Origin of the sequence: Sphingomonas phyllosphaerae, assembly GCF_036946485.1 — a bacterium.
GTDB lineage: Bacteria > Pseudomonadota > Alphaproteobacteria > Sphingomonadales > Sphingomonadaceae > Sphingomonas > Sphingomonas phyllosphaerae_E.
In genome coordinates, this window is the sequence record NZ_JAQIJA010000005.1 from 1,316,519 (window position 1) to 1,430,305 (window position 113,787).

Annotated in this window: 102 protein-coding genes, 2 tRNA genes and 2 riboswitches (2 of these 106 only partly in view); of the genes, 67 read left to right on the top strand and 37 right to left on the bottom strand. The window is 69.3% G+C overall.

Annotation, left to right across the window (positions count from 1 at the left end; all coding sequences use genetic code 11):
• From PGN16_RS14845 to PGN16_RS14855, 3 genes are all read left to right on the top strand, one after another.
• A protein-coding gene (locus PGN16_RS14845) for a translocation/assembly module TamB domain-containing protein (protein ID WP_335310142.1) crosses the window boundary here: on the top strand, positions 1 to 2,860 show its 3' portion. Its footprint begins 1,256 nt before the window's first position; the window shows 2,860 of its 4,116 coding nt (coding positions 1,257-4,116); the start codon falls outside the window, past its left edge; its stop codon occupies positions 2,858 to 2,860.
• A 292-nt stretch (positions 2,861 to 3,152) separates the two neighbouring features.
• Positions 3,153 to 4,883 (top strand): SLC13 family permease, encoded by a 1,731-nt coding sequence (locus PGN16_RS14850; protein ID WP_335310143.1) that lies wholly within the window; start codon positions 3,153 to 3,155, stop codon positions 4,881 to 4,883.
• A 98-nt stretch (positions 4,884 to 4,981) separates the two neighbouring features.
• Complete coding sequence (locus tag PGN16_RS14855) at positions 4,982 to 5,464, top strand: DUF4142 domain-containing protein (protein ID WP_335310144.1); 483 nt, start codon at positions 4,982 to 4,984, stop codon at positions 5,462 to 5,464.
• 119 nt (positions 5,465 to 5,583) lie between these two features.
• Here PGN16_RS14855 and PGN16_RS14860 read toward each other — a convergent pair whose 3' ends face one another.
• The gene (locus tag PGN16_RS14860) at positions 5,584 to 7,239 is read right to left on the bottom strand and encodes an alkaline phosphatase family protein (RefSeq protein WP_335310145.1); all 1,656 of its coding nucleotides are present in this window, start codon (positions 7,237 to 7,239) and stop codon (positions 5,584 to 5,586) included.
• 89 nt (positions 7,240 to 7,328) lie between these two features.
• Between PGN16_RS14860 and PGN16_RS14865 the strand changes: the two genes are divergently transcribed.
• The 5 genes from PGN16_RS14865 to PGN16_RS14885 all read left to right on the top strand — a co-directional run bounded on the left by PGN16_RS14865 (position 7,329) and on the right by PGN16_RS14885 (position 13,869).
• The gene (locus tag PGN16_RS14865; RefSeq protein ID WP_335310146.1) at positions 7,329 to 9,311 is read left to right on the top strand and encodes a protein-disulfide reductase DsbD family protein; all 1,983 of its coding nucleotides are present in this window, start codon (positions 7,329 to 7,331) and stop codon (positions 9,309 to 9,311) included.
• A 90-nt stretch (positions 9,312 to 9,401) separates the two neighbouring features.
• Complete coding sequence (locus PGN16_RS14870; RefSeq protein WP_335310147.1) at positions 9,402 to 10,895, top strand: circularly permuted type 2 ATP-grasp protein; 1,494 nt, start codon at positions 9,402 to 9,404, stop codon at positions 10,893 to 10,895.
• Positions 10,895 to 11,830 (top strand): alpha-E domain-containing protein, encoded by a 936-nt coding sequence (locus PGN16_RS14875; RefSeq protein ID WP_335310149.1) that lies wholly within the window; start codon positions 10,895 to 10,897, stop codon positions 11,828 to 11,830. Before PGN16_RS14870 ends, PGN16_RS14875 begins: the two co-directional genes overlap by 1 nt.
• The gene (locus tag PGN16_RS14880; RefSeq protein ID WP_335310150.1) at positions 11,830 to 12,630 is read left to right on the top strand and encodes a transglutaminase family protein; all 801 of its coding nucleotides are present in this window, start codon (positions 11,830 to 11,832) and stop codon (positions 12,628 to 12,630) included. Before PGN16_RS14875 ends, PGN16_RS14880 begins: the two co-directional genes overlap by 1 nt.
• A 28-nt stretch (positions 12,631 to 12,658) precedes the next feature.
• Positions 12,659 to 12,764: riboswitch (SAM-I-IV-variant riboswitch) on the top strand.
• A gap of 55 nt (positions 12,765 to 12,819) precedes the next feature.
• Positions 12,820 to 13,869, top strand: a complete 1,050-nt coding sequence (locus tag PGN16_RS14885) for a threonine aldolase family protein (protein WP_335310151.1) — start codon at positions 12,820 to 12,822, stop codon at positions 13,867 to 13,869.
• A 221-nt stretch (positions 13,870 to 14,090) separates the two neighbouring features.
• On the opposite strand, the gene PGN16_RS14890 is transcribed toward PGN16_RS14885, so the two are convergent.
• From PGN16_RS14890 to PGN16_RS14910, 4 genes are all read right to left on the bottom strand, one after another.
• Entirely contained in the window at positions 14,091 to 14,849 is a 759-nt protein-coding gene (locus tag PGN16_RS14890) for an arginyltransferase (RefSeq protein WP_335310152.1), read from the bottom strand.
• 145 nt (positions 14,850 to 14,994) lie between these two features.
• On the bottom strand, positions 14,995 to 16,236 hold the full coding sequence (locus PGN16_RS14895) for a threonine ammonia-lyase (protein ID WP_335310153.1): 1,242 nt from the start codon (positions 16,234 to 16,236) through the stop codon (positions 14,995 to 14,997).
• A 159-nt stretch (positions 16,237 to 16,395) separates the two neighbouring features.
• On the bottom strand, positions 16,396 to 17,535 hold the full coding sequence (locus tag PGN16_RS14900; protein WP_335310154.1) for a tetratricopeptide repeat protein: 1,140 nt from the start codon (positions 17,533 to 17,535) through the stop codon (positions 16,396 to 16,398).
• 1,311 nt (positions 17,536 to 18,846) lie between these two features.
• Positions 18,847 to 27,867 carry a LysM peptidoglycan-binding domain-containing protein gene (locus PGN16_RS14910; protein WP_443019646.1) on the bottom strand — a complete coding sequence of 3,007 codons (9,021 nt, stop codon included), beginning with the start codon at positions 27,865 to 27,867 and terminating at the stop codon, positions 18,847 to 18,849.
• Between the two features lie 211 nt (positions 27,868 to 28,078).
• On the opposite strand from PGN16_RS14910, the gene PGN16_RS14915 reads away from it, so the two are divergent.
• A complete protein-coding gene (locus tag PGN16_RS14915) occupies positions 28,079 to 30,247 on the top strand; it encodes a TonB-dependent siderophore receptor (RefSeq protein ID WP_335310156.1) in 2,169 nt (722 codons plus the stop codon).
• Positions 30,248 to 30,276: 29 nt separating this feature from the next.
• On the opposite strand, the gene PGN16_RS14920 is transcribed toward PGN16_RS14915, so the two are convergent.
• Positions 30,277 to 30,353 (bottom strand) — tRNA-Arg (locus PGN16_RS14920).
• Positions 30,354 to 30,410: 57 nt separating this feature from the next.
• Between PGN16_RS14920 and PGN16_RS14925 the strand changes: the two genes are divergently transcribed.
• Positions 30,411 to 31,154, top strand: coding sequence for a queuosine precursor transporter (locus tag PGN16_RS14925; RefSeq protein WP_335310157.1), 744 nt, complete (start codon positions 30,411 to 30,413; stop codon positions 31,152 to 31,154).
• A 17-nt stretch (positions 31,155 to 31,171) separates the two neighbouring features.
• Here PGN16_RS14925 and PGN16_RS14930 read toward each other — a convergent pair whose 3' ends face one another.
• A complete protein-coding gene (locus tag PGN16_RS14930) occupies positions 31,172 to 32,737 on the bottom strand; it encodes an alpha-amylase family glycosyl hydrolase (protein ID WP_335310158.1) in 1,566 nt (521 codons plus the stop codon).
• 371 nt (positions 32,738 to 33,108) lie between these two features.
• Here PGN16_RS14930 and coxB point away from each other — a divergent pair, with 371 nt between their 5' ends.
• From coxB to PGN16_RS14975, 9 genes are all read left to right on the top strand, one after another.
• Complete coding sequence (gene coxB / locus PGN16_RS14935) at positions 33,109 to 34,023, top strand: cytochrome c oxidase subunit II (protein ID WP_335310353.1); 915 nt, start codon at positions 33,109 to 33,111, stop codon at positions 34,021 to 34,023.
• Complete coding sequence (gene ctaD, locus PGN16_RS14940) at positions 34,020 to 36,545, top strand: cytochrome c oxidase subunit I (RefSeq protein WP_335310159.1); 2,526 nt, start codon at positions 34,020 to 34,022, stop codon at positions 36,543 to 36,545. Before coxB ends, ctaD begins: the two co-directional genes overlap by 4 nt.
• Positions 36,542 to 36,949: a hypothetical protein gene (locus PGN16_RS14945; protein ID WP_184038861.1), complete on the top strand. Its 408-nt coding sequence runs from the start codon at positions 36,542 to 36,544 to the stop codon at positions 36,947 to 36,949. Before ctaD ends, PGN16_RS14945 begins: the two co-directional genes overlap by 4 nt.
• The gene (locus tag PGN16_RS14950; protein ID WP_335310160.1) at positions 36,946 to 37,530 is read left to right on the top strand and encodes a cytochrome c oxidase assembly protein; all 585 of its coding nucleotides are present in this window, start codon (positions 36,946 to 36,948) and stop codon (positions 37,528 to 37,530) included. The genes PGN16_RS14945 and PGN16_RS14950 overlap by 4 nt, the downstream gene beginning before the upstream one ends.
• Positions 37,527 to 38,591 (top strand): c-type cytochrome, encoded by a 1,065-nt coding sequence (locus PGN16_RS14955; RefSeq protein WP_335310161.1) that lies wholly within the window; start codon positions 37,527 to 37,529, stop codon positions 38,589 to 38,591. Before PGN16_RS14950 ends, PGN16_RS14955 begins: the two co-directional genes overlap by 4 nt.
• Before the next feature lie 121 nt (positions 38,592 to 38,712).
• Positions 38,713 to 40,269 (top strand): sensor histidine kinase, encoded by a 1,557-nt coding sequence (locus PGN16_RS14960; protein WP_335310162.1) that lies wholly within the window; start codon positions 38,713 to 38,715, stop codon positions 40,267 to 40,269.
• Positions 40,224 to 40,646, top strand: a complete 423-nt coding sequence (locus PGN16_RS14965) for a response regulator (RefSeq protein ID WP_335310163.1) — start codon at positions 40,224 to 40,226, stop codon at positions 40,644 to 40,646. The genes PGN16_RS14960 and PGN16_RS14965 overlap by 46 nt, the downstream gene beginning before the upstream one ends.
• Entirely contained in the window at positions 40,643 to 41,362 is a 720-nt protein-coding gene (locus PGN16_RS14970; protein WP_335310164.1) for a Crp/Fnr family transcriptional regulator, read from the top strand. The genes PGN16_RS14965 and PGN16_RS14970 overlap by 4 nt, the downstream gene beginning before the upstream one ends.
• A 36-nt stretch (positions 41,363 to 41,398) precedes the next feature.
• Complete coding sequence (locus PGN16_RS14975; protein ID WP_335310165.1) at positions 41,399 to 41,974, top strand: TetR/AcrR family transcriptional regulator; 576 nt, start codon at positions 41,399 to 41,401, stop codon at positions 41,972 to 41,974.
• Here the strand turns inward: PGN16_RS14975 and PGN16_RS14980 are convergent.
• From PGN16_RS14980 to PGN16_RS14990, 3 genes are read right to left on the bottom strand one after another with little or no spacing between them, the layout of a single operon-like run.
• Positions 41,960 to 43,405, bottom strand: a complete 1,446-nt coding sequence (locus tag PGN16_RS14980; protein ID WP_335310166.1) for an efflux transporter outer membrane subunit — start codon at positions 43,403 to 43,405, stop codon at positions 41,960 to 41,962. The two genes, PGN16_RS14975 and PGN16_RS14980, sit on opposite strands and share 15 nt — an antisense overlap.
• Complete coding sequence (locus PGN16_RS14985; RefSeq protein WP_335310167.1) at positions 43,405 to 44,988, bottom strand: MDR family MFS transporter; 1,584 nt, start codon at positions 44,986 to 44,988, stop codon at positions 43,405 to 43,407. The genes PGN16_RS14980 and PGN16_RS14985 overlap by 1 nt, the downstream gene beginning before the upstream one ends.
• A gap of 2 nt (positions 44,989 to 44,990) precedes the next feature.
• Entirely contained in the window at positions 44,991 to 46,163 is a 1,173-nt protein-coding gene (locus PGN16_RS14990; RefSeq protein ID WP_335310168.1) for an HlyD family secretion protein, read from the bottom strand.
• A gap of 217 nt (positions 46,164 to 46,380) precedes the next feature.
• Between PGN16_RS14990 and PGN16_RS14995 the strand changes: the two genes are divergently transcribed.
• Entirely contained in the window at positions 46,381 to 47,130 is a 750-nt protein-coding gene (locus PGN16_RS14995) for a FadR/GntR family transcriptional regulator (protein WP_443019647.1), read from the top strand.
• Positions 47,131 to 47,426: 296 nt separating this feature from the next.
• Here PGN16_RS14995 and PGN16_RS15000 read toward each other — a convergent pair whose 3' ends face one another.
• Both PGN16_RS15000 and PGN16_RS15005 read right to left on the bottom strand, forming a co-directional pair.
• Positions 47,427 to 49,916: an ABC transporter permease gene (locus PGN16_RS15000; RefSeq protein ID WP_335310170.1), complete on the bottom strand. Its 2,490-nt coding sequence runs from the start codon at positions 49,914 to 49,916 to the stop codon at positions 47,427 to 47,429.
• Entirely contained in the window at positions 49,913 to 50,569 is a 657-nt protein-coding gene (locus tag PGN16_RS15005) for an ABC transporter ATP-binding protein (protein ID WP_335310171.1), read from the bottom strand. Before PGN16_RS15005 ends, PGN16_RS15000 begins: the two co-directional genes overlap by 4 nt.
• Before the next feature lie 35 nt (positions 50,570 to 50,604).
• Here PGN16_RS15005 and PGN16_RS15010 point away from each other — a divergent pair, with 35 nt between their 5' ends.
• Entirely contained in the window at positions 50,605 to 51,261 is a 657-nt protein-coding gene (locus PGN16_RS15010) for an arylesterase (RefSeq protein WP_335310354.1), read from the top strand.
• A gap of 268 nt (positions 51,262 to 51,529) precedes the next feature.
• Here PGN16_RS15010 and mobA read toward each other — a convergent pair whose 3' ends face one another.
• Both mobA and purB read right to left on the bottom strand, forming a co-directional pair.
• Positions 51,530 to 52,063: a molybdenum cofactor guanylyltransferase gene (gene mobA, locus PGN16_RS15015; RefSeq protein WP_335310172.1), complete on the bottom strand. Its 534-nt coding sequence runs from the start codon at positions 52,061 to 52,063 to the stop codon at positions 51,530 to 51,532.
• Positions 52,064 to 52,489: 426 nt separating this feature from the next.
• Entirely contained in the window at positions 52,490 to 53,803 is a 1,314-nt protein-coding gene (purB, locus tag PGN16_RS15020) for an adenylosuccinate lyase (RefSeq protein ID WP_335310173.1), read from the bottom strand.
• 275 nt (positions 53,804 to 54,078) lie between these two features.
• Here purB and PGN16_RS15025 point away from each other — a divergent pair, with 275 nt between their 5' ends.
• The gene (locus tag PGN16_RS15025; RefSeq protein WP_335310174.1) at positions 54,079 to 54,453 is read left to right on the top strand and encodes an STAS/SEC14 domain-containing protein; all 375 of its coding nucleotides are present in this window, start codon (positions 54,079 to 54,081) and stop codon (positions 54,451 to 54,453) included.
• 245 nt (positions 54,454 to 54,698) lie between these two features.
• Here the strand turns inward: PGN16_RS15025 and PGN16_RS15030 are convergent, their stop codons facing one another.
• Positions 54,699 to 55,790 (bottom strand): Gfo/Idh/MocA family protein, encoded by a 1,092-nt coding sequence (locus PGN16_RS15030; protein WP_335310175.1) that lies wholly within the window; start codon positions 55,788 to 55,790, stop codon positions 54,699 to 54,701.
• A 62-nt stretch (positions 55,791 to 55,852) separates the two neighbouring features.
• Positions 55,853 to 56,368: a bifunctional adenosylcobinamide kinase/adenosylcobinamide-phosphate guanylyltransferase gene (gene cobU, locus PGN16_RS15035; RefSeq protein ID WP_335310176.1), complete on the bottom strand. Its 516-nt coding sequence runs from the start codon at positions 56,366 to 56,368 to the stop codon at positions 55,853 to 55,855.
• Positions 56,369 to 56,431: 63 nt separating this feature from the next.
• On the opposite strand from cobU, the gene PGN16_RS15040 reads away from it, so the two are divergent.
• From PGN16_RS15040 to PGN16_RS15050, 3 genes are read left to right on the top strand one after another with little or no spacing between them, the layout of a single operon-like run.
• Positions 56,432 to 57,421, top strand: a complete 990-nt coding sequence (locus PGN16_RS15040) for an aminotransferase class I/II-fold pyridoxal phosphate-dependent enzyme (RefSeq protein ID WP_335310177.1) — start codon at positions 56,432 to 56,434, stop codon at positions 57,419 to 57,421.
• On the top strand, positions 57,414 to 58,337 hold the full coding sequence (gene cbiB / locus PGN16_RS15045) for an adenosylcobinamide-phosphate synthase CbiB (RefSeq protein ID WP_335310178.1): 924 nt from the start codon (positions 57,414 to 57,416) through the stop codon (positions 58,335 to 58,337). Before PGN16_RS15040 ends, cbiB begins: the two co-directional genes overlap by 8 nt.
• Complete coding sequence (locus PGN16_RS15050) at positions 58,325 to 59,779, top strand: cobyric acid synthase (protein WP_335310179.1); 1,455 nt, start codon at positions 58,325 to 58,327, stop codon at positions 59,777 to 59,779. Before cbiB ends, PGN16_RS15050 begins: the two co-directional genes overlap by 13 nt.
• Here PGN16_RS15050 and cobS read toward each other — a convergent pair.
• The 9 genes from cobS to msrB form a co-directional block, all read right to left on the bottom strand.
• Positions 59,765 to 60,463 carry an adenosylcobinamide-GDP ribazoletransferase gene (gene cobS, locus PGN16_RS15055; RefSeq protein ID WP_335310180.1) on the bottom strand — a complete coding sequence of 233 codons (699 nt, stop codon included), beginning with the start codon at positions 60,461 to 60,463 and terminating at the stop codon, positions 59,765 to 59,767. The two genes, PGN16_RS15050 and cobS, sit on opposite strands and share 15 nt — an antisense overlap.
• 233 nt (positions 60,464 to 60,696) lie before the next feature.
• Complete coding sequence (locus PGN16_RS15060; RefSeq protein WP_335310181.1) at positions 60,697 to 61,020, bottom strand: hypothetical protein; 324 nt, start codon at positions 61,018 to 61,020, stop codon at positions 60,697 to 60,699.
• Between the two features lie 146 nt (positions 61,021 to 61,166).
• The gene (locus PGN16_RS15065) at positions 61,167 to 61,715 is read right to left on the bottom strand and encodes a histidine phosphatase family protein (protein WP_335310182.1); all 549 of its coding nucleotides are present in this window, start codon (positions 61,713 to 61,715) and stop codon (positions 61,167 to 61,169) included.
• Positions 61,712 to 62,719 carry a nicotinate-nucleotide--dimethylbenzimidazole phosphoribosyltransferase gene (gene cobT, locus PGN16_RS15070; RefSeq protein WP_443019648.1) on the bottom strand — a complete coding sequence of 336 codons (1,008 nt, stop codon included), beginning with the start codon at positions 62,717 to 62,719 and terminating at the stop codon, positions 61,712 to 61,714. Before cobT ends, PGN16_RS15065 begins: the two co-directional genes overlap by 4 nt.
• Positions 62,719 to 63,129: a DUF1636 domain-containing protein gene (locus PGN16_RS15075; protein WP_335310183.1), complete on the bottom strand. Its 411-nt coding sequence runs from the start codon at positions 63,127 to 63,129 to the stop codon at positions 62,719 to 62,721. Before PGN16_RS15075 ends, cobT begins: the two co-directional genes overlap by 1 nt.
• Before the next feature lie 249 nt (positions 63,130 to 63,378).
• Complete coding sequence (locus PGN16_RS15080) at positions 63,379 to 65,322, bottom strand: TonB-dependent receptor plug domain-containing protein (RefSeq protein WP_335310184.1); 1,944 nt, start codon at positions 65,320 to 65,322, stop codon at positions 63,379 to 63,381.
• A gap of 164 nt (positions 65,323 to 65,486) precedes the next feature.
• Positions 65,487 to 65,675, bottom strand: a riboswitch (cobalamin riboswitch).
• 146 nt (positions 65,676 to 65,821) lie between these two features.
• Positions 65,822 to 66,427 carry a cob(I)yrinic acid a,c-diamide adenosyltransferase gene (gene cobO, locus PGN16_RS15085; protein WP_335310185.1) on the bottom strand — a complete coding sequence of 202 codons (606 nt, stop codon included), beginning with the start codon at positions 66,425 to 66,427 and terminating at the stop codon, positions 65,822 to 65,824.
• A 22-nt stretch (positions 66,428 to 66,449) separates the two neighbouring features.
• Positions 66,450 to 66,854 (bottom strand): hypothetical protein, encoded by a 405-nt coding sequence (locus PGN16_RS15090; protein WP_335310186.1) that lies wholly within the window; start codon positions 66,852 to 66,854, stop codon positions 66,450 to 66,452.
• Positions 66,855 to 66,909: 55 nt separating this feature from the next.
• Positions 66,910 to 67,359: a peptide-methionine (R)-S-oxide reductase MsrB gene (gene msrB, locus PGN16_RS15095; RefSeq protein WP_335310187.1), complete on the bottom strand. Its 450-nt coding sequence runs from the start codon at positions 67,357 to 67,359 to the stop codon at positions 66,910 to 66,912.
• 325 nt (positions 67,360 to 67,684) lie between these two features.
• Here msrB and PGN16_RS15100 point away from each other — a divergent pair, with 325 nt between their 5' ends.
• Genes PGN16_RS15100 through PGN16_RS15210 form a run of 23 tightly spaced genes read left to right on the top strand, consistent with a single transcriptional unit; the run spans position 67,685 to position 82,240 of the window.
• On the top strand, positions 67,685 to 68,383 hold the full coding sequence (locus PGN16_RS15100) for a flagellar hook-basal body protein (protein WP_335310188.1): 699 nt from the start codon (positions 67,685 to 67,687) through the stop codon (positions 68,381 to 68,383).
• Positions 68,380 to 69,156: a flagellar hook-basal body protein gene (locus PGN16_RS15105; RefSeq protein WP_335310189.1), complete on the top strand. Its 777-nt coding sequence runs from the start codon at positions 68,380 to 68,382 to the stop codon at positions 69,154 to 69,156. The genes PGN16_RS15100 and PGN16_RS15105 overlap by 4 nt, the downstream gene beginning before the upstream one ends.
• Positions 69,153 to 69,587, top strand: coding sequence for a flagella basal body P-ring formation protein FlgA (locus PGN16_RS15110; protein WP_335310190.1), 435 nt, complete (start codon positions 69,153 to 69,155; stop codon positions 69,585 to 69,587). Before PGN16_RS15105 ends, PGN16_RS15110 begins: the two co-directional genes overlap by 4 nt.
• Positions 69,584 to 70,135, top strand: coding sequence for a flagellar basal body L-ring protein FlgH (locus PGN16_RS15115; RefSeq protein ID WP_335310191.1), 552 nt, complete (start codon positions 69,584 to 69,586; stop codon positions 70,133 to 70,135). Before PGN16_RS15110 ends, PGN16_RS15115 begins: the two co-directional genes overlap by 4 nt.
• 3 nt (positions 70,136 to 70,138) lie before the next feature.
• The gene (locus tag PGN16_RS15120) at positions 70,139 to 71,260 is read left to right on the top strand and encodes a flagellar basal body P-ring protein FlgI (RefSeq protein ID WP_335310192.1); all 1,122 of its coding nucleotides are present in this window, start codon (positions 70,139 to 70,141) and stop codon (positions 71,258 to 71,260) included.
• Positions 71,261 to 71,273: 13 nt separating this feature from the next.
• Positions 71,274 to 71,618, top strand: a complete 345-nt coding sequence (locus tag PGN16_RS15125; RefSeq protein ID WP_335310193.1) for a flagellar basal body rod protein FlgB — start codon at positions 71,274 to 71,276, stop codon at positions 71,616 to 71,618.
• The gene (flgC, locus tag PGN16_RS15130; protein WP_028967831.1) at positions 71,618 to 72,037 is read left to right on the top strand and encodes a flagellar basal body rod protein FlgC; all 420 of its coding nucleotides are present in this window, start codon (positions 71,618 to 71,620) and stop codon (positions 72,035 to 72,037) included. Before PGN16_RS15125 ends, flgC begins: the two co-directional genes overlap by 1 nt.
• Entirely contained in the window at positions 72,037 to 72,348 is a 312-nt protein-coding gene (locus tag PGN16_RS15135) for a flagellar hook-basal body complex protein FliE (RefSeq protein WP_335310194.1), read from the top strand. Before flgC ends, PGN16_RS15135 begins: the two co-directional genes overlap by 1 nt.
• The gene (gene fliF / locus PGN16_RS15140) at positions 72,345 to 73,538 is read left to right on the top strand and encodes a flagellar basal-body MS-ring/collar protein FliF (protein ID WP_335310195.1); all 1,194 of its coding nucleotides are present in this window, start codon (positions 72,345 to 72,347) and stop codon (positions 73,536 to 73,538) included. Before PGN16_RS15135 ends, fliF begins: the two co-directional genes overlap by 4 nt.
• On the top strand, positions 73,525 to 73,857 hold the full coding sequence (locus tag PGN16_RS15145; protein ID WP_335310196.1) for a hypothetical protein: 333 nt from the start codon (positions 73,525 to 73,527) through the stop codon (positions 73,855 to 73,857). Before fliF ends, PGN16_RS15145 begins: the two co-directional genes overlap by 14 nt.
• On the top strand, positions 73,854 to 74,504 hold the full coding sequence (locus PGN16_RS15150; RefSeq protein WP_335310197.1) for a hypothetical protein: 651 nt from the start codon (positions 73,854 to 73,856) through the stop codon (positions 74,502 to 74,504). Before PGN16_RS15145 ends, PGN16_RS15150 begins: the two co-directional genes overlap by 4 nt.
• The gene (locus PGN16_RS15155; RefSeq protein ID WP_335310198.1) at positions 74,501 to 75,793 is read left to right on the top strand and encodes a FliI/YscN family ATPase; all 1,293 of its coding nucleotides are present in this window, start codon (positions 74,501 to 74,503) and stop codon (positions 75,791 to 75,793) included. Before PGN16_RS15150 ends, PGN16_RS15155 begins: the two co-directional genes overlap by 4 nt.
• Complete coding sequence (locus tag PGN16_RS15160) at positions 75,790 to 76,236, top strand: hypothetical protein (protein ID WP_335310199.1); 447 nt, start codon at positions 75,790 to 75,792, stop codon at positions 76,234 to 76,236. Before PGN16_RS15155 ends, PGN16_RS15160 begins: the two co-directional genes overlap by 4 nt.
• Complete coding sequence (locus PGN16_RS15165; protein WP_335310200.1) at positions 76,236 to 76,979, top strand: hypothetical protein; 744 nt, start codon at positions 76,236 to 76,238, stop codon at positions 76,977 to 76,979. Before PGN16_RS15160 ends, PGN16_RS15165 begins: the two co-directional genes overlap by 1 nt.
• A complete protein-coding gene (locus PGN16_RS15170; protein ID WP_335310201.1) occupies positions 76,979 to 77,413 on the top strand; it encodes a flagellar hook assembly protein FlgD in 435 nt (144 codons plus the stop codon). The genes PGN16_RS15165 and PGN16_RS15170 overlap by 1 nt, the downstream gene beginning before the upstream one ends.
• Positions 77,414 to 77,427: 14 nt before the next feature.
• Complete coding sequence (locus tag PGN16_RS15175) at positions 77,428 to 78,615, top strand: flagellar hook protein FlgE (RefSeq protein ID WP_335310202.1); 1,188 nt, start codon at positions 77,428 to 77,430, stop codon at positions 78,613 to 78,615.
• 2 nt (positions 78,616 to 78,617) lie between these two features.
• Positions 78,618 to 79,358, top strand: a complete 741-nt coding sequence (locus PGN16_RS15180; RefSeq protein ID WP_335310203.1) for a FliM/FliN family flagellar motor C-terminal domain-containing protein — start codon at positions 78,618 to 78,620, stop codon at positions 79,356 to 79,358.
• On the top strand, positions 79,355 to 79,627 hold the full coding sequence (locus PGN16_RS15185) for a FliM/FliN family flagellar motor switch protein (protein ID WP_335310204.1): 273 nt from the start codon (positions 79,355 to 79,357) through the stop codon (positions 79,625 to 79,627). Before PGN16_RS15180 ends, PGN16_RS15185 begins: the two co-directional genes overlap by 4 nt.
• Positions 79,624 to 79,950 carry a hypothetical protein gene (locus PGN16_RS15190; RefSeq protein WP_335310205.1) on the top strand — a complete coding sequence of 109 codons (327 nt, stop codon included), beginning with the start codon at positions 79,624 to 79,626 and terminating at the stop codon, positions 79,948 to 79,950. Before PGN16_RS15185 ends, PGN16_RS15190 begins: the two co-directional genes overlap by 4 nt.
• Positions 79,950 to 80,618 carry a flagellar type III secretion system pore protein FliP gene (gene fliP / locus PGN16_RS15195; RefSeq protein ID WP_335310356.1) on the top strand — a complete coding sequence of 223 codons (669 nt, stop codon included), beginning with the start codon at positions 79,950 to 79,952 and terminating at the stop codon, positions 80,616 to 80,618. The genes PGN16_RS15190 and fliP overlap by 1 nt, the downstream gene beginning before the upstream one ends.
• The gene (locus tag PGN16_RS15200; protein ID WP_335310206.1) at positions 80,615 to 81,346 is read left to right on the top strand and encodes a sigma-70 family RNA polymerase sigma factor; all 732 of its coding nucleotides are present in this window, start codon (positions 80,615 to 80,617) and stop codon (positions 81,344 to 81,346) included. Before fliP ends, PGN16_RS15200 begins: the two co-directional genes overlap by 4 nt.
• A gap of 5 nt (positions 81,347 to 81,351) precedes the next feature.
• Complete coding sequence (locus tag PGN16_RS15205) at positions 81,352 to 81,903, top strand: hypothetical protein (protein WP_335310207.1); 552 nt, start codon at positions 81,352 to 81,354, stop codon at positions 81,901 to 81,903.
• Between the two features lie 4 nt (positions 81,904 to 81,907).
• The gene (locus PGN16_RS15210; RefSeq protein ID WP_335310208.1) at positions 81,908 to 82,240 is read left to right on the top strand and encodes a hypothetical protein; all 333 of its coding nucleotides are present in this window, start codon (positions 81,908 to 81,910) and stop codon (positions 82,238 to 82,240) included.
• 145 nt (positions 82,241 to 82,385) lie between these two features.
• Here the strand turns inward: PGN16_RS15210 and PGN16_RS15215 are convergent, their stop codons facing one another.
• On the bottom strand, positions 82,386 to 83,084 hold the full coding sequence (locus PGN16_RS15215) for a DUF4163 domain-containing protein (RefSeq protein ID WP_335310358.1): 699 nt from the start codon (positions 83,082 to 83,084) through the stop codon (positions 82,386 to 82,388).
• 56 nt (positions 83,085 to 83,140) lie between these two features.
• On the opposite strand from PGN16_RS15215, the gene PGN16_RS15220 reads away from it, so the two are divergent.
• Complete coding sequence (locus PGN16_RS15220) at positions 83,141 to 84,811, top strand: amidohydrolase (RefSeq protein WP_335310209.1); 1,671 nt, start codon at positions 83,141 to 83,143, stop codon at positions 84,809 to 84,811.
• A gap of 354 nt (positions 84,812 to 85,165) precedes the next feature.
• Here the strand turns inward: PGN16_RS15220 and PGN16_RS15225 are convergent, their stop codons facing one another.
• Both PGN16_RS15225 and PGN16_RS15230 read right to left on the bottom strand, forming a co-directional pair.
• On the bottom strand, positions 85,166 to 87,019 hold the full coding sequence (locus tag PGN16_RS15225) for a methyl-accepting chemotaxis protein (protein ID WP_335310210.1): 1,854 nt from the start codon (positions 87,017 to 87,019) through the stop codon (positions 85,166 to 85,168).
• 88 nt (positions 87,020 to 87,107) lie between these two features.
• A complete protein-coding gene (locus PGN16_RS15230) occupies positions 87,108 to 88,469 on the bottom strand; it encodes a helix-turn-helix domain-containing protein (protein WP_335310211.1) in 1,362 nt (453 codons plus the stop codon).
• A gap of 246 nt (positions 88,470 to 88,715) precedes the next feature.
• Here PGN16_RS15230 and PGN16_RS15235 point away from each other — a divergent pair, with 246 nt between their 5' ends.
• From PGN16_RS15235 to PGN16_RS15290, 12 genes are all read left to right on the top strand, one after another.
• Positions 88,716 to 90,242 (top strand): acyl-CoA carboxylase subunit beta, encoded by a 1,527-nt coding sequence (locus tag PGN16_RS15235; RefSeq protein WP_335310212.1) that lies wholly within the window; start codon positions 88,716 to 88,718, stop codon positions 90,240 to 90,242.
• 114 nt (positions 90,243 to 90,356) lie between these two features.
• Positions 90,357 to 90,626: a GIY-YIG nuclease family protein gene (locus PGN16_RS15240; RefSeq protein WP_335310360.1), complete on the top strand. Its 270-nt coding sequence runs from the start codon at positions 90,357 to 90,359 to the stop codon at positions 90,624 to 90,626.
• Between the two features lie 108 nt (positions 90,627 to 90,734).
• Complete coding sequence (gene mce / locus PGN16_RS15245) at positions 90,735 to 91,157, top strand: methylmalonyl-CoA epimerase (RefSeq protein WP_335310213.1); 423 nt, start codon at positions 90,735 to 90,737, stop codon at positions 91,155 to 91,157.
• The gene (locus PGN16_RS15250; RefSeq protein WP_335310214.1) at positions 91,154 to 91,936 is read left to right on the top strand and encodes an enoyl-CoA hydratase-related protein; all 783 of its coding nucleotides are present in this window, start codon (positions 91,154 to 91,156) and stop codon (positions 91,934 to 91,936) included. The genes mce and PGN16_RS15250 overlap by 4 nt, the downstream gene beginning before the upstream one ends.
• Before the next feature lie 2 nt (positions 91,937 to 91,938).
• Positions 91,939 to 94,131, top strand: coding sequence for a methylmalonyl-CoA mutase (gene scpA, locus PGN16_RS15255; protein ID WP_335310215.1), 2,193 nt, complete (start codon positions 91,939 to 91,941; stop codon positions 94,129 to 94,131).
• A 146-nt stretch (positions 94,132 to 94,277) separates the two neighbouring features.
• Positions 94,278 to 94,619 (top strand): lysozyme inhibitor LprI family protein, encoded by a 342-nt coding sequence (locus tag PGN16_RS15260; RefSeq protein WP_335310216.1) that lies wholly within the window; start codon positions 94,278 to 94,280, stop codon positions 94,617 to 94,619.
• On the top strand, positions 94,607 to 95,623 hold the full coding sequence (gene bioB, locus PGN16_RS15265) for a biotin synthase BioB (protein ID WP_335310217.1): 1,017 nt from the start codon (positions 94,607 to 94,609) through the stop codon (positions 95,621 to 95,623). The genes PGN16_RS15260 and bioB overlap by 13 nt, the downstream gene beginning before the upstream one ends.
• Before the next feature lie 160 nt (positions 95,624 to 95,783).
• On the top strand, positions 95,784 to 97,859 hold the full coding sequence (locus tag PGN16_RS15270) for an acetyl/propionyl/methylcrotonyl-CoA carboxylase subunit alpha (RefSeq protein ID WP_335310218.1): 2,076 nt from the start codon (positions 95,784 to 95,786) through the stop codon (positions 97,857 to 97,859).
• Positions 97,860 to 97,928: 69 nt separating this feature from the next.
• Entirely contained in the window at positions 97,929 to 99,440 is a 1,512-nt protein-coding gene (locus PGN16_RS15275) for an efflux transporter outer membrane subunit (protein ID WP_335310219.1), read from the top strand.
• On the top strand, positions 99,440 to 100,810 hold the full coding sequence (locus tag PGN16_RS15280; protein ID WP_335310220.1) for an efflux RND transporter periplasmic adaptor subunit: 1,371 nt from the start codon (positions 99,440 to 99,442) through the stop codon (positions 100,808 to 100,810). Before PGN16_RS15275 ends, PGN16_RS15280 begins: the two co-directional genes overlap by 1 nt.
• Positions 100,800 to 101,522: an ABC transporter ATP-binding protein gene (locus tag PGN16_RS15285; protein WP_335310221.1), complete on the top strand. Its 723-nt coding sequence runs from the start codon at positions 100,800 to 100,802 to the stop codon at positions 101,520 to 101,522. Before PGN16_RS15280 ends, PGN16_RS15285 begins: the two co-directional genes overlap by 11 nt.
• 183 nt (positions 101,523 to 101,705) lie before the next feature.
• On the top strand, positions 101,706 to 102,914 hold the full coding sequence (locus PGN16_RS15290; RefSeq protein WP_184040228.1) for an ABC transporter permease: 1,209 nt from the start codon (positions 101,706 to 101,708) through the stop codon (positions 102,912 to 102,914).
• 118 nt (positions 102,915 to 103,032) lie between these two features.
• Here the strand turns inward: PGN16_RS15290 and PGN16_RS15295 are convergent, their stop codons facing one another.
• The 4 genes from PGN16_RS15295 to PGN16_RS15310 form a co-directional block, all read right to left on the bottom strand.
• Positions 103,033 to 103,407 (bottom strand): transposase, encoded by a 375-nt coding sequence (locus PGN16_RS15295; protein WP_335310222.1) that lies wholly within the window; start codon positions 103,405 to 103,407, stop codon positions 103,033 to 103,035.
• Positions 103,398 to 103,577 (bottom strand): hypothetical protein, encoded by a 180-nt coding sequence (locus tag PGN16_RS15300; protein WP_335310223.1) that lies wholly within the window; start codon positions 103,575 to 103,577, stop codon positions 103,398 to 103,400. The genes PGN16_RS15295 and PGN16_RS15300 overlap by 10 nt, the downstream gene beginning before the upstream one ends.
• Before the next feature lie 475 nt (positions 103,578 to 104,052).
• Positions 104,053 to 105,015 carry a GGDEF domain-containing protein gene (locus PGN16_RS15305; protein ID WP_335310224.1) on the bottom strand — a complete coding sequence of 321 codons (963 nt, stop codon included), beginning with the start codon at positions 105,013 to 105,015 and terminating at the stop codon, positions 104,053 to 104,055.
• Between the two features lie 76 nt (positions 105,016 to 105,091).
• A complete protein-coding gene (locus tag PGN16_RS15310) occupies positions 105,092 to 105,718 on the bottom strand; it encodes a DNA-3-methyladenine glycosylase family protein (RefSeq protein ID WP_335310361.1) in 627 nt (208 codons plus the stop codon).
• 53 nt (positions 105,719 to 105,771) lie between these two features.
• Between PGN16_RS15310 and PGN16_RS15315 the strand changes: the two genes are divergently transcribed.
• Entirely contained in the window at positions 105,772 to 106,089 is a 318-nt protein-coding gene (locus tag PGN16_RS15315; protein WP_335310225.1) for a 2Fe-2S iron-sulfur cluster-binding protein, read from the top strand.
• A gap of 44 nt (positions 106,090 to 106,133) precedes the next feature.
• Here the strand turns inward: PGN16_RS15315 and PGN16_RS15320 are convergent, their stop codons facing one another.
• Positions 106,134 to 106,901 (bottom strand): TrmH family RNA methyltransferase, encoded by a 768-nt coding sequence (locus PGN16_RS15320; protein WP_335310226.1) that lies wholly within the window; start codon positions 106,899 to 106,901, stop codon positions 106,134 to 106,136.
• 216 nt (positions 106,902 to 107,117) lie between these two features.
• Between PGN16_RS15320 and PGN16_RS15325 the strand changes: the two genes are divergently transcribed.
• Together PGN16_RS15325 and PGN16_RS15330 are read left to right on the top strand one after the other, a co-directional pair.
• Positions 107,118 to 107,203 (top strand) — tRNA-Tyr (locus PGN16_RS15325).
• A gap of 291 nt (positions 107,204 to 107,494) precedes the next feature.
• Entirely contained in the window at positions 107,495 to 108,139 is a 645-nt protein-coding gene (locus PGN16_RS15330; RefSeq protein WP_335310227.1) for a PEPxxWA-CTERM sorting domain-containing protein, read from the top strand.
• A gap of 128 nt (positions 108,140 to 108,267) precedes the next feature.
• Here the strand turns inward: PGN16_RS15330 and PGN16_RS15335 are convergent, their stop codons facing one another.
• The gene (locus PGN16_RS15335; protein WP_335310228.1) at positions 108,268 to 108,900 is read right to left on the bottom strand and encodes a PEPxxWA-CTERM sorting domain-containing protein; all 633 of its coding nucleotides are present in this window, start codon (positions 108,898 to 108,900) and stop codon (positions 108,268 to 108,270) included.
• Positions 108,901 to 109,109: 209 nt separating this feature from the next.
• Here PGN16_RS15335 and PGN16_RS15340 point away from each other — a divergent pair, with 209 nt between their 5' ends.
• The 3 genes from PGN16_RS15340 to PGN16_RS15350 all read left to right on the top strand — a co-directional run bounded on the left by PGN16_RS15340 (position 109,110) and on the right by PGN16_RS15350 (position 111,746).
• Positions 109,110 to 109,301 carry a hypothetical protein gene (locus tag PGN16_RS15340; RefSeq protein WP_335310229.1) on the top strand — a complete coding sequence of 64 codons (192 nt, stop codon included), beginning with the start codon at positions 109,110 to 109,112 and terminating at the stop codon, positions 109,299 to 109,301.
• A 79-nt stretch (positions 109,302 to 109,380) separates the two neighbouring features.
• The gene (locus tag PGN16_RS15345) at positions 109,381 to 110,664 is read left to right on the top strand and encodes an HD-GYP domain-containing protein (protein WP_335310230.1); all 1,284 of its coding nucleotides are present in this window, start codon (positions 109,381 to 109,383) and stop codon (positions 110,662 to 110,664) included.
• Positions 110,661 to 111,746 (top strand): GGDEF domain-containing protein, encoded by a 1,086-nt coding sequence (locus PGN16_RS15350; RefSeq protein ID WP_335310231.1) that lies wholly within the window; start codon positions 110,661 to 110,663, stop codon positions 111,744 to 111,746. The genes PGN16_RS15345 and PGN16_RS15350 overlap by 4 nt, the downstream gene beginning before the upstream one ends.
• 294 nt (positions 111,747 to 112,040) lie before the next feature.
• Here the strand turns inward: PGN16_RS15350 and dapF are convergent, their stop codons facing one another.
• From dapF to PGN16_RS15365, 3 genes are all read right to left on the bottom strand, one after another.
• Positions 112,041 to 112,985, bottom strand: a complete 945-nt coding sequence (gene dapF / locus PGN16_RS15355; protein ID WP_335310232.1) for a diaminopimelate epimerase — start codon at positions 112,983 to 112,985, stop codon at positions 112,041 to 112,043.
• A gap of 40 nt (positions 112,986 to 113,025) precedes the next feature.
• Entirely contained in the window at positions 113,026 to 113,481 is a 456-nt protein-coding gene (locus PGN16_RS15360) for a DUF6456 domain-containing protein (RefSeq protein ID WP_335310233.1), read from the bottom strand.
• Positions 113,482 to 113,546: 65 nt separating this feature from the next.
• Positions 113,547 to 113,787, bottom strand: partial view of an alpha-hydroxy-acid oxidizing protein gene (locus PGN16_RS15365; RefSeq protein ID WP_335310234.1) — the 3' portion only. Its footprint extends 923 nt past the window's final position; the window shows 241 of its 1,164 coding nt (coding positions 924-1,164); the start codon falls outside the window, past its right edge; it ends in the stop codon at positions 113,547 to 113,549.

A 113,787-nucleotide genomic window follows, 5' to 3' on the forward strand; every position in this document is an offset into this window, starting at 1 on the left:
GCGCGTCACCGCCGACACGATCACCGGCGAGGGGCTCAAACTGCGCTCCGACAAACTCTCCGGCGACATTGGGCTGACGCTCGACCTGCACACCGGGCGCTATGACGTCGCGCTGTCGGGCGCGCTCGGGCGTTACCTGATCCCCGGGCTCGGCGTGGTCGACGTGCGCTCGCAATTGCGCGTCGTCCCCGGACCCGACGGCCACGGCACGCGCGTGATCGGGCGCGGCACCGCGCGGATGCTGCGGCTCGACAACGGCTTCTTCCGCAGCCTCGCCGGCGGGCTGCCGCAGATCGAGACCTTGCTCGAGCGCACCCCCGACGGCGTGCTCCATTTCACGCGGCTCGTGCTCACCGCGCCGTCGCTGCGGCTGGCGGGCACCGGTTATCGCCGCCGCGACGGCACCTTCGTGTTCGAGGGGTCGGGGACGCAGAGCAGCTACGGCCCGGTCCAGCTCAAGCTCGACGGCAAGATCGAGAAGCCGACCATCGACCTGGTGTTCGCGCGCCCCAATGCCGCGATGGGGCTCAGCAACGTCCGCGCGCATCTCGATCCGACGCCGCAGGGCTTCGCCTTCACCGCTGCGGGCGGGTCGCGGCTTGGCCCGTTCGAAGGCGCGGGCGCGATCCTGCTGCCGCCGGGCGGGCAGACGCAGATCGCGATCGCGCGGCTTGATGTCAGCGGCACGCGCGCCAGTGGTACGCTCGACATCGTCGACGGCGGGTTCCGCGGACGGATGAATGTCGCCGGGGGCGGCTTCACCGGCGCGCTCGACTTCGCGCCGGTCGGTGAGGTGCAGCGGATCAGCGGCCGGATCGACGCGCGCAACGCGCGGCTGGCCGGTGCGGCGACCGTCCGGCAGGCGCGGGTCGACTTCAACGTGCTGCTCGAACCCGATGGCGCGCGCGTCAACGCCACCACCAGCGGCGCGGGGCTGCGGCGTGGTGCGTTGTCGGTGTCGCGCTTCTCGGGACAGGCGGCGCTGACCGGCGACACCGGCGAGGTGCGCGCGTCGATCGCCGGATCGCGCGGCGTCGGCTTCCGCGTCGATACCGTCACGCAGATCACCGCCGACGGCTATGCGGTCCGCGCCTCGGGGACGATCGGCGCGCAGCCGATCCGGCTCGAGACTCCTGCGGTGCTCCGCCGCGAGGGCGACCGCTGGACGCTGGCGCCGACCAGGCTGACCTTCGCAGGCGGCAGCGCGGAAGTATCGGGCCGGCTCGGCAATGGCGAGACCGCGGTGCGCGCCGCGCTCACCCGCCTGCCGCTCGGCGTGCTCGACATCGGCTATAGCGGGCTCGGGCTCGGCGGCACCGCGACCGGGACGCTCGAACTCGACGCGCGCGACGGCGCGGCGCCGACCGGGCGCACCAATCTGACGATCCGCGGGCTGACCCGCTCGGGGCTGCTCAGCTCGTCGGCGCCGATCGACATCGGGGTCGCGGGGGTGCTGGGCGCCGACAAGCTCGGCGTGCGGATGGTGATGGCGTCGGGCGGGCGCACCGTGGGCCGCGCGCAGGCGCTGCTCAAACCGCTCGGCAGCGGCAATTTGGTCGAGCGGCTGACCAAGGCCGGCGTGTTCGCGCAGCTCCGCTATTCCGGCCCCGCCGACACGCTCTGGCGGCTGACCCGCATCGAGCTGTTCGACCTGTCCGGCCCGGTCGCGCTGTCGGCGGACGTCACCGGCACGGTCGCCAGTCCGCAGATCCGCGGGCTGGTTCGCGCCAGCAACGCGCGCATCCAGAGCGCGACCACCGGCACCGTCGTCACCAACATCCAGACCGCCGGGCGCTTCGACGGGTCGCGGCTGCGGATCGAGCGCTTCACCGGCGACGCGGGGCGCGGCGGGCGCGTGACCGGCACCGGCACGTTCGACTTCGCCGCCGCCAACGGCGTCGCCTTCGACCTGCGGATCGACGCCGATCACGCGGTGCTGATCGACCGCGAGGACATTGGTGCGACCGCGACCGGGCCGCTCGCCTTCACCTCCGACGGGGTCGGCGGCGTGATCTCGGGCGACGTGCGGCTCGACAGCAGCCGCTACCGGCTCGGGCAGGCGACCGTCGCCAGCGCGCTGCCGCAGATCAACGTCCGCGAGATCAACGTGCCCGGTGGCGATCAGGCCGACGACGACGCCGCCGCGCCGTGGCGGCTCGACGTCCATGCCCGTGCGCGCAACGGGCTGATGGTCTCGGGGCTGGGTCTGTCCAGCGAATGGACCACCGACGTGCAGCTTGCCGGCTCGCCGACCAATCCCGCGATCACCGGGCGCGCCGATCTCGTCCGCGGCGATTACGAGTTCGCGGGGCGCGAGTTCGAGCTGTCGCGCGGGATCATCCGCTTCGCGGGCGAGGTGCCGGCCAACCCCGCGCTCGATATCGAGGCGGCGGCGAACACCACCGGGCTCAACGCGACGATCCGCGTCACCGGCGTCGCGCAAAAGCCCGAGATCAGCTTCGCGAGCACCCCGACGCTGCCACAGGACGAATTGCTCTCGCGGCTGTTGTTCGGCACCTCGATCACCAACCTGTCCGCGCCCGAGGCATTGCAGCTCGCCGCCGCGGTGGCGGCGTTGCAGGATGGCGGCAACGGGCTCAACCCGATCAACGCGGTGCGTCGCGCGGCGGGGCTCGACCGGCTGCGCATCCTCCCCGCCGATCCGCAGACCGGGCAAGGCACGTCGATCGCCGCGGGAAAATACGTCACGCGGCGGCTCTATGCGGAGATCATCACCGACGGTGCCGGCTATTCCGCAACGCGGGTCGAGTTTCAGGTGACGCGCTGGCTGTCGCTGCTGTCCTCGATCTCGACCCTGGGGCGTCAGAGCGGCAACGTTCGGATTTCGCGGGATTATTGAGCGGGGGCTCGAAACAACCGTGCTTCGAGACGCAATCTCGACTTCGCTCGATGGCTCCTCAGCACGGACGGGAGGGTGGGTGGCAGATCAACGTTTTGCCTACTCACCCCCGTTCGTCCTGAGGAGAGGCTGAGCTTGCCGAAGCCTCGTCTCGAAGGACAAGCGCACCCGCCGCCACCCGCCAATCACCCTATCCTGCGGCAACAAACCGGAACCCCGCGACACCCCCACGGTTAAGCGCGTAACGATGACGACTCCCCAACTTCTCTCGATCGCCACCCTGATCGGGATGATGGCGCTCTTCATCTGGGGGCGCTTCCGCTACGATGTGGTCGCGATCATCGCGCTGCTCGCCAGCCTCGCGCTCGGCATCGTCGCGCCCGACGACGCCTTCAAGGGCTTCTCCGACGACATCGTCATCATCGTCGCCTCGGCGCTGGTCCTGTCGGCGGCGGTGCAGCGCTCCGGGGTCATCGAGCGCGTGTTGCGGCAGGTCGCACGCCGCGTCCGCCGGGTTCGCGGGCAATTGCTCGTGCTGACCGGCTCCGTCGGCGTCGCCAGCGCGTTGGTCAAGAACATCGGCGCGCTGGCGATGCTGATGCCCGCCGCGATCCAGATGGCGAAGAAGAACAATGCCTCGCCCTCGGTGTTCCTGATGCCGATGTCGTTCGCCTCGCTGCTCGGCGGGCTGATGACGCTGGTCGGCACCTCGCCGAACATCATCGTCAGCCGCTCGCGCGAACAGATGCTCGGCGAGCCGTTCGGGATGTTCGACTATACGCCGGTCGGGCTCGGGCTGCTGGTCGTCGGCTTGCTGTATCTCAGCGTCGCCTATCGCCTGATCCCCGCCGACCGCCGCGCCGCGCCGAGCATGGCCGAGGCGCTCGACATCACCGGCTATGTCACCGAGATCGTGATCCCCGAGGGCTCGCCCGCGGTCGGCGAGATGGTCGAAGCGTTCCTCGACCGCCACGAACATGAGGTGACGATCACCCGCATGGTGCGCGCCGGGATGCGCAGCCATCCGCTCGCCGATACCGAGCTGCGCGCGGGCGATACGCTGATCCTCGGCGGTGACCCGGACGCGCTCGAACGCGCGATCGCGGGCGACCGGCTGACGCTCGAGAGCGAGGAGCGCGAGAAGCGCACCGATCGCGGCGAGAGCGAGATCGGCGTGATCGAGGCGGTCATCAATCTTGGCTCGCCGCTGGAGGGGCAGACCGCCGGGCGGCTCGACCTGCAGGCGCGCTACGGCGTCAACCTGATCGCGATCTCGCGTCGCGACGAACGGCTGTCGCGGCGGCTCGGCAACATCGCGCTGCGCACCGGCGACGTCGTGGTGTTGCAGGGCACGCTCGACACCTTGCCCGAGAAATTGCGCGAACTCGGCTGCCTGCCGCTCGCCGAGCGCGAGTTGCGGCTCGGCACCAGTCGGCGCGGCTGGCTGCCGGTCGCGGTGCTCGGCGCGGCGATGTTCGCGACCGCGATGGGCTGGGTGCCGGTCGGCGTCGCCTTCTTCGCGGCGGCGGGGATCGTCGTCGCGACCGGGCTGCTGCCGGTGCGCGAGGCATACAACCATATCGAATGGCCGATCCTCGTAATGCTCGGCGCGCTGATCCCGGTGTCGGACTCGCTGCGCACCACCGGCGCGTCCGACGTGATCGCGACGTGGCTGGCGCAGACCGCGGCGGTGCTCCCGGCGTGGGGCGCGGTGGCGCTGATCCTCGCCGCGGCGATGGCGGTGACGCCGTTCCTCAACAATGCCGCGACCGTGCTAGTGATGGCGCCGATCGCCGCGCAGTTCGCGGGCGACCTCGGCTATCGGCCGGAGGCGTTCCTGATGGCGACCGCGGTCGGCGCGGGCAGCGATTTCCTCACGCCGATCGGGCACCAGTGCAACACGCTGGTGCTGGGGCCGGGCGGCTATCGTTTCGGCGACTATGCGCGGCTTGGCGCGCCGCTGTCGGCGCTGGTGCTGCTGGTCGGCACGCCGCTGATCCTGTTCTTCTGGCCGCTGCATTGATCGGGATCACATAGAAATATCGGCGTGTTTCCGGGACGTTCGCCGGGCGCGGCGCGTTTGCGACGGCACGTTTCCAGAAGATGTGACGGAGAGAGAAGATGAAGCGTTTCCTGCCGGTCTCTGCCCTCGCCATCGTGCTCGCCACGCCGGCCGTCGCGCAGCAGATGACCCCCGACGCCTATGTCGCCGCCGCCGGTGCCGGCGATCTCTATGAGAAGACGTCGAGCCAGCTCGTGCTGCAATCGACCAAGGATCCCAAGGTCCGCTCGTTCGCGCAGGGCATGATCCGCGACCACAACAAGAGCACTGCGATGGTCAAGAGCGCGGCGACAAAGGCCGGGCTGAAGCCCAAGCCGCCGGTGATGACTCCCGAGCAGAACGGGATGGTGGCCCAGCTCCGCAAGGAAAGCGGCACCGCGCGCGACCGCACCTACCTGACCCAGCAGCAGACCGCGCACCAGCAGGCGCTCGCGCTGCATCAGGGCTATGCCGCCAACGGCACCGCCACACCGCTGAAGACCGCCGCCGGCCAGATCGCCCCGGTCGTGCAGCACCACATCGACATGCTCAAGGGCATGTAATCCTTCTACGTCGCCCCGGACTTGATCCGGGGCCCCGCTTTTACCTCAGCGCGAGCTGAAGAAGCGGGACCCCGGGTCAAGCCCGGGGTGACGAAGGAAGGGAACCCAAAGGCTATCCGTCACTTCGGGCAGCTGTCTCCCGCCCCCGCATCCAGATCGAGGCACCGCCCGTCGAGCCCCGACACCGGCAGCCCGATCGTCGCCGCCAGCGTCGGCGCAATGTCGACCGTTTCGACCGACAGCGGCTGCTCGAACGCGACCATGCCCTTGCGCCAGAACAGGATCGGCACGCGCCGATCGTAATCCCACGGGCTGCCGTGCGTCTCGACATAGAAAGGCGCGGGCTTGACGATCGTCGTCACGCGCGGCTTGAGCATCACCATCAGGTCGCCGGACCGCTCCGCATCATAGGAGGCGCGCGCGCGCTCCAGCAGCGTCCACGTCTCTGGCGGCGTTTTCGCGAACGGCGTCGCCGCGATTTCGTCGCGGGTGAACGCCGCGGCAACCTGCGGCATCGCCAGATAGCGGCGCTTGGCCTCCACCAGCACCTGCTTGCGCCGCGCCGCCGGCACGGTGTCGGCGATGTACACGTCGCTCTCCGGCCCGATCAGCACCGGCCCGGCGATGCCGAGGTCGCGCCCGATCGCCGCGCCGACCAGCTTGGCGGCGTTGCTGGCGTCGGCATGTTGCTCCATCGGCATCGCGCGCTGCTGCTGGCGCTCGGTCATGTCGTGCGCGCCGTGATCGGCGGTCAGCATTACCTCGTAATCGAGCCCCCATTCATCGAGCTGCGCGAGGAACGCGCCGATCGTCTGGTCGAGCTGCGCCATCTGGATGCACATCTCCGAACCCTGCGTGCCCAGCGCATGACCGACATAATCGGTCGCCGACGCGCCGACCGCGATCAGGTCGGTGCCTGCGCCCTGGCCGAGCTTCATGTCCTGGATCAGCCCGGCGGCGAGCGCGAACACCGCGCCGTCGAGCGCCGGGGAGGCGCGGAACGACTTGGCGTCGCCCGCGGCACGCTGGAACTGCCCGGTGCCGATCGTCTGCCCGCCGACCGCGATCGGCTGCGCCAGTCCCTTGCAATAGCCGGGCAACGGCAGCGGCGCCTGCGGAGCCGCGAGCAGCTTGCCGACAGCATCATTGGCGCGTGTCACCACCGCCGGTACCGGCGCGGTGCTGCGCGACGGCAGGGTGATGAAATGGTCGGTCGCCCAGAACCACATCTGGTCGGTGTGGTGCCCGCCCATCATGATCGCCGCGCGGTCCTTGCCCGCCACCGCGACGACGCGGGTGCGCGGATCGGCGCGCTTCATCATGTCGCCCAGCGTGTCGACGCGCAGGTGCAGATCGGACGGCTGGTATTTGTCGTGATCCGAGCCGGGCGCGCGCTCGTCCTCCGCGCAATAGACCGCCTTGTCCGGCCGACCGGCCCGCTGGTCGATCCAGGTGTTGGCGATGATCCCGGTATGCGCGGGACGCATCCCCGTCAGGATCGTCGAGTGACCGGGGCAGGTTTCGGTCGCGGCATGGCTCTGATAGCCCGAGGGGAAGACCACACCCTGCTGCAAGCGCGCGAGGCCGTCGGTGTAGCGGTTGCGATATTGCGCGAACAGGTCGGCGGAGAATTGGTCGACCGAGATCGCGACGATCAGCTTGGGCTTGCCCTGCGGCGTCGCGGCGGCGGCGGGCGCGGCGGCCGGCGTCTGGGCGAGGGCGGGCAGCACCAGCGCGGCACTGGTCAGCAAAGCGGCGGCAAACAGCGATTTCATCGGGCAACCTTGATGCAACGAGGGGGCGAAGCGGCTATGATCCCGCTCCGATGATCAGGCAAGCAGTGCGCGCGGCGCTTTTCACTCTGATGACAGCCGTTTCGCTGCTGCTGCCAACCGTGGCGAGCGCGCAGGCGCGGCATGTCGCGATGACGCTGCTCGCCGAGAGCGACCGGCCCGCGCCGGGCAGCACCGTCGCGCTCGCGATCCATGCCGTCCCCGACGCAGGCTGGCACGGATACTGGCTCAATCCCGGCGACGCGGGGGTGGCGACGCGGGCCACCTGGACGCTGCCCAAAGGCGCGACCGCGGGGGCGCTCGCCTATCCGCCGCCGGGGCGGCTGGTGATCGCCGGGCTGATGAACCATGTCTACGAACGCCCATGGACGATGCTGACCACGCTGACCGTTCCCAAGGGGCTGGCGCCCGGTGCCGCGCTGCCGGTGCGCGTCAAGCTCGACTATCTCGTCTGCACCGAGACGATCTGCGTTCCCGAGACGCAGGAGCTGAGCACGCAACTGACCGTCGGCGACGGCGCGGTCACGCCCGCGCGCCGCGCGCAATTCGACGAATGGCGGCGCGCGCTCCCGCGCCCGCTCGGTAGCACCGCGACCTGGCAGATCGATGGCGCGCGCTTCCGCCTGTCGGTGCCCTATCCGGCCGACGCGCCGCTGGGCGAGGCGTGGTTCTACCCCGCGCGCGGCGGCGCGACCGACTATCCCGCCCAGCAGACCGTCACCCGTGACGGTGAGCGGCTGGTGGTCGAGACCAAGGCCGCCGCCACGCCGGAGCGTGGCGCGCTGGAGGGTGTGCTGACGCTCGGCGACGGCACCGCACTGGCGCTGGTCGCGCAGCCCGGCACCGTCGCGCCCGCCGACGCGTCGGCGGCGCTCGATTGGGGCGTCGCGCTGGCCGCGTTCGGCGGCGCATTGCTCGGGGGGCTGCTGCTCAACATCATGCCGTGCGTCTTCCCGATCCTCAGCCTCAAGGCGCTCGGCCTGGCGCGGTCGGGCGAGAGCGAACGCCACGCGCGGGTCGAGGCACTCGCCTATACCGCGGGCGTGGTGCTGGTGTGCCTCGCGCTCGGCGCAACCCTGCTGGTGCTGCGCGCGGGCGGGGCGAGCGCCGGCTGGGCGTTCCAGTTGCAGGACCCGCGCGTCGTCGGCGTGCTGTTGCTGCTCGTCGTCGCGATCGCGCTCAACCTCGCCGGTTTGTTCGAGCTGCCGACCCCGCAATTCGCCGGGCGCAGCGGCGCGAGCGGCGCGTTCATGACCGGCGCGCTCGCCGCCTTCGTCGCGACGCCGTGCACTGGGCCGTTCATGGGCGCGGCGCTCGGCGCGGCGCTGGTGCTGCCGCCGGTCGCGGCGCTGCTGGTGTTCGCGGGGCTGGGGCTCGGCATCGCGCTGCCGTTCCTGTTGATCGGCTTCGTCCCGGCGCTGCGGCGACGGCTGCCGAAGCCCGGCATGTGGATGGTGCGGCTGCGCCACATTCTGTCGGTGCCGATGTTCGCGACCGCGCTCGCGCTCGCCTGGGTGCTCGGGCGACAGGCAGGCGTCGACGGGATGACGATCGCGCTCGCCGCCGCTTTGCTCGCCGGGCTCGGGCTGTGGTGGAGCGGGCGGCGGCAGGCGCTGGGCGCGCGGCTGGTGTGGGCGCCCGCGCTGGTTGCGCTGCTGCTGGGCGGTGGCGCGCTCGCCACGGTTCGCGCGCAGCCGGCCGGCGCGGCGGTCGCCGGCGTCGCGGGGGCCGAGCCGTTCACCGAGGCGCGGCTCGCGGCATTGCGCGCGGAGGGGCGGCCGGTCTTCGCCTATTTCACCGCCGACTGGTGCCTGACGTGCAAGGTCAACGAAAAGGCCGCGATCGAGACGCAAAGCGTGGCGGACGCCTTCCGGCGCAACAAGGTCGCGGTGCTGGTCGGCGACTGGACCGATGGCGACCCGGTGCTCGGCCGCTTCATCGCGCAGCACAATCGCGCCGGGGTGCCGCTCTACCTCTTCTACCCGCGCGGCACCGCCGACCCGCGCGTGCTGCCGCAGGTGCTCACCCCGCCGATGCTCACATCGTTGCGTTGAGGGATCGCTGCGCTGCAATGAAATGTTGCGCACGCCGTTGATCTCGCTCAGCATGCGACGAATCCGATCGTCGGACGTTGCAGGGGGCAAATGGGGACAACGGCGTTCGACGAGATCATGGGGGCCAGCAGCGCCGAGGGCGCGCGCCCCGAGTTGCGGGAATTGTGTCGCTGGCTGGCCGACACGCCCGACGGCGAGTTGCGCCGTCGCCAGCAATCGGCCGAAGCGACCTTCCGTCAACTCGGCATCACCTTCGCGGTCTATGGCGAGAGCGAGGCGGGCGAGCGGATCATTCCGTTCGACATCGTGCCGCGCGTCTTCCTCGCCGACGAATGGGCGCGGCTGTCCGAAGGGCTGGTCCAGCGCGTCGAGGCGATCAACGCCTTCCTCGTCGACATCTACGGCGACCAGAAGATCCTGCGCGACGGCGTGCTGCCCGCCGACCTGATCCTCGGCAACGCGCAATTCCGTCCCGAGATCGCCGGCATCCGCCCGCCGCACGATGTCTGGGCGCATATCTGCGGGATCGATCTCGTCCGCACCGGCCCCGACGATTTCTTCGTACTGGAGGACAATGCCCGCACGCCCTCGGGGGTCAGCTACATGCTGGAGAACCGCGAGGCGATGGTGCGGCTGTGCCCCGAGCTGTTCGCGAAGTTCCGCGTCGCGGCGGTCGACAGCTATCCCGATCGGCTGCTCGAGACCATGCGCTCGGTCGCGCCGCGCGGTTGCGGTGGCCCGCGCCCGACCTGCGTGGTGCTGACGCCGGGCCATTACAATTCGGCCTATTACGAGCACAGCTTCCTTGCCGACTCGATGGGGGTCGAACTGGTCGAAGCCGCCGATCTCGTCGTCGATGACGACGTCGTCTACATGCGTACGATCGAGGGCCGCGTGCGCGTCGACGTCATCTACCGCCGCGTCGACGACGATTATCTCGATCCGCTCGTCTTCCGCCCCGATTCGATGCTCGGCGTGCCGGGGCTGATCGCCGCCTATGCGGCGGGCAATGTCGCGATCATCAACGCGCCGGGCAACGGCATTGCCGACGACAAGGCGATCTACAGCTACATGCCCGAGATCGTGAAATATTACTCGGGCGGTGATGCGCGGCTGCCGAACGTGGAAACCTATCGCTGCCGTGAGCCGCAGGCGTTGAAATACGTCCTCGACCATCTCGATGAGCTGGTCGTCAAGCTGGTCGACGGGTCAGGCGGTTACGGGATGCTGGTCGGCCCCACCGCCTCGTCGGCCGAGATCGAGCGCTTCCGCGCCGCGCTGGTCGCCGAACCCGAACGCTATATCGCGCAGCCGACGCTGGCGCTGTCGACCGTGCCGACGCTGGTCGAGCAGGGCGTCGCGCCGCGCCACGTCGATTTCCGCCCGTTCGTGCTGACCGGCGCGAAGGGCGTGCAGGTCGTCCCCGGCGGGCTGACCCGCGTTGCGCTGCGCGAGGGCTCGCTGGTCGTCAACTCGTCGCAGGGCGGCGGGACCAAGGACAGCTTCGTGCTGATGGACGAACCGCGCGGCATGACGCAGACGATGGGGAACATGACCCAGACGCTCGGCGGAGGGCAGCGCTGATGCTCAGCCGCACCGCCGCGTCGCTCTACTGGCTGGGCCGCTATGTCGAGCGCGCCGATTTCGTCGCGCGGCTGATCGAGGCGACGCTGCGCCTCGACGTGCTTTCCCCGCGTTCGGCGGGTGAGGATGCGTGGCGCACCGCGCTCGCGGTCAGCGAAACCGCCGACGCCTTCGCGGCCGGCGGCCAGGCGTTGAGCCGCGAAGAGGTCGCGCATTTCCTGCTCGCCGACGGTACGCATCCCGGCTCGATCCTGCGCTGCCTCGCGATGGCGCGCGACAATGCGCGCGCGGTGCGCACCGCACTCAGCCGCGAGGCGTGGCAGGCGATCAACGGCGCGTGGCTGATCTTCGACCAGCGGATCGGGCGGCTCGATCCGACCGCGGTGCTCGGGGTCGTCGATGCGGTGAAGGCCGAGACGCGCGGCTTCGAGGGCGCGGTGCACCGGATGCTGCGTAACCAGACGACCTCGTTCATCCGGCTCGGACAGGCGGTCGAGCGCACCGACAACACCGCGCGGCTGCTCGACGTAAAATACCATATCCTGCTGCCCGAGGGCGAACGGGTCGGCGGGACGGTCGATCGCGACCAATGGACGACGATCCTCCAGACCGTGTCGGCGGTCACCGCCTTCCGCTGGCTCTACAACGACGGGCTCAATCCGACCAACGTCATCGACCTGTTGCTCAGCCGCGCCGAATTGCCGCGCAGCCTCGCCGCCTCGATCGAGGAGACGGTCGCCGCGCTCACCGCACTGGCGCGCGCGAGCGGCACGCAGGGCGAGGCCGACCGGATGGCGCGCACGCGGCAGGCCCGCGTCGCGCGCACCCGCACCGGCGACGTGATCGCCGCCGGGCTCCACCAGCATCTTCAGGCCCTGATCGTCGAGAACGCGCAATTGCACGACGCGATCGGCCGTCAGTTCAAGTTCCACTGATGCGCCTGACGATCGACCACCGCACCACCTATCGTTTCACCGCGCCACAGGGGCGTGTCGTGCAATTGCTGCGCATGACCCCGCGCAACACGCACGACCAGACGGTCGCAGCGTGGGACATCAACATCGACTGCGACGCGCGTCTGCGCGAGCATCGCGACGGTTTCGGCAACATCACCACGATGCTCTACGCCGAGGGCCCGCTGTCGGGGATCGAGATCAGCGTCGCGGGCGAGGTGGTGACGAGTTCGTCGAGCGGCGTGCTGCACGGTACGTTCGAGCCGCTGCCCGCCGCGCTCTACCTGCGCAGCACGCCTGCGACCCATGCGGAGCCGGCGCTCGCCGCCTTTGCGCAGGCGACGACCGAAGGACGCGCGCCGATCGCCGCGCTCCACGCGCTCAATGCCGCGGTGCATGAGCGGTTCACGGTGGTCGACGGGCGCCCCGAGCCCGGGCTGACCGTCACCGCCGCCTTCGCGCGCGATACCGCCACCGCGCGCGATCTGGCGCAGGTTTTCGTCGCCGCGGCGCGTGCCGCGGGTTTCCCGGCACGCTACGTCACCGGCTATTGCGATGCGCTCCCCAACGGTCGACCGACGCCGCATGGCTGGGCGGACGCTTGGGTCGACGGGCTCGGCTGGGTCGGATTCGACCCGACGCTCGGCCTGTCGCCCGAGGCGCATCACGTGCGCGTCGCGGTCGCGCTCGACGCCGCCGGCTGCTCGCCGGTCGCGGGCTCGCGGCTGGGCGAGGGCCGCGAATGCCTCGACGTCGAGGTGCAGGTCAGCGGACAGGATTGACCGCACGCCCCGGATCGTATACCGCCCGCGACAACATCAAGAGTCGACCTAGTTCGACGCCAACCTGCTCCCGAGCAAGGTGGCGCCTCCAGCGATGGGGGGATGTGGCCGGACCGGCAACCAACGGGACCTCTCGCCACATATCGTTCCGACTCCTGATGCCCGAACCGAGCAACAGGATCAGCGACCGTGACGACCCAGCCCCAGCAATTCGCCAGCGACAATTACGCCGGAGCCTGCCCGGAGGCGCTGGAGGCGATGCTCGCCGCCAACGCCGGCTCGGCGGTCGCCTATGGTGACGACGGCTGGACGCAGCGCGCCTCCGACAGCTTCCGGACGCTGTTCGAAACCGATGCGGAGGTCTTCTTCGTCTTCAACGGCACCGCCGCCAACTCGCTCGCGCTCGCGTCGCTGTGCCAGAGCTATCACAGCGTCATCTGCTCGTCGGCGGCGCATGTCGAAACCGACGAATGCGGCGCGCCCGAATTCTTCTCGAACGGCTCCAAGCTGCTGCTCGCGCCATCGGCGGACGGCAAGCTGACCCCCGAGGCGATCCGCACGCTCGCGAACAGCCGCTCCGACATCCACTTCCCCAAGCCGCGCGTCGTCACCATCACCCAGCCGACCGAAACGGGCCAAGTCTATTCGGTCGCCGAGGTACGCGCGATCTCGGCGGTGTGCCGCGAACTGGGGCTCAAGCTGCACATGGACGGCGCGCGCTTCGCCCACGCCTGCGCCGCGCTTGGCTGCACCCCCGCCGCGATCACCTGGGAGGCGGGGGTCGACGTCTTGTGCTTCGGCGGGACCAAGAACGGGCTGATGGTCGGCGAGGCGGTGATCTTCTTCGACCGCGCGCTTGCCGAGGACTTCGATTACCGCTGCAAACAGGCCGGGCAGCTCGCCTCGAAGATGCGCTTCCTGTCGGCACCATGGATCGGGCTGATCGAGAGCGGCGCGTGGCTGCGCAACGCCGAGCACGGCAACGCCTGCGCCGAGCGGCTGGCGGCGCGGGTCGCCGATCTGCCGGCGGTGCAATTGCTGTTCCCGGTGCAGGCCAACTCGGTATTTCTCGTCGCGCCTGAGGCGGTGCTCGACGAGTTGCGCGCGCGGGGCTGGCGCTTCTATACCTTCATCGGCGGCGGCGCGCGCTTCATGTTCGCATGGGACGCCGACCCGGTGCGTGTCGACCAGCTCGCCGCCGATATTCGCGCGGCGTGCGAGGTGCGCGCGCTGGCATGATCCGTCATTGCGAGCGGAGCGAAGCAATCCAGGGCGTCCCGGTCCGGCGCTGGATTGCTTCGCTCCGCTCGCAATGACGGCGAGGGAAACCCCAGCCGTTCATTCACACGCTTGCCGCGCCCGCCCCTCTTCCGTCACCCCGGACCTGATCCGGGGTCCCGCTTTCTCGGCTCCGGTCGGAAAGAAGCGGGGGTCCCGGATCAAGTCCGGGACGACGGTCTTCAAACGGACATCGGCTCCATCGCTTCGTCGGGCATCAACACCCAGCCATGCGTGCCGAGCATCTCGATCGGCCGATAGCGCGTCTTGTACGCCATCCGCTGCGAGCCCTTCACCCAATAACCGAGATACACATACGGTAGCCCCGCTTCGCGCGCGCGCGCGATGTGATCGAGGATGATGTAATTGCCGAGCGCCGGGCGCGCGTCCTGATCGGTATCGAAGAAGCTGTAGACCATCGACAGCCCGTCCGCCTGCCGGTCGGTCAGGCAACAGCCGACCAATTTGCCCGGCCGCCCGCCATCGGACGGCTCGCGATATTCGACCACCACCGAATTGACCGGCGAATGCTCGATCATGTCGGCGAAGTCGCTCTCGTCCATCGCCGCCATCCCGCCGCCGGGATGCCGCGCCGACAGATAGCGGCGCATCAGCGTATATTGCTCGTCGGTCGCCCATGGCCGGCACGCCGCGACGTCGAGGTCGGCGTGACGCCGCATCAGCTTGCGCTGCGTGGCATTGGCCTCGAACTCGTGCGTCCGCACCCGCACCGAGACGCAGGCGGCGCAGCCCGCGCAGCTCGGGCGATAGGCGACCGACTGGCTGCGGCGGAAACCGATCCGGCCGAGCGCGTCGTTCAGCTCGCCGGCTTCGGGGCCGGACAGTTCGGTGAACACTTTCCGTTCCTGCCGACCCGGCAGATACGGGCACGGTTGCGGACTGGTGACGAAGAAGCGCGGGAAGCGGAACGGTGCCGTCATGCGTACCGACCCTTTCCTTCGCTGTCCCAGCCCCTGTCCATGCCACGATCCATCTTCGCCGCGGCGCGCTTACGCGCCAAAGCCTTCATATGCGATGTCGCACATCCGGTGAAAAGCCGCTTTACCACGAAAGAGGTGGACCGTTTCAGGCCAGTTCGACGGTGCTCACCTCAAACCCCGCCTCGCGCAGCCCGACCATCAGCCCGTCGAGATGCGCCCGATCGCGCGCCTCGCATTCGATGTCGGTGATCAGGCCCTTGGCAGGCAGGGTGGTGAAGACGCGCTGGTGATAGATTTCGATGATGTTGACCCGCTCACGATCGAAGACCCGCATCACATTATAGAGCGCACCCGGCTGATCCTGCAGCCGCAGCCGCAGCCGCGCCAGCCGCCCCGACCGTGCCAGATCGCGCAGCAGCACGTTGGCGAGCAGCCGGGTGTCGATATTGCCGCCGCACAGCACCACGCCGATCGTCCGTCCGCGGAACCGCTCGGGATGCGCGAGCAACGCGGCGAGCCCCGCCGCGCCGGCACCCTCGACCACGGTCTTCTCGATCTGGAGCAACAGGCTCAGCGCCTCCTCCAGATAGCGTTCGGAGACCAGCACGATATCGTCGACGAGCTGCGCGACCATCTGCGCGGTGATCCCGCCCGGTTCCTTGACCGCGATTCCCTCGGCCAGCGTATCGCCGGCGCACGGCATGTCGGTGCCGTTGATGCGATTGTACATCGACGGATACAGCTCGGCCTCGACCCCGACCACCTCGACCGGGCGATCCGCGGCGCGCGCGACCGTCGCCATGCCCGAGATCAGCCCGCCGCCGCCGATCGGCACCACCAGCAGGTCGATCTCGGGATGCTCCTCCAGCATCTCCAGCGCGACGGTGCCCTGACCCGCGATGATCCGCGGATCGTCGAACGGGTGGACGAAGGTGAAGCCGCGCTCCGCCTCCAGCACGCGCGCATGGGCATAGGCGGCGTCGAAGGTATCGCCCTCCAGGATCACGGTCGCGCCATGGCCCTGGGTCTGCACCACCTTCACCACCGGCGTGTTGCGCGGCATCACGATCGTCACCGGCACGCCCAGACGGTTGCCGTGATAGGCGAGGCCTTGCGCATGGTTGCCCGCCGAGGCGGCGATCACGCCCTTGGCGCGCGCCTCGTCGGAGAGTTGCAGCAACGTGTTGAGCGCGCCGCGCTCCTTGTAGGCGGCGGTGAATTGCAGGTTCTCAAACTTCAGATAGACGGTCGCGCCGGTCAGCTTCGACAGCGTCTGGCTGATCAGCGTCGGCGTCCGCACGACCGCGTCGCCGATCCGAATCTGCGCGGCGCGCACGTCGTCGATCGAAACGGGCAGGGCGGGCGGTGTCACGAGCTGGGTTGCCATGAGGGAGGCGTAGCGGAAGGCCGTCGCGAAAGGAACACCTGCCCGAAGCTGCCGGATGGGGAGGCCGGTCTGGTACTAACGTCATCACATAAAGGCCGGGCGCGCCCGGTCTAATCGGTGGCGCGGCGTCGAACATCTCTGGCCGGTCGGCGCAAAACTCTAACGCAAGGTCATACCCATTTTGGCGAGCGACTGCGCGACGGTACGCTGGCTGCCATCGATCGGTGTATGAAGCGCGCGTTCGATAATCGCGCGTGCGCTCGCCGCGTCGCCGCTGTCGCTTGCCAATAACGCGGCGGCGAGGGCGCCGGAGAAGCACTCGCGATCGAGCCGTAACGCGATGGCGACCCGCTCGCGCGCACTTCCCACGTCCCCGTCGAGGATGTCGAGCACCGCGAGCGAGCCGTGTGTTTCCGCGAAATTGTGGTCGAGTGCCAGCGCATGGTCGAAACGCGCGCGGCTGGTCGCATAATCGCGCCTGACGAAATGCGCCCAACCGGCGGCGATCCATGAGCCGAGGTAATCGCCGAACAACGTCGCGCCGTGATCGAGGTCGTCGGCGGCCCGTTCGGGCTTGCCGCTCATCAGCCCGGCAAGCCCACGCCCGATCCAGGCACGCGGGACGTGCGGCGCGCGCGCGAGCACCCGGTCGAACAATGCCTCCGCTTCGGACGCATCGTCGCGCCCGAGCGCCAGCGTGCCGAGCGTCGCGAGCGCATCGGGGTGATCGGGAGCGAGCGCAGCGCATTGGGCGGCAAGCGCCTCATCCTCGATATCGATCGCCAGCGTCGACATCGCCGCCGCCAGCCCGCGGTGGCCGGGGTGGACGGTCAGATAGTGGCGGCCCGCACTTTCCGCCGCGTCCAGCTCGCCGCTGGTGTGGAGCAGGCTGACCCGCAGTGCCGCAGCCTGCGCCAGCACAAGCGCGGTCGCGTCGTCGAGGATGTCCAGCGCCGCGCCCGCGTCACCGGCCTTGGTCAGCGACCATGCGGCGTTGAAGCGAAGCGCGGGCGCGTCGCAACCGTCGGCGAGCAGCGTGCGAAAGGTCGCCGCGGCTTCGTCGAAGCGCGCCGACTGCAACGCGACGAGGCCGACCAGATGACGCGCCCGGGGCAGCGCTGCGTCCGTATCAGGCAGGCGGTCGAGCAGGGCGCGCGCCTGATCGACCTGTCCGGCGTCGAGCGCGGCCTCGGCGGTGTCGAGGATAAGCGCCGGGTTCGCCGGATCGACCGCCATATAGGAGAGCAGCGTCGCGAGCGACGCGTCCGCTTCGGTCGGGGCGTTGGTGGCGGCGGTCATCGGGATCAGCCCTCCAGCTTGACGATGTCGAACGAGCGCAGCGTGATGCGCACCGGGATCTCGTCGACCGATACCACCGACAGGCGCGGGATCGAGCGACGCGTGAAGGCTTTCAGATGCCGTCGCAGCGCGCCGCCGCACAATAGCACCGGCGCGCGCCCTTCCTTGTGCATTGCCTCCGTCATCGTGGACAGGCGACGGATCAGCCGTTCGGCAAGGCCCGGCTCGATCGGCAATCCGGCGACGCCGCCATTGGCCAGCCCGGCGCTGATCTGGTTTTCGATGCGCGGATCGAGACTGAGCACCGCCAGATCGTGATGATCGCCGCGCAACTGGTTGCAGATCGCGTAGCTGAGCCGCTGACGAAGCTGCTCGGTCAGGTCGCCGGGGTCGCGATGCTGGCGCGCCAGATCGGCGAGATGCTCGACGATCAGGTCGATGTTCGCGATCGACACGCCCTCCGCCAGCAGGTTCTGCAGCACGCGTTGCAGGTCGGGGATGCCGAGCGTGGTGGGGATCAACTCCTCGATCAATGCGGGCTGACGGGTGCGGACCTGCTCGATCAGCTGCGTCACGATCGGGCGGGTGAGCAAGGTCGCCATCTCGCCGTTCACCACGTCGGCGAATTGCGTCATCAGCACCGTGATCGGATCGACCACCGTCAGTCCGGCGGCGCGCGCGGCAGGCTCGTGGATCGGCTCGATCCAACTGGCGGGCAGGCCGAAACTGGGATCGGTCGTGGCGATCCCGGGCAGGGTCGGTGGCTTGCCCGGCGCGCCGATCGCCAGCAGCCGATCGGGACGGGCCTCGCCGACCGCGAAGCGCGCGCCGAACAGGCGGATGTCATAGCCGTAGCCACCCAGTCCCGCCCCATCGATGATCGCAACCGCAGGGAAGGCGATGCCGAAGCTGCGTTCGGCGGCGCGGCGTAGTCCTTCGATCCGCTCCAGCAGGATCGGCTCCTGCGCCTTCCACGCCTCCGCCAGTTCGGCGCCCAGCCGGATATCGATCGCGGCGGGCTGGTCGGCAGGCGCTTCGGTGTCGGCGTCGGCTTCCGCGACCGGCGCGACCCGCCCGAGCCGCCGCCACGCCAGGAACGCAAGGCCGCCGATCGCGACGATCGGCCATTTCGGCATCCCCGGCAGCAGCAGCAACGCCATCAACACCGCCGTTACGATCAACGGGATGCGCGGAACCGAGGCGAGCTGGCTGAACACCTCCGCCGACAATTCGCGATCGGCCGACGAACGCGTGACGATGATCCCGGTCGCGACCGAGATGATGAGCGCGGGGAGCTGCGCGGCGATCCCGTCACCGATCGTCAGCAAGGTGAAATGCTGGAGCGCGTCGCCCCATTCCATCCCGAGTTGCAGGACGCCGACGATCCAGCCGGCGATGATGTCGATCAGCAGGATGATGATCCCCGCGATCGCATCGCCCTTCACGAACTTCGATGCGCCGTCCATTGCGCCGTAGAAGCTGGCCTCGCGCTCCAGCCCGCGGCGTCGCCGCACCGCCTCCGCCTGGTCGATCAACCCCATGTTGAGGTCGGCATCGATGCTCATCTGCGCGCCGGGCATCGAATCGAGCGTGAAGCGCGCCGCCACTTCCGACACGCGCTGCGCGCCCGAGGTGACGACGATGAACTGCACGACCACGAGGATCGCGAACACCACCAGCCCGACGACGAAATTGCCCTGCACCGCGAAAGTGCCGATCGAGCCGATCACCTCGCCCGCGCTCGCCCCGGTCAGGATCAGCCGCGTCGCCGCGACGTTGAGCGCGAGGCGATAGAGCGTCGCAACCAGCAACAGCGAGGGGAAAGTGGAGAATTCCACCGGCTTGGCGACGTAGAAGGTCAGCAGCAGGATTGTCAGCGCCAGCCCGAAATTGGTGATGATCGCCAGATCGAGCATCACCGCCGGCGCCCGCCGAAAGAGCGGCCAACGCCACGCCCTTGAACGAGAAGCGCTCCTGCAAGCCGGTCGCGATCGCGACGCCCTGACCCGCTGCAGAAGCCACCGCCGCCCCCACAGCAGCGGCGGCGATCGTGCTGCCAGTGAGCAAGCCGACTGCCAGTCCGGCCAATCCGCCAGCGATGGCGGAGGCCAGTCCGACCAGGATCAGCTTGAGGAACCCGCACTTGTTCTTCTTCTTGCGGACCTGCGGCTGCGGCTGGGTGGGGCTGGTCTCGTCGGGGATGATGTCGCCGACGACGGCGTTGGGATCGTAGGGGCGGAAGCTGGTGGCGGAGTTGGCGTTGCGCACCACCCCGCGCGGCAGGTTGAGGATCTGGCCCTCGACCAATTGCGTCTGCGTCGACAGGCCGTTGGCCTGCGCGATCTTGTACCACAAGGTCTCGTCGCCGTAGAGCCGCCGCGCGATGCTCTGCAGCGTGTCGCCGTTGCGCACGGTGTAGATGCCGCCGGCGCTGCCCTGGTCGTAGCTGGTGATCGGCTGGAAGTCCGAACCGAACTCGGCCGCCGCGGTGCCGGTGGTCGCGCCGTTGCGGAACGCGCCGGTGCCTTGCGCGGCGGTGCGGGTGGCGACCGACGTGGCATAGTCGGTCTCCAGCGTGCCGTTGTTGCTGACATGCCCCAGCTCGCGCCCGTCGAAGCGGAACCACACTTCGTGCGGGTCGCCGGTCGCAGGGCGGTTGTCGCTCTCGTCGCGGCGGATCACCTGACCCAGCGCATCGGCCTGATAGCTGACGCTGCGCGGGCGGGCGTCGCTGATCTGCGCGGAGAACAGCACGCCCTGCCCGGTGTAGCTGATCTGCGTGAGGTTGCTGACGGAGCCGTTGACGTCGGGCTTGTAGGTGATCGTCGATTGCAGCGGGCCGTCGAAATATTCGTAGGTGAAGCTGGTCTGGCTGGTGGTCGTCGCCTGACCGTTGCGCGTGCCCGAGGTGGTGACCGTCACCGGCGCGCCCAGCGCATAGGCGGCACCGGTGCCGTAATCGGTGGTGGTGTTGGCGACGATCGTGTCGCTGCCCTGGCGCTGGGTCACCGTCTCGCTGAGCGCCTGGCCCTTCTCGTTGTAGGTGACGCTGCGGTCATAGGCGACGCCGCTCGCGTCGCTGTCGATCTGCCGGGTGAGGCGACCCGCGCCGTCGTAGCTGAGACTGGAGGTGCCGCCGCTCTGATAAGTGCCGTCGGCTGCGACGGTGCCGAAGGCGACCCCCGACAATTGCCCCTCGGGCAGATAGCTGTAGCTCTCGCGCCGCGTGGTGCCCGAGACAGTGGTGGTGACGGTCGCGCGGCGGCCGGCGGCGTCGTAGGTGACGTCGCTGCCGATCGCACCGCGCACGATCGCGCCATTGACCAGCGCGCCCTTGTTGGTGACGACGCGGTTCAGCGTGTCGTAGCGGAACCACTGGTCCTGATAACCGCCCGCGACGAACGCGCCGTTCGGGTCGAGATTGTTGTAGGTGACCTCGGCGCGGCGGATGTTGCCGACCGCGTCGTAGAGATAGTTGATGCGGTTGGCGGGGTTGGCCTGCGCGCCGTCGCGATCGACCGCATCGCTCCACGCGGTCATCCGGCGCATCGCGTCATAGGTGGCGGTGGCGTTCTGGAGCGTCTCGACGGTCTCGACCGCGGTGCGGACGCCGTTCTGGAACTCCTCCTTCGTCTTATGGTGGCGGGTCAGCTCGGATGTCTTGAGCCCGCGCTTGTCATAGCCGTAGTCGGTGGTGAGGAAGTCGCTGCCGACGGTCGTGCCGTCGCCGCGCCCGACCGAGACGGTGCTGACCAGCCCGGTGTTGGCATAGGTGTAGCGGGTCTGTTCGTCGGCGGTGGTGATCGCCTTGATCCGCCCGCCCAGATCATAGCCATAGCTGAAGACGTGGCTGCCCAGATCGGTGCGGGTGACGAGGTGTGCGAAGCTGTCGGTGGCCTCCACGATCGTGCGGCCGTTGGCATAGGTCGTGGTCTCGACCCAGGCACCGAACGCGCCCAGCCCGGTCGTGACGGCATTGGCGTCCCAGATATAGCTGGTCGTGGTGCCATCGCCGCCGAAACTGCTCGCCGCGATGACCCGGCCTTCTACGTCGTATGACGTTCCCTCGACCGTCTGATAGCCGGAGTTGCTGTGCGAGACGCGCCGACCGAGTGCGTCATAGGCATAGCCGTCGATCGAACCGTCGACGCTCGTCGACTGCACCAGCCGGCCCATCGCATCATAGGTCATCTTCTGCTGCTGCCCGAGCGCATCGGTGGCGATACGCAGGTCGCCGAAGACGTCATAGGCGTTGCGGGTGACGCTGCCGTACGGCCGCCATTCCGCGCTGACGAGCGGATCGCCTTTGCCGTAGCCGGTGCCCGCCTGAAGCGCGCGCGTGGTGGTCGCGCCATTGGCGTTCTGCGTCGCGACCAGCCGACCCGAGATGTCGTAGAACATCCGCTCGACAGGGTTGGTCTGGGTGGTGACGCCAGCCTCGCTCGTCACCCCGACGACCGGATGGGTGATGACGGTGCGCCGGCCCAGCGCATTATAGGCATAGCTGGTGACGTTCCCGAGCGCGTCGGTATCGGATGCGATCTCGCCGAACGCATTGTAGGTCCGCGCGGTGGAGGCGCTGGTGTCGGTGCTGCCGCTGCGTGCGGGCAGGATCGTGGCGGTCGCCATCCCGCGCTTGTCGTAGGTGGTGAAGGTCGTCACCGTCTGCCCGACGCCGCCGAGGCCGATCGCCACCGCGCCCTGGTTGGTGGTGAGCGCGAGCGCCTGATCGACGGTCAGCGTCGACAGGTCCGCGCCGTCGCTCTCGATCTTCAGCGTCTGGTTGCCGGCGGCGTCATAGACGTAGACGCGCGTGACGCCGTCGTCGCTGTTGCTGCGCCAGATCCGCCCGGCGCGATCGTAATCGATCCGCTCCTGCACCACGCCGTTGACCGCGCGCGCGACCATGTCGCCATGGACGTTGTACTGGAACGACGTGTTGCTGCCGATCGTGAACCAGCCGTTGTCCGGAGTGTAGGTGGCATAACCCTGGTAGGTGAGCTGGCCGGCGGCGTCGTATTTGTAGGTATACGCCTCCTGTTCGCCGGATCGTGTGTAGCTCTCTCCGACCTTGCGACCGACCGCGTCGTAGAAATAGTTGCGCGTGGTGCCGCCGGCGTCGGTGCTCGACTGCAACCGCCCGCCTGCGCCGTAGACATAGCTGGTGACGCGCGTGCCGCCCTCGACGGTGCGGACGAGGTCGCCGAGCCCGTCGTAGCGATAGTCGATGGTCGGGCGGACGGTGGTCGCGGTCTGGTCCGCGAACGGCGCACGCGTCTCGCGGGTCAGGCGGCCGGCGGTGTCATAGGTATAGTCGACGTAATCGCCGGTCGCCTCGGTCTTGCGCGTGACCTCGCCCAGCGCGTTGTAGCTGTAGACGATCGTCGCGGTGGTCGTGGCGGTCGTCATCGCGCCGGTGGTCGGATTGACCGTCGCGGCCAGAACGTTGCGGCGTGCCTCGGTCCGGCGCTGTCCCTTGCGGTCGTAGGTGAAGGCGGTCACCCGGTCGGCGGCGTCGTTGGCGGCGAGCGCGGGCACCGTCCCGACCGCGGGCGAGGACACGCGAGCGGCGGAGCGGCGCTCGAGCACCGCATTGCCCTCTGCATCGCGGGTCCAGGTGGTGAGATAATTCTCCTTGTCGACTTCGGCGATCTTGCGGCCGGCACGATCGTAGTAGGAGAGGGTCTGGCCGCCATCGGGCGCGGTGGTGCGGACCACATTGCCCGTCGCGTCATATTGGCGGGTCGTGACCAGCGACGTGACGACAGAGGCATATTGCGTCCCGTTCCACGCGCCGGTGCGGATGCCGGTGACGGTGGTGGTGGTCAGCCTGTTGAGCTTGTCATAGGCGTAGAGCGTTTCGCGATAATCGCCGGTCGGCGCCGCGGGCGCGCCGCTGCCGGGGGCGTTGAGCGCCACGGGCGTGTCGAAGACGCGGGTGCGGACGCGGTTCCCGTTCGCGTCATAGGCGTGATAGGTCAGCACGCCGACGGTGCTCGCGGTCGAGCCGATGTAATTGCCCGTCGCGCCGAACGTCCGCAGCTCGGCAATCACGCGGTCGAGCTTGTCGTAATAGAATTGCGTTCGCGCGCCGACCGCATCGGTGATCGAGGTGCGGTTGCCGCGCGCGTCATAGGTGTAGGTTTCGGTGGGGGTAACCGTCGTCGTCTGGCCGGGCAGTCCGACCGGGACCGCGCCGCCGCTCTTGCTGATCAGCCGGTCGCCGGAATCGTACGCGTAGTTGGTGACCCGCTGTTCGGGCAGCCCGGCCGCTTCGGTATCGCGGGTGCGATTGCCGCGCGCGTCATAGCGATATTGATGCGCGTAATAGCCGGAGGCGGTCTGCTCGCCCGCCGCGTTGTAGACCGGCGCGACGACATATTCGGCGGTCAGCAGCCCACGGCGATCATAGGTGTAATCGGTGGCACCGCCGAGCTTGTTCGTGACCCGTTGTACCTGTCCAAAGGCATTGTAGAGCGTCGTTTCGACAAAGCCCTCGGCATCGGTCGTCGTGGTGACGCGACCGAGCTTATCGTAGCCGAAGCTGGTGACCGCGTCGGCCGTGCTGGCGACGACGTTGAACGCCGATGGCGCGGGCGTCTCGCCGGGCGCATATTGGCGCTCGATCGCCTTGTTCGCCCGGCGCGTGACCGTCGCGACTTCGCCGAACGGATTGTAGGTGTAGTTCGTGACGTAGTTTTCGGGGTCGAGCGTGGCGACCAGTTGCCCGTCGCTGTTGTAGGTGCTGAAGGTCGGGTTGCCCCGCGCGTCGACGGCCGCGACCTGCTCTCCGAAGGCATTGTAGAGGTATGAGACGAGGCCGCCATTGGCGTCGGTGCGGCTTTGTAGCTGGCCACGACGATCATAGGCATTGGTCGTGGTGCGGCCGAGCGGATCGCTCTCGGTCACGACATCGCCAAAGGCGTTGTAGCTGGTCTGCCGGACGGTCTGGGCACTGGTGCCGAGCGCTTCGGTGGTGGTGATGACGCGGCCGGCGCCGTCATAGGCGAACTGGGTGCGGCGCTCGTCGCCCGAGCCCTGCGCCACGACGTCCTGCGCGATCGTGCCATTGGCGTTGTAGACGAAGCTGTGGAAGATGCCGTTCGGATCACGCCGCGCCAGCAGCCGGTCCATGACATCATAGCCGAAGGTCGTGGTCGCCGGTGTGCCCGTCAGCGCTGCGGCCAGCGCCGATGCCGTGGTGGTGGCGGTGACCGTCACCGCATTCGGGAAGCGCGCGGTGGCGATCAACCGTCCGGCGGCGTCGTAATCGTTGCGGGTGACATAGCCCTCGGCGTCGACCGCATAGCGAAGCTGGCGCGCGTCCGAATAGTAATTGCGGCTGGTGCGGTCGCGGGTCGCGTTGGTGTTGTTGGTCGCCCAGGTGTCGAGTTCGGCATGGGTCGGGCGCCCGGAGGTCGGGCGTAGCGTGGCGAAGCGCGTCGTCGATACGACGTCGCCCATCGTGTCGTAGCGATATTGTACGACCGCACCGTCCGCTGCGATCGCGTATCCGAGCCGACCCGCCGCGTCGTAGATCGCGAAACTGGTGCGATTGGCGGCGCTGTAGGTCAGATTGGCGGTCGACAGCGCCGCGCGCACCGACGCCATCGTGTAGCTGCCGGGCGTGGCGATCACCCCGGCGTAGCTGATCGTCGAGCGAACCTTGCCGTTGACGGTGCCGCCGGGCCAATTGGCATAGGTATATTCGACGACATGGTTCAGCGGATCGATCTCGAACCGCAGAAAGCCTTGCCGGTCGTACACGTAGCGCGTGGTGCGATCGGCGCTGCCCGGCGTGATCGTGGCGAGGATCTCGCCGAGCGTGCCGCTGGCACGGACCGACTGACCGGCCGCCTGCGCATAAGCGGTCTCGGCGATGCGATGGCCCGCCGCGTCATAGGTCATGACCTGCAGATAGCCGGCGCCGTCGAGCGAACCGATCAGGTTGCCGTCCGCATCGTAGAAGCTGCGCGTCACGCGATCTGCGGTCGTCTCGGTGGGGAGGACCTGAACGCTGGGCGGCGTGGTGCGCAGCGTGGCGAGCTGCGCCGCGGTCAATTGCGTCGCATAGTCGCGGACCATCACCAGCCGGTCTGACGCGTCATAGCTGTTGGCGACGGCGTTGCCCGCGCCGTCGATCGTCTCGATCACACGACCCTTGGCGTCGTACACCTGCCACGTCCACAGGTCGGAGGTGCTGGCAGGGGGGCGGATGTCGGTGATGTCGGGGGAGAGGCTGGCGTCCGCGACGGTCGCCAGCGCGTTGGCCGACAGCTTCGTGGCGTAGCGGATCGTCGCGATCACGCGATCCGCGCCGTCATAGCGATATTCGGTGATCTCGCCGAGTTCGCCGATGTCGGCGATCTTTCGTCCGACCCGGTCGTAAAGCATGAAGCTTCTGGTGCCGATCGGGCTGAACATCACGCGCGCCCGTCCGAGACGGTCGTTGACGACGATCGTCTCGGCGTTGAGCATCAACTCGCCGGCTTCGCTGCTGGCGATCAGCTCACCGGTCTTGCTGTAGGTCGAGGTACGCACCAGACCGTTGGCAAGGGTGACGACCGTCTTGGTTGCCGCATCGTCGAACAGGACGTTCGTCGTGCCACCGTTCACGTCGGTGGAGGCGACGAGCCGGCCGAGGCCGTCATAGACGAAGGTTTCGGTATTCTCGCCCGTCTGGGTGCGCGCCACCAGCCGCCCGGCCTGATCGTAGCGGTAGACGATCTCGCGATAATTCTCCGCGTCCGACGGCACGCCCGGTGAGGTCGAGGCCGCATATTCGAGCTGGCGGATGACGTTGCCGCGGATGTCGTGCTGATACACGGTCTGTTCGACCGCGGTCTGGTCGCTCAGCCCCTTGACCCAATTGGCCATGTCCACCTCGCTCGGCGCGGATGAGGTCGACAGATTGGTCAGGTCGTAGAATTGATCGGTATAGGTCAGCGCGACGCTGACGTTGCCGTAAGTGTCGTACCGGCGCTCGGTCACGCGGCCCGCGCCGCTGATCGCGAAGCGCTGCAACCCGGCGGCGTTATAGACGTAACGATCGGTGTGTGCCGCCCCCGGCGAGTTCGCGTCGGAGCTGATCCGTGTCTCGGTCAGCAGCCGGTTACGCGCGTCGAAGGTGCGCGTGACGGTGACGCCGAGCCGGTCTACCTCCGAAATCGCGTTGCCGTTCGCATCATAGGTGAAGCTGGTGATGCGACCCAATGGATCGGTGACGCGGGTGACGTCGCCCTTGGCATTGTATTCGAAGCTGGTGACTTGTGCGGTCGCGCCAGTGCCGGCCGGCGGCGCCACGATCGACGCCAGGGTGCCGTCGGCGTTGTAGGTCATCCGCGTGACCTGCCCGAGCGCGTCGGTGACGGTGCTCTCGCTCGATCCGATCGCGATCGTGGTGGTGCGCGTCACGCCGGCACCGACCGTCTCGGTCAACGTCGAGACCTTGCCCGCGCTATAGCCAATATCTAGCTGGCTGCCGTCCGAGCCGGCGATCCGCGACAGCTTGCCGTCCGCGTAGGTGTAATCCACGCGATAGATCTTGCCGTCGGCAATGCTGTTGTCGTCCGGGGTGAGATCCCAGGTGGTCGACGCCAGATTGCCTGCGGCATCGTAGCCGTAGCGGGTGGTGTACAGCTTGACCTGATTGGTGGTCGTGTCGGTGAACCGGACCGTCGTCGCCAGGATCTTGAGCGGGCGTGCGCTATCCGCCGTGTCGTAGGTGAAGGTGACCGTGTCGCCGTTGTCGGCGGTGATCGACGTCAGCCGCGTCGCGAGCGCGGGATCGTAAGCGAAGGTGAGTGCAATGCCGGCGGCGTCGACGCGCTTGTAGAGCCGCTGGAACCCATTCGCCTGATCCGGCCCGTAATATTCGGTGGTGAGCGTCGCACCGTCGGTGAAGACGTATGAGCCATCGGCCTGTTTGCGCAGCGTGTCATAGGCCCCGGCACCATCGGTCGAGACGAATTTCGAACCGTCCCAATTGAAGGAGATGGTCGAGCCATCCTCTCGGCCGAGCGTCGCCGTTCCCCCGGTGGCGGTGACGTTCGAGATGTTGAGCCGCTGCTCGCCGGCACCCCAGAAATTGTTTCCGGCAAGGCTCCCGCTGCCGCCCAGGCTATTATAGGTCCGGGTGACATTGGCGTCCGGGCCGCGCCCGACGAGCATCGCGTCCTTCTGACGGACGACCAGATTGCCGTTCGCCGCGTTGGCGAACACCTGCAGCCCCGCCTGGCCGAAGGCGCTGTTCCCGACCAGCCCTGCGTTGCCGAGGATCGTGCCCGAGCCGCGTTCAAGTCCGCGCTCCGCACCCGTGAAGATCGCCACCATCGAAATGCCCCTTCGCACGTTCGGCGAATGCCGTTGTCGAAGGGCTTGTCGGGACGATCGGGCAGGAGTTTAGGCGAATCTTCGCCGTCGGACAGGCTGCGCGAGCGGCGGGCTGCCTCGGTCGGCTCGATGCGGGAAAGCCATGTCGCGATTTCCGCTATTGCGAACCTCTATCACCACTGTATGGCCGCCGCGAGGGAAGGGGCTTTCCATGAAGACGTTCACCAGCGGCCTGTTGGTCGCAGGCCTGACCATCGCGTCCGCGGCACAGGCTGCGACCGATGATGCACCGGGCATGGCCGATGGCGGCACCGATCGCGACATTATCGTCACCGGACGTGCCTCGCCCGCACCGAAAGCCGCCGATGACAGCTACAAGCCGGCACCGGACGCCTCCACGCTGCGCTCCTCGGCGACACCGCTCGCGACGCCGCAGGCGATCAACATCGTGCCCGCGCAGGTGATCCGCGACCAGCGCCCGCGCTATCTGGACGACGTGCTGACCAACGTCAGCGGCATCACGCAGGGCAATACGCTCGCCGCGACACAGGACACGGTGCTGAAGCGCGGGTTCGGCGGCAATCGCGACGGATCGGTCATGCACAACGGGATGCCGGTCGTGCAGGGCCGCGCGTTCAACGCCGCCACGCAAAGCGTCGAGGTGCTCAAGGGCCCCGCCTCGCTGCTTTACGGGATCATGGACCCGGGCGGGATCATCAACATCGTCGCGCGCAAGCCGCTGCTCGACCCGCATCTGAACGTCGCGCTGACCGGATCGAGCTATGCCAATGCGCGGGCCGGACTGGAGGCGATGGTGGACCTGACCGGGCCGATTGCCGGCAATCTGGCGGGGCGGCTCGTCATCGACCATCAGGACGAGGATTATTGGCGCAATTTCGGGGAGCGACGCGACACACTGATCGCGCCGTCGCTCGGCTGGTACGGCGGTGCGACGCAGGCGGTGCTGTGGTACGAATACCGGCGCTTCGACTATCCTTTCGACCGCGGGACCGCACTCGACCCGCGCACCCTAACCCCGCTGGCGGTGCCGCGACGGCAGCGGCTCGACGATCTCAACAACCGCATGTCCGGGTCGAGCCATCTGGTGCAGCTCGCGGTCGATCACCGGCTCGGCGGCGGCTGGGCGGCGCATCTTGCGGCCAGTTTCAACAGCGAGGCGTATGACGCCGGGCAGTTGCGTATCACGGGCGTCAATGTCGCGCGTGGCACGCTGACGCGCAGCAACGACGCGACGATCGGATCGCTGAGCACCGACGCCTATACGCAGGCGTATGTCGACGGCGGCTTCGACCTGCTCGGTGCGCGCCACGAGGTGATCGTCGGGGTCGAGGGCGAATATCGTCGCTATTATCGTCGCGATTTGATCCGCCAGGCGGTGCGCAGCGCCTTCAGCTACGTGACCCCCGTATATGGCCGCGAGCCGTTTCCGACGACGGTGTCGGCGAGCGACAGCGACCAGACCGACCGGCTCTACAATTATTCGCTGTTCGGGCAGGATTCGATCCATCTCGGCGACCGGTGGATCGTGGTCGCGGGTGGGCGGCTGGTCGGCTTCGATCAGCGCGCGGGGCGCGGGCGGCCGTTCGCCGCGAACACCGATCTCGATGGTTGGGAGTTCGTGCCGCAGGCCGGGCTCGTGTGGCGCGCGGCGGAGACGGTGTCGCTCTACGCGAGCTATACCCGCTCGCTGAAGCCGACGTCGACGATCGCGCCGCTCGCCGGCGGGGTGACGATCACCTCCGCATTCGCGCCGGAGCGCGGGCGGTCGTACGAGGCCGGGGCCAAGCTCGACGTGCCCGGGCGCGTCGCGGCGACGCTCGCGCTATACGACATCGACAAGCGCAACGTGCTGGTGTCGCAGTTCAATTCCGCCACCTCGCTGACCGAGTATCGCACCGCCGGTCGTGCGATCTCGCGCGGGGTGGAACTGGACGTTGCAGGCAAACTCACGCGCGCGCTGAGCCTGATCGGCAGCTATGCCTATACCCACGCGCGAACGACCGACGATCCGGTGTTTGCGGGCAAGAAACTGGCGAACGTCGCGCCGCACACGGCATCGCTGTCGGCGGCCTATGACATAAGGGCGATCGCGGGGGACGACCGGCTGCGGATCGGTGCGGGCGCTCGCTATGTCGCGCGACGGCCGGGCGACAGCGCCAACAGCTTCTGGCTCGACGATTATGTCGTGGCGGACGCGTTCGTCACCTATGACACGGCCCTGGCCGGGCGGCGGGTGACGTTTCAGTTCAACCTGAAGAACGTCTTCGACAAGACCTATTATACGTCGGCGGTCAATCAATATGGCGTGGCGATCGGCGACCCGCGCCGTGCGATCGGCACGATCAGCTTCGCCTTCTGACGGCGGGGCGGCAGCTTAAGACAAGGAGGTGGCGCGCCCGGAGGGATTCGAACCCCCGACCAAGGAGGTAGAAGCTCCTTGCTCTATCCAACTGAGCTACGGGCGCCCGCCGATGCGCCTAGCGCGGATTGTCGCGCGAAGGAATGGGGGGCATGATCTGGTCATGGCCGAAGCGACGCACATCACCCCGATCGCGGCGGACCGGGTCGAGCCCGGGCGGCTGCGCTATTACGATCTCGTCATGGCGGCCTTCGTCGCGATCCTGTTGCTTTCCAATGTGCTGGGCGCGGGCAAGGTGGCGCAGGTACGGTTGCCGGGGATCGGCGACTGGCCGTTCGGCGCGGGCATTTTGTTCTTTCCGATCAGCTACATCATCGGCGACGTGCTGACCGAAGTCTATGGCTATGCGCGGGCGCGACGGGTGATCTGGGTCGGGTTCGCCGCGACCTTGTTCATGGCGGGTATGGCGTGGGTGGTCGTCGCGCTGCCGCCGGCGCCGGATTGGCGCAACCAGGCGGCGTATGAGCTTGTATTCGGGCAGGTTCCTAGGATCGTGTTCGCGAGCATGTGCGCGTTCTGGGCGGGGGAGTTCGTCAATTCCTATGTGCTTGCGCGGATGAAGGTGCTGACCGAGGGACGCCATCTGTGGATGCGGACGATCGGGTCGACGATCGCCGGGCAAGGCGTTGATAGCCTGATCTTTTATCCGCTCGCTTTCTGGGGTGCGGACGGGTGGACGCCGCATCTGGTGGTCGTGGTGCTGTTCACGCAATGGGCGCTGAAGGTCGGGTGGGAGGTGTTGCTGACGCCGCTGACGTACTGGGTGGTGGGCGCTTTGAAGAGGGCCGAGGGGCTGGATGTGTACGATCGGGGCACCGACTTTACACCCTTTCGTGCGCAAGTGTGAGCGGCCGGGCACACCAATTAGCGGGAAATGATCCCCTCGTTGGCGCGAAGTACCCCGTCTGGTGCCGGATCGAGCGTCGATAGTAGCACGTCGGGCGCGAACGGGAGCGGCTTTGCCGCGTCGGTGAGATTGAGCGCGATCCGCAGCCGCTCGTCGCCGTGCCGCCGCTCATAGGCCAGCACACCGTCGGGGGCGTCGAGCAAGCGGAAGTCGCCGACGGCGAGCGCCGCCTGCGCGCGCCGCAGCGCGAGCAGGCGGCGGTAGAGCGTCAGCATCGAGCGGGGGTCGTGTTCCTGCACGGCGACGTTGCGCGTCGGCCAGTCGGGGTTGAGCGGCAACCACGGCTCGACGGTCGAGAAGCCCGCGAAGGGCGAGGCGTCCCATGGCATCGGCGTGCGCGAGCGGTCGCGGCCGATCCCAATGCCGGGCTGGCGCAGCTCCTGCGGGTCGCGGACGCGCTCGGCGGGGATGTCGACCTGGCCGATGCCGAGTTCGTCGCCTTGATAGAGCGTCGGCGTGCCCCGCAGCGTGAGGAGCAGCGTCGCCGCGACCCGCGCCTGCGCTTGGCCGACGCGCGCGGCGATCCGCGGTGCGTCGTGGCTGCCGATCACCCAGTTCGGCCAGCCGTGCGGCGGGAGGCTCGCTTCATAGGCGGCGATCATGTCGCGCAAGGTCGCGGCGTCCCATGCATTTTCGATCAGCTGGAAGTTGAAGGGCAGATGCACCTGCGGGCGTTCGGGGGTGCCGTACCAGCGCGCGTGGCGGTCGTTCGGGAGGAATATCTCCCCGATCAAAACGCGTTCGCCATAGCTGTCGGCGATCGCGCGCATCTCGGCGGCGATCGCATGCGCCTCGGGCTGGTCGGTCGAATGTTGCTGGATCAGCCGGTCGCGCTCGGTGATGCCGGGGCGCCAATAGGGGTTGGGCGGATTGTCCGGGAAGCCCTCCGCCTTCACGATGTGCCACAAGACGTCGATACGGAAGCCGTCGACGCCGCGGTCGAACCAGAAGCGCATCGCATCGAGCATCGCCGCCTTCAGTTCGGAGTTGCGCCAGTTGAGATCGGGTTGCTGTTTGAGGAAGGCGTGGAGGTAATATTGGCCGCTCGCGGCGTCATATTCCCATGCCGAGCCCCCGAAATCGCTGATCCAGTTGTTCGGCGGACCGCCGTCGGGTGCGGGATCGCGCCAGATATACCAGTCGCGTTTCGCGCTGTGCCGGCTGGCGCGGCTTTCGGCGAACCATGGGTGCTGATCCGAGCTGTGATTGGGCACGAAATCGAGCAAGAGTTTCAGCCCGCGCGCGTGGATCGCCGTCAGCAGCCGATCGAAGGCGGCGAGATCGCCGAAGAGCGGCTCGACCCCGCAGTAATCGGCGACGTCATAGCCGAAATCGGCCATCGGCGACGGGAAGATCGGCGACAGCCAGATGGCATCGACGCCGAGCGCGGCGACATGGTCGAGTCGCCGCTCGATCCCGGCCAGATCGCCGACGCCGTCGCCGTCGCTGTCCTGAAAGGAGCGCGGGTAGATTTGATAGACGGTGCCGCGTTCCCACCACGGGTGATCGGTTCGGTTGCTCATCGGAGGCGGTAACGGCGGGGCGGGGGATGCGATCCCGCCGGGGTGTCGTCATCCTGTTGGGTAGGGATTTCTGCGAAGTGTCGGAGCATGGTCTTCTTAAGCCGTTCCCCGGCGAAGGCCGGGGTCCAGTTGGGAAGGTTTTTGGGATCGTCACAAGCGTTTCCCAACTGGGCCCCGGCCTTCGCCGGGGAACGGGAAGGAGTGTCTCGGGGAGGTTTCGGTCATTACGAAGGCCTTCGCGTCTGGATTCTCGCCTTCGGGGGAATGACGGGGGGCGGGGCTACGGAGAAGGCAGCAACATAACGTCACCGTCGACACAGGAACAAACCGACCGCCCGGCTTTTAACGTAGGATAGGGCAGGGGGCAGGCGATTTTTGGTTCGGGGCGACAATCCGCATTTACGACGTTCGGCAGCGAGGCCGCGTGGCTGGCCGGGCTGACCGGCTGGATGGTGCTGGGCGCGGTAATCATCGCCGCGGCGGTCGGCGCGTTGATGGTCGTCGCGCAGCGCAGCCGCGAGGGGGCGATCACCCATCAGCAAGGAATGCGACTGGTGTTGTGGGCGGGCGGCGTGGTGCCGACCGTCGTGCTGCTGGCCTTGCTGATCTCCACCTTGCCGGCGATGCGCCCGATCGCGGTCGAGCCCGACGACCTGCGAATCACCGTCACCGGCGAGCAATTCTGGTGGCGGATCCGCTACCAGCCCGCCGGGCAGGCGGCGATCGACGATTCCAACGAGCTGCGCGTGCCGGTCGGTCGCAACGTCGAGCTGCTGCTGGAAGCGGGCGACGTGCTGCACAGTTTCTGGGTGCCGGGGCTGGCGGGCAAGCTCGACATGGTGCCGGGGCGGACGAACAAACTGGTCGTCCACGCCACGCGTGCCGGGCGGTTCCGCGGGCAATGCGCGGAGTTCTGCGGGTTGAGCCATGCATTGATGGCGTTCGACGTGGTGGCGATGGAGCCGGCGGCGTTCGACGCCTGGCTGGCGGCGCGCCGCACGCCTTCGCCGGTCGGCGGTGACGGGGCGCGGCTGTTTGCCGCGAACGGTTGTGGTGGCTGCCATACGGTGGCGGGTCTGTCGGACGCGATGATCGGGCCGAACCTGACGCATCTCGGGAGCCGTCCGTCGCTTGGCGCGGGGATGCAGAAGCGGACGCACGCCAATCTGGTGCGCTTCATCAAGGAGGCGCCGACGGTGAAGCCCGGCGCGCGGATGCCCGCCTATCCGCAATTGAGCAACGACGATGCGGCGACGATCGCGCGCTGGCTGGAGCAGTTGAAATGAGTCTCCACGCGCAGGACGATCCTGCCCTTCGCGCCGCGCAGGAAGAACGGCTGCGCGCAGTCTGGAAGCCGCCGCAGGGGTGGTTCTTCCGCTGGACCGACACCAACAACAACCAGGTCGGCGTCTGGTACACGCTGACCGCGTTCGGCTTCATGCTGTTCGCGGGCGTGCTGGCGATGATCATGCGCGCGCAGCTCGCCGTTCCCGAAAACGACCTCGTCAGCCCGGCGACCTTCAACCAGCTGTTCACGCTGCACGGGTCGATGATGATGTTCCTGTTCGCGGTGCCGATGTTCGAGGCGGTCTCGATCATCCTGCTGCCGCAATTGCTGGGCGCGCGCGACCTGCCGTTTCCGCGGCTGTCGGCGTTCGGCTACTGGAGCTTCCTGATCGGCGGGGTGTTCGTCTCGGGCTCGATCTTCTTCAACGTCGCCCCCGACGGCGGGTGGTTCATGTACCCGCCGTTCACCACCCGCACCGATCTGTCGGGGCTGGGCGCGGACATTTGGATGCTGGGGCTCAGCTTCATCGAGGTGTCGTCGGTGGCGGCGGCGGTCGAGCTGATCGTCGGCGTGCTGAAATGCCGCCCGCCGGGGATGCGGCTGAACCTGATGCCGCTCTACGCCTGGTACATCCTGGTCGTGGCGGTGATGATCCTGTTCGCCTTCCCGCCGCTGATCGCGGGCGACGTGCTGTTCGAGATGGAGCGGCTGCTCGGCTGGCCGTTCTTCGATCAGGCCAAGGGCGGCGATCCGATCCTGTGGCAGCACCTGTTCTGGATCTTCGGCCACCCCGAGGTCTATATCGTCTTCCTGCCGTCGATCGCGCTGTTCGCGATGATCGTGCCGACCTTCGCGCGGCGGCATCTGCTCGGCTATCCATGGATCGTGCTCGCGGCGGTCGGGACGGCGTTCCTGTCGTTCGGGCTGTGGGTCCACCATATGTTCACGACCGGGCTGCCCAAGATCAGCCTCGCCTTCTTCTCGGCCGCGTCCGAGGCGGTGGCGATCCCGACCGGCATCCAGATCTTCGCGTTCATCGCGACGCTTTGGGCGGGGCGCGTCGTGTGGTCGACGCCGTTGCTGTACGTGACGGGGTCGCTCGCGATCTTCGTGATCGGCGGGCTGACCGGCGTGATGGTGGCGATCGCGCCGTTCGACTGGCAGGCGCACGATACCTATTTCATCGTCGCGCATCTGCACTACGTGCTGATCGGCGGGACGCTGATCCCGTTGTTCGGCGGGCTCTATTATTATTGGCCGTTGATTACCGGCAAGAAATTGTCCGACCGGCTGGGGCGCACCGCGTTCTGGTTCCTGTTCGCGGGTGCGAACCTCACCTTCTTTCCGATGCATTTTTCCGGGCTGCTTGGGATGCCGCGGCGGGTGTTCACCTATCCAGCGGAGCTGGGGATCGGTGGGCTCAACATGGCCTCGACGATCGGGTCGTGGGTGTTCGCGACGGGCGTGGCGATCGTGTGCGTCGATCTGGCGCTCAGCCCGCGACGGCAGAAGAGCCCGCGCAATCCGTGGGAGGCGGGGACGCTCGAATGGCTCGCGCATCCCGATGACGAGGATTGGGGCATCCGCTCGGTGCCGCTGATCGAGAGTCGCTATCCGATCTGGGACCAGCCAGACTTCGTGAAGAAGGTCGACGAGGGCCGCTTCTTCCTGCCCGACGCCGAGGAGGGCCGGCGCGAGACGATCGTCACCAGCGTGCTCGACGCGCGGCCGGTGCAGGTGGTGCGGCTGGGCGGGCCGAGCATCAAGCCGATGCTGACCGCGATCGCGCTGGGCAGCGTGTTCATCCTGACCACCTATCATTTGTATTGGGCGGCGCTGGTGGGGGCGGTGGTGACGCTCGGGATGATCCTGCTGTGGCTGTGGACCGGCACCGCGGAGATCCCGGAGAAGGATTGCAAGCCGATCGGACATGGCATCGAGCTGCCGCTGTACATTTCGGGCGCGTCGGCGAGCGGGTGGTGGGCGATGTTCATCACGATGATGGCGGACGCGACGGCCTTCTCGGGGCTGGTGTTCGGTTATTATTTCTTCTGGACGCGGCATGAGGACTTCCCGCCGAGCGGCGCGGGGCTCGACGGACCGGGCGCGTTCTGGCCGATGGTCGCGCTGGCGGTGTCGCTGGCGGGCTGGCTGATGACGATCGGCGCGCGCGAGACGAATCGGCGCGGCATGGTCGGGGCGGCGCGCGCGTTGTTGGCGCTGGGCGCGGTCGCGTCGCTGGCGGCGATCGGCGCGGGGCTGGCGGGGCCGTGGCTGTCGGGGCTCGCGCCTAAGCTACACGTCTATCCGGCGATCGTCTGGACATTGGTGATCTGGACCACCGCGCACTCGGGCGTGGGGGCGATCATGCAGCTCTACACGCTGGCGCGCAGTCTGGCGGGGAAGATGACGCCAAAATACGACGCCGATGTCCGCAACATCACCGTCTACCAGCATTTCATGGCGCTGACCGCGGTGGTGACCTACGCCACGATCGGCCTGTTCCCGGGGGCGGCATGAAGAACGAAACCCCGCACGGTCCCGAGCGGCGCGGCTTCCGGCACCGGCTGCGCGAGCTGCGCGTCACACTGTGGACGCTGATCGTCCCGCCGAGCGTATGGGCGGTGCATTTCCTGTTCTGTTACCTGTGGGTGGCGGTGAGCTGCGCCAAGCTGGGAGCGTTTCCGCGCTTCACCACGGCGTTCGTGATCGGGACATTGGTGGCTGAGGCGATCATCCTCGCCTCCGGATGGATCGCGTGGGTGCAGACGCATACCCCCGGCGACCCCGCGCCGCACGATCAGGGGACCGATATCGACCGGCTGCGCTTCCTGGCGGTGTCGACGCTGTTGCTGGCGGGGCTGAGCTTCGTGGCGGTGATCTTCACCGCGGTGCCGGCGCTGATGCTGACGGATTGCCGGTGATCGCGGCGGGGCTCCTGGTGGCGCTGGCGGCGACGATGCTGGGGTTCGCCGGGCTCGGCATGACCGGGCATATGGCGGCGCATATGGGCGCGGTGGCGGTGGCGGCGCCTCTCCTGTCATTTTCGCGCAGGTCTGGGGTGCCGGATTGCCGCCTGCGCGGGGATGACGGACGGGCGGGTGGGCCGCTGGCGTGGGCGACCGTCGAGTTCGTCGTCGTCTGGGCGTGGCATGCGCCGGCGTTGCGCGGGCTGGCGGACATGCATCCGGTGGTCGCGCTGATCGAGCAGGCGATGTTCCTCGGCGTCGGGGTCGGTCTGTGGCGCGCGGCGGTCGCGCATCCGGCGGGCGGGGTCGCGGCGCTCTTGCTGACGTCGATGCACATGACGTTGCTCGGCGCGCTGATCGGGCTCGCGCCGCGGCCGCTCTACGCGATGATGGCGATGCATCCCGCGCCGGGCCTCGACGCGCTGGCCGACCAGCAACTCGGTGGCGTCGTGATGCTGGTGGTCGGTGGCGCGGCTTATTGTCTGGGCGGGCTGGCGCTGCTCGGCACGATGTTGAGGGAGCGCGCGGCGGCATGACGATCCGGCTGACTTGGAAGCGCGTGGTGGCCGGGCTGCTCGGGATCGTGCTGGCGGGGCTGCTGTTCGCCTGGTCGGGGGTGTTCAACATCGCCGCCTCGTCCGGCCATTGGGCGGTGACCGAGTGGTTCCTGCACTGGACGATGCGCAATTCGGTCAAGACGCACAGCTTCTTCGACTCGCCAAAGGATCCGATCGCGACCGACGGCGGGCTGGTCAGCGCCGCGGGGCATTTCGCCGCCGCCTGCGCGACCTGTCACGGCGCGCCGGGGCAGCGGCCGTCGTCGGTGATGCAGAAGGCGATGCCGCCCGCGCCCGATCTGTCGGTGAACGCGCGGCAATGGACCGACGGGCAGCTCTTCTACATCCTGCGCCACGGCGTGAAATATTCGGGGATGCCGGCGTGGGGAGCGGCGAAGCGCGATGACGAGATCCGGCGGATGGTGGCGTTCGTCCGCCGGCTGCCCGGGATGACGGCGGCGCAATATCGCGCACTGGCGGGCGAGGCGCAGGGGGCGGGCACCACCGATGTCCGCGCGCTGGGCAGCAACGTGCTGGCCGGGTGCGTCGCCTGTCATGGAGCGGACGGGCGCGGGCGCGGGCAGAACGACATTCCGATCCTGGGCGGGCAGCGTGCCGGCTATCTGGAGACCGCGCTTGCCGCTTATGCCGACGGGCGGCGCGCGAGTGCGGTGATGGGCAACGCCGCCGCGACGCTGACGCCCGCCGAACGCCGCGCACTCGCGCGGCATTTCGCGGCGATGCCAGGGATCGGGCAGGTCGTGCCGCAGGGCGACCCGCGGGCGCGGGTGATCGTCGAGCGCGGCCTGCCCGAGCGACAGCTTCCGGCGTGCGCGAGCTGCCACGGCGCAGGCAAGCCGCAGCCGGTGCTCGCCGGGCAGCGGGCGAACTATATCGCGGCACGGCTGCGCTACTGGAAGGGCGACGGCAAGGAGATCGACGCGCGCCTGCCGCAGAACGTGATGCCGGTCATCGCGCGGCGCATCCCGGAGGAGTTGATCGACCCGCTGTCGCGCTATCTGGCCGGCGAGGCGCGCTGACGATGCCGTGATGCCCGCCAAAATCGTCATTGCGGGTCGCTAACCCCGCCGGATTGGTCCAGAAGGGACGCCGCCCCCGGCCGCGACCGCGCAGCGACCGGCAACCGGCAAGGAGGCGGCGGTGAAGGCCGAGATACGTGACGAGACCGATCTCCTGGCGACGCTGGCGCGCAAGAATGCCGTCCTGCAGGCGATCAACCGGATTTTCCACGAGGCGCTGGGCGCGACCACCGACGAGGCGCTGGGTCGGCTGTGCCTCGCGGTCGCCGAGGACCTGACCGGCGCATCGTTCAGCTTCATGGCGGAACTGACCCCGGCGCGCGACCGGCTGCACGACCTGGCGATCAGCGACCGCGCCTGGGCGGTGTTTCGCCGCGCCTGGCCGGACGGCGCCGAGCAGCACGTCCCCACGCACCTCGACCTGCACGGCTTGTATGGGCGCGTCATTCTGGACGACGCCAGCCTGATCGCCAACGATCCCGCGGCGCATCCCGACGCGATCGGCACGCCGCACGGGCACCCGCCGCTCCAGTCGTTCCTAGGCGTGCCCTTGCGGCGGCACGGCAAGCTGATCGGGGTGATCGGGCTGGGCAATCGCGCCGGGGGATTTCGCGAGATCGATCGGCTGGCGGCCGAGGAACTGGCGCCCGCGATCGTCCAGGCGTTGACGGGCAAGCGCGACGAAGTGGCGCTGCGCGAAAGCGAGGACATGCGGCGCGTCAGCATGGAGCTGGTGCCGGCGATGCTGTGGCGGACCGACCAGAGCGGCAACAACAAGATGAGCGAAAGCCAATGGGCCGACCTTACCGGACAGGATGAGCGCGAGGCGGCCGACTGGGGCTGGCTGGAGGCGGTCCACCCCGAGGATCGCGCCACGACCGAGGCGGCGTTCCGCCGCTCCTTCGCGTGCGACGAGTCGCTGGAGCAGCAGGTGCGGCTGCGCGACCGCAACGGGGAATATCGCTGGTTTCTGATGCGGCAGGTGCCGCGACGCGACACGGCATCGTTGGCGACCCACTGGTTCGGCGCGGCGACCGACGTGCACGACATGCACCTGCTGGAAGAACGGCAGCGGCGGCTGGTGGCCGAACTGCAGCACCGCGTCCGCAACATCCTGACGGTGGTCCGCTCGGTCTTCGCACGAACGGTCGAGGCCGGCGGTACGCTGGACGATGTCGCGGATCATTTCCGTGGACGGCTGGACGCGCTGGCGCGGACGCAGGCGATCGTGACGCAGACCGCGAGCGGGCATGTCGACCTGCAGAACCTGATCCGCGACGAACTGCTGAGCGTCGGCGTCGCCGATGGCGAGGCGGTGACGATCACGGGACCGGACGTGACGCTGCCGGCACGCGCCGCGGAAGCGATCGGGCTGGCGGTGCACGAACTGGCGATCAATTCGGTGAAATACGGCGCGCTGAAGCGGGCCGGCGCCATGCTGCACATCGCGTGGTCGACCTATACGGATGAAGATGGTAAGATGGGCTTTAGGCTCGCCTGGACGGAAAAAGGTGTGCCGGCGGTGCCGATTTCCCCTTGTCGTCAAGGCTTTGGCACGGAATTGATCTGCGAGGCGTTGCCGTATCAATATGGTGCGGAAACGAAGCTGACATTCGTTGGCGGTGGCGTGCGATGCGAGATCGCCTTGCCGTTGCAAGAAGAAGGACGACCATTCTGACCGAAACCATCAACCTGACCGGCCGAAGGCTGCTGATCGTCGAGGACGAATATTTCATCGCCTCCGACCTGAAGCGCGCGCTTGAGGCGCAGGGCGTGGTGGTCGTCGGGCCGGTCGGGCGGGTGGCGGACGCGCTGGCGTTGATCGAGCGCGAGCAGATCGACGCCGCCACGCTGGACGTCAATCTGGGCACGGCGATGTGCTACCCGATCGCGGAACAATTGACGAAGCGTGGCGTGCCCTTCCTGTTTCTTACCGGCTACGACGGCTGGACCATGCCCGAGTGGCTGCGCGACGTGCCGCTGCTCATCAAACCCTTCGACAGCGCAGCGGTGATCGCCGCGGTGCGAAGCCTGTGCGGATTGGAGAGAGTATGATCGCCCGAGGACAGGTGCGCAGCGATGCGCGCGGGATGGCGCTGACGCGCCTGATGGCGCTTGCGCCGCTCGATCAGCCGGCGGTGGCGGCGCTGGAACGTGCCATGGAGGAGACGCGCGCCGTGCGCGTGCGCCGCGACATCATCACCGAAGGGCGCGAGATCGTGCAGGCGCAGCTGTTGCTGTCCGGCTGGGCGGCGCGGGTGCGGCTGCTGCCGGACGGCCGCCGCCAGTTCCTCAGCTTCCTGCTGCCCGGCGACCTGATCGGGGCGTGCGATCATCCGCACGCGCTGGCGGTGTCGACGGTGGTCGCCATGTCCGACGTGACGGTCTGCCCGTTGCCGCAGGCGGAACCGGGTTCGCCGCTGCATGTCGCTTACGCCATCAGCCGCGCGATGGACGAGGGTCATCTGCTCGCGCAGATCACGCGGCTGGGGCGGCTGAACGCGCAGGAGCGGATCAGCGACCTGTTGCTGGAATTGCACGAGCGGCTGACGCTGAACGGCAGCGCCACCGGCAACGGTTTCGACCTGCCGCTGACGCAGGAGACGCTGGCCGATGCGCTGGGGCTCACCTCGGTCCATGTCAACCGCATGTTGCAGCAGGCGCGGCGCGAAGGCGACCTGCAATGGCGCGTCGGGCATGTGAAGCTGAGCGATCCGGCCGGACTGGCGCGCAAGATCGGGCACGTGTCGGTGCGCGTGGTCGCGAAATGACGGGAACGTCGCGGCGCTGACCGCTTTGATCGGGCGATGATCGAGGACACGAACGCCGGTGCGCGCACGATGCGACGCGACGCCATGGAGCGGCGCGGCGCGCTGATCGAGGCGGCGCGCGCCTGTTTCGCGCGATCGGGCTATTTCGTGCCGCTGGAAGAGGTGGCCGATGCCGCGGGGGTCGGACGCGGCACCTTCTACCGCAATTTCAAGGATCGCATGGCGTTGGCGCTGGCGGTGTTCGAGCGCGAGATCGACCGCATGGCGCCGTTGATCGACGCGACGCTGCCGCTCGACCGCGCGCTCGCCAAGCTGGTGACAGAAGGGCGCGAGACGACCGCGCTGTTCGCACGGCTGGCGATCGACATGCCGCTGAACGGCGAGAATCGTCAGGCGTTCGACGATCTGAAAGCGCGGCTGGAGCGGTTGCTGGTGCCGCTGGCGGAGCGCGGGCATCGCGACGGGACGCTGGCGCCGACGATGGGCGCACACGAGCTGGCGATCGCGATGCGGATGCTCGGCGCGCTGATCAACCCTGCGCCGGTCGAACGCCGTCAGACGTTGCTGGAGGAAGCGCTGGCGCTGATGATGGCCGGGCTACGGCCGCGCTGACCCCGCCGGGTCGGTCCAGCCGAGCCCGAGGCTCTTCTGCACCGCGATGTAATTGTTGGTGAGCTGTGCGCGGCCCTGTTCGGCACCGATCGTCGCCGAGAGCCGCTGGCGTTCGATGTCGAGCTGATCGACCAGCGTGCTGGTGCCGGCGTCGACGCGCTGCGCGTTGAGCGTCGCGGCGCGGGTGGCGGATTGTTCGGCGAGCAGCAATTGCGCGAGTTGCTGGCGCGCATTGCCGAAGCGCGACAGGCTGGTTTCGGCATCCTGCAACGCCTCCAGCACCTTCTGGCGATATTGCGCGTCGGCGGCGTCGCGTTGCGCCTCGGCCTGACGGACCGCGGCGCGGTTGCGGCCGAAGTCGAGGAACGACCAGTTGAGCATTGGCGCGGCGACCGTCGCGAGCTTCGACGGATCGAGCACGTCGCTGACGCCGGTGCCACCGAGCCCGATGATGCCGAGCAGGTTGAGCGACGGGAATTTGCGCGCGGTGGCGACGCCGATCTGTGCATTGCCCGCGGCCAGCGCGCGCTCGGCGGCGCGGATGTCGGGGCGGTGCTGGAGCAGCGCGGCGGGGTCGCCGATCGGGACCTGTGCGGGCGGGAGCGGGACCGGAACGACGCTGGCGAGCGTCGCGTCGAGCGCGCCGGGCGCGCGGCCGGTGAGCACCGCGAGCTGTCCCTTGTACTCGTCGATCTGCGCGGCGAGCGGCATGGTTTGCGCATCGGTGCTGTTGAGCTGGTTGCGCAGTCGCTCGACCTGAAGCTGCGAGGCGGTGCCGGCGGCGTAGCGTTGCTCGACCAGCGTCAACTGGCGGCGTTGCAGCGCGCTCGATTGCGCGTTGAGGCGGGCGCGGGCCTGCGCGTCGCGGAGCGCGACATAAGCCTGTGCGACCTGTGCCGACAGCGTGACCTGCGCGTCGGCGAGTTGCGCGAAGCGCTGCCCCTCGGTGGCGCGCTGCTGTTCGAGGGTGCGGCGCCCGCCGCCGAACAGATCGGGCTCCCACGACGCCATCGCGCCGAGATTGTAGAAGTCGAGCGTGGTGTCGCTGTCGCCGCCGCCCTGCTGTCCGCCGCCGAGGTTGGTGCCGGGCAGCCGCGCGTTGAGATAGACCGCGCTCGCGCTGACCGAGGGCAGGCGCGCGGCGCGTTGCTGGCGATATTGCTCCTGCGCGGCGCGCAGGTTCGCCTGCGCGGCGTCGATCGTCGGGCTGTGCGCCAGCGCATCGTCGACCAGCGCGGTGAGCGTCGGGTCGTTGAGCGTCTCCCACCAGCGCGCCAGCCCCGGCGCGGGGGTCAGTGCCGGATCGGCGGCGCGGACGAACGTGCCGCGCGTCACCACGTCGGAGGCGACCGCGGGTGGGCCCTTGTAATCGGGGCCGACGGTGCACGCGCCGAGCAGCGCAAGCGTGAGGAGCGGAAGAGCGTGGCGCATCAGTGCATCGCCGCCGGCGCGGCGCCCTTGGGAAGCGGACGGAGGAAGAAGACGAGCGGGAGGACGACGAGCGTGCCCATGCCCATGATCCAGAAGATGTCGTTGTAGGTCATGACCAGCGCCTGCCCCTGGATCTGCTGGCCGAGCGCGCGGATCGCGGTCTGCGGGCCGCCGAGCGAGCCGGCGGTCGCGGCCATATAATCCTGCACGCGCACCGAATTGGCGTTGAGGGACTCCTCGATCCGCCGCGCGTGGAACCACGAGCGCTGGTCCTGCAGGATTGCGATCCCCGCCAGCGCAAAGCTGCCGCCGAGGTTGCGCATCGCGCTGAACAGCCCGGAGGCGTCGCCGGCCTCGGCGGGCGGGACCGAGCGGATCGCGGCCTGGCTGAGGAACAGCATCGCGAGGATCTGCCCGACACCGCGCAGCAACTGCGATTCGGTGAAATCGCTGCCAACCGAATCGATCGTCAGATTTGCGTCGAGCAGCGCCGATGCGCCCATGATGAGCAGCCCGGCGCCGACCGCCAGCCGGATGTCGACGCGCACCAGCAGGATCGGGACGATCGCCATCATGAACAGGCTGGGGATGCCGGCGAGCAGCACGACCTTGCCGGATTGCAGCGCATTGTAATTGGCGATCGCGGCGAGGAACTGCGGGATCGCGTAGGAGGTGCCGTAGAGGACGACGCCGAGCACCAGCCCCATGACCGCCACCGAGCCGAACTGGCGATCGAGCAGCAGCCGCAGCTTGATGACCGGCCGGCGCGAGAACACCTGTCCGGCGAGCAACAGCCCGAACCCCAGCAATGTCACCGCGAACATCCAGCGGATCAGCTCGGACGAGAACCATTGCTCGCGCTGCCCCTCTTCGAGGAACACCGTCAGCCCGCCGAGCCCGAGCGCCAGCCCGGCGATCCCCAGCCAGTCGGCCTCGCGGATCAGGTGCAGCCGCGACGGTTCGTGGCGCAAGCCGATCAGTAGCAGCAGCACGAGGATGCCGCAGATCGGCACGTTGAGGAAGAAGGCGTAATGCCAGCTGATGTTCTCGGTCAGCCAGCCGCCGATCAGCGGCCCGAGCACCGGCCCCATGATCGCGGTCATCCCGAAGGCGGCGATGCCGATCGGTTGCTGCGACCGGGGCAGCCGCTGCGCGATGATCGTCTGCGCGGTCGGGATCATCGCGCCGCCGGTGAACCCCTGACCGATCCGGCCGACGATCATCTGCGGCAGCGTATCGGCGGCGCCGCAGATCACCGAGAAGATCGTGAACAGGATCGCGGCGACGAGCAGGAAGGTGCGCAGCCCCAGCAGCCGCTCCAGCCACGCCGCCATCGGGATGATGACGATTTCGGCGACGAGATAGGCGGTGGCGATCCACGTTCCCTCGGTGCCGCTCGCGCCGATCTCGCCCTGGATGGTCGGCAGCGCCGAGTTGACGATCGAGATGTCGAGCGTCGCCATGAACGCGCCGAGCGTGCCCGCCGCGACCGCGAGCCACGCGCCGAGATCGGCACGCTCCGCCCCGCCCGCGGGCAGGTCGCTGCGCTTCGCGCCCGAAGCGCCGGGAGCCGCGCTGGCCATCGTCAGCGCTCCTGCCGGTTGGCCTTGCGTTGTTCGTCGCGCAGCCGCTCGATCTCGTCCTTTGCCGAGCGCGTGTCGACGGTGACCTCGACCGACAGGCCGGGGACGAGCAGGCGGCGGGTCTGCGGGGTCGCCTCCAGCGCGATCCGCACCGGCACGCGCTGCGTGATCTTGGTGAAGTTGCCGGTTGCGTTCTGCGGTGGCAGCAACGAGAATTGTGCGCCGGTGCCGGGCGAGAAGCTGGCGACCCGGCCCTTCAGCGTGATCCCGTCGAGCGCGTCGACCTTGATCTCGGCCGGCTGGCCGGGCCGCATCAGCGCGAGCTGCGTTTCCTTGAAATTGGCGGTCACGTAGAGCTTGTCGAGCGGCACCAGCGACATCAGCCGCGTGCCGGTGCCGGCATATTGGCCGACGTTGACGGTCTTGTCGCCGACGCGCCCGTCAATCGCGGCGCGGATCAGCGTGGCGTTGAGGTCCACACTCGCCGCGCTTTGCTGCGCGCGCGCGGCCTGCGCCTGGGCGAGGCCCTGCTTGATCTGCGTCTCGAAGGTGGCGACGCGGCGCTGCTGCATCGCGACCGCCGCCTCCTGCGCCCGCACCGCCTGCGCGGATTGCTGCGCAGTCAGCTGCAATTGCGCGAGTTGCTGGCGGGTCTCCGCCCCAGAGGCGGCGAGCGGGCGATAGCGCGCGACCTCGGCGGCGTCATGCGCGGCCTTTTCGCGCGCCGAGGCGAGCTGCGCGCGCGCCTGTTCGATCGCGGCATATTGTTCGCGGACCTGCGCGCGGGCGCTGTCGGCCTGCGCGTCGGCGACGGCGATCTGCGCCTCGGCCTGCGCGGCCTGCGCCTGCGAGTTGCGCGGGTCGATCCGGACCAAGGGCTGGCCGGCGCGCACGTCCTGGTTGTCGGTGACGAACACTTCGGCGACGTAGCCGGGAACGCGGGGCGCGACGACGACCATGTCGGCGCGCACCTGCGCGTCGTTGGTGTCCTGCATATATTGCCCGGTCGCCTGATAACGCAGGTACCAGATCGTACCCGTCGCCAGCACGGCGAGCGCCACGACGATCAGGATCGTCTTCGCGCGGCCGCTCAGCTTGCGGCGCTGCTGCTGCGATGCGAGCGCATCGTCGCGCTCGGCATCGGGTTCGTTCGAAGGGTCGGCCGCTTCTGCCATCTGTTCCGTTCCGCTAGTCGCAGGCACGCCGCGGCGTCGCCGGCCTCACTTAACCGGACAATATGTCCGCTTAAGCGTCTTCCGCAAGGGCGAATGCTGCATTGCACATGTTATTATGAGACAAATAGCTGATTATCTGCTGGGCGGGAGCGGATTGGCGCGATACGCTGTCGCCGTGCCGCGACGTCATCGCGCAGCGCAGGGGAGAATGTCGTCGGTGCAGCACGCTTTCGGTCGTAACCTGACCTATGGCCTTCACGAAACGCTGGGCCGCGCGATCGTCGTCGGCGACTATGCCGACCGGCCGTTCCCCAATGAGGCGGACATCGTGCGCGAGCATGGCGTCAGCCGCTCGGTGACCCGCGAGGCGGTGAAGATGCTGGCGGCCAAGGGACTGCTCGGCGCGCGACCGAAGCAGGGGACGTTCGTCCTGCCCGAGGAGGCGTGGAACCTGCTCGACCCCGACGTGCTTCGCTGGCTGCTGGAGCGTGAGGCGTCGATCGATCTGCTGCGCCACTTCAACGAGTTGCGCGCCGGCGTCGAGCCGGAGGCGGCGGCGCTGGCGGCGCGCGGGGCAAGCGAGGCGCAGCAGGCGGCGATTTCGGCGGGGCTGGCGCGGATGGTCGCCGCCGAGCGCGGCGAGGACGACCCGCTCGATTCCGACATCGCCTTCCACGTCGCGGTCCTCCGCGCGTCGAACAATCCGTTCTTCCTTCAGTTCCGCGAGATGGTGAGCACCGCGCTGCGCACCTCGATCCGCTTCACCAACCAGATCGCGGGTCGGACCGCCAATATCGCCGAGCACACCGCCGTGCGGGACGCGATCCTCGCCGGGGATGCCGATGGCGCCCATGCGGCGATGCGCGGGTTGATCGTCAACGTGCTGACGCTGATCGAGCCGTCCCCATCGCCGTCGCCCCGGACCCTTCGACAAGCTCAGGAGAGCCTTGATCCGGGGTCCCGCTAACCTACGACCGTTGCCAAAGAAGCGGGGCCCTCGATCAAGTCCGGGGCGACGGTGCAAGGTGATACTGCGGGAGGCACCTGGGACCGATCGACATTCGACTTTGGCGCGCTGGGCGTCAGAAGCAGGGTTGGATCACGCGGAGGCGCGGAGGACGCGGAGTTGTACCGCGCGGGGCACGCGCAACTCTGTGATCCGGATCGCTGCGGATGCGGCGCGCGCAACATCTCTGCGCCCTCCGCGCCTCCGCGTGAAAACCCCTCTCCCCTACGCCTTGTAAGCCTGAAGGTCGATCGGTTCTAAAGCGTCCGCAGCATCTGGGCCGGGCGCGCGCGCAGCGCCGGGATGCTGCCGGCGATGCCGATCCCGATCGTCACCGCGCTCGCCAGCCCCAAAGTCGCCGCGACGCGCAGCGCGTCGGGTGCGAAGGCCATGTCGAAGACGTGCGTCACGACGTACCAGCCCGCCGCGCCGCCCGCCACCAGCGCCACCGCCGACAGCAAGGCGGCGAGCAGCGCATATTCGATCGCCTGCGCCGCCAGCACCTGCCTTGTGCTGCCGCCGAGGAGCTTGAGCACGACCGCATCGTAGCGGCGCGCGCGCCCGGACGCGGCGACCGCGCCGATCAGCACCGCGAGCCCGGCGAGCACCGTCGCCGCCGCGGCGACGCGCACCGCGGTCGCGATCTGGCCGAGCAGTGCCGATACCTGCCCGATCACGTCGCCGGTGCGGATCAGCGTGACCGCAGGCATCGCGCGCGCGACGCTGCGCGCGACCGCACCGTCGCGCGCGGGCGGGGCGTAGACGCTGGCGAGCAGGCTGTGCGGCGCTTCCTCGATATAGCCGGGCGAGAAGACGATCGCGAAGTTGAGCCCGAGCCCCTTCCAGTCGATCTTGCGCAAGGCCGCGATCCGCGCCGGCACGTCGACGCCGAGCACCGAAACGGTGATCGTATCGCCGATCTTCAGGCTCAGCGCCTGCGCGGCACGATCCTCGATCGAGACGAGCGGCGGGCCGCGGTAATCGGCGGGCCACCAGCGGCCGGCGACGACCTGATTGCGCGGCGGGACGGTCGCCGACCAGGTCAGCGTGCGGTCGCCACGCAGCACCCAGGCGTCGGCGGGGAGCGTCTTGAGCCGTGTCGTCGGGACATCCTTGATCGCGACGATCGCGCCGCGCAGCGACGGCACCGCCTCGATCCGCGCATTGGGGGCGGCGGTCAGGACGGCGCTGCGGAAGGTGGCGGCTTCCTCGGCAGGGACGTCGGCGGCGAAGAAGCGGGGCGCGCGTGCGGGGGCGCTGCCGGCGAGTTCGGCGGACAGGCTGGCGTCGATGACCGTCAGCGCGACGAACAGCGAGAAGCCGAGCCCGAGCGCGACGACCAGCCGGTCGGTCGCGGCACCGGGGCGGTGGAGGTTGGCGAGCGCCAGTCGCGGCAGCGGCGCACGCGGCCGGGGCAGTCGTGCGAGCAGGCGGCGCAGCGCGATCCCGACGATCCACAGCAGCAGCACCAGCCCGGCGATCGCGGCGACGAAGCCGGCGGCGAGCACATGGTCGGCCGCCGACCAGACCGCCAGCCCGACCAACGCCCCGAGCAACGCGGCCATCGGCGCGAGCACGCGCCACGACGGGCGGCCGGTGTCGGCCAGCGCGTCGCGCAACAAGGTAGCGGCGGGGACCCGGCGTGCTTGCGCAAGCGCGGGGAGCGCGAACAGCCACGCCACCAACGTGCCGAGCATGGCGGCGGTGACGAGCGGGAGCGGGTAGAGCGCCAGCCGCGGCGTGATCGGCAGCGCCTCGCCCGCGACCCGCGCCACGATCCACGGCACCGCCGCGCCGAGCGCCAGCCCGGGCAGCATCCCGGCCGCGCCGACCAGCGCCAGCTCGATCAGGAACAGCCGGGCGATCAGCGTCGAGCGTGCGCCGAGCACCTTGAGCGTCGCGACCATCTTCGTGCGCGCGGCGAGATAGGCGGTCACCCCGCTGCCGACCCCGACCCCGGCGATCGCAAGCGCGGCGAGCCCGACGAGCAGCAGGAATTGTCCGAGCGTCGCGATCCCGCCGCGCAGCCCGCGCCCGGCGTTCTCGGTGGTGCGCGGGGTCCAGCCGGCGCCGGGAAAGCGCGCGGCAAGCCGCTTGCCGGTCGCCTCGGCGCGGGCGGGATCGGGGAGCGCGATGCGATAGCCGCTGCGATACAGGCTGCCGGGCTGGAGCAGCGCGCTCGCGTCGAGCCCGGCCATGTCGACCAGCGCCGGGCTGCCTAGCGAGAAGCCCGCGCCGAGCCGGTCGGGTTCCTCCGCGATCAGCCCGATGACCCGGAACGGCTGCGTGCCGAGCCGGATCGTGTCGCCGACGCGCGCGCCGAGCCGGTCGGCGAGCGCGGGCGCGATCGCGACCTGCGCGCCATGCGGGCGCGTGGCGAGCGCGCCGGGCGCGAGCCGGAAGCCCCCGACCAGCGGCCAGCGATCGTCGACGCCGCGCAACTCGACCAATGTGTCCTGCTCGCCCTTGTGCGCCATCGCCCGCAGCGACACGACCTCCGCGACCGGGCCGGCGGCGGTGAAGGCGGCCAGCTCGGCCGGCGTGGCGCGGCGTTGCGAGACGACCAGCTCGACATCGCCGCCCAGCATCGCGCGGCCCTGCGCATCGAGCGCGGCGAGCATCGCGGCGGACAGGCTGCCGATCCCGGCCAGCGCGGCGGTGCCGAGGAACAGGCACATCGCAAGCAACAGCAACCCGCGTCCGCCGCGGCGCAGGTCGCGGAAGGCGAGGGTGGCAGCAATGCTCACGCGCGCGGCGTATCGGTGACGATGCGGCCGTCGGCCAGCTCGACGACGCGCGCGCAGCGCGCCGCGAGCGCGGGGTCGTGGGTGATGACCAGCATCGTCGTTCCCCCGCTCGCAGCGCGCGCGAACAGCAGGTCCATGATCGCTGCGCCGGTGGTGGTGTCGAGATTGCCGGTCGGCTCGTCGGCGAACAGCAGCGCGGGCCGTCCGACCAAGGCACGCGCGATTGCGACGCGCTGTTGCTCGCCGCCGGAGAGCTGCGCGGGATAATGGCCGGTGCGCGCCGCGAGTCCGACCGCCGCCAGTTCGGCACGCGCGCGGTCGAAGGCGTCGGGTTCGCCGGCAAGCTCCAGAGGCACCGCGACATTTTCGAGCGCGGTCATCGTCGGGAGCAGGTGGAAGGCCTGCAACACGATCCCGATCCGCCCGCGTCGCGCGACCGCCAGCGCATCCTCGTCGAGCGCGGTGAAGTCGAGCCCGACCACCTCGACCTCACCCGCGCTGGGCCGCTCCAGCCCGGCGAGCACCGCCATCAGCGACGACTTGCCCGATCCCGACGCGCCGAGCAGCGCGACGGTCTCGCCGGTCTCGACCGTCAGGTCGATGCCGTGGAGGATGTCGACGCGCGCGGGCGGCTTGCCGAGAGCGAGGCGCACGTTGCGCGCGCGGATTGGTACGCTATCTGAAGCGGATGGAAGGCCGGTCACGAACACGTCGATACGGAGGGTGGTGGTGGCTTGTCCATCCGATCCTGCTGCTGTTGCTCGCCGCGCCGGCCGCGGCCGACCCGCGCGCACCGCTGATATGGGCGTTCGGCGACAGTTTGACGGCGGGCTATGGCCTGCCGCCGGCGCAGGGCTTTCCCGCGCAGTTGCAGGCCGAGTTGCGGCGGCAGGGCGTGGCGGCGACGGTGCGCAACGGCGGGGTGGCGGGCGACACCGCGGCGCAGGGGCGCGCGCGGCTGCGCTGGGGGCTGCGCGGGCTGAAGGCGCGGCCCGATCTGGTGATCGTCGAGCTGGGTGCGAACGACATGCTGCGCGGGCTGCCTGTCGCGCAGGCGCAGGCGAACCTCGACCGCATCCTGACCGAGTTGCGCGCGCGGAACATTCCGGTGCTGCTCGCCGGGATGCGCGCCGCGCCGAACATGGGCGGCGATTATGCGCGCGCGTTCGAAGGCATGTATCCGGCGCTGGCGAAGAAGCATCGCGTGGCGCTGTATCCGTTCTTCCTCGACGGCGTGGCGGGGCGGCGGGCGCTGTTCCAGGCGGACGGGCTGCACCCCGATCCGCGCGGGGTCGCGATCATCGTCCGGCGGATCGTGCCGGCGGTGCGGCGCGCGCTAAAATAGCGGGGATCGCTTGGGCGGTCGGTCGGTTGGTGGCGGGCAAGGAGATGCGACCATGATGACCGACCCCGAGACGCACGACGACGAGGATCAGGCGCAGGCGATGGAAGAGGCGCAGGAAGAAGCCGCCGAGGAACGCGAGGAAGAGGGCGGGTATCAGTAGGTACGTCGACCTCGTTCCGTCGCCCCGGACCCTTCGACAAGCTCAGGAGAGCCTTGATCCGGGGCCCCGCTACTTCTTTCATGTGGAAAGAAAAAGCGGGATCCCGGATCAAGTCCGGGATGACGATAGGTTGGTGAGATCGTCCGGGGTGTTGATGTTGGCGAGCACCACGGCCGGCAAGACCGCCGCCGCCCCGATCGTCTCCGCCCAGCAGCGGATCGCGTGGGGCTTGTCGGCGAGCAGGTGCGCGAGCAGCGCCGCCGCGAGAGAGGCAGGCCATAGGCCGACGGTCGGCGCTTCCGCCGCATAAGCCGGTGCGGCGGTGCGGAGCGCGGCGATGATCTCATCAGGCAGGAAGGGCGTGTCGCAGGCGGTGGTGAGCACCGCATCGAAGCCGTGATCGGCCGCATAGGCGAGCGCCCCCGCGATACCGCCGAGCGGTCCCAAATCGGAGAGCGGCAGGTCGGGAATGCAGGTGACCGGCGCCTCGGTGCGGCCGACGACGACGACCGTGTCGCAATGCGGGGTGAGGCTGGCGATCGCATGATCGAGCAGCGCGCGTCCGTCGAGGGCGGCCAGCGCCTTGTCGCTGCCGAACCGGGTCGCGCGGCCACCGGCGAGAACGGCGCCCAGCACTTTCATGAGGCGGAGAAAAGCGGCGATCCGCCCCCCGTCAGAGGGGCGGTATGCCGATGGGTCAGAGCGTGGTGAACACGACGCCGACCACCAGCGCCTGAGCCGCGAGAACCAGCACGGTGCTGGCCGCGGTTTCGAACATACGCATGGGGTTGGTCTCCGTTTGCCGGGTCATACCGGCGAACGGGCAAATGGAGTTTATTGCTCACTCGCGCAATAATCGAACAACGCATTCGCACTTGCACAAATTGCATCGTTGGAAGTGATTGAAAGTTAACCGTCACATCGGTTGGCCGGTTCGGTGCTGATCCCTGCTCCGTCGCCCGCGGACCCTTCGACAAGCTCAGGAGAGCCTTGATCCGGGGCCGCGCTTCTTCATCGTGTCGGTGAGAAAAGCGGGTTCCCGGATCAAGTTCGGGATGACGATCAGCGTCAGCCGCCGAACACGCGGTCGAAGATCGTGTCGACATGGCGGTAGTGATAGCCGAGGTCGAACTTCTCGTCGATCTCGGCGGTCGACAGCGCGGCGGTGACTTCGGGGTCGGCCTTGAGCAGCTCCTGCAACGACAATTGGCCGTCCGACTCCCACACTTTCATCGCGTTACGCTGGACGAGGCGATAGGCGTCCTCGCGGCTGACGCCGGCCTGCGTCAGCGCGAGCAGCACGCGCTGCGAATGGACCAACCCGCCCATCCGGTCGAGGTTCTTCTGCATTCGCTCGGGATAGACGAGCAATTTGTCGACCACCCCGGTGAGCCGCGCGAGCGCGAAATCGAGCGTGATCGTCGCGTCCGGGCCGATGTAGCGCTCCACCGAGGAGTGCGAAATGTCGCGTTCGTGCCACAAGGCGACGTTCTCGAGGGCCGGCGTGACGTAACCGCGCACCATCCGGGCCAGGCCGGTGAGGTTTTCGGTCAGCACCGGGTTGCGCTTGTGCGGCATCGCCGACGAACCCTTCTGCCCCGGGGAGAAATATTCCTCGGCTTCGAGCACCTCGGTGCGCTGAAGATGACGGACTTCGGTGGCGAGGCGCTCGATCGAGCTGGCGATCACGCCCAGCGTCGCGAAATACATGGCGTGCCGGTCGCGCGGGATGACCTGCGTCGAGACGGGCTCGATCGCCAGCCCGAGCTTGGCGGCGACATGCGCCTCGACGCGCGGGTCGACGTTGGCGAAGGTGCCGACCGCGCCCGAGATCGCGGCGGTGGCGATGTCCTCGCGCGCCATCGCGAGCCGGGCGCGATTGCGGCGGAATTCGGCATGCGCCTGCGCCAGCTTGAGCCCGAAGGTGACCGGCTCGGCATGGATGCCGTGGCTGCGCCCGATCGTCGGGGTCAGCTTGTGCTCCTTGGCGCGGCGCTCCAGCACCTCAAGCAGCCGGTCGATGTCGGCGAGCAGGATGTCCGAGGCGCGCGCGAGCTGCACCGACAGGGTGGTGTCGAGCACGTCCGACGAGGTCATCCCCTGGTGCATGAAGCGCGCCTCGTCGCCGACCTGCTCCGCGACCCAGGTCAGGAAGGCGATGACGTCATGCTTGGTCACCGCTTCGATCGCGTCGATCGCGGCGACGTCGATCCGCGGGTTGGTCGCCCACCATTTCCACAGTGCCTCGGCGGCGCTCTTCGGGACCACGCCCAGTTCGGCCAGCGCGTCGGTGGCGTGCGCCTCGATCTCGAACCAGATGCGATAGCGCGCCTCCGGCTCCCAGATCGCAGCCATGTCGGGGCGGGAGTAGCGGGGGATCATGCGCGCGGTCCTTCAAGGAATAAGGGAGTCGGCGCGCGGTTAGCAGCGTGGGCGCGGACGGGCAAATTCGGGTGGGGCGTCGGTGCGAGCGGAGCGAGGCAGTCCTGCCAGCCTGGTGTACGCCGGCAGGCCGGACAGCGTGGCGGTGGTCGCGGTCGGCGCTTCCTCCACCGGCCGGCGGTGCCGGCGCGCGCCTCGATCTGTGCGGCGAGCGTGCACGGCACGGTCGGATCGACACGGGCGGCGTCTTCATCGACTGGAAACCTGCACCTGCCATGGCCGCGACCATGTATTCGTTGCAATTCGATCCCACGGCGGACCTGCTGGAGATCCGCTGGCACCGGACGTTCACCCCCGCCGACGTTTTGGCCTACAAGCACGAGTTGATGCGCCGCTTTCTGGACGAACGCGTCCGGCCCGGTCACCGCCTGATGATCGACATGAGCGCGTGCGGCGCGCAGATGCAGGAGACGCTGGCGGCGCTGGCGGAGCACATGCGGCCGTTTCCGAGGGCGAGCCGCATCGCGATGGTGGCGGTCTCCCCGGTGCTGCGCGCGCAGGTGCGTCGCGTGATGAAGCAGCCATATATGACGCTGTTCGACGATGCGCAGGCGGCGCGTGCGTGGCTGATGGACCCCGCGGCCGCCTGAAGCCTGCCTCCCGTTCGAGCGTCGCGCGCCCGGCCCCGGATTGCTTCGCTACGCTCGCGACGAGTCGGCGTTGTTTTCAACCCGGTCACCCATCCTGTTCGTCGCCCCGGACCCTTGGACAAGCTCAGGAGAGCCTTGATCCGGGGCCCCGCTTCTTCTTGCCGTCAGAAGGAAGAAGAAGCGGGATCCCGGATCAAGTCCGGGATGACGGAAGCGGAGAGGTGCCGGATCCAGGTCGGTCGGGATTAAACCAACCGGATCGTCCTGCCCTCGCGTGCGGAGCGGTAGATCGCTTCGACGATCCGCATGTCGCGCAGGCCCTCTTCGCCCGACACGATCGGTTCGCGTCCGTCGATCACGCATTGCGACAGATGGTCGAGCTGCCCGGCGAACTGCGTCTTGCCGGGTCCGGGCGGGGGCGTGACTTCCTGTTCGCGTCCGTCGCGGCCGGTCCATAGATGGTTGCCGTCGTAGCGGGTGGCGGGTTCCAGCTCGACGCGGCCCTTGCTGCCCATCAGCAGGATGTGGTTCTGGTTGGCCGAATACATCGACTGGCAGCCCGCGATCGCGCCGGAGGGGAATTCGAGCGTCCACTCGATCATGTCCTCGACCTCGCGGAAGCGCGGGTCGTTGCGGTCGGTCGACTCGCGCGCGGTGACCGCGATCGGCTCCTCGCCGGTCATGTAGCGCGCGGCTTGCAGGCTGTAGACCCCCATGTCCATCAGCGAGCCGCCGCCCGCTAACGCCTTTTTCAACCGCCACGCATCCGGATTGCCGGCGGTGAAGCCGTGTTCGGAGCGGACGTAACGGATCTTGCCGGTGTCGGGCTGCTTGGCGAGCCGCATCGCGGCGATGTTCGTCGCCTCGAAATGACAGCGATAGCCGATCATCAGCTTGCGGTTGGCGGCCTTGCACGCCGCGATCATCGCCTCGCATTCGGCGACCGACACCGCCATCGGCTTCTCGCACATCACATGCTTGCCGGCCTTGGCAGCGCGGATCGTGTACTCGGCGTGCATCGAATTGGGCAGGCAGACATAGACGATGTCAACGTCCGGATTGTCGCGGATGCTGTCGAAATTGGCGTAGGAATAGATCGCCTTGTCCGACAGGCCATATTCTGCGGCGACCTTCTTCGCCTTCGCCGGGTCGCCGCTGACCACTGCCGCCAGCCGGCTGTGCGCGCAATTCTTGAACTCGGGAATGATTCGCCCGAGGCCGTAGCCGCCGAGCCCGACGATCGCATAGCCGAGCTTGCGCTGCGACGACTGCGCGCAGGCGCCACCCGCGGCCAGCAACGGCGCGGCCGCGATAAGCGTGCGGCGTCCGATCTCCATCCTCACCTCCCTGTCTTTTCGCCCGTCAGGCTGCGGGGCGGGAGCCGCATTGTCAACGCGGTCTATTTCAATGACATAGGTAAGCCCGCCACCAGCAGGTCGACGCGATCGGCGGCGGCGGCGACGCGCTGGTTGACCCGGCCCGCCACATCGCGGAAGCGCCGCGCGAGCGCGTTGTCGGGGACGATCCCCCAGCCGACTTCATTCGACACCAGCACGATCCGTGCCGCCGATCCCGTCAGCGCGGCGACCAGTGCGTCGGTCGCGGCCTCGATATCGGCCTCGGCGAGCAGCAGGTTCGAGGTCCAGAGCGTAAGGCAATCGACCAGCAGCACGCCGTCCGCGACCGCCGCGATCGTCTCGGGCAGCGCGAGCGGTGCCTCGATCGTCTGCCACGCGTCGCTTCGGTCGGCGCGGTGTTGGGCGATCCGCTCCGCCATCTCGGCATCGAACGCCTGTGCGGTAGCGACGAAGCGCCACGGCGCGGCGCACGCCTCGACCAACGCCTGCGCATGGCGGCTCTTGCCTGAGCGCGCGCCGCCCAGCACCAGCCGAATCTGCCAGGGATCGTCGGTCATCTTGGTCCTTGCCTGTCGATACGCGATTGCCGATGGAGCCGGCCTTGCCGCAATTCGAGGTTTATGTCGCGCGATCTGACCTTTCATGGCGGCCGTATCGAGGCCGCGGCCCGGCTGTATCCCGATGCGCCGCGCCCGTGGCTGGACCTGTCGACCGGGATCAATCCCTATGCGTGGACACCGCCAGCCGGGCTGGCGGTCGATCAGCACCGGCTGCCCTCCGGGGAAGCGCTGGCGGGGTTGCTGGCGGCGGCGAAGGCGGCGTTCGGCTTTGCTGGGGCGCTGGCGGCGGTGCCTGGGAGCGAGTTGGCGCTGCGGATGCTGGCGACGCTCGATCTGCCGCGGCCGTGGCATGTGGTAACGCCCTGCTATCGCACGCATCGCGACGCCTTGCCGGGGGCGGAGGTGATTGCGGCGGAGCGGATCGGCGAGGTTGCCGCGGGCGGCGGAACGGTGTTGCTCGCCAACCCGAACAACCCCGACGGGCGGCTGATCGCGCCCGACGTGTTGCTGTCGGTGGCGCGGACGCTGGGTGCGCGGGGCGGGATGCTGATCGTCGACGAGGCATTTGCGGATGCGGTGGCGGGGACGAGCGTGCTGCCGCTGCTGCGCGCGGACGATCCGGTCGTGGTGCTGCGGTCGTTCGGGAAGTTCTATGGGCTGGCCGGAGTGCGGCTCGGATTCGTGGGCGGCTCGCGATCGGTAGTGGCGCGGGTCGCGGCGCTGCTGGGTGACTGGCCGGTGTCGGCAACCGCGCTGGCCTATGGCGCGGCGGCGTATCGCGACGTCGCATGGGCGGAGCGGATGCGGTTGCGGCTGGTGGCGGAGGCGGTGAAGCTCGATGCCCTGCTCGCCGGAAAAGGGATGATCGCGCGGGGAGCGTGTCCGCTGTTCCGGCTGGTCGAGGGCGAAGGCGCGGGTGCGATGTTCGAGCGGCTCGCCGCCGCCGGTATCCTGACGCGACCATTCGAGGAGCGGCCGGACCGGCTGCGGTTCGGCCTGCCGGGTGCCGAGATCGACCGGTTGCAAGCCGCTTTGGCTGACAATGGCTGAGCCGGTCGCGCTGGCGGCGCTGGCGATCGACGTCGCGGTCGGATGGCCGGCGTGGCTCTACGCGCGGATCGGGCACCCGGTCGGCGGGATCGCGCGGGTAATCGGCGTCCTGGAGAGCCGCTGGAACCGGCCGGGGTTGCCGCGTCGGCTACTCGGCATCGTGACCATCGCGATCGTGGTGGCCTCGACCGCGCTCGTCGCAATGCTTGCCGAACGCGGGGTGCGGGGGCTTGGGCTCGGCTGGGGCGGGGTGGCGCTGCTGGCGTGGCCGGGGCTGGCGCAGCGGAGCCTCTACGAGCATGTCCGGCCGGTCGCGACGGCGCTCGCGCGCGGCGATCTACCCACGGCGCGGCGCGCGGTGGCGATGATTGTCGGGCGCGACACCGCGGCGCTGGATGACGCGGGGGTCGCGCGCGCGGCGATCGAAAGTCTCGCGGAGAGCTTTTGCGACGGCATCGCCGCGCCGCTGTTCTGGTTGCTGGTCGGGGGCTTACCCGGATTGTGGGCGTATAAGGCAATCAATACCGCCGACAGCCTGATCGGGCATCGCGAGGACCGCTGGCGCGACTTCGGCTGGGCGGCGGCGCGCTTGGACGACCTCGCCAACTGGATCCCGGCGCGCGTCGGGGCGGTGCTGATCTGCGTGGCCGGCGGCGGGGGCTGGCGGGTGATGTGGCGCGATGCGCGCAACCATGCCTCGCCCAACGCGGGCTGGACCGAAGCGGCGATGGCGGGGGTGCTCCGGCTGCGGCTCGCAGGGCCAATCGCCTATGACGGCGTGGTCGCGGACAAGCCGTGGATCGGCGACGGGCGGCTGACGGCGAGCGCGGATGATGTGCGGCGGGCGTTGGCGGTCTACGGCCGCGCGTGCGCATTGTTGTGGGTTCTGGCGGGGATAGCGGCATGGGCAAGCTGATGCTGCAGGGGACCGGCTCCGATGTCGGCAAGTCGGTGCTGGTCGCAGGGCTGTGCCGCGCCTATGCCAATCGCGGGCTGACGGTGCGCCCGTTCAAACCACAGAATATGTCCACCAATGCGGCCGTTACCGCGGAGGGCGGCGAGATCGGGCGCGCGCAGGCGACGCAGGCGATCGCCGCGCGGGTCGCGCCGCATGTCGACATGAACCCGGTGCTGCTCAAGCCGCAGGGCGACCGGACCTCGCAACTGATCGTGCGCGGGCGGATGCGCGGCACGCTGGCGGCGGCGCGGTGGCGCGAGGGGCGGGAGGGGTTGCTGGGCGAGGTGCTGGAGAGCTTCAGCGCGCTGGAACGGCAGGCCGATCTGGTGCTGATCGAGGGGGCGGGATCGCCGGCCGAGATCAACCTGCGCGCCGGAGATATCGCGAACATGGGCTTTGCGCGCGCCGCCGGGGTGCCGGTGGTGCTGGTCGGCGATATCGATCGCGGTGGGGTGATCGCCTCGCTGGTCGGGACGCGCGCGGTGCTCGACGCCGAGGATGCGGCGATGGTGCGCGGGTTCATCATCAATCGCTTCCGCGGCGATCCGGCGCTGTTCGACGACGGTTATCGCGCGATCGAACAGCGCAGCGGGTGGCGCGGCTTCGGCGTCGTGCCGTGGCTGGCGGAGGCGGCACGGCTGCCGAGCGAGGATGCGGTGGTGCTGGAGCGACCGCGCACGCGGCCGGGCGGGCGGGTGCTGGTGGCGTGTCCGGTGACGCGGCACATCGCCAATTTCGACGACCTCGATCCGCTGCGGCTCGATCCCGCGATCGAGGTGGCGATGATTCCGCCGGGCGCTCCGTTACCTGCGGAGGCGGCGCTGGTGGTGCTGCCCGGATCGAAGGCGACGATCGCCGACCTCGCCTTCGTGCGCGAACAGGGCTGGGACATCGACCTGATCGCGCATCGGCGCCGGGGCGGGGCGGTGCTGGGGCTGTGCGGCGGGTATCAGATGCTGGGGCGGACGGTCGCCGATCCGCTGGGGCTGGAGGGGCCGGCGGGGAGCGTGGCGGGGCTGGGATTGCTGGCGGTCGATACCGTGCTTGGTGGCGACAAGATGCTGCGCGAGGTGCGCGGGGTGGCGCGCGGGGCGGCGTTCGAGGGGTATGAGATGCACCTCGGTGCGACGACCGGCCCCGATACGGTGCGGCCGGTGGCGCACTATGACGACGGGCGGCGCGATGGCGCAACGAGCGCCGACGGACTGGTCGCGGGCACCTATGTCCACGGGCTGTTCGGGCTGGCGGCGCAGCGGCGCGCGTGGTTGGCGGCGGCGGGGGCCGGGCCGGATCATGCCGCCTCGGTCGATGCCGCGCTGGACGCGATCGCAGACGCGTTGGAGCGGCACCTGGATCTGGACGCGCTGCTGGCGGTCGCGCGCGGGTCAGCCGCAGAGTAGCGCGGCGAGCAGCGCGCTTTCGACGAGTTCGATCCCCGCGCCGTGCGCATCGCCGTTGACCCCACCGAGCCGGTGGCGGCACCACACGCCATAGGCCGCGACGATCAACGGTGCCGCGAGCAGCGGCGGGGCAGCGATCACCGCCAGCGCGAGCAGCGCGAGCCAGCCGCCCAGGTCGCGCGCGCGGACCGCACTCGCCACCTGCGCGCCGAGGCCGCTGCCGAGCGGGGGCAGCCAGCGCGCCCATCCAAGGGGGGCGATCCGTGCGACGACGGGGATGAGCGCCACCCGCCAATCGCCGGCCAGCGCGTGGAGCAGGACGAGCTTGGCGAGGAGCTGAAGCGCGATCGCGACGACCGCGAAGCTGCCGACATGCGGATCGCGCATCACCGCGAGCAACCGCGTGCGGTCGCCGTGCGCGGCACCGACGCCGTCCGCGACATCGCCGAGCCCGTCGAGATGGAGCGCGCCGGTCACCGCGACCCACATGACCAGCCCGGCGAGCGCGCCGGTCCACGGATCGTGCCGCGCGCCGAGCCACGCCGCGCCCGCGACCACCGCGCCGATCACCGCGCCGACCAGCGGATAATAGCGGATCGCCGCCGCGAAATCCTGCGGCGTGCCAGTGGTGCGCGGCACGGGCAGGCGGGTCAGGAAGGCGAAGGCGAGCCAGAGGCGGGTCATGGGTTCAGTCCGGTCGCGCTGACTTGCGCTGCGGGCGGGCGACGCCTTAGCCTGCGTTGCCGGCGACTACATCTGTAATCGGCTTTTGACGTCCTTAGGCAAGCTGTCAAGTGCATTAGCGATCGCAGTCCTGGCTTCGGCGCGGGAAGGGGCAAGCGAGGCCGTTGCCGTTCTTGATCCCGACGGAAACGTCCGCGCCGCCAGGCAGACCTTCGTCTGAAAGAACGCGAGGGCTATGGCTTCGGACAGATGGTTGCGAGAAACCTCGGCATCAGACCTGTGGTACGCAGGGCCGGCATATAGGCCGCTGCCTCGCAGGACGCGCGGCTGCCCTCGGCCGCATCGCATTGTGCAATGCCGCCATCGGCGTTTCGGGGAAGTGCCCGGTCGAGGCGTTGGCGATCGGTCGCCGTCAGCTTGGCTCTGAAATCATCAAGACGCTGGAGCGTGTCCGCTGGCGGCTGCTTCGCGAGGCTCGATTTGGAACAGGCGGCTGGGCGCTCGGCCGGCGGGCTGGAGGGGTGCATTGCCGCCATCATTATCATCGCGCTCAGCATGGCCGTTCTCCAGGGGCGTAGATATGATACGCCAAGAGCCGTTTTCCGATCAACGATCGTCTTCGCGAAGGCGAATCGGGCGTGTCCGGAATGATAGCGCAGCGACCCCGGCTGCAGCGGTGAGCCGGACCGACTTGAGTCGGCGGTTACGTCGTCAGCCGGACGATTTGCGCGGTGTCGGGCCACAGCCGCAGCGTCAGCAAGGCGGCGCAGGGCAGGTCGAACGCCCACACCTGCCTCGCGTCGAACCCGCAGGCGCTGGCGAGCGCGGCGCGGATCGCGCCGCCGTGGGTGACGACCAGCGTGGCGTCGGGAAGGTCCGCCAGCGCGTCCGTCACGCGCGCGACCAGCGTCGACCAGCGCTCACCTTCCGGAGGCGGGTGGCGATCGGGGTCGCGCCAGAAGGCCGCCAGCGCGTCGGCGGGGAGCGTGGCCGGATCGCACCCGTCCCATGCGCCGAAATCGAGTTCGCGCCAGCGCGCATCGTGGCGGACCGGCGCGCCGAGCGCGGCGGCGCAATCGGCGGCGCGTGACAGATCGGAGCTGACCACCTGCGTGAACGCCACCCCGGCGGCGACGCGGACGCAATCGGCGATGCCTTGCGGCGTCACCGCGACGTCGACGTGTCCGAGCAACAGCCCCGGCTGCACCGTCGCGCCGTGGCGCAGCAGGTGGACGGTGCGCGCGGCGCTCACGCCTCCGCCACCCCCGCCTGATCGAAGGTCGCCATCTGGTCGTGCGCGGCCAGCGCGGCGCGGACGAGGCTGGCGGCGACCGCCGCGCCGCTCGCCTCGCCCAGCCGCATGTCGAGGTGGAGCAGCGGCGCAAGCCCGAGCCGGTCGAGCAGCCGGGTATGACCCGGTTCGGCCGAGACATGTCCCGCAAGGCAATGGTCGACGATCCGCGGGCGCGCGGCGGCGAGCGGGGCGAGCGCGGCGCCGACGATGAAGCCGTCGAGCAGCACCGGGATCCGCGCGTGGCGCGCGGCAAGTATCGCGCCCGCGATCGCCGCGATCTCGCGCCCGCCCAGCCGGCGGAGGCGCTCGAACGGGGTGGTCGCATCGGCATGACGAGCGAGCGCGGCGTCGACCGCGGCGACCTTGGCGGCGAGCGCCGCGCCGTGGACACCGGTGCCGGGGCCGACCCAGTCCGCGCCGGTGCCGCCGAAGCTGGCGGCGCACAGCGCGGCGGCGGGGGTGGTGTTGCCGATCCCCATGTCGCCGGGGATCAGCAGGTCGGTGCCCGGTCGCACCGCCGCCGCGCCGGCATCGAGCGCGTCGAGGCATTCGGCCTCGCTCATCGCGGGCATCTGCGTGATGTCGCCGGTCGGCTGGTCGAGCGCGAGCGGCACGACGGTCAGCGACAGGCCGGCGGCGGCGGCGAGCGCGTTGATCGCCGCGCCGCCCTCGCGAAAGTTGGCGACCATCTGTGTGGTCACGGCAGGGGGAAAGGCGCTGACCCCTCGCGCGGCGACGCCGTGGTTGCCCGCGAAGATCACCACGCGGCCGTCGTCGAGCCGCGGGCGGGAGTCGCGCTGCCATGCCGCCATGAACAAAGCGATCTCTTCGAGGCGGCCGAGCGACCCGGCGGGCTTGGTCAGTCGCGCCTGTCGCGCCGCCGCCGCCGCGCGCACCGCCGCGTCGGGCGCAGGAAGCTCCGCGAGCGCGGCATCGAACGCGGCGACGCTGTCGAAGCGCATTATGCCACCACCTGACCGGCGGGCGGCACGCGGACGATGAAATGGCCCTTCACGCCGTCGGGCCAGAGCGCATAGGGGACCTGTCCGGTGGCGCTTTCGACATAATGGCGCATGAAGGTCATGATCGCGTTCGCGGCACTCTCGTCGGGGGTGAAGCCGCCGAGCACATAGCCGATCTTGCCGGGCGCGCGCAGGTGGATCGTGCAATGCCGGTCGCAGGCGAAGAGGCAGGGCATTTCCTGCACGGCGATGTTTTCTAGGATCGGATCGCGCGACTGGACCGAGCGGAGCGCGGCGGCGAGCGCCGCGCCGCCGCGGCGGCCGTCCGCGCCGTCGCGGGTGGTGGCGGAGTGGCGGCAGCTGTTGCAGGCGACGACGGCGGGGCCGTCGGGGACGGGAATGAGGGTCATGGCAGCGGCCTTCGGGTGGCGTGGCTCCGGTGGAGGGCCGTCATTGCGAGCGGAGCGAAGCGATCCAGGGCGTCCTGGTCCGGCTCTGGATCGCTTCGCTCCGCTCGCAATGACGGACGTCTATTCACCCCGTCATCCCGGACTTGATCCGGGATCCCGCTTCTTCGCTCGCTCTCCAAGAAGAAGCGGGGCCCCGGATCAAGTCCGGGGCGACGGAGGGGAAGGGGCCGTCTGTTCACCACGGGGCGATCAGAAACGCCCGCGCAGGCCGGCGTAGACGCTGCGGCCGAGCGTGCCGTAGCGGGCGATCGTCTCGTAGCGCTCGTCGAACAGATTCTCGACGCGCGCGAAGAGCCGGACGGTCGACGACAGCGGCAGCTCGCCGCGCAGGTCGACCAGCGTATAGCCATCGAGCCGCGTGGCGTTGCTGGCGTTATCGAACGACTTGCCCGCGAAGCGCGCCGCGACGCCGAGCGAGCCGGCCTCGGCGAACGTATAGGTCGCCGAGACGTTGGCGGTGTCGCGCGGGCGGCGCGGCAGCCAGTTGCCGAAGGTGCGGCCCGGCGAGCGGTCCTCCGACAGCACCCAGCTGTAATTGCCGTCGAGGCTGAGGTGCTCGCCGATCTGCGCGCGCGCGACCGCCTCGACGCCGCGGGCGAAGGCGCGCGCGACATTCTGGTAATAACCGAAACGCTGCTCGGTAGTCGACCCCGGCACGAGGCAGAGCGGATCGGTATTGCCTGGGTTGCAGCCGGTGTAGACGATCTGGTCGCGGCTGCGGCGCTCGAAATAGGTGCCGCCGAGCGCGAAGCGCCCGTCCATGAAGCGCTGCTCGGCGCCGGCTTCCCAGCCCTTGGCACGCTCGGGGTTGAGCGCCTGATTGCCGTATTCCGAAAACAGCTGGTACAGGGTCGGGGCCTTGAAGCCCTCGCTGTAGCTGGCGCGCAGCACGGTGCCGGTCGGCAGCACCCAGTTGGCGCCGCCCGCGAACAGCGTCTGCGTGCCGAAGCGGCTGTGATCGTCATGACGCACGCCGCCGTTCAGGGTCAGCCCGTCGAGCGGCGAGACGTTGAGCTGGCCGTAGAAGCTGGTCAGCTCGGCGCGGCCGCGCGCGGGGGTGCCGAGCGCGTATGGCGGCACGAAGTCCGAGGAGGCGGTGCTGAAGCGGCTGACCTCATTTTCGACGCCGAACACCGCGTCGACGCCCTTGGTCACCGCGAGCGTGCCCTGATATTCGAGGCGGTGGTTGCGGCCGAGCGCGGCGAAGGTCTGCGTCTGCTCGACCTGGTCGGGGTTGTAATTGTCGCGGTCGGTGTCGGTATAGCCATAGCCGAAGCGATTGCGGAGCCGCGCGTCGAACAGGTCGATGTTGAGGCCGGCATAGCCGACGAATTCGCGGGTCAGGCCATATTCGGGAGTGTCGCCGCTGAAGCCGTCGAAGTCGTTGCGGCCGTTGGCGTAGGAGCCGCGCAGGTCGGCGCTGATGCCGGGCGCGATCGTCAGCACCGCGCGGCCTTGCACGTTCTGGTTGGTGTAGCCGTCACGCTCGATGCCGGCCTTGAGCGCGGAGATGCCGTCGGTGGTGAAGGTCTGCGCGCCGACGCGCCACGCGAGCGGGCCGGTGGTGCCGCCGAGCGCGGCGCGTGCGCTTACCGTCTCGCGCGAGCCGCCCTCGAGGTCGATGCTGCCTTCGAGCGCGGCGGTCGGCAGCGGCGTGACGATGTTGACGACGCCGCCGATCGCCTGGCTGCCCCACAGGATCGACTGCGGCCCGCGCAGCACCTCGATCCGTGCCGCGTCGCCGATCAGCAGGTTGGCGAAATTATAGCCGCCGCCGGGCGAGGACGGGTCGTTGATCTTCACCCCGTCGATGACGACGACGGTCTGGTCCGACTCGGCGCCACGGATGCGCAGCGAGGTGCTGGTGCCATAGCCGCCGTTGCGCGACAGCGAGACGCCGGGGGTGCGCAGCAGCAGGTCGGCGACCGACAGGTCCTGCGCGCGGTCGATCGCGGTCTTGTCGAGCACGGTGACCGAGGCGGTGACGCGATCGGCCTCGACCGGCGCGCGGTTGGCGGCGACGACGATGTCGGCGCCGGTGTCGGGCGCGGCGGCGTCGGGGCGCGGCGCTTCCTGCGCGAGCGCGGCGGTGGAGCAGAGCAGCAGCGGAAGGGCGGCGAGACGATGGAACATTGACGGTAACCCCTTGTGACGACGTGAAGCCGAAGGCGTGCCGCCGCGCGCGAGCTTCCTCGCGGCGTCGACCGCCCACGGCGGCGATTATCGTCACGCTGGGTCCGTCCGCTGGCGTTGCGCCGTGCGGCCTTCCCGTCCGTTCGGCGCACCCTGGCCGAGCGAAGGACGATCACGAACAGGCAGGTCTCCTGGCTCACGGGTCATCGCCGATGCGCGCCGCCTTCTCAGCCCGGTGAAAGGCCAATGGCGTGAGGCGCGCGGGCTCGCCGCTTACAGTTGCAGGGGCAGCCGGGGTTCACCCGTTCCCTTTTGATCCCCGGTCAGGGGGAACCTGTCGCGGCGCGCGCCCTAGCCGGGGGCGGGGCGTGGGTCAATCGGCCCCATCGTCGCCCCGGACCCTTCGGCAAGCTCAGGAGAGCCTTGATCCGGGGTCCCGCTTTCGACCAGTCGTACAAGAAGAAGCGGGGCCCCGGCTCAACGCCGGGGCGACGGCAGGTCAGAACTCCACGCCCGCCTGCGCCTTCACGCCGGCGCGGAAAGGGTGTTTGACCTGCGTCATCTCGGTGACCAGATCGGCGGCCGCGATCAGCGCGTCGGGGGCGTTGCGGCCGGTGACGACCAGATGCTTCATCGGTGCGCGCGCGGTCGCCACCGCCACCACCTCGTCGACCGGCAGATAATCGTAGCGCAGCACGATGTTCAGCTCGTCGGCGATCACCATCGCGATGTCGGGGTCGGCGAGCATCCGCTGCACCTCGTCCCACGCCGCGCGGGCACTCGCCACGTCGGCAGCGCGGTCCTGCGTGTCCCAGGTGAAGCCATCGCCCATCGTGCGGAACTCGATCAGCTCGGGGAAGGCGTCGAAGATCGCCTTCTCGCCGGTGGTCATCGCGCCCTTCACGAACTGGACGACGCCGACCTTCATCCCGTGCCCCATCGCGCGCACCGCCATGCCGAAGGCGGCGGTCGACTTGCCCTTGCCCGCGCCGGTGTGGACGATCAGCAGGCCCTTCTCGACGGTCTTGCCCTCCATCATCACACGGCGCGCGGCCTGCACGCGGCGCATCTTGTCGTTATGGCGGGCGTCGCGATCGTCGGTCATGCGCCGCTGGGTAGCGGCAAGATCACGCCTCGGCCAGCACCGCCGCGATCTCGGCGACCGACACGCCGAACACCGCCGCCAGCGCCTCGGGCGTCGCGCCGCGCGCGGCGAGCGTGCGGATGCGCGACGGGTCCTTGTCGGTGGCATAGTGACGGGTGTCGCGCTCGGTGCGTTGCTCGCCGGTGCGGGCGAGCGCGCCGGTGCTCTGACGACGGCGCGGGCGCGCGCCGCGTTCCTCGGCGAGCGTGGCGCGGCGCTGTTCCTCTTCGACACGGCGGGCGGTGCGCGCTTCCTCGCGCTGCCGCGACGCCGCCTCGCGGTCGACCGCGCGCTGTTCGGTGCGGGCGAGCGCGCTGGCGACCCGCTCCTGCGCGCGCCGCTCGCGCTCCTCGGCGCGGCGTGCCGCGCGCTCTTCCCAGTCGTTCATCGAGGGCCCTCATCGAAAGCGCGGCGTCAAAGCGCCGCGCGTCGATCAGGTCAAGTCAGCGCACGTCCTCGACCTGATCGAGATAGGCGCCATACCCTTCCGCCTCCATTTCCTCGCGCGGCACGAAGCGCAGCGCGGCGGAGTTGATGCAATAGCGCAGGCCGCCGCGATCGCGCGGCCCGTCCTCGAAGACATGGCCGAGGTGGCTGTCGGCCCCCGCCGAGCGCACCTCGGTGCGGACCATGCCGTGCGTGGCGTCGTGCAGTTCGGTGACGCGCGCGGCGTCGATCGGGCGCGTGAAGCTCGGCCAGCCGCAATGCGACTCATATTTGTCGGTCGAGGCGAACAGCGGCTCGCCGGAGACGATGTCGACATAGATGCCGGCGCGCTTGTTGCCGAGATATTCGCCGGTGCCGGGGCGTTCGGTGCCGCTCTGCTGCGTCACGTAGAATTGCTCCGGCGTCAGCTTCGCCAGTGCCTCTTCGGTCTTGGTATATTCGGTCATGCTCGTTCCTTTACAGCGGCGGAGCGGGGGATCGTCGCATAAGTAAGAAGCCGGGGCGTCGGTTTCACGGGGCGCCGATTCCGATCGGTTTACGGCCGAGTGGATCGGAAACGGACCCATCGACCGAAGGCGGCCTCGCCCGCTGCCGGCGGGTGCTGGGTGCGGCGCGATGCGCGCGAGCATGGCCCGGGCGGGAAGGCCAGCCCCGCGCTGCCCCATTTCCGGCGATCGGCGCGGCAATCGCCGCCATTCCTGCGGCGTCGTCGCGTTGACCGGCGGGCGGCGATCCGGTCCCCTAAGGCTCGAAATCGGGGGAGCCGGGGGCATGTCAGGGCTGGTGGACGCTGCCGCGGCGATGATGCGCATGTCATCGCAGCGGATCGACAATGCCGCGCAGAACGTGGCGAACGTATCGACGCCGGGCTACAAGCGGCAGGTGCGCAGCAGCGCGGCAATGAGCGAGCTGTTCGACGCCACGCTGGCGCGGATGCGCGTCGACCTGCGCGACGGCAAGCTGACCGAGACGGCACGCCCGTTCGATCTGGCGATCAGCGGCGACGGCTTCTTCGCGCTGCGCGCGGACGAGCGGATCGTCTATTCGCGCCAAGGTGCGTTCACGCTGGACCGCGACGGGCATCTGGTCAGCCCGCAAGGTTACGTCCTGCAACAGCGCGGTGGCGGCGACCTGACGATCGACGCCCGCGCGGCGACGGTATCCGCCGACGGGACGGTGCTGGACGGGACGCGGCCGATCGGGCGCGTCGCGGTCGTCAGGCAGCGCGCGGCCGCCGATCTGGTCGCGATCGACGGCGGCGTCTTCGCGATCGCGGAGGGAGCGGCCGAGACGATCGACACGCCGCTGGTGCGCGCGGGCGCGCTGGAGGCGTCGAACGTCTCGCTGGGCGACGAGATGGTCGGGATAATGGGCGCGATGCGCAGCGCCGAAACGGGCGCGCGGCTGATCCAGGTCTATGACGAATTGCTGGGCAAGGCGATCACCGCCTTCGGGCAGGCCGCGCGATGAGCGACGCCTTCTACGTCGGCGCGGTCGGGCTGAAGGCGCAGGAGCGCGCGCTCGACGTGATCTCGAACAACATCGCCAATGCCAATACGCCGGCATTCAAGCGCGCCGATGTGCGCTTCGCCTCGATCATCGCGACGCGCGGCGACCCGGACGTGCCGAGCGCAACGCTGACCGATCCGTTCGCGGCGGCCGGGGTGATGGCGCAGGCGGCGGCGGCGATCGACGAGGGCGGCGATCTGCAGGCGACCGGGCACGACATGGACGTGGCGGTGCAGGGGCGCGGCTTCATCGAGCTGATGGGGCCGGGCGGGCAGACGTTGTTGTGGCGCGGCGGCGCGCTGAAGATCGGCGAGGACGGGATGCTGGCGGCGGCGGCGAGCGGCTATCCGCTGAAGGCCGCGATCACCGTGCCGCAGGACGCGGGCCGCCTGACGATCGGCGGTGACGGGATGGTGCGCGCGGTGACCGGCACCGACGCCGCGCCGGTCGAGGTCGGGCAGATCATGCTGGTGACGCCCGAGGACATCGGGGCGCTCGGCGCGCTCGACGGCGGGCTGTACCGGGTCGAAGACGAGGGCCGGCTGCGCGCCGCCGCGCCGGGCGAGGACGGGACGGGCACGTTGGTGCAGGGCTCGGTCGAACGTTCGAACGTCGAGATGTCGAGCGAGATGGTGCAGTTGATGCTCGTTCAGCGCGCCTATGCCGCCAATGCGCAGATCGTGCAGGCGGCCGACCAGTTGATGGCGATCGCCAACGGGCTGCGCCGGTCGTGATCGACGTGACGCCGGTGGCGGTGCGCCTGCCCGATGCGACGATCCGGGTGCGCGACGTGCGGCCCGAGGTGCGCGGGGCGGCGGGGGCGGTGGCGATCGCGCGGCTGCCCGCCGGACGAAGCGAAATCGTGCTGAGCGGGGCGGCGCTGGCGGCACTGATGCGTCGTGCGGTGCCGGGCGTGTCGGCGCAGTCGGTGCAGGCGACGCGCTTTCGGCGGACGATCGCGGCGCGGGTTCCTGCGCCGTCGTTCGTGCCTGAACGGCCGGCGGTGACGGCGGGCGAGGCGCTGACGCTTGTCGCGCGCAACGGCGTGGTGACGGTGGAGCGCCGCGTCACCGCGCTCCAGCCGGCGCGGGCCGGCGGGCGGGTCTTCGTGCGTGACGGCGCGGGGCGGGTGTTCGCCGCGCCGGTGCAGAGTGAAGCGCGATGATCGCGATCCTGTGCCTGCTTGCCGCGCCGCTGGCGGAGGACATCTATCGCCCCGGCAATTGGTCGGCGATGGGCAGCGATCGCAAGGCGAGCGTCGCGGGCGATCTGCTGACCGTGCTCGTCTACGAGACGGCGGAATCCAGCAATGCGACGCGCAGTGACTCGAAGCGGAGCACGCAGCTTGGAGGGCAGATCGCGGGTGGCGGGGTCGACGAGCGCGGCGCGCTGCAATTCGGCGGCGGGCATAGCGGCGGCGGCGCGGTGACGCGCAGCGACCGGCTGGTCGCGCAGATCACGGTCAGCGTGCAGCGCGTGCTGGCCAACGGTGACCTGTGGGTCGCGGGGCGGCAGGCGATGCGGCTGAACGGCGAGGCGTCGACGATCGGGATCGAGGGGCGGGTGCGGCCCGAAGACGTGCGCGGCGACAATCGCGTGCTGTCGTCCCGGATCGCGGATGCGCGGATCCTGTACGACGGCAAGGGCTTCGTCGCGGGGAGCGCGAAGCCGGGACCTGTGCAGCGGCTGTTCCGCTGGCTGGGGCTCGCCTGAGCGATGGCGCGGATCGTTCCTCTCGCACTGGCGGCGCTGCTGGTGACGGCGGCCCCCGCGTCGGCGACGCCGGTGCCGCTGAGCGGGCTGGGCCGGTTCCATGGTTGGCGCGACAATGCGCTGATCGGCTATGGCCTCGTCACCGGACTGGCGGGATCGGGCGACACGCGGCGCAACGCGGTGACGCGGCAGACCTTGCGCAACGTGCTCCAGCGGCTGGACACCACCGTCGCCGACGAGGAGATCAACAGCCGCAACGTCGCGGTGGTGATCGTCACCGCGACGTTGCCCGCCTCCGCCAATGTCGGTGACCGGTTGACGATCGCGGTGTCGTCGGTCGGCGATGCGCGCAGTCTGGCGGGGGGTACGCTGTTGATGACGCCGCTGCTGGGGCCGGACCAGCGGACCTATGCGCTGGCGCAGGGACCGGTGCTGGCGGGCGGATACGACTTCAAGAACGACCTGAACCGCACGCAGCGCAATTTCCCGACGACCGCGATCCTGGAGGGCGGCGCAACCGTCGAGACCGCGGTCGACGCGCAATTGCTGGGGAGCGACGGCAGCGTCGGCTTCGTGCTGAGCGAGCCGAGTTTCGAGGGCGCGACGCGGATCGCGGCGGCGGTCAACGACCGGCTGGGCGGCGGAGTGGCCAGCGTGCGCAACGCCGACGAGGTGCGGATCGCCTTCCACGGCGACCGCGCGCAGTTCGCCGGCTTCATGGCGCGGCTGGAGCAGGTGGCGGTCGAGCCAGTGCGTATCCCGCGCGTCGTCATCAACGAACGCACCGGCACGATCGTGGCGGGCGGCGACGTGCGGATCAGCAGCGTGGTGATCGCGCAGGGCGACCTGAAGGTGACGATCACCGGCGAGCGCAGCGCGTCGCAGCCCGGCTTCCTGAACGGCTTCGCCAGCGATTTCGACAATGTCGGCAGCCTGGTGGTGACCAACAGCAAGCTGACCGTGGAGGACCGCGCGCATGACACCGTCGTCAGCTTCCCGAACACCACGGTCGCCGATCTGGTGCAGGGGCTGTCGCGCGCGCGGGTCGATACGCGCGGCATCATCAGCGTGTTGCAGGCGATCAAGGCGGGCGGGGCGCTGCACGCCGCCATCCTGGTGCAATAGGGGAGACGAAGCGGTGGAACCGATCTCGGCGGCGTTGCTCGCCAAATCGCTCGACGGGCTGGCGATGCGGATGGACGTGACCGCGGCGAACATCGCCAATGCGGGATCGCCCGGCTTTCGCGCCTCGCGGGTGACGTTCGAGGATAGCCTGCGCAGTGCGGCGGCGCACGGGCCGGCGGCGATCGCCGCAGTGACGCCGCGTATCGAGGCGGCGGCGGTGGCGCGCTTCGCCGACGAGCCGCGCACCGACCTCGACCTCGATACCGCAGCGGCGACCGCCGGGCGCTATTCGGCGATGGTCGAGATCATGGCGCGCGAACTGGACATCGCGCGCACCGCGATCGCCGGAGGCCGGTGATGAGCGAGGCGATGGCGATCAGCCGTTCCGGGCTGGATGTCGAATGGCAGCGGCTCCAGATCATCGCGCAGAACCTGGCGAACATGAACACCAGCCGCACCGCGTCCGGCGCGCCGTATCGCGCGATGCGCGTGATCTCCGGGCCGGACGCGACCTTCGCCAACGCGCTGGCGCGGTCGGGCGGGGCGCGGGGCGTGAAGGTGCTGGGGGTCGAGGCCGTGCCGGGCGCGCGGCGGCGGGTGTATGATCCGACCGATCCGGCGGCGGGGGTGGATGGCTTCGTCGACCTGCCCGCGATCGATCAGGCGGGCGAGATGACGCTGCTGATCCGAGCGTCGCGTGCCTATGAGGCGAACCTCGCCGCGCTGTCGATCGAGCGGCAGATGTATGCCCGCGCGCTCGAACTGGGGCGGGCATGATGGCGCCGGTGGGAGCGATCGAGGGCGTGCTGGCGACGCCGCCGGTGCTGACGACGCTGGGCACCCAGCCGCCGGTGGCGGCGCCGGGCGGGCCGGGGTTCGCCGACCTGCTCGCCGCGGGGATGCGCGGGGTGGAGAGCAAGGTGGCGGCGGCGGATGATCTGGTGCGGCGCTTCACGCTGGAGGACGGCGTGCCGGTGCATCAGGTGACCTTCGCGCTGGCGGAGGCGCGGCTATCGGTCGAACTGGCGATGCAGGTGCGCGGGCGATTGCTCGACGGCTATCGCGAACTGATGACGATGCAGTTGTGAGCGACGATCCCGCCCCCGCGCGGCGACCCTCGCCAAGGGTGATCGCGATCCTGTTCGCGCTGCTCTTCGGCGCGCTGGCGATCGGCTATTTCCTGTTCCTGTGCGTCGGGTACGTGCCGGTGTTCACACAGCTTCGCCCCGGCGACGTCGCGGCGGTGGTCGCGCAGCTCGATGCCAAGGACATCGCCTATCGGCTGGCGGACGGCGGCACCAGCGTGCTGGTGCGCGAGGATCAGGCCGATGGCGCGCGGGTGGCGGTGGCGGGATCGGATGTCGCGCTGAAGGGCGGGGTCGGGTTCGAGCTGTTCAACAAGTCCGACATGGGGCTGACCGACTTCGCGCAGCGCATCAACTATCAGCGCGCGTTGCAGGGCGAGCTGGAACGCTCGATCATGCTGATCGCGGAGGTGGAGAGCGCGCGCGTGCATCTGGCGGTGCCCGAGCGCACGATCTTTCGCGCCGAACGTCGCAACGCCAAGGCGGCGGTGGAACTGGTCATCAAGCCCGGGCGCAGCTTCGACGCGACCCGCGTGGCCGGGGTGCAGCAGCTCGTCGCCTTTGCGGTGCCGGATCTGACCGCGGGGGATGTGGTGGTGCTGGACGGCAGCGGGCGCGTGCTGAGCGCGAGCGCCACCGATGCGCCCGATCTCTCGCCCGAGGCGGAGGAGCAGCGCAGCGTGCGCGGTTATTACCGGGCGCGGGTGCGCGCGGCGCTGACGCAGGCGCTGCCGGGAGTCGAAGCCGACGTCACGGTCGCGGCGCTGGGCGACGGCGCGGCGGGATGGAGCGAGGGCGAGGCGCGACGCAATTTCCGGCTGCGCGTGATCGTCGCGACTCCGGCACCGCTGAATGGCGAGGATGCCGCCGTCGCGCGCGAGACGATCGCGCGCGCGGTGGCGCTGGACGAGACCGCCGGAGACGAACTGGTGTTCCGCGTCGGCGTCGGGCCTTCACCGGTGGTGGCAGCGGCGGCGGGGACCGTGGCCGCGCCCGCTCCCGACGCGAACGCGCCGGCCCGGGCGTCGATCGACTGGACGCCGGTCGGCATCGCGTTCGGTGCGCTGCTGGTGCTGGGGGGCGGTATGGCGGTGGTGCGGCGGCGTCGGGCGCGACGGTTGAGCGATGGCGAGCGCGCGGCGATGGTCGCGCGGGTGCGGGCCGCGCTGGCCCCCGGCGATGCGGCGGCCTGAGATGCTGGGCGCGCTCGTGAAGGAACTGGCGGCGCTGCCGCGCAGCGATCGGGAGGCGATCCTCGCGGCGCTCGACGAGTCCGAGCGCGAGCGCGTGCGGGCGGCGTTGCGGGACGATCTGCCCGAGCCCGCAGGGCCTCACTCGGTGTGGATGACCGCGCTGATCGCCGCGGCGGACAGGGCCGAGGACGGCATGACCGCCGCGGCGCGGGCGGCGCTGCTGGCGGCGACCGGGCGCGTCGCGCAGGGCGAGCGGACGGCGGGGCGATCGCTGTTGCAGGCGGCGGGTAGCGCCTTTGCGGCGGGGCATGGGCGATGAGCGGGCTGATCAAACACGAACTCGCCGGGCTGGCGGTGGACCGCCTGCCGCGCGGTGCGGTGGTGGAGCGGGTGGCGGCGCGCGATCCATCGGTGGTGGCCCTGGAGGAGCGCGTCGCGGCGCTCGAGGCACTGCTGGCGGCCGAGCGGCTCGCCGCGGAGCGCGCGGCGACGGCGGCGCGGGAGGCGATCGCCGAGGCGCGACGCGCCGGCCGGAGCGAGGCGGTCGCCGACGAACAGCGGCGCCTGCAGCTGCTCACGGAGGGAATTGCAGCGGCGGAGGCAGCGTGGCGCGAGCGGCTGGATGCTACCGACCGGCTGGCGGCGCAATTGGCGGCACTGGTGCTGTCGCGAATGTTCGGCGCCTGCGACGATTGGGCGGAGCCGGTCATGCGCGCGCTGGCGGAGCAGGTCGTGAAGATCGGCGCGCACGCGATCGTGGCGGTGACGGTCAGCGCAGGCGACTTCGCCGACGACGCGGCGCTCGCCGCGGCGGTCGCGCTGCCCGCCGCGACCGTGACGCGCGACGCCGCGCTGCCGGCGGGGGCGTGCCGGATCGCGCTACGGCTGGGGCGGGTCGAGATCGATCCCGCGCGGCAATGGGCGGCGTTCGAGGCTGCGCTTCGCGAACTCGGGGGGGCGGCATGACGCAGCACGCGTTCCTCGACCGGCTGGCGGACGTGCGCAGCGTGGTGGCGTTCGGGCGCGTCGATGCCGTCGGCGCCGGGCATCTCCATGCCGATGGGCCGGAGGTGGCGCTGGGCACGCTCTGCACGGTCGATGCCGGGCGTGGGCGGGCGGTGGTTGCCGAGGTGGTGGCGGCGCGCGACGACGGCATCACGTTGGTGCCGCTGGAGAGCGCAGGGGCATTGCGGCTGGGCGCACGGGTGACGGCGGCGCTCGGCCAGGGTGGATGGCCGGTCGGTGACGGGTTCGCCGGGCGCGCGGTCGATGCCCTGGGGCGGCCGATCGACGGGGGCGGCGCGATCGCCGCCGCGGCTCGCACGACGGGGAGCGGCCCGGCGGCGCTCGACCGGATCAATCCTTCGCAGGTGCTCGTCACCGGCATCCGCGCGATCGACGGATTGCTGACACTGGGCTTCGGGCAGCGCGTCGGCGTGTTCGCGGCGAGCGGCGTGGGCAAGACCAGCCTGGTCGAACAACTCGCGCGGCAGATCGAGTGCGACCGCTGCATCCTCTGCCTGGTCGGCGAGCGCGGGCGCGAGGTGTCGGGGCTGTGGGAGATGACCGCCGCCCGGCGCGCGCGGTTCACGTTGGTCGCGGCGACCTCGGACGAGAGCCCGGTGATGCGGGCGCGGGCGGTCGAGCAGGCGTTGGCGCTGGCCGATTACTGGCGCGGGCGCGGCGAGCATGTGCTGCTGTTCATCGACTCGGTCACGCGGCTGGCGATGGCGCTGCGCGAGATCGGGCTGGCGGCGGGTGAGCCGCCTACCGTGCGCGCCTATACCCCGAACGTCTTCGCGGCCTTGCCACAGGTGGTGGAACGCTGCGGCGCGGTGCGCGGGCAGGGCGCGATCACTGCGATCATGACGGTGCTGGCCGAAACCGACGAGGTCGATGATCCGATCGTCGAGGTGATGAAGTCGCTGCTCGACGGGCACATCATCCTGTCGCGCGCGCTGGCCGATCAGGGGCATTTCCCGGCGATCGACGTGACGCGCAGCGTCAGCCGGCAGGCGGCAAGGCTGGTGGCGCCCGATCATGCGGCGGCGATGCGGACGATCGTCGCGCTGCTCGCCGATCACGAGGAAAACCGGCTGATGATCGAGACGGGCGTGTATCGCGCCGGATCGAACGCGCGCATCGACCGCGCCGTGGCGGCGCGCGAGCGGCTGGCGGGGTTCCTGCGGCAAGGTGCCGATGAAGTGGTGGCGTTCGCGGCGACGATGCAGGCGGTCAAGGCGGGGGCGGCATGACGGCGCGGGGGCAGCGCCACCGCCTGCGCGCGGTGCAGCGGTTGCAGGCGGTCGCGTGCGATCTGGCGGTGCGCGACCATGCCGCCGCGGGACAGGCAGTGGCCGACGCAGAAGCGGCGGTGACGCAGGCGGCGGCGACGGCGCAGGCTGGCGCGGCGGATTGGTATCGGGCGCGGGCAGGCGGCTGCTTCGATTCGCAGCGCGACATGGTGCTGGCGGCGGCGCTGCTGACGGCCGAGGAGCGGGTGGCAGCGCGCGGGGACGACGTGGCGCGCGCGCAGGCGGCGCTGTCACGCGCGACGGACGGCTGGCGTGCGGCCGAGGGGCGGCGGCGTGCCGCTGACGCAATGGCGCGGCGGCTGCGGCAACAGGAGACGCGGGCGCAGGAAGAGGCGGTGGCCGATCTGATGTTGACGCGGCTGCTGCACCGGAGGCGGGGATGATGCGGGTCGATCAGAACATGGTCGCGGCCGGGCGCATGGCGGCGGCCGTGCCGCCGGTCGACGGCGCGGTGGCGGACGGGCGATCGTTCGCCGACTGGCTGGCAAGCGCCGGGCCGGATGACGGGCTGACCGACGATGCGGAGCGACCGTTCTCGAACGGCACGATGCGCGCGGCGGCGCAGCGGTTCGATGCGGAGGGCTTGCTGGAGACGGGAACGGTGCCGGCAGCCGGGGGAGCGAACGTCGAGGTGCTGGAGACGGCGGATGCCGTACAGGTCGCCCCGCCCCCGGCGGTCGCGCCCGCGGTCGCGACGGTCGCTGCTCTTGCGATCTATGCGGCGCTACCTTCGTCACCGATCCCGAGCGCGACGGTGCGGGAGGATCATGCCGCGGCCACGCTTCCGACCATGCCGGTGACCTCTGCGACGCATAGCGTGCCGGTAGCGCGCACGGGCATGGCGACGCCGATGGTGACGGCCCAACCGCTGCGCTTCGCCGCAATCGCGTCCGAGCCGGCCGCCACCGTGCGGCGAACGCGCGAGCCGGCCACGCCTGCCGTGCAGGTCACGCTGACCGAGGCCGAGAACGGCGTCACCGTCGCGATCGCCGGCGATGTCGCGCGCGAGGAGGAGGCGGGGGTGCAGCAGGCGGTGCGGCGGCTGCTCGCGCGACACGGGCTGACGCTCGGCGACATGCGGTTCGTGCGCCGGGTCGGCGGCGGGCGACAACTGGGGGAGAGATGATGCAGGCGATTTCCGCGACCACGCCGGTCGGCACCAGTGGCGCGAGCAGCGGGACCACGCAGGCGGCGGCGACCAACGCGTTCGGGCTCGGCTTCGATTCGCTGCTGAAGATCATCCTGACGCAGCTCACCTATCAAGACCCGCTGAAGCCGATGGACAATTTCCAGTTCGTCTCGCAGCTCGCGCAATTCTCGCAGATCCAGATCGGGCAGACCGGCAATGACCGGCTCGCCTCCCTGGTCGCGGCGCAGGCGACGATGCAGGCGGCCGGGCTGTTCGGGCGGACGATCGACCTGCTGGCGGACGGCGCGACGGTGAGCGGCAAGGTGACCGCGGTGGCGCTGGCATCGGGCGAACCGAAGCTGACGATCGAGACCGACGACAAGCGCACGATCGCCGGGCTGGCGCTCGGCAGCGTCTCGCAGATCCGGTAGAAGGGAAACAATCGATGTTCGGCTCGATCTATATCGGCCTCAGCGGGCTTGCCGCCTATTCGCGCGGGCTTCAGCAGATCAGCAACAACGTCGCCAACCTGAACGCGCAAGGGTTCAAGGGCTCGACCGTCTCCTTCGAGAACGTGCTGGGGGCGAGCGGCGGGTCGCGCGACGGCACCAGCACCGCGGGCGGCAGCGGGGTGCGCGGCGCGGCGAGCCGGCTCGACTTCAAGCAGGGCGAGCTGAAGCAGACCGACCGCGACCTTGATCTGGCGATCCAGGGCAATGGCTTGCTGATGCTGCTGCGCGGTGACGAGGTCGCCTATACGCGCACCGGCAGCTTCGAGGTCGACCGGCAGGGGCGGATCGTGCTGTCGGGCACCGAATATCAGCTCGCGACGCGCGATGCCTCGGGGCTCGCCAGGCCGGTGTCGGTCGATCTGTCGCGCACCAGCGCGCCGAAGGCGACGGGCAAGGTGACGTTCGCGGACAATCTGTCCGCCGATCTCGACACCGCCAAGCCGCTCGCGATCGGCGACATCGCGGTCTACGACGCCAGCGGCGGCAAGCATGTGTGGACCGCGACCTTCACGCGCGAGACGAGCGGCACCGGCACGGCGCGCAACTGGTCGGTCAAGGTGACCGACGACAAGGGCGCGACGATCGATACCAAGACGCTGACGTTCAACGGCGGCATCGTCGATCCGGCGACCGCGAAGCTCGACTTTACCGACGCGGGCTCGGGCGCGACGGTGAGCTTCGATTTCCCTAGCGGGGTCACGTCGTTTGCCGGCGGATCGGTGTCGACGCTGCGGGTCGCCGCATCGGACGGCTATGAGACCGGGACCTACACGACGCTGGGCATCAACGCCGCGGGCGAGATCGAGATCGGTTACTCCAATGCGCAAAAGCAGGCGCTGGGCAAGGTCGCGATCGTCGACTTCCGCAACAGCGCCGACTTGCAGCAGCGGGCCGGCGGTCTGTTCAGCGCGAACGCCGATGCGACGCGCGAGGTGCTGGCCAGCGGCGATCCGCGCGTCGGGACGATCCAGTCGCGGCGGCTGGAAGCGTCGAACGTCGACCTGACGCTCGAATTCTCCGACCTGATCCTGGTCCAGCGCGGCTTTCAGGCGTCGTCGCAGATCATCAGCGTGTCGAACGAGATGATCCAGCAATTGTTCGGCATCCGCGGGCAGGGTTGACGATGGCGACGGCCTGGGAGCCCTGGTTGCCGGCGGCGGCGATCGCGCGGGCGGTCGACGACGTGCCGGTGCGGCGCGTGGTCGCGGAATGGGCGGCGGCGTGGTTCGTCGGCGCGTCGCCGAAGGTGCGCCCCGCCAGCGGGCCGGTGGAGATGCCGGTGGCCGGGACGTCGTGGGCGAGCGAGGGACTCGTGCTGACGATCGGCGCGGAGATGGACGAGGTCCTCGGCGATTTGGTGTTCGGCGCGATTCCGCCGGACGCGACCACGGGCGATCGGACCGCGATCGCGTCGGTGGTCGCGGCGTGTCTCGGCGACCTTCGCGCGCGATTGGCGAAGGCGATCGGGAGCGGGGCGGCGTGGGCGGGTGACGTCGAACCCGCGCGGCGCTGGCAATGGCGCGTCGATGTCGGACGGGCGGCGGCGCTGCATGTCGCGGTCGAAGAGGCATGGATCGTCCGGCGTGCGTGTGCCGCGTTGCCCCAGGCCGCGGCCGTCCCGCTCGTGCCGCTCGCCGATGCGCTGGCGTCGCAGCGCATCGACGTCGCGGCGCTCGTCGGTCGATCGCGGCTGACCACCGTGGAGCTGGCGCAACTGGCGGATGGCGATGTCGTGGTGCTCGACCGCGCGCTCGACGCCGCCGCGCCGCTGGCGGTCGACGGCGTCGCCGGTCCGCTGCGCTGCGCGATCGTCGAGCATGACGATCATCTGACCCTGACCCTTGTCGATCGAGAGGCCCTGTGACCGCACCGACCGAAACTCATGATGCCGTGGCGCGGACGCTGGCCGCGCGGATGATCGACCATGTCGAGGTCGAGCTGGAGGCGTTCGTCGGCGCGGCGCGGATGACCATCGCCGAGCTGGCGGCGCTCGTCCCCGAGGCGGTGGTGGCGCTGGAGGCCCCGCTCAACCGCGCCGTCGAGCTGCGGCTGAACGGCGCGGCGGTGGCGTGCGGCGAGCTGGTGGCGGTCGGCGACCGGTTCGGCGTGCGGCTGACCGAGATCGCGCCGTGATCGCGGCGGCAGCCAGCGCTGCGACGCGGCTGGGCGGCGGTGGTGCGCCCGACATCCCGCTCGGGCGGATCGTGCTGGCGTTCCTGCTGTGCATCGCCGTCGCGGCGCTGGCGATCCTGTTGCTGCGACAACGCGGTGCGCCGCTCGCATGGCGGCGGCTTGGCGAGGCGCGTGGCGCGATCGAGATCGGTGAGGTCCGCCGGCTGACGCTGCACGCCGACATCGGCGTCGTGCGGCACGCCGGGCGCGAATATCTGGTGCTGGTGCAGGCGGGCGCGGCATCCGTTCTGCGCGAGCGCGACGTCGAGGGATCGGGCGCGTGATGCTGGCGATGGCGGTAGCGACGGCGGTCGACATGCCGGCGGGCACGTCGGACGTGATGCGCACGACGATCATGCTGACGATGCTGGCGATCCTGCCGGCGGTGCTGATCAGCATGACCAGCTTCGTGCGGATCGTCATCACGCTGTCGATGGTGCGTCATGCGTTCGGGATGCCCGAGACGCCGCCCAATCCGGTGCTGGTCAGCCTCGCCTTGTTCCTCACCGCCTTCTCGATGACGCCGACGCTGACCGCGCTCAACGATCGTGCGGTGCAGCCGTTTCTGGCGCGGCAGATCGACCTGCGCGACGCCTATGTGCGCGGATCGGCACCGTTGCGCGACTTCATGCTGGCGCAAACGCGCGACAGCGACATCGCCGCGATCTATGCCGTCGCGCATGTGCCGGTGCCGGCGCGGCCCGAACAGGTCGAGCTGCTGAAACTCGCGCCCGCGTTCATCATGAACGAGCTGCGCGTGTCGTTCACGATCGGCTTCGTCATCCTGCTGCCGTTCCTGCTGATCGATCTGGTCATCTCGGCGATCCTGCTGGCGCTGGGGATGATGATGGTGCCCCCGGCGACGATCTCGCTGCCGATCAAGCTGTTGATGTTCGTGCTGATCGACGGATGGAGCCTCGTCATCCAGGGCGTGCTCGGCAGCTTCAGGTGAAGCGGCGGCGCGCGACCGGGCTGGACGTAGTGCTCGATCCGCAGCGCGCGGAGGCGTCGCTGTGGCGGCGCGCACGGTTTGAGGCGGACGTCGGATCGCGCGAGACGTTGTTCAACCGCTACGTGCTGCTCGCGCGCTCGGTGGCGGCGCGGCATTTCCGGCGGCGGCGCGCGGTGGAGCGCGGCGATCTGGAGCAACTCGCCTATGAGGGACTGTTGCAGGCGATCGACCGCTTCGATCCGCTGCAGGGCGTGCCGTTCGGGGCCTATGCGCGGCCGCGGATCGCGGGCAATGTCGCCGACGGCGCGACACGGATGACCGAGATCGAGGCGCAAGTGAGCCGCCGCTACCGGATGCAGCAGGAACGGCTGCGGACGCTGAAGATCGACGGCGGGGGCGATGCGCTGACCACGCTCGCCGATCTGGTCGTCGATCTGGCGATCGGGTTGATGCTGGAGGGGACCGGGATGCTGGCGGCCGAGGATGAGGCCGATGCGCGGCCCGGCGCCTATGAAGGGCTGGCTTGGCGGCAGACGCAGGCGGCGTTGACGGCGGCGCTGGACCGGCTGCCGCAGGGCGAGCAGACCGTGATCCGCCAGCATTATCAGACCGGCATGAGCTTCGCGCATATCGCCGAGCTGTTGCGGCTGAGCCGCGGACGCGTCTCGCAATTGCATCGCAGCGCGGTCGAGCGGCTGCGGCGCTGGTTGCGGCACCATCAAGGATGAAGGGAATGACGTTGCTGAGCGATGCGCGGATGCAGGAAGTGGTCGATGCGGTGGCGGCGTCAGACGATGCCGATCTGGCGATCGTCGACCGCGCCCTGGCCGAGGCACCCGACGATCCGCGGCTGCACTTCCTGCGCGGGTCGGTGCTGGCCGGGATCGGGCGGCCGATCGAGGCTTTGGCGTCGTTGAAGCAGGCGGTGGCGCTCGCCCCGGATTTCGCGATCGCGCGGTTTCAATTGGGCTTCTTCCAGTTGACCTCGGGCGAGGCGGCGGAAGCGTTGTCGACCTGGGGGCCGCTCGCGCTCTTGCCGGAGGAGCATTATCTGCGGATCTTCGTCGGCGGGCTGACGTACCTGATCCGCGACGAGTTCGTGGCCGCCGTGGCGGAGCTGCGGCGCGGGATGGCGGCCAATGTCGAGAACCCGCCGCTCAACCGCGACATCCAGTTGATCGTCGATCGCGTGACCGACATTCCCGCCCCCGCCGCGGCACCGGAGGAGGCCAGTTCCGCGACCAGCCTGCTGCTCGGGCAGTTCGGCAGCGCGCGGGTGCATTGACGTGATGCCGATCGGGATCACCGACCGCGTCCTGCTGATCCTGCGCGAGCGGTTGCGGCGCAGCGAGCGCGCGCCGACACGCGGCACGGCGCAAGTGGGGGAGCGCGCCGCGTCGCCGCAGGAGCGGATGGAAGCGCTGGCAACGATCCGCGACCTGCCCGACCGCGATTTTCGCCGTGCGGTGGTGCGCGGCCTGCTGGGCGAGCGGCTGGGCGAGGCGCTGGCCGCCGATCCGGCCTTCGATGCGATGAGCGCGGAGGTCTTGCGGATCGTCGAGGGATCGGACGAGGCGCGCGCGGTGCTCGACCGCGCGGTGGAGGAACTGCGCGCGCGGTAGGCTTAGTCCCCACCGTCGCCCCTGCGAAGGCAGGGGCCCATGTCTGTCGAATGTGTCGGTCAGGCGGACACATAAGCCGTCGTTATCGTGTCAGATGATCCGCGGCACGACACAGACATAGGCCCATGCCTGCGCCGGGGCGACGTTATCGAGTGGCGAATGCCGAGCGCCATTCGGGGCGCACGATCGCCAGCAGCGCCGGGGTGACCGGCACCGTCATCTCGTACATTCCCTCGGCATACGACCCGGCGACATATTGCCCGGCGACCAGCCCGATGCGGTCGATCGCGCGGCGGTCGGTCGAGCCGAGCAGCACGATCAGGTCGGAGATCGGCGGGCAGGGGAAGATGTCGTCGCTGCCCGGATCGCTCCCCAGCCGCCGGTGCCGCTCGCCCTTCAGCCACGCGCACCAGCCTGGCCCGAGCACCCGCTGCATCGCGGCCGGCGAGTCGAACATCGCGCGCGGATCGACCAGCCGTGCTTTCGCCTTGTCCCACACCAGCGGTTCCAGCGCGGTGTTGCCATGCGCGCCGCCGGTGAAGCGATAGGTTTCGCCGGACAGGCTCAGCAGCCGCGGCGTCTCGGTGACGACCTTCCACTCGCGGTTCGCACTGTCCTGACGGAACGGATAGCCATCCTTGAGCGCGTCGCGGCGACTGGCCGCCGCCATCTTCGCGGTGCGCGTCCGCAGCCACGCCCGGTCCTCCTCCAGCCAGCGGCGCAAGGGCGCGATCCGCGCGGCGGCGGCGGGGTAGATGTACGAGAAATCGAGCGCGGCGGTCTTTACCGCGACCTTTGTCTGCGCCGTGGCGGGGACCGCCGATACCAGCAAGATCAACCCCATCACCCGCCGCATGACATCCCTCGCCAAAGCCGTGCCGCTTCCATATGGCAGCGGACATGAACCGACGCCATCTCACCGCCGCGATCGTGGCGCTCGCCGGCCTAGCGACGACGCTCCCCGCCGGGGCCGACGCGCTGATCGACAACGTCAACGGCCTGACGCTCAACCGCGACCGGCAGGTGGTGCGCTTCAAGGCGATGGTGATCGACGCGCAAGGGCGGGTCGTTCGCCTGATCGCCCCCGACGAACAACCGCCCAAACCGACCAAGAAGAACCCCGGCCCGCGCTACGACTGGCGCGCCGACATGAAGGGGCGCGTGCTGGTGCCCGGCATGATCGACGCGCACGGCCATGTCATCGAACTGGGGCTGGCGGCGCTGACGCTCGACCTGTCGGACACGCGCTCGCTCGACGAGGCGAAGGCGAAGATCGCGGAATACGCGCGCGCCAACCCGGACCGGCAGTGGATTATCGGGCGCGGCTGGAACCAGGAGGTGTGGCAGCTCGGGCGCTTCCCGACCGCCGCCGATCTCGACGCGGTGGTCGGCGATCGTCCGGTGTGGCTGGCGCGCGCCGACGGCCATGCCGGCTGGGCGAACAGCGCCGCGCTCAAGCTGGCCGGCGTCACCGCCGCGACGCAGGCCCCGGCGGGCGGGCGGGTCGAGAAGCCGCTCGGCGTGCTGGTCGACCGCGCCAAGGAACTGGTCGAGCGCGTCGTGCCGAAGGTCAGCCCCAAGGACCGTACCGCCGCCTTCCTCAAGGCGCAGCAGATTCTGCTCGGCTACGGCGTCACCGCGATCGCCGACATGGGGACCAGCGTCGACGACTGGATGACCTATCGCCGGATGGGCGACATCAACGCGCTGCGCGTCCGCATCATGTCCTACGGGCTCGGGATCGATACCGCGGTGACGATCGGCGGCACCGGCCCGACGCCGTGGCTGTACGACGACCGGCTGCGGCTGGAGGGCGTCAAGCTCTACGCCGATGGCGCGCTCGGCTCGCGCGGCGCGTGGCTGAAGGCCGATTACGCCGACGCGCCGGGGCAGCGCGGGCTGGGCTTCCTCGCCGACGACCAGTTGCAGAACATCATGAGCCGCGCGGCGATGGACGGCTATCAGGTCGCGGTCCATGCGATCGGCGACCGCGCCGATCGCCAGGTGCTCGATGCGATCGCCGAACTATCGGAGACCTACAAGGGCGACCGCCGCTGGCGGATCGAACATGCGCAGATCGTCGATCCGGTCGATATGGCGGCGTTCGGCAAGTACCATATCGTCGCCTCGATGCAGCCGACCCACCAGACCAGCGACCGCCTGATGGCGGAGGCGCGGCTCGGGCAGGCGCGGCTGGCGGGCGCCTATGCGTGGAAGACGTTGCTCGATGACGGCGCGACACTGGCCTTCGGCTCCGACGCGCCGGTCGAGAAGCCCGATCCGTGGGCGGGCTGGGCGGCGGCGTTCACGCGCACCGATGCCGAGGGGCAGCCGGTCGGCGGCTGGCACCCCGAACAGGCGGTGTCGCGCGAACAGGCGTGGTGGGCGTACACCGGCGGCGCGAGCTATGCCGGGTTCGCCGAGCAGAAGTTCGGGACGCTGGCGCCGGGACAGCGCGCCGACTTCCTGTTGCTCGACCGCGACCCGCTGACCGCGACGCCGGCGGATTTGCGCCAGACCAAGGTGCTGGAGACATGGATCGGCGGTGCGAGGGCGTGGGAGCGGAAGTAACTCACGTCGTTCGACAGTTTACGTCGCCGATCGTTTGCCCGTCGCCCCGGATCCTTCGACAAGCTCAGGAGAGCCTCGATCCGGGGCCCGCTTCCTTTTGGCGCGTCGAGCCGACGTAACTTTTTCCGTCATTGCGAGCGTAGCGAAGCAATCCAGGGCCGGACCAGGACGCTCTGGATTGCTTCGCTACGCTCGCAATGACGACTTTCGGGCATTTTGCCTCAGCCACCGCCAGGAAAAGCGGGGCCTCGGATCAAGGCTCTCCTGAGCTTGTCGAAGGATCCGGGGCGACGGCGGTGGTGCGGCGTCCCCCGATCACGTCCGTGGCGACGGCGATTGGGCCCGTACGCCCCCTCAGAACTCCGACCAATCCTCCTGCACCGCCACCGCCGCGCTGCCACGGCTGCGCGCGCTGGCGGCGATCCGGGCACCGGCCGCGGCGGCGCGCGCCTGCATCTGGTGGACCGGCGATGCGGTCGGTGCGGCATAACCCGCCGCGCCTGCCGCCAGCCGGAAGCGCCCGACCTCGCGCGCCATCACGTCGGTTTCCTCGACCAGGCTGCGCGCCGCCGCCGTCGCTTCCTCGACCATCGCGGCATTCTGCTGGGTCACCCCGTCCATCTCCGACACGGCGGTGTTGACCTGCTGCAGCCCGGTCGCCTGCTGTTCCGCGGCCGAGGCGATGTTGCCGACCAGCGTGCTGATCTCGCCGATCCGCGACGTGATCCGCTGCAACGCTGCGCCCGCCTCGGCGACCAGCCCGACGCCCAGATCGACCTGCTCGGTGGAGGCGGTGATCTTGCTCTTCACGTCCTTCGCCGCGTCGGCCGAGCGCTGCGCCAGCGCGCGCACCTCGCTGGCGACCACCGCAAAGCCCTTGCCCGCGTCGCCCGCACGCGCCGCCTCGACGCCCGCGTTCAGCGCCAGCAAATTGGTCTGGAAGGCGATGCCGTCGATCACCGCGATGATCTCGCTGATTTCGCTCGACGAGCGTTCGATGCCGTTCATCGCCTCGACCGCGCGGCGCACCACGTCGCCCGACGCCTCGGCATCGCGGCGCGTCTCGACGACCACCGCATCGGCGCGCGAGGCGGTTTCGGCGGTTTCCTTCACCGTCGTCGTGATCTCGTGCATCGCGGCGGCGGTTTCCTCCAGCGAGGCGGCCTGCTGCTCGGTGCGCTGCGACAGATCGTCCGACGCCTGACGGATGTCGTTGGCGCCGTTGGTGATGCCCGTCGCGCTGGTCGTCACCGCCGCCATCGCCGCCGACACCGCCGTCATCGCCTCGTTGAAGTCGGTCTTCAGCTTGGCGAACGGCCCGGTCAGCTCGGCATCGATCCGTGCGGTCAGGTCGCCCTGCGCCAGCGCGCTCAGCCCGCGACCGATATTGTCGACGATCAACGCCGTCTGCTCCGCCTTGGCGCGTTCGGCGGCGGCGAGCTGGTTGCGGAACTGCACCATCACCTTGGCGAGCTGCCCGACCTCGTCGGCACGCTCGTCCACCGCGACCTGCGCGTTCAGGTCGCCCCCGGCCAGCTTGCCGAGCGCCTCAGTCATCGCCTTGATCGGCGTGGCGATGCCGCGGATCAGCGCCATGAGCAGCAGCCCGGCGAGCACCAGCGCCGCGACGACCAGCCCCACCGCCAGCGCGCGCGAGAAGGTGTAGAGCGCGTTCGCCTCGTCCATCTCCTTTTCCATCAGCTTGACCTGGATGTCCTGCGACGTCGACGCTTCGGCATTGGCCTGGTCGAAGATCGGCTGACTGGCGCGGAACGCCTGGGTCGCCTGTTCATTCAGATTGGACTCGCCCAGCCGGCGCGTCATCTCGGAACGGCTGACGAACGCGGTCCAGAGCTGGCGGAATTTCGTCAGCGAGGCGCGTGCCTCCGGTGCGACCAGCGCCTTGTCGAGATAGGCGACGTTCTTGGCGATCAGCCCCAGCTTTGCCGAGGCCATCTGATCGGCCTCGCGGATCTTGTCGGGTTCGGTCGACAGGATCACCGTCGCCTCGGCAATGCGATAATCGGACGTGGCGGTGTTAATCGTCGCGATCGCCACCAGCTTGTCGCGGCGGTCCTTGCCCAGCACCTCGGTCGCGTGGTTCAGTCTGTCCTGCGTCCACAGCGACATGCCGGCCATCGCCACCAGGGCGAGCGCAAGAATACCGAACGCGAGCAGCAGTTTGCGGCCAATCGCAAGATTCTTCATCACCACGGCCTTTATGGAATCGTATCTGGTTAGGCCCAGCGTTACCGCGCACTGCTTGACATCGCGTTAAGATAGGTGCGGATCGGCCCTATATGACGCGGTAGGGCACGATGCCGCGCACGTCGGCCTCGACCGCGATCGCGCGATCGGTCGGCGGAAAGGCGCGCTGGTCGCAATCGGTGCGCGGGCAGAGGCGGCAGCTGATCCCGATCGGGGTCGCGGTGCGCAGGTCGACCGCATCGGCATAGACGAAGTCGGCGGCATGGGTCGCCTCGCATCCCAAGGCCACCGCATAGCGGCGCGGCGCGCGCGCGAAGCGGCCCGACGGCTTCACCAACCCCTTCGCCATCGAGACGTAGCGGACGCCATCGGGCGTCTCGGCATGTTGCACCAGGATGCGGTCGGGGATCGCGACCGCTTCATGGACGTGCCACAGCGGGCAGGCGCCGCCGAAGCGCGCGAATTGCAGCCGGGTGGCGGAATGGCGCTTGGTGATGTTGCCCGCCATGTCGACGCGGCAGAAATAGAAAGGGATGCCCTCCGCACCGGGGCGTTGCAGCGTCGATAGCCGGTGACACGCCTGTTCGAAGCTGGTGCCGAACCGCCGCGACAGCCGGTCGATATCGTGCCGCAGCGCACGCGCCGCCTCGCGGAACGCGTGATACGGCATCAGCATCGCACCCGCCGCGTAATTGGCGAGTCCGATCGCGAGCAGCCGCCGCGCCTCCGGCTGGGCGAGCCCGGACGCCGCGACGATCTCGGCGATCGGCCCGGCGAAGGCGAGCGCGGCGATGCGGTGCGCGATCAGGAAGCGGCGGCTTTCCGGCGGCAACGCGGCGTTGAGGCGCAGCATCCCGCCGTCGAACCGCGCCAGCGGCGCGTCCTCGCGCGCTTCGTCGAGCAAGGTCACGCCTTGCGCCGCCAGGGCGGTGTCGATCGGCGTCGCTTGATGCGCCTGTGCCCATTGCTCGGCGGCGCGGTCGAGCGGGTCGATGTAATTGCCCGCTTCGTGGAACCAGTCGCGCACCGCCTCCCACGGCAGCCGCGCGCCGACTCCGGCGGTCAGCGCTTCCTCGGCGAGCGCGACGCGTTCCTCCGCGGCACGCTTGGCGGCGTGGAGCGCGATCAGCCGGTCGGCGAGCGCCGGGCGCTCCTCCGCCAGTCGCGCGACGTCTTCGGGGGGCAACGGCGCGACCGCCGGATCGGCGAGCGCCTCGCGCAATGCCACCAGCCGCCGCGCCGGCACCGTACCCTCGATGTCGGCGAGCGCGGCGGGGAAATGCTGCGCCAGCGCCGCGCTCACCGCGGCGGTCAGCGGACGTTCGTCGCTTTCGAGCTGCGACAGATAGCTGACCGACAAGCCCAGCCGCGCGGCCATCGCACGCTGGTTGAGCTGCGCTGCCCCCCGCAACGCGCGGAGCTGCGCACCGGCGTAGAGCCGCGCCTTCACGCTCCGTCGCCTCCGCGCCCGTCGCCCCTGCGCAGGCAGGGGCCCATGTCTGTATCGTGCTCACGGACCGTGGACACACGCGCGTCCCTCGCCGTGACAGTGGCATCGCAGCACGACACAGTCATAGGCTCCTGCCTACGCAGGAGCGACGGGAGTTCGCAACTCCCCGCTTCGCAAGTTCGCAACTTCACATTTGCCCCGCCGCCGCCCGCCGGGCACAACGCCGTCCGCGTCCGGGAGAGAAGAATGTCATCGACGATCGCCGAACTCGAGAACCGCCGCGCCGCGGCCCGCGCCGGTGGCGGGCAGAAGCGCGTCGACGCGCAGCACGCCAAGGGCAAGCTGACCGCGCGCGAACGGCTCGACGTGTTGCTCGACGAGGGCAGCTTCGAGGAGCTCGACATGTTCGTCGAGCACAATTGCACCGACTTCGGGATGCAGGAGCAGATCGTCCCCGGTGACGGCGTCGTTACCGGATCGGGGACGATCAACGGCCGGCTGGTGTTCGTCTTCTCGCAGGACTTCACCGTCTTCGGCGGCTCGCTTTCCGAGCGCCACGCGCAGAAGATCTGCAAGATCATGGACATGGCGCTCAAGGTCGGCGCACCGGTGATCGGGTTGAACGATTCGGGCGGCGCGCGCATCCAGGAGGGCGTCGCATCGCTCGGCGGCTATGCCGAGGTGTTCCAGCGCAACGTGCTGGCCAGCGGCGTCGTCCCGCAGCTCAGCCTCATCATGGGGCCGTGCGCGGGCGGGGCGGTCTATTCGCCGGCGATGACCGACTTCATCTTCATGGTGAAGGATTCGAGCTACATGTTCGTCACCGGCCCCGACGTGGTGAAGACCGTCACCAACGAGGTCGTCAGCCAGGAGGCGCTGGGCGGCGCGGTGACGCACACCACCAAGACCAGCGTCGCCGATGTCGCGTTCGACAACGATATCGAGGCGCTGCTCGCGGCGCGCGACTTCGTCGACTTCCTGCCGTCCTCCAACCGCGAGGGGGTACCCGAGCGACCGACCGACGATCCGTGGGACCGCGCCGAGCCCGGCCTCGACACGCTGATCCCCGCCAACGCCAACCAGCCGTACGACATGCACGAACTGCTCGCGAAGGTGGTCGACGAGGGCGACTTCTTCGAGATCCAGCCCGCGCACGGTGCGAACATCATCTGCGGCTTCGGGCGCATCGAAGGGCGCACCGTCGGCTTCGTAGCAAACCAACCGATGGTCTTGGCCGGCGTTCTGGACATCAATTCCAGTCGAAAAGCGGCACGCTTCGTGCGATTCTGCGATGCGTTCGAGATCCCGATCGTCACCTTCGTGGATGTTCCCGGCTTCCTGCCCGGCACCGCGCAGGAGCATAACGGCATCATCAAGCACGGTGCGAAGCTGCTGTTCGCCTATGCCGAGGCGACCGTGCCGAAGATCACCGTCATCACCCGCAAGGCCTATGGCGGGGCGTATGACGTCATGGCGTCCAAGCACTTACGCGGCGATCTGAACTATGCGTGGCCGACCGCCGAGATCGCGGTGATGGGCGCGAAGGGCGCGGTCGAGATCATCTTCCGCGGCCGCACCCCCGAGGAGATCGCCGAGCGCACCGCGGAATATGAAGCGCGCTTCGCCAACCCCTTCGTCGCGGCGAGCAAGGGCTTCATCGACGAAGTGATCCAGCCCCACTCCACCCGCCGCCGCATCGCGCTCGGCCTGCGCAAGCTGCGCAACAAGGCGCTGGAGAACCCGTGGAGGAAGCATGACAATATTCCGCTCTAAGTTCCGTCATTGCGAGCGAAGCGAAGCAATCCAGGGCGTGGCGCGGAACACTGGATGGCGTCGCTACGCTCGCAATGACGAGGTTGTGGCGTGAAGCAGCCCGCGGTCTACATCATGGCGAGCGGCCGAAACGGCACGCTCTATGCCGGCGTAACCTCGAACCTCGCGCAACGCGTGTGGCAGCATCGTGAAGGCGTCGTGGAAGGCTTCACGCAGCAATATGGCTGCAAGTTGCTGGTCTGGTTCGAGATCGCCGACACGATGGAAGTCGCGATCACCCGCGAGAAGCAGATCAAAAGCGGATCACGCACCAAGAAGATCGCGTTGATCGAGGCAATGAACCCGCATTGGCACGACCTCTACGAACAGATCGCCCATGGATGACGACATGACACACACCCATTCCGTCATTGCGAGCGTAGCGAAGCAATCCAGGGCGTCTCGCGGAACACTGGATTGCTTCGCTACGCTCGCAATGACGAGGGGGGCACGATGACCCTCGGCCGCCTCAACCACGTCGGCATCGCCACCCCGTCGATCGCCCGCGCGGTCGAGACCTATCGCACGCTGCTCGGCGCGAAAGCGATCGGCGAACCGTTCGACCTGCCCGCGCAGGGCGTGAAGGTCTGCTTCATCGACGCGCCCAACACGCAGATCGAACTGATTGAACCCTATGACGACACGTCCCCGATCGCCGGCTTCCTAAAGAAGAACCCGATCGGCGGGCAGCATCACGTCTGTTTCGAGGTCTCCGACATCCACGCCGCGGTCGCCGACCTCAAGGGCAAAGGCGCGACGATCCTCGGCGAACCGCGGATCGGTGCGCATGGCACGCCGATCGTCTTCGTCCACCCGCGCGACATGGGCGGGGTGCTGGTCGAACTGATGGAAACGCCGCAGGAGGGCGCGCATTGAGCTACGAGACGATCACCTTCGACCTTACCGACCGCGTCGCGACGCTCGCGATCGACCGGCCCGCGCGGATGAACGCGCTCACCCCGCGCGTCTTCACCGAACTCACCGCCGCGATCGATGCCGCACTCGAACAGGGCGCGCGCGCGATCGTGCTGACCGGCACCGGTGGTGCGTTTTGCTCCGGCGCGGACCTTGTGGGAGACGGCGGAGCGCCGATGCCGCGCGATCTCGGCGAGTCGCTCGATACCAGCTACAATCCGTTCGTCCGCAAGGTCGCCGCGCTCGACGTGCCGTTCCTCACCGCGATCAACGGCCCGGCGGTCGGCGCGGGGCTCGGGCTGGCGTTGCTCGGCGACATCAGCGTCATGGCGCGCTCGGCCTATGTGCTGCTCGCGTTCGTCAACATCGGGCTGGTCCCCGACGCCGGCGCGACGTGGCTGGTCGCCAAGGCGGCGGGGCGCACCAAGGCGCTGGAGATGGCGCTGCTCGGCGAGCGCGTGTCAGCCGACGAGGCGCTCGCCGCCGGGCTGGTGACGCGTGTCGTCGACGACGCGCAGGTGCTCGCCGAAACCCGGAAGCTCGCGGCGAAGCTCGCCGCCGGGCCATCGGTGGCGATCGGGATGATCCGCAAGCAGGTCGCCGCTGCGCTGTCGCTCGATCTCGACCAGTCGCTGGCGCTCGAACGCGAAAACCAGACCCGCGCCGGCCACACAAGCGACTTCGCCGAGGCGGTCCGCGCGTTCGGCGAGAAGCGCAAGCCGGTGTTCGAGGGCCGCTGAACATGGCCGAAGAGCGCAACCTCGGCGAGGACAGCGGCGCGGCGGCGGCGATCGGCACGCCCGCGCCGACCGGCACCGAAAGCTGGGCCACCGCTGCCGCGAAGGAAGTGAAAGGCCGCGACCTGACGTGGCACACCCCCGAGGGGATCGACGTCAAGCCGCTCTACACCGCCGCCGATGTGGAGGGCTGGGACCCCGGCCTGCCCGGCTTCGCGCCGTTCGCGCGCGGGGTGCGTGCGTCGATGTACGCCGGCCGGCCGTGGACGATCCGCCAATATGCCGGTTTCTCGACCGCCGAGGAATCGAACGCTTTCTACCACCGCAACCTCAAGGCGGGGCAGAAGGGGCTGTCGGTCGCGTTCGATCTCGCCACGCATCGCGGCTATGACAGCGACCATCCGCGCGTCACCGGCGACGTCGGCAAGGCCGGGGTGGCGATCGACACCGTGGAGGACATGAAGATCCTGTTCGACGGCATCCCGCTCGATCAGATGTCGGTCAGCATGACGATGAACGGCGCGGTGATCCCGATCCTCGCTTTCTTCATCGTCGCGGGCGAGGAACAGGGCGTCGAGCGTAAGTTGCTCGACGGGACCATCCAGAACGACATCCTCAAGGAGTTCATGGTCCGCAACACCTATATCTACCCGCCCGAACCGTCGATGCGGATCATTTCCGACATCTTCGCTTATACCTCGGCGGAGATGCCCAAGTTCAATAGCATCTCGATCTCCGGCTATCACATGCAGGAGGCCGGGGCGACGCAGGTACAGGAGCTGGCCTTCACCATCGCCGATGGCATGGAATATGTGAAATACGGTGTCGCGTCCGGGCTCGACATCGACAAATTCGCCGGGCGGCTGAGCTTCTTCTTCGCGATCGGCATGAACTTCTTCATGGAGATCGCCAAGCTGCGCGCCGCCCGCGTGCTGTGGCATCGGGTAATGACCCAGCTCGGCGCGAAGGACGAACGCAGCAAGATGCTGCGCACGCATTGCCAGACCAGCGGCGTCTCGCTGACCGAGCAGGACCCGTACAACAACGTCATGCGCACGACGATCGAGGCGATGGCGGCGATGCTCGGCGGCACGCAGTCGCTCCACACCAATGCGCTCGACGAGGCGATCGCGCTGCCGACCGACTTCTCGGCGCGGATCGCGCGCAACACGCAATTGGTGATCCAGGAAGAGACCGGGATGACCAATGTCGTCGATCCGCTCGGCGGCAGCTATTATGTCGAGGCGCTGACCAAGCGGCTGGTCGACGACGCCTGGGCGATCATCGAGCGTGTCGAACGCGAGGGCGGGATGGCCAGGGCGGTCGCGGCGGGCTGGCCCAAGGCGATGATCGAGGAGGCGAGCGCCGCCCGCGCCGCGCGCGTCGATCGCGGCGAGGACGTGATCGTCGGGGTCAACAAGTACCGAAAGGACAATGAGGATCCGGTCGAGATTCTCGCGATCGACAATCATGCGGTGCGCGACGCGCAGGTCCGCCGCATCCGGCAGGTCAAGACGGCCCGCGACGACGCGGCGGCGCGCGCCGCGCTCGATGCCTTGCGCGATGGCGCGCGCGGCGACGCCAACCTGCTCGCGCTCGCGGTCGAGTGCGCGCGCGCGCGCGCCACGCTCGGCGAGATTTCCTCGGCGATGGAGGATGTCTTCGGCCGCTACGGCACGCAGCCGACGCCGGTGAAGGGCGTCTATGGCGGGGCCTATGTCGACGACGCGCGCTGGGCGCGGCTGGAGGACGGCGTCGCCGCGACCGAGCGCCGGCTCGGTCGCAAACCGCGGATGCTGGTCGCCAAGATGGGGCAGGACGGGCACGACCGCGGCGCCAATCTGGTCAGCAGCATGTTCGGCGATCTCGGGTTCGAGATCGTGCCCGGACCGCTGTTCCAGACCCCGGAGGAGGCGGCGGTGCTGGCGCTGGCCAAGGACGTCGACATCGTCGGCGCGTCGAGCCTCGCGGCCGGGCACAAGACGCTGATCCCCGAGCTGATCGGCCATCTGCGCGACGCCGGGCGGGCGGACATCAAGGTGATCGCGGGCGGGGTGATCCCCGCGCAGGACTATCAGGCGCTGTTCGACGCCGGCGTGCAGGCGATCTTCGGGCCGGGGACCAACCTCATCACCGCGGCGGAAGAAGTGTTACGACTGCTCGGCCACAACATGCCCCCGCAGGGAGAAGCGGCGTGATGACGTTGTTCCGCCCTCACCCCATCTTCTCCCGTCACCCCGGCGAAGGCCGGGGTCCAGTAGCGGGCGGCCCGCGAAATGCGGCAAGGTCCCCCATCTGGACCCCGGCCTTCGCCGGGGTGACGGGGATGGTGTCGGTGTTTGCGATGGCCCTGCTTTCCACCCCCGCCACCGCCCAGACGCAGGCGGACATGAACGCGCAGGCCGCCGCCAGCTACAAGACCGCCGACGCGGCGATGAACGCGCAATGGCCGCGCACCTATGCCGCGATGAAGCGCCGCGACGCCACCGCGCGTGACGGCTTCGGCTATGCCGCGGCGACGCTCGCCAGCCAGCGCGCCTGGCTGACGTTCCGCGACAAACAGTGCACGATCGAAGGCGGCGAGTTCGCCGGTGGCTTGCTCCAGCCGATGGCACGCTTGCAGTGTCTGGCGCGGCTGACCAAGGAGCGCACCACGCAATTGAAGGACCTGATGTGGCAACGCTGACCGAGACGACGACCCGCAACGACTGGACGCGCGAGGAGATCGCCGACCTGTTCGACCTGCCGTTCGACGAATTGATGTACCGCGCGCAGACCGTCCACCGCGCGCATCACGCGCCGTCGGAGGTGCAGCTCTGCACGCTCCTGTCGATCAAGACCGGCGGCTGCCCGGAGGATTGCGGCTATTGCTCGCAGTCGGTCGCGGCGGAGAGCGGGGTTAAGGCGACCAAGCTGATGGACGTGCAGGCCGTGCTCCAGCGCGCCGCCGAGGCGAAGGACGCCGGCTCGCAGCGTTTCTGCATGGGCGCGGCGTGGCGCAACCCCAAGGACCGCGACATGAACGCGATCATCCAGATGATCGAGGGGGTGCGCGGCATGGGGATGGAAACCTGCATGACGCTGGGGATGCTGACGCCGGAACAGGCGCAGCGGCTGGGTGAGGCAGGGCTCGATTACTACAACCACAATATCGACACCTCGCCCGAGCGTTACGGCGACGTCATCACCACGCGCACCTTCGGCGAGCGGCTGGATACGCTCGAGAACGTCCGCTCGGCGGGGATCAACGTCTGCTGCGGCGGCATCGTCGGGATGGGCGAGACGAGGCAAGACCGCGTCGGCTTCGTCCACGCGCTCGCGACGCTGCCTCGCCACCCGGAGAGCGTGCCGGTCAACGCGCTGGTGCCGGTCAAGGGCACGGTGCTCGGCGACATGCTCGCCGACACGCCGCTCGCGAAGATCGACGACATCGAATTCGTCCGCACCGTCGCGGTCGCGCGGATCACGATGCCGCTCAGCATGGTGCGGCTTTCGGCCGGGCGCGAGAGCATGGGCGAGGCGACGCAGGCCCTGTGCTTCATGGCGGGTGCGAACTCGATCTTCACCGGCGACAAATTGCTGACCGCCGGCAACCGCGGCGACAGCGCCGACGCGGCGCTGTTCGCGAAGCTGGGCGTGCGTCCGATGGAAGCGCCCGAACCGATGCGCGTGTGCGAGGCGGCGGAGTGAACCACCGTCGCCCCTGCGCAGGCAGGGGCCCATGTCTGTGCCGTCATCCGGTGCCGGCTGACACAGGCACGTCGCTTCTGTGTCAAACCGCCCGCTTCATTCGACAGACATAGGCCCCTGCGCAGGCAGGGGCGACGAAGAACGAAAACAGGAGAGGCCGTTGTTCAAGAAGATCCTGGTCGCCAACCGCGGCGAGATCGCGTGCCGGGTGTTCCGCACCGCCAAGAAGATGGGCATCGCCACCGTCGCGGTCTATTCGGACGCCGACGCGCGCAGCCCGCACGTGCTGATGGCGGACGAGGCGGTGCGGCTCGGGCCGGCCCCGGCGGCGGACAGCTATCTCAAGGCCGAGCTGATCCTGCTCGCCGCCAAGGAAACCGGCGCGGACTGCATCCACCCCGGCTACGGCTTCCTCTCCGAACGCGAGAGCTTCGCGCGCGCTTGCGCCGAAGCCGGGATCGCCTTCGTCGGCCCGCCGCCGAACGCGATCGCCGCGATGGGCGACAAGATCGAATCGAAGAAGCTCGCCAAGGCGGCGGGGGTCAACGTCGTCCCCGGCTATCTCGGCGAGATCGCTGACACCGACGAGGCGGTGCGGATCGCCGCGGAGATCGGCTTCCCGGTGATGATGAAGGCCAGCGCGGGCGGCGGCGGCAAGGGGATGCGGCTGGCGTGGTCCGAACAGGACGTTCGCGACGGCTTCGAGGCGACCAAGCGGGAAGGGCTGGCGAGCTTCGGCGACGACCGCGTGTTCATCGAGAAGTTCATCGAGAGCCCGCGCCACATCGAGATCCAGCTGCTCGGCGACCAGCACAGCAACATCGTCTACCTCAACGAACGCGAATGCTCGATCCAGCGCCGTCACCAGAAGGTGGTCGAGGAAGCGCCATCGCCGTTCGTGACCCCGCAGATGCGCCGCGCGATGGGCGAGCAGGCGGTCGCGCTTGCGCGCGCGGTCGGTTATTACAGCGCGGGCACGGTCGAGCTGATCGTCTCCGGGGCGGACACGACCGGCGAGAGCTTCTACTTTCTCGAAATGAACACCCGGCTGCAGGTCGAGCATCCGGTGACCGAGGAGATCACCGGGCTCGATCTGGTCGAACAGATGATCCGCGTCGCCGCGGGTGAGCGGCTGTCGTTCGGGCAGGACGATGTGCGGCTCGACGGCTGGTCGATCGAAAATCGCGTCTACGCCGAAGACCCGTATCGTGGCTTTCTGCCCAGCATCGGCCGGCTGGTCCGCTATGCGCCGCCAAGCCCCTCCCCCTCGGGGGAGGGGTTGGGGTGGGGCCTGTCCGCGAATGCCGGTCTCGGTGAGACGTCCCCCACCCCCAACCCCTCCCCTGAAGGGGAGGGGCTTGCCCGCATCCGCGTCGACGATGGCGTTGCCGAAGGCGGCGAGGTCAGCATGTTCTACGACCCGATGATCGCCAAGCTGGTGACCTGGGCCCCGACCCGCGAGGCGGCGATCGACGCGCAGGTCGCCGCGCTCGACGCGTTCACGATCGAGGGGCCGGGCACCAACCTCCACTTCCTGTCGGCGCTGATGCAGCACCCGCGCTTCCGCGCGGGCGAGATCACCACCGGCTTCATCGCCGAGGAATATCCTGACGGCTTCCACGGCGCGCCCGCCACGCCGGCGCTCAAGACGACGCTTGCCGCGGTCGGCGCGGTCGCGGCGCACGCGCAGGTGACCCGCGCGCGGCTGGTCGACGGGCAACTCGGTCACGTCCTGACGGCGCCCGCCGACTGGGTCGCTCGCGTCGACGGCCACGATCATCAGGTGACGATCCGCGATGGCCACGTGACGGTCGACGGCACCCCGCTCGACGCGACGATCGGATACACCCCCGGCGCACGCATCGCGCAGGTCGACGGCGACGATCCGCTGACCGTCGCGATCGCCAAGGGTCGCGACGGCTTCACGCTCACCGCGCGCGGCGCGTCCCACAAGGTCCGCGTCCTCCCCGCGCATGTCGCGCCCTATGCCGCGCACCTGATCGAGAAGGTCCCGCCCGACCTGTCGAAGTTCCTGATCGCGCCAATGCCGGGGCTGCTCGTCCGCCTCGACGTGGCGGCCGGCGACCGGGTCGAGGCCGGGCAGGCGCTGGCGGTGGTCGAGGCGATGAAGATGGAGAACATCCTCCGCGCCGAAAAGTCCGGCACCGTGGCTTCGGTGCAGGCGCAGGCAGGCGACAGTCTCGCGGTCGATCAGGTCATTCTCGAGCTGGAATGATGCCGCCGCGACATATCGCGACATATTAGCGCTGGACGCGCGCCTTATGCGTGCGTCATGCACGACGACATGAGGCGCGTTCTTCTCTGCACGACGATGGCGCTGGCGATGGCCGGCTGCACCGTCGGCCCCGATTATCGTCCGCCCGCCGCCACCGAGCTGGCGGTGCCCGCCGGCTATTCGGTGCGCGCCGCGCCGACGCCCGAGGATCTGACGCGCTGGTGGCAGCGGTTCGACGATCCGGTGCTCGGGCAATTGGTCGAGCAGGCGTCGGCCGCGAACACCGATGTCGCGCAGGCGGTGGCGCGGCTGCGGCAGGCGCGCGAGGCGCTGGTGCAGAGCCGCGCCGACCTGCTCCCGACGCTCAGCGGCAACACCGGCTACAGTCGGTCAGAGACGCTGCGCGGCGGCGGCCAGACGATCACGCTCCCCGACGGCACGGTCCAGAACATTGGCGGTGGTGGCGGCGCGAACAATTTCTCGATCGGCGGCAGCGCCTCCTACCAGCTCGGGCTGTTCGGCGAGGTGCGCCGCACGATCGAGGCGAGCCGCGCGCAATATGAGGCGTCGGGGTTCGACTACGCCGCCGCGCTGCTGACCGTCCAGCAGGAGACCGCGCGCAACTACATCCTCGCGCGCCTCTACCAGCAGCAGCTCGCCAACGCCCGCGCCAGCCTGGCGTTGCAGGAGGACAACCTCGAGATCGCGGGCTTCCGCCTTCAGGCCGGGCTCGTCTCGTCGCTCGATCAGGAACAGGCGCGGCAGCAGCGCGCGCAGACCGCCGCGACGATCCCGACGCTCGAACAGCAATATAACGCCGCCGTCTCGCGGCTCGGCGTGCTCACCGCGCAGGCGCCCGGCGCGCTCAAGCCGTTGCTGGCCGAGGTGCGCGCGATCCCGACCGGCACGCCACCCGCCGGGATCGGCATCCCCGCCGATGTTCTGCGCCAGCGCCCCGACGTGCGCGCCGCCGAGCGCGCGCTCGCCGCCGCCACCGCGCAGATCGGCGTCGCACAGGCCGCGCTCTATCCGAACTTCACATTCAGCGGGAACATCAACGCGCGCGCCAACACCATCGGCACGCTGCTCGACACTGTCACCGGCGGCTTGTTCGCGGGGCTGACGCAGGCGATCTTCAACGGCGGGCGGCTGCGCAGTCAGGTGCGCGGGCAGGAGGCCGCCGCCGACGCCGCGCTCGCCGCCTACAAGGGCACCGTCCTGACCGCGCTGGAGGATGTCGAGAATGCCGTCGTCGCGCTCGACACCGCCGACCGCCGCGAGCGCGAGCTGGCGGTCGCCTATGAGGCCGCTGGCAACGCCGCCTTGCTGTCGCGCGAACAATATCGCAGCGGGCTGAGCGACTTCACGACGCTCAGCCAGCAGGAGGCGACGCTGCTCACCACCCGCAACAGCGCGGCGCAGGCGCGCGCCGACGAGGCGACCGCGCTGGTCCAGCTCTTCGCCGCGCTCGGCGGCGGCTGGGACAGTACGACCGTGCCGACCGCCCCGCCGCGCGTCGCCCCCGCGCCGACGCTCGCCCAACCCGCCCCGACGCCAGCCCCTACGGACGGAAATCCCTGATGGCCGACCCCAATCTCGACGATTTCCTCGGTGTGAAGCCGCAGCCGGCGTGGCGGCGCTGGGGCAAATGGCTGCTGGTGCTCGCCGCCATCGTGCTGGTCGGGCTGCTGCTGTCGCGCTGCGTGTTCGGCGATCCCGACAAGGTCGATTACGCGACCACGCCGGTCACGCGCGGGCGGCTGACCGTCTCGGTCTCCGCGACCGGCAAGCTCGCGCCGACCAATCAGGTCACGGTCGGCTCGCAACTGTCGGGGCTCGTCACCAAGGTGGTGGTCGACGTCAACGACCGCGTCGCCGCCGGCCAGCCGCTCGCGCTGATCGACCCCGAACAGATCGACGACCAGATCAACGCCGCCAAGGCGACGCTCGCCGCCAATGAGGCGCAGGTCGCGCAGGCGCGCGCGACGCTGGCCGAATCGCAGGCGCAGCTCGCGCGGCTCAACGAGGTCTACCGGCTGTCGAAGGGTCGCGTGCCGTCGAAGACCGAGCTTCAGACCGGGCAGGCCGATGCGCAGCGCGCCCGCGCCGCGCTCAACGTCGCCGAGGCGAACGTCACCGCCGCGCGCGCGCAATTGTCGCAGCAGCAGACGCAGCGCGCGCGTGCGATCATCCGCTCGCCGGTCAACGGCGTGGTGCTCGCCCGGCAGGTCGATCCCGGCCAGACCGTCGCGGCGTCGTTCAACACCCCGACCTTGTTCGTCATCGCCGAGGACCTGACGCGCATGAAGCTGGAGGTGGCGATCGACGAGGCCGACGTCGGCGAGGTGCGGGTCGGGCAGAAGGCGACCTTCACCGTCGACGCCTTCCCCGGCAAGACCTTCCCGGCGGCGATCACCCGCGTCGATCTCGGCTCGAACCTGACCGTCAGCAACGCGACCTCCTCGTCGTCGAGCAGCACCGGCACCACCAGCACGACCGGGCAGGTGGTGTCCTATGCCGCCGACCTGACCGTCGCCAACCCGACGTTGCAGCTGCGGCCCGGCATGACCGCGACCGCCGACATCGTCACCGCCGACCGCCAGAACGTGCTGCTCGTCCCCAACGCCGCCTTCCGCTTCAAGCCGAGCGCGAGCGGCGGCAAGCGCGGCGGGATCACCGGCACGATCCTCGCCGGGCCGCCGCGCCGCAACGCCGCGCAACGCAGCGCCACGCTCGGGCGTGGCGCGACGCAGACCGTCTACGTCAAGGGCGCGGACGGCACGCCGCAGCCGGTGCAGGTGACCACCGGCGACACCAACGGCACGCTGACCGAGGTGACCGCTGGCGCGCTCCAGCCGGGGCAGCAGGTCATCACCGGGCAGCTCGCGGCGGGCGAGAGCGCGGGCGGTGCTGGTGGCGCGGCGAAGGGTGGCCGGTCGCGTGGCCAGTGAGGCCGCGCCCCTGATCGCGTTGCGCGACGTGACCAAGGTCTATGGTCAGGGCGCGACGCAGTTTCAGGCGCTCAAGGGCGTCGACCTCGATATCGCGGCGGGCGATTTCGTCGCGGTGATGGGGCCGTCGGGGTCGGGCAAGTCGACGACGATGAACATCCTCGGCTGCCTCGACGTGCCCTCGGCCGGGACGTTCCTGTTCCGCGGGCATCATGTCGAGACGCTCGACCGCGACGAGCGCGCCTTGCTCCGCCGCCGCTACCTCGGCTTCGTCTTTCAGGGCTTCAACCTGCTCAGCCGCACCACCGCGCTCGAGAATGTCGAACTGCCGCTCCTCTATCGCGGCGACCAGAAGCGCGCGCGCCGTGCGACCGCGATGGCGGCGCTCGAGAAGGTCGGGCTCGACCGCTGGTGGGATCACACCCCCGCCGAACTGTCGGGCGGCCAGCAGCAGCGCGTCGCGATCGCGCGCGCGATCGTCACCCGCCCCGACGTGCTGCTCGCCGACGAGCCAACCGGCAATCTCGATTCGGAGCGCTCGGTCGAGATCATGGAATTGCTGACCGACCTCAATCGCGAGAGTGGGATCACCGTCCTGATGGTCACCCACGAACCCGACATGGCCGCCTTCGCGCGCACCGTCGTCCACTTCAAGGACGGTCTGGTCGAGCGGATCGAGACGCAGCACGCGCAGGGGGAGAAGGTGTCGTGAACCTCCTGCCTTCCCCCTCCCGTCGTCCCGGACTTGATCCGGGACCCCGCTTCTTCTGTTTCGCGCCGGCAGGAGCGGGGCCCCGGATCAAGTCCGGGGCGACGAAGTTGGTGGACCGCGGCGTTCCTTCATCAAAGCTGACCCGGCATTCGCCTCCGCCGCTCGCAATGACGGGGCGATAACATGTTCGGCACCACGCTCCTCCTCGCGCTGCGCTCGATCCGCCGCCACATCCTGCGCTCGTTCCTGACGATCCTCGGGATCGTCATCGGCGTCGGCGCGGTGGTGACGATGGTGACGCTCGGCAAGGCGACCACCGCCGCGGTGCAGTCGCAGATCGCCGCGCTCGGCACCAACATCCTCCAGATCCGTCCCGGTCAGGGCTTCGGCCGTGGCGGCGGCGGGCCGCGTCCGCCCGACTTCACGCCGGAGGACGTCACCGCGATCGCAACACAGATCGCCGGCGTCACCGCGGTCGCTCCGCAGGCGCAGGCCAGCGCGACCGCGATCTACGAAGGCGCGAACTGGTCGACGACGATCAACGGCACCACCGCCGCCTATTTCCAGGTCCAGCCATGGCCGCTCGCCAGCGGGCGCTACTGGACCACGCCCGAGGAACAGGCGGGCAAGGCGGTGTGCATCATCGGCAATACCGTCCGCCAGAACCTGTTCCGCGGCGGTGAGGCGGTCGGCGAGCGCTTCCGGCTCGGCGACGTCAGCTGCGACGTGATCGGGACGCTCAGCACGCGCGGGCAGGCCGGGTTCGGCGGCGATCAGGACGACGTCGTCATCATGCCGATCAAGGCGGTGCAGCGCCGCTTCACCGGCAGCCGCGACATCCGGCTGATGCTGGTCGGCGTCGACCAGCGCTACCAGACCGCCGGGGTGCAGTCCGCGATCACCGACCTGCTGCGCGAGCGCCGCACGATCACCGACGGGCGCGAGGACAATTTCAACATCTTCGACACCAAGCAGATCAGCGACACGCTGACCGGCACCACCACCGCGCTGACGCGGATCGTCGCGGCGGTGGCGGCGATCAGCCTGGTGGTCGGCGGGATCGGGATCATGAACATCATGCTGGTCAGCGTCACCGAACGCACGCGCGAGATCGGCATACGGCTCGCGATCGGCGCGGTCGCCAACGAGGTGCTGCTGCAATTCCTCGTCGAGGCGGTGGTGCTGTCATGCCTCGGCGGGCTGATCGGGCTGGTGATCGCGCAGGCGGTGATCGCCGGGCTGACCCCGCTGCTCGACGTGCCGTGGACCTTCGACCCGCAGATCAACATGATCGCGTTCGCGATCTCGGCAGTGATCGGCGTCGTCTTCGGCTACTTCCCGGCGCGCCGCGCCGCGGCGCTCAACCCGATCGACGCGCTCCGCCACGAGTGAAGCCCTTCCCTGAAGGGGATCGTTGCAAAACTGGTAGGGCAGGGATCGTGGAATGTTGGGCGGGCGTGGCATTTGCAAGGCATGAATCGACCGTCACCGCGCCTTTGTCGATGGCGATCTATGCCGGCTTCAGACGATGCGCAGTGCGATGATCATGTTGTAGGCGAGGGCGATGAGGATGCTTTCGTGGCGGTTTTCGAAGCGCCGCTGTAGCGGACGTGGTCAAAGCCTCGCGATCGTTTGAGGGTGGCAAATCCCCCTCGACATGGGCGCGGATCCGCGCGATCAGGCGGTTGTGGTGCCGCTGCCAGCGGGTCAGCGGCGAGTCGCCACCCCGGACTTGTGCATGATCCGGCTTGATGCCCTGCTCGCGCAAGCACCGGCGGCAAGCGCGTTTCGCATAGGCCTTGTCCGCATAGACCACTGCTTTGTCACCGCAGACCAGATCGGCGGCAGGCACCGTATCGTTGACGTTGGCCGGCGTCAGCGCCATCGGCGGATCAGCCGGCTGCCATGATCCACCCCGACATGCAGCTTGTAGCCGTAATGCCCGCCCGGCCGCCGGCCCTCGCGACGTTTGGCCGCTCCGTCCTCGACCGGCACGCGACGACCATCGCCCGATCCGGGGCGGAACGGCTTTGTCACCAGCGATGCATCGATCATCGTGCCACGCTTCAGGATCAGCCCGCGTCATTGCAGTTGCTGCTCGATGGCCGCGAACAGCGCCTCGCCCAGTCCGAGCTGCGTCAGCCAGTTGCGAAACCGGCAGCTGGTGCTGCGGTCCGGCGGCTTACCCTATAGCGACAGGTCGACGAAGCGCCGAACGGCACCCGGTCATCCGGCGCTTCCTCCAGCCCCCTGTCCGACAGGTCGTACATTCGCTTTACCAACAATTCCTTGATCAACAACGGCGGGCAACCGGCGCGCGCGGGCCGTACTGCCAACGACAGTCCGTCCAGCGGATTCAATCGACCTCACGCTCCAACCGCTCCAGCCACACGTTCCGCCCTAAGCGCAGCGATACTAACCCAGCGGCCGAGCAACCCTGGTCCATCGAACCATCCCTTCGATGATCTCTATGAGCCAGCCCCTCGGTTCTTTTGCAACGACCCCTTTATGGGGAGGGGCTTCCCCCGCTTCACCCCTCAATCTGATTCCCGCCGTGGCTGGAGGCCAGCGCGGCATTGGCGCGGGCGGCGATCAGCGAGCTTTCCTGCCCGCCCGCCGCGCCGGTCGCGATCCCGGCGGAGGCGGTGACGGTGCCGATCGGCTCGCCCGAGCCGCGCAGCCGCAGCCGGCGCGCCGCGAACGACTCCAGCGCCTGCTCGGTCAGCAGCCGTACCGTGCTGCTCGGCAGGCCGCGGGTGATGAAGACGAATTCGTTGCCGCTCCAGCGGATCAGCTCCTCCTCCGCGAACGTCTGTTGCAGCGTTGCCGCAAAGGCGTTGAGGATGTTGTCGCCCACCGCGCGGCCGTAGCGATCGTTGATCGCTTCCAGCGCGTCGACGCTGAACGCGACCACGACATGCTGCTCGCCGCCCGCGCCCGCGCGCGCCATCACGTCGCGCGCGCCGCTGCGATTGAGCGCCTGCGTCAGATTGTCGCGATCCTCGCTCTCCGGCGGCGGGGCGGGGACGATATTGTCGCGGAGCTGGACTACCTCGCTGCGCAGCGCCGCCAGCTCGCGCTCGGCATCGGACAGGCGATCGATGAAATCGGTGGCGGCGGCGGGCAGCGCGGCACTCTGACCGCCGCCCGCCTGTTCGACCATCGCGCCCATGTCGCGGCCGAGCGCCTCGGTCAGATGATGCGCGTCGCTGGTCAGCGTGCCGAGTTCCTGCGCCTGACGCATTACGGTGCGCTCGCGGCGGTCGAGCGTCTGTTCGCGCGGCGGCGAGAGATAGCGTTCGACAAGCGACTGGACGATCGCCGTGGTCAGGCGCAGCCCACCATCGGTCTGTACCGCCACCGCTTCGGACAGTTTCGAGCCGGGGGCGCCGATCACCGCCAGCGCGAATTCGTAATGCGATGGCGAGGGATCGAGCTGATGCAGTTCGAGGAAGTTGAGCGCGCGGCGCGCGCGGTCGAACGATGTCCTCATCACCCCTTCTTCCGCTGCCGTCGCTTCAGCCCTCTATTCGGCAACGTGATTAAAACCGCGTAAATGCGGCGCGCGATCACACCGGCGCGGCGTCGGCGCCCGCGCCGTAGTGATGCCAGGTGAAGATCGCCGCCGCGCCGCGATAGGGTCGCCACGGCTCGGCCAGCGCGCGGGTCAGCTTTTCGCTGGGGCGTTCGGGGTGGCCGAGGATGCGCCCGGTCTCGATCTGCACCGCCAGATCGCCCGCCGGCCAGATGTCCGGGCGGCCTTCCGCGAACAGCAGATACACCTCCGCCGACCAGCGCCCGATCCCCTTCACGCGGACGAGCTGCGCGATCGCTTCCTCATCGTCGGCGGGCAGGTTGCCGAGATCGAGCCGCCCGCTCAGCACTTCGTCGGCAAGGCTGCGGGCATAGCCGGTCTTCTGGCGCGAGAAACCGCAGGCGCGGAGCATGTCGTCGTCCAGCTTCGCCACCACCGCCGGATCGGTGGGGTCGCCCAGCGCCTCCAGCTTGCGCCACACCGCGTCGGCGGCCTTCACGCTCACCTGTTGCCCGACGATCGTGCGCAGCAACGTGGCATAGCCGCGCGCGCGGATCCGCGGGGCCGGGTAGCCGACCCGCTCCAGCGCGGCGGCGAAGGCGGGCTCGCGCGCGGCGAGCGCGTCGAGCCCGGCGTTGAGGTCGGCGGCGCTCAGCCCCATTGCGCGGGCCATGGCTTGCCGCCATGGGCGGGGCGATTATCGGTGGAGTTCATATGGCCAAGCTTATCGTCGAGACCCGCAACGGGGAAGAACGCGAACTCGAGGGGCAGGCGGGTTTTTCGGTGATGGAGGTGATCCGCGACGGCGGGATCGACGAGGTGCTGGCGCTGTGCGGCGGCTGTTGCAGCTGCGCGACCTGCCACGTCCATGTCGATCCGGCGTTCGCCGACAAGCTGCCGCCGATGAGCGAGGACGAAAACGACCTGCTCGACGCGGCGGCGGACCGCGACGCGACCTCGCGGCTGTCGTGCCAGATCGAGTTCGGCCCGGCGCTCGACGGCCTGCGCGTGCGGATCGCCGCGGAGGATTGAGCGCACCACCGTCATCCCCGCCTGCGCGGGGATGACGGCGGACGTCAGCGCACCGTCACCGCGTAAAGCGCGATCGCGGCGGCGTTCGAGACGTTGAGACTCTCGACCTTGGCCGAGATCGGCAGCTTCGCCAGTTCGTCGCAATGCGTCTCGGTGTTCTGGCGCATCCCTTCGCCCTCCGCGCCCAGCACGATCGCGATGCGGCGGCTGGGGCCGATGTCGGCGAGCGATTGCGGCAGGGTCTGCGTCGCATGGCCGGTCAGCCCGATCCGCCAACTGCCCGCCTCGGCCATTTCCTCCAGCGCGCGGGCGAGATTGACGACACGCACCCACGGCACCGTCTCCAGCGCGCCGCTTGCCGCGCGCGCCAGCGCCCCCGATTCGGGCGGCGCGTGGCGGTCCTGCGTGACGATGCCGAGCGCGTCGAACGCCGCTGCCGAGCGCAGGATCGCGCCGACATTGTGCGGATCGGTCACCTGATCCAGCACCACCAGCGGGCGCGGGCGCTCGGGATCGTCGGTGCTGCCCTGTTCGAGCAGGTCGCCCAGCCACACGTCCTCGAGCGGATCGACCTCCGCCACCAATCCCTGGTGCGGCGCGTCCGACGGCACCAGCCGGCCGAGATCGGCGGCATCGGCATAGACGACCGGTAGCACCGGCGGCAGGTTCAGCGACGACAGCGCCTCGCGCGTGCCCCAGATCTTGCGCACCGTCCGCTCGGGATTGGCGAGCGCGGCGGTGACCGCGTGGCGGCCCCACAGGCGGGGACGGTTGCCCTGCGTCTGGCTCGGGCGATGACCGCGGCGCGCCATCAGCGGCGACCCGTGCAGGGAGGGACGGCAGTGGATGAAAGGCGCATGACGGGTCGGGTCCGTGATTGTCGATGAAGGTGCGAGCGGGCGCGGACGCTATGCGCGGCGGCGGCGCGGTGCAACCATTCAGCAAATTGTTGCGGCATCGCGACACAGGCGTTGACAGGCCGCCGATGCGCGGGCATTGGGCGCCCTCGCTTTGACAGCGCCGCTCGTGGAAGGGTGGCCGAGTGGTTAAAGGCAGCAGACTGTAAATCTGCCCACGCAAGTGTACGCTGGTTCGAATCCAGCCCCTTCCACCATCCGCAGCCCGGCGATCGCATTCGTCCGGCTCGCCGCCGCCGCAGTCCTCGCTCAATAATCTGACAATTGTGCAAAACGGCTCCCCGGCCGGTTTTTGCTTACAGCTTCGCCGTGATCGGCGGCGTCGCGCTTGGCGTCGGTCACCCTCTTGGTTAATGCGAGCGACGGGGCGGGCGGACTTATTCCGTCACAAACCAGTAACATACAGAGTCGTGTCAACAACGGGTTCCTGTCGCATGTCGCTCGACATGCGGCCCTGGCGTCATGCAACTTATTTCGGGGAAAAGAACATGCGTAAGATCTTGTGGGCAGCCGCCGCGCTGTCGTCGCTTGTTGCCGCCACGCCGGCCTTTGCCGTCGGCGGGCTGAGCTTCATCATCGACGGTGATACGTTCAGCCAGCCGTACAGCATCACCAACACGTCGACCGCCGGCGAAAAGGTCGTCAGCTTCGGCTTCGACCTGTCCAGCACCAACTTCGTCTTCGACACGAAGACCGGCGGCGTGCCGAACTCCTCGGTCGGGGTGCCGTTCACGCCGCGCAACAACACCGATACGCTGACCGGGCTCGTGAAGCCGGTGACGGTCGCCGATGGGGCGACCTTCTTCCAGATCGACTTCACCAACTTCACCGTCGGCAAGACCTTCTCGTGGGACATCGACGTCGATTCGTCGAAGTCGAACGGGAACGTCACGGTCTATGGTAATGAGCTGATCGGCGCGAAGGCGTTCGTCGACTTCAGCAACGACCTGCGCGCCAATGGCGTCCTGCAGGCGGTCAGCGGCAAGCCGCGCGCGTCGGCGTTCAGCGTCGTGACGGTCACGCCGACCCCGGCGGTGCCGGAACCGGCCACCTGGGCGATGATGATCCTGGGCTTCGGCGTGGTCGGCTATGCGCTGCGTCGGCGCGCCGTCGCGCTGCCGCAGGTCGCCTGAACCCAGCCCCGCACCCCTGTCGGCATCACGGGGGCCGGCGGGGGTGGACGTCGGTGAGGGTCGAAAAACGGAGATGGGCGCACCGGTCGGCGCGCCCATCCTTTCTTCATGCCTGAATCGGCGCGGGATCAGACGAGGCTGACGCGCGCGGCGCGACGCTGGCGACGCAGCGCGACGCCCACCACGCCGATGCCGACGATCATCATCGCCCAGGTCGAGGGTTCGGGCACGGCTGGCGCCGCGGTCACCTTCAGCGACTTCAACTGCATGTAGTCATAGCCGCCATAGGCCAGCAACGTGAAGGTCCGCGCTGCCGACGGCCCGTTCTTGGTCGCGTCCGCCTTCGCGAGCGGGGTGAAGGTGAGATCGCCGGCGAGCGCGCCGCTATCGGGCTGACCGAAGTCGTGGGTGGCATCGACCCGCTGCCCGACCAGTTCCTTGCCGAGATCGAGCGTCGTCGGAAGGTAGAACTCCAGATCGATGAAGTCGGCGGTCGTGAAGGTGCCGTTGCCCCATTTCGCACCGCTCACCGTCAGGACGAGGTTGCTGACCGCGGACCATTTCGCGCGGGTCAGGGGCGTGCTTCCGGCATTCAGGCGCGCCAGTTCGGCGTCGTCGATGTCGAAGGAACCAGTTGCCGTTGCGTTGCTGAGCAGGATGCCCTGATAAACGAAGTCCAGCGTGGCGGCCTGCGCCGACGCGCCGGCCAGCGAGAGCGAACAAAAGGCGGCAAGGCCAGCCAGTTTCTTCAAGAACTTCATTGTTGCGATCCTCCTGTTTTGTCCGTCCACCGAACGGCCGGGCTGATATGAAGGCCGAGAATGTGTCGCAAACATCGGGCGGGCCGCTTCTGTCCAATTCTGGAACTGACACTATAGTCAATAACGGTAAGCGCCTGTTTTACTGGCGGACATCGTTCGCCAAAGTGGGTAGGTCACAAATTTGTCTCCGGAATTTCATCCAAGATGCCATGTTCGACGTCGTCGACGTGCCGATCTCGGCCGCTGTTGCTTGTGACGACTTGCTGACCAACGTGCCGCTGACGTTACGTCAACCTTCGATTCGCGCGTTCGGGATTGTGCGACGACGCCGTGTCAAGAAGGGGGGCTGGCGAGGTGGTCGGCTGCCCTCGAAAACCGGCGGTGACGCGACATTGACCTGAATTCTTGATCTTCCACACCGGTCCTTAATCACATCTGCTGCAAAGCCGTCCCGGCAAGGGGGCGTGGATACCGGTGCTGTTGACGATCAAGACGGAGGATGCGCGGCTCGGCATGTTCGTGCACGGCGTGGCGGGCGGGTGGATCGCCAGCCCGTTCTGGCGCCGTCACTTCGTCCTGACCAAGCCCAGCGAACTCGCCAAATTGCGCGAGGCCGGCATCGCCGAGATCGAGATCGACCTGTCGAAAGGGATCGGCCCGGCGGCCGCGCCCGCGCCGCTGGTGCCGATCGACCTGGACGACATCGCCGAAGACATTGCGCTGCCCGATCCGGAACCCCCGCAGCAATCGCCCCGGCGCCGCCGTGGACCGGCCTCCGCCGAACAGCGCGCGCAAGCGGTCGTCGACGCCTCGAAGGTGGTGGTGAAGGCGATGTTCGACGAGGTGCGGCTGGGCAAGGCGATGAACGTCAATGCCCTGACCCCCGTCGCCGACCAGATCGTCGAATCGGTGACGCGTGATGCAGTCGCGATGCTGAACGTCACGCGGCTGAAGACCAAGGACGAATATACCTACGTCCATTCGATCGCGGTCGCCGCGCTGCTGATCCACTTCGCGCAGACGATGAAGCTGCCGGAGGAAGAGGTCAGTGCGCTCGGGCTCGCCGGTCTGCTCCACGACATCGGCAAGATGGCGGTGCCCAAGGCGCTGCTCGACAAGCCCGGCAAGCTGGAACCGCCGGAAATGGCGGTGCTGCGTCACCACCCGGAAAAGGGCCATGCATTGCTGAGCGCCGGCCCGCCGCTGCCCGAGGTGGTGCTCGACGTATGCCTGCATCATCATGAGCGGTATGACGGGCGGGGCTATCCCAAGGGACTGACCGGGGATCAATTGTCGCTCGCGGCGCGGATGAGTTCGATCTGCGACGTCTATGACGCGATCACCTCGCAGCGGCCCTACAAGCGGCCGTGGTCGCCCAGTGAGGCGCTGTCGCGGATGCGGTCGTGGAGCGGGCATTTCGACACCGAGCTGCTCGATCGCTTCATCGAGAGCATCGGCATCCACCCGGTCGGCGGGCTGGTGCGGCTGCAATCGAGCCGGCTGGCGATGGTGATCGTGGGCAATGACCGCGATCCGACCCAACCGTGCGTGCGCGTCTTCTACGACATCCCCGCGCAGCGCTTCATCGCCCCCCATGACCTGATCGCGACGATCGCGGTCGATCCGATCCACCGTGCCGAATGCGGCCAGCGTTGGTTCGGCGAGCGGTGGGAAACGCTCGCCGCCGAGATCCTCGAAGGCCGCCTGTCGCCGGCCGAATCCTTCATGCCCTCATCCTCTACGCCGAAGGGAGTCCTGTCGTGAGCGCGTCGTCCTCGATCCCGGTGGCGGCGCGGCGCCGTCGCCGTGTACTTGGCTGGTTCGGCGGCGAGGAGGAGGCGACGCCTCCACCGGCGCCCGCGTCGCGGACGCTCGCGCAACAGCGCGCCACCGTGCTGCGCCGGCTGTTCGACGATATCGGCACGTTGATCTTCTCGCACGCGCTCACCCCTTCGCCCTGCGCCTATGGCGTGCTGCACGCTTATGTCTCGGGCGAGGACCCGGGGACGGGCGAGGCGGTCGCCGAAGAATTGCGCAGCGGGCAGGGGTTGAACGACGCCAGCATCGCCCGGATTGCGGCGCGCAACGACGCCGCGCAGGCCGGCGCGCTCAGCAGGATCGCCGACGCGCTGGAGGCGCGGATCGGCGACTGCCTGGCCGCGGTCGGCGAATCGCGTGGCAGCGCGGAGACGTTCGGCAACGCGCTTCATGTCGAGGCCGGGCGGCTGAGCAGCGATCCGCAGGCCACGATCAAGCGGATCATCGGCTTGACCGAGGCCGCGGTCGAGGCGGCGCGGCTGGTCGAAGGGCAGTTGCAGCGCGCGCGCGAGGAGGCCGATACGCTGCGCAACGACCTGCACCGCGCGCGTCAGGCCGCCGAGCACGACCATCTGACCGGGTTGCCCAACCGTCGCAATTTCGAGCAGCGGCTGCGCGAGGTCGCGGGTGGCACGGCGGCGGTCGCGCTGATCGACATCGACGATTTCAAGCAGGTCAACGATCGCTTCGGCCACCCTGCGGGCGACCGGGTGCTAAAGTTCGTCGCCGCCTTCGTGCGGGCGGGGCTGCCGCGCGAGGTGTTGGTAGCGCGCTATGGCGGTGAGGAATTCGCCCTGCTCTTCGGTAACATGTCGGTGGATCAGGCGGTCGCGGCGCTGGACGAGGTGCGCCAGCGTCTGTCGCAACGCTCGCTGGTCCACCAGGAAAGCGGCGCGCCGATCGGCCACATCACCTTCTCCGCCGGCGTCGCGATCGCCGGGCGCGAAGATGCGCTGACCGCCGCCGACCTGGCGCTTTACGCGGCCAAGAACCGCGGCAAGAATCAGGTGGCGCGCGCCGATCCGTAAGGTCGCGTCATCACGAGCGGAGCGGCGCGCTCAGGGTCGGATCGTGACCCCCTCGATCGCCCCGCTACGCTCGCCATGACGGATCAAGCTGACGTCGGGTGGTCGCTCCTCGATCAGGTCGTTCGTCCGTCGCCCCGGACTCGATCCGGGGTCCGGCTTCTTCTTGGCGGCCAAGCTCAAGCGCGATCCGCGACCAAGCCTGACCCGAGCTTCGCCGAAGCGTCGGGATGACCGGATTCGACGGCGGGCGGCGAACGCCGATCGGCTCTGCCATCCCGTTCGACGCGCGTCGCGCTACCGCGCCGCATCCGCGACGCGCGCCCAGGCGGCGATTTCGTCGTCATAGTGGCGCAGCACGCGCAGGTCGCCCGCCCGCGCCTGCGCCAGATCGACCTCGGCGACGCCTTCCCACTCCCAGGTGGCGTTGCCGTGCAGCGTCACCATCGCCGCCTCGGTCGCGCGCGCACGCACCAGTCCGCCCCGGTTGAGCACCGTGACCTGATGGTCGTAGGCAATCCGCCCGGTCAGACAGGCGGCATAGGTCGAGGCTGCCATGGCGCTGCCGCAGCTATCGGTCAGCCCGACTCCGCGCTCGAAGGTGCGCACGAACAATGTGTCGGCGTCGCGCACCTCCACGAACGAGACGTTGGCGCGATTGGGCAGCCAGGCGGGGGCCGCCTCGCAGATCGCGCCGATCGCGACCAGCTCGGCTTCGTCGACCACGTCCACGAACGTCACCAGATGGGGGTTGGGCATCGCCACCGCGGTGAAGCGGCGCGAGCCCGGCAGCGTCGCGAGCGGCGCGTCCACCAGCCGCTCGCCCGCGCCGGTCAGCGGCCAGTGCGCGAGATCGAGCGTCGCCGGACCGGCGGTTTCTTCGACGGTATACACCGCCTCGGCGAGCGGCGCGGCGAACGCCACCGCGGCGTGGCTGGTCTTCAGCCGGGTGGTGGCATGGTCGATCCCCAATGCCTCGAACCCGGCGCGCGCGACGCAGCGCAGTCCGTTCAGGCAGGTCTCCGCCTCCGATCCGTCGCTGTTGAACATCCGCATCCCGAATGCCGCCCCGGCGTCGCCCGCGGTCAGCACCAGCAGCCCGTCGCCGCCGACCGGCCCCGAGCGATCGGCGAGCGCCCGCGCGAGCTGTGCCCAGTCCGGCTCCGAGAGCGTGAGGGCGCGGCCGTCGATCAGCGGAAAGTCGTTGCCCGAGCCGTGGCACTTGGTGAAGCGTATCTGCATCCGCCCTATCTGCTGACGCGCGGGCGCTGCGGCAAGTGGGTCAGGGCAGGCGATAATGGTCCGCGAGCCGATCGAGCGCGAGCGTCAGCACCAGCCGTCCGCTGCGCGTCGGCCAGCCGAGCGCGCGCTCGCTTTCGGGCAGCGACTCGCCCGCACAGACCACGCGCCACAACACGTCGGACAGGCCCGGGCCGACCGCGCCGACCGCCGCGTCGAAGCGACGTTTGGCGGCGAGTTGCGCCGCCGCCGGTTCGAGGCGCTCGCCCGTGCCGCCGTCGACGCGCGGCGCCCAGCGCATCGTCACCGTGGCGCCGAGTGCGGCCCGCTCGTGATCGGCCTGCAACCGCTCGCCCGCCTCGTTCTGGCGCGCGCTCACGAGCTGCCGCGCGGCGAGCCACGCCAGCGACGATTCGCGGCGGTTGACGGTCACGCGCCGCTCGCCGCCGGTTCCCCGGCGGCCGTGCGCGTCGATCGTCTGCTCCACCAGTTCCTGCATCATGTGTTCCTTACCTGCATTACGCCAACGGGCTCGCAGATGTTGGAGGATGTAGGACAGCGGTTTCACATGCGGACTGCTCCCGCGGCACGGACGGCGGCGAGCGTGGGCCAGCCGTTCACCGCCATCAACAGATCGGCCTCCGCCAGCACGCATTTCAGCACATGTGCGCACCCCGCTGCGCCACCGAGCGCCAGTCCGTAGCAATAGGGGCGCCCAAGACCGACGAAATCGGCACCAAGCGCAACCGCCTTGATCAAATCGGTGCCCGAACGCACGCCGCTGTCGAACAAAACCGGCACCCGA

Bases quoted from the DNA above. Each gene is read 5' to 3' on its own strand.
- PGN16_RS14850 (WP_335310143.1), top strand. From the start codon at position 3,153: ATGGCGCTCTTCATCTGGGGGCGCTTCCGCTACGATGTGGTCGCGATC.
- PGN16_RS14855 (WP_335310144.1), top strand. From the start codon at position 4,982: ATGAAGCGTTTCCTGCCGGTCTCTGCCCTCGCCATCGTGCTCGCCACG.
- PGN16_RS14860 (WP_335310145.1), bottom strand. From the start codon at position 7,239: ATGAAATCGCTGTTTGCCGCCGCTTTGCTGACCAGTGCCGCGCTGGTG.
- PGN16_RS14865 (WP_335310146.1), top strand. From the start codon at position 7,329: ATGACAGCCGTTTCGCTGCTGCTGCCAACCGTGGCGAGCGCGCAGGCG.
- PGN16_RS14870 (WP_335310147.1), top strand. From the start codon at position 9,402: ATGGGGACAACGGCGTTCGACGAGATCATGGGGGCCAGCAGCGCCGAG.
- PGN16_RS14875 (WP_335310149.1), top strand. From the start codon at position 10,895: ATGCTCAGCCGCACCGCCGCGTCGCTCTACTGGCTGGGCCGCTATGTC.
- PGN16_RS14880 (WP_335310150.1), top strand. From the start codon at position 11,830: ATGCGCCTGACGATCGACCACCGCACCACCTATCGTTTCACCGCGCCA.
- PGN16_RS14890 (WP_335310152.1), bottom strand. From the start codon at position 14,849: ATGACGGCACCGTTCCGCTTCCCGCGCTTCTTCGTCACCAGTCCGCAA.
- PGN16_RS14895 (WP_335310153.1), bottom strand. From the start codon at position 16,236: ATGGCAACCCAGCTCGTGACACCGCCCGCCCTGCCCGTTTCGATCGAC.
- PGN16_RS14900 (WP_335310154.1), bottom strand. From the start codon at position 17,535: ATGACCGCCGCCACCAACGCCCCGACCGAAGCGGACGCGTCGCTCGCG.
- PGN16_RS14910 (WP_443019646.1), bottom strand. From the start codon at position 27,867: ATGGTGGCGATCTTCACGGGTGCGGAGCGCGGACTTGAACGCGGCTCG.
- PGN16_RS14915 (WP_335310156.1), top strand. From the start codon at position 28,079: ATGAAGACGTTCACCAGCGGCCTGTTGGTCGCAGGCCTGACCATCGCG.
- PGN16_RS14925 (WP_335310157.1), top strand. From the start codon at position 30,411: ATGGCCGAAGCGACGCACATCACCCCGATCGCGGCGGACCGGGTCGAG.
- PGN16_RS14930 (WP_335310158.1), bottom strand. From the start codon at position 32,737: ATGAGCAACCGAACCGATCACCCGTGGTGGGAACGCGGCACCGTCTAT.
- ctaD (WP_335310159.1), top strand. From the start codon at position 34,020: ATGAGTCTCCACGCGCAGGACGATCCTGCCCTTCGCGCCGCGCAGGAA.
- PGN16_RS14945 (WP_184038861.1), top strand. From the start codon at position 36,542: ATGAAGAACGAAACCCCGCACGGTCCCGAGCGGCGCGGCTTCCGGCAC.
- PGN16_RS14955 (WP_335310161.1), top strand. From the start codon at position 37,527: ATGACGATCCGGCTGACTTGGAAGCGCGTGGTGGCCGGGCTGCTCGGG.
- PGN16_RS14965 (WP_335310163.1), top strand. From the start codon at position 40,224: ATGCGAGATCGCCTTGCCGTTGCAAGAAGAAGGACGACCATTCTGACC.
- PGN16_RS14970 (WP_335310164.1), top strand. From the start codon at position 40,643: ATGATCGCCCGAGGACAGGTGCGCAGCGATGCGCGCGGGATGGCGCTG.
- PGN16_RS14975 (WP_335310165.1), top strand. From the start codon at position 41,399: ATGATCGAGGACACGAACGCCGGTGCGCGCACGATGCGACGCGACGCC.
- PGN16_RS14980 (WP_335310166.1), bottom strand. From the start codon at position 43,405: ATGCGCCACGCTCTTCCGCTCCTCACGCTTGCGCTGCTCGGCGCGTGC.
- PGN16_RS14985 (WP_335310167.1), bottom strand. From the start codon at position 44,988: ATGGCCAGCGCGGCTCCCGGCGCTTCGGGCGCGAAGCGCAGCGACCTG.
- PGN16_RS14990 (WP_335310168.1), bottom strand. From the start codon at position 46,163: ATGGCAGAAGCGGCCGACCCTTCGAACGAACCCGATGCCGAGCGCGAC.
- PGN16_RS15010 (WP_335310354.1), top strand. From the start codon at position 50,605: ATGGAAGGCCGGTCACGAACACGTCGATACGGAGGGTGGTGGTGGCTT.
- mobA (WP_335310172.1), bottom strand. From the start codon at position 52,063: ATGAAAGTGCTGGGCGCCGTTCTCGCCGGTGGCCGCGCGACCCGGTTC.
- purB (WP_335310173.1), bottom strand. From the start codon at position 53,803: ATGATCCCCCGCTACTCCCGCCCCGACATGGCTGCGATCTGGGAGCCG.
- PGN16_RS15025 (WP_335310174.1), top strand. From the start codon at position 54,079: ATGGCCGCGACCATGTATTCGTTGCAATTCGATCCCACGGCGGACCTG.
- PGN16_RS15030 (WP_335310175.1), bottom strand. From the start codon at position 55,790: ATGGAGATCGGACGCCGCACGCTTATCGCGGCCGCGCCGTTGCTGGCC.
- cobU (WP_335310176.1), bottom strand. From the start codon at position 56,368: ATGACCGACGATCCCTGGCAGATTCGGCTGGTGCTGGGCGGCGCGCGC.
- PGN16_RS15040 (WP_335310177.1), top strand. From the start codon at position 56,432: ATGTCGCGCGATCTGACCTTTCATGGCGGCCGTATCGAGGCCGCGGCC.
- cbiB (WP_335310178.1), top strand. From the start codon at position 57,414: ATGGCTGAGCCGGTCGCGCTGGCGGCGCTGGCGATCGACGTCGCGGTC.
- PGN16_RS15050 (WP_335310179.1), top strand. From the start codon at position 58,325: ATGGGCAAGCTGATGCTGCAGGGGACCGGCTCCGATGTCGGCAAGTCG.
- cobS (WP_335310180.1), bottom strand. From the start codon at position 60,463: ATGACCCGCCTCTGGCTCGCCTTCGCCTTCCTGACCCGCCTGCCCGTG.
- PGN16_RS15060 (WP_335310181.1), bottom strand. From the start codon at position 61,020: ATGCTGAGCGCGATGATAATGATGGCGGCAATGCACCCCTCCAGCCCG.
- cobT (WP_443019648.1), bottom strand. From the start codon at position 62,719: ATGCGCTTCGACAGCGTCGCCGCGTTCGATGCCGCGCTCGCGGAGCTT.
- PGN16_RS15075 (WP_335310183.1), bottom strand. From the start codon at position 63,129: ATGACCCTCATTCCCGTCCCCGACGGCCCCGCCGTCGTCGCCTGCAAC.
- PGN16_RS15080 (WP_335310184.1), bottom strand. From the start codon at position 65,322: ATGTTCCATCGTCTCGCCGCCCTTCCGCTGCTGCTCTGCTCCACCGCC.
- cobO (WP_335310185.1), bottom strand. From the start codon at position 66,427: ATGACCGACGATCGCGACGCCCGCCATAACGACAAGATGCGCCGCGTG.
- PGN16_RS15090 (WP_335310186.1), bottom strand. From the start codon at position 66,854: ATGAACGACTGGGAAGAGCGCGCGGCACGCCGCGCCGAGGAGCGCGAG.
- msrB (WP_335310187.1), bottom strand. From the start codon at position 67,359: ATGACCGAATATACCAAGACCGAAGAGGCACTGGCGAAGCTGACGCCG.
- PGN16_RS15100 (WP_335310188.1), top strand. From the start codon at position 67,685: ATGTCAGGGCTGGTGGACGCTGCCGCGGCGATGATGCGCATGTCATCG.
- PGN16_RS15105 (WP_335310189.1), top strand. From the start codon at position 68,380: ATGAGCGACGCCTTCTACGTCGGCGCGGTCGGGCTGAAGGCGCAGGAG.
- PGN16_RS15115 (WP_335310191.1), top strand. From the start codon at position 69,584: ATGATCGCGATCCTGTGCCTGCTTGCCGCGCCGCTGGCGGAGGACATC.
- PGN16_RS15120 (WP_335310192.1), top strand. From the start codon at position 70,139: ATGGCGCGGATCGTTCCTCTCGCACTGGCGGCGCTGCTGGTGACGGCG.
- flgC (WP_028967831.1), top strand. From the start codon at position 71,618: ATGAGCGAGGCGATGGCGATCAGCCGTTCCGGGCTGGATGTCGAATGG.
- PGN16_RS15135 (WP_335310194.1), top strand. From the start codon at position 72,037: ATGGCGCCGGTGGGAGCGATCGAGGGCGTGCTGGCGACGCCGCCGGTG.
- PGN16_RS15145 (WP_335310196.1), top strand. From the start codon at position 73,525: ATGCGGCGGCCTGAGATGCTGGGCGCGCTCGTGAAGGAACTGGCGGCG.
- PGN16_RS15150 (WP_335310197.1), top strand. From the start codon at position 73,854: ATGAGCGGGCTGATCAAACACGAACTCGCCGGGCTGGCGGTGGACCGC.
- PGN16_RS15155 (WP_335310198.1), top strand. From the start codon at position 74,501: ATGACGCAGCACGCGTTCCTCGACCGGCTGGCGGACGTGCGCAGCGTG.
- PGN16_RS15160 (WP_335310199.1), top strand. From the start codon at position 75,790: ATGACGGCGCGGGGGCAGCGCCACCGCCTGCGCGCGGTGCAGCGGTTG.
- PGN16_RS15165 (WP_335310200.1), top strand. From the start codon at position 76,236: ATGCGGGTCGATCAGAACATGGTCGCGGCCGGGCGCATGGCGGCGGCC.
- PGN16_RS15170 (WP_335310201.1), top strand. From the start codon at position 76,979: ATGCAGGCGATTTCCGCGACCACGCCGGTCGGCACCAGTGGCGCGAGC.
- PGN16_RS15175 (WP_335310202.1), top strand. From the start codon at position 77,428: ATGTTCGGCTCGATCTATATCGGCCTCAGCGGGCTTGCCGCCTATTCG.
- PGN16_RS15180 (WP_335310203.1), top strand. From the start codon at position 78,618: ATGGCGACGGCCTGGGAGCCCTGGTTGCCGGCGGCGGCGATCGCGCGG.
- fliP (WP_335310356.1), top strand. From the start codon at position 79,950: ATGCTGGCGATGGCGGTAGCGACGGCGGTCGACATGCCGGCGGGCACG.
- PGN16_RS15205 (WP_335310207.1), top strand. From the start codon at position 81,352: ATGACGTTGCTGAGCGATGCGCGGATGCAGGAAGTGGTCGATGCGGTG.
- PGN16_RS15210 (WP_335310208.1), top strand. From the start codon at position 81,908: ATGCCGATCGGGATCACCGACCGCGTCCTGCTGATCCTGCGCGAGCGG.
- PGN16_RS15215 (WP_335310358.1), bottom strand. From the start codon at position 83,084: ATGGGGTTGATCTTGCTGGTATCGGCGGTCCCCGCCACGGCGCAGACA.
- PGN16_RS15220 (WP_335310209.1), top strand. From the start codon at position 83,141: ATGAACCGACGCCATCTCACCGCCGCGATCGTGGCGCTCGCCGGCCTA.
- PGN16_RS15225 (WP_335310210.1), bottom strand. From the start codon at position 87,019: ATGAAGAATCTTGCGATTGGCCGCAAACTGCTGCTCGCGTTCGGTATT.
- PGN16_RS15235 (WP_335310212.1), top strand. From the start codon at position 88,716: ATGTCATCGACGATCGCCGAACTCGAGAACCGCCGCGCCGCGGCCCGC.
- PGN16_RS15240 (WP_335310360.1), top strand. From the start codon at position 90,357: ATGGCGAGCGGCCGAAACGGCACGCTCTATGCCGGCGTAACCTCGAAC.
- mce (WP_335310213.1), top strand. From the start codon at position 90,735: ATGACCCTCGGCCGCCTCAACCACGTCGGCATCGCCACCCCGTCGATC.
- scpA (WP_335310215.1), top strand. From the start codon at position 91,939: ATGGCCGAAGAGCGCAACCTCGGCGAGGACAGCGGCGCGGCGGCGGCG.
- PGN16_RS15260 (WP_335310216.1), top strand. From the start codon at position 94,278: ATGGCCCTGCTTTCCACCCCCGCCACCGCCCAGACGCAGGCGGACATG.
- PGN16_RS15275 (WP_335310219.1), top strand. From the start codon at position 97,929: ATGAGGCGCGTTCTTCTCTGCACGACGATGGCGCTGGCGATGGCCGGC.
- PGN16_RS15280 (WP_335310220.1), top strand. From the start codon at position 99,440: ATGGCCGACCCCAATCTCGACGATTTCCTCGGTGTGAAGCCGCAGCCG.
- PGN16_RS15290 (WP_184040228.1), top strand. From the start codon at position 101,706: ATGTTCGGCACCACGCTCCTCCTCGCGCTGCGCTCGATCCGCCGCCAC.
- PGN16_RS15295 (WP_335310222.1), bottom strand. From the start codon at position 103,407: ATGGCGCTGACGCCGGCCAACGTCAACGATACGGTGCCTGCCGCCGAT.
- PGN16_RS15300 (WP_335310223.1), bottom strand. From the start codon at position 103,577: ATGATCGATGCATCGCTGGTGACAAAGCCGTTCCGCCCCGGATCGGGC.
- PGN16_RS15305 (WP_335310224.1), bottom strand. From the start codon at position 105,015: ATGAGGACATCGTTCGACCGCGCGCGCCGCGCGCTCAACTTCCTCGAA.
- PGN16_RS15310 (WP_335310361.1), bottom strand. From the start codon at position 105,718: ATGGGGCTGAGCGCCGCCGACCTCAACGCCGGGCTCGACGCGCTCGCC.
- PGN16_RS15315 (WP_335310225.1), top strand. From the start codon at position 105,772: ATGGCCAAGCTTATCGTCGAGACCCGCAACGGGGAAGAACGCGAACTC.
- PGN16_RS15320 (WP_335310226.1), bottom strand. From the start codon at position 106,901: ATGGCGCGCCGCGGTCATCGCCCGAGCCAGACGCAGGGCAACCGTCCC.
- PGN16_RS15330 (WP_335310227.1), top strand. From the start codon at position 107,495: ATGCGTAAGATCTTGTGGGCAGCCGCCGCGCTGTCGTCGCTTGTTGCC.
- PGN16_RS15335 (WP_335310228.1), bottom strand. From the start codon at position 108,900: ATGAAGTTCTTGAAGAAACTGGCTGGCCTTGCCGCCTTTTGTTCGCTC.
- PGN16_RS15340 (WP_335310229.1), top strand. From the start codon at position 109,110: ATGTTCGACGTCGTCGACGTGCCGATCTCGGCCGCTGTTGCTTGTGAC.
- dapF (WP_335310232.1), bottom strand. From the start codon at position 112,985: ATGCAGATACGCTTCACCAAGTGCCACGGCTCGGGCAACGACTTTCCG.
- PGN16_RS15360 (WP_335310233.1), bottom strand. From the start codon at position 113,481: ATGCAGGAACTGGTGGAGCAGACGATCGACGCGCACGGCCGCCGGGGA.